Source organism: Streptomyces sp. SPB162 (genome assembly GCF_029504575.1).
GTDB lineage: Bacteria > Actinomycetota > Actinomycetes > Streptomycetales > Streptomycetaceae > Actinacidiphila.
On sequence record NZ_JAQFII010000001.1, the window covers coordinates 5,800,846 to 5,916,188 of the forward strand.

Sequence of the window (115,343 nt, forward strand, 5' to 3'; positions counted from 1 at the left end):
GTTCGATCGCCGCGGTCGCCACCGCGGTCGCCAACGGCGACCTCACCAAGAAGATCACCGTCGAGGCGCGCGGCGAGGTCGCGCAGCTCGCAGAAACGATCAACACGATGGTCGACACGCTGTCGGCGTTCGGTGACGAGGTCACCCGCGTCGCCCGCGAGGTCGGCACCGAGGGCATCCTCGGCGGTCAGGCCCGCGTACCCGGCGTCGCCGGCACGTGGAAGGACCTCACCGAGTCGGTGAACGGCATGGCGTCCAACCTGACCGGCCAGGTCCGCAACATCGCCATGGTGACGACCGCGGTCGCCCGCGGCGACCTGTCCAAGAAGATCGACGTGGACGCGCGCGGCGAGATCCTGGAGCTGAAGACGACCATCAACACGATGGTCGGCCAGCTCTCCGCCTTCGGTGACGAGGTCACCCGGGTGGCGCGCGAGGTGGGCACCGAGGGGCGGCTGGGCGGCCAGGCCCGGGTGCCGGACGTCTCCGGCATCTGGAAGGACCTCACCGAATCGGTGAACCTGATGGCCAACAACCTGACCAGTCAGGTCCGCAACATCGCGCAGGTGGCCACCGCGGTGACCCGCGGCGATCTCAACCTGCGCATCGACGTGGACGCCGCCGGCGAGATCCTGGAACTCCAGGACTACATCAACACGATGATCGTGCGCCTGCGGGAGACCACGCTCGCCAACAAGGAGCAGGACTGGCTCAAGGGCAACCTGGCCCGGATCTCCGGCCTGATGCAGGGCCGCCGGGAACTGAACGACGTGGCCGCGCTGATCATGAGCGAGCTGACGCCGGTGGTGTCGGCCCAGCACGGGGCGTTCTTCCTCGCGGAGGAGATCGGCGACGGCACCGAACTCGGTGCGCGGGAGGACGACGAGGACGCGTACGAGCTGCGGCTCGTCGGGTCGTACGGCTTCTCCAAGCGCTCCATGCCGACCACCTTCCTGCCGGGTGAGGCCCTGATCGGGCAAGCCGCGGTGGAGAAGCGATCGATTCTGGTCGAGAACGTGCCGCCGGGCTACCTCAAGATCGTGTCCGGGCTCGGTGAGGCGCCCCCGGCGCACGTCATCGTCCTTCCGGTGCTCTTCGAGGACCGGATCCTGGGGGTGATCGAGCTGGCCGCGTTCCAGCCGTTCACCCAGATCCAGAAGGACTTCCTCAGCCAGATCACCGACATCATCGCGATCAGCGTCAACACGATCAGCGTCAACACCAAGACCGAGGGGCTGCTGGAGCAGTCCCAGGAGCTGACCGAGCAGCTCAAGGAGCGCTCGGGCGAGCTGGAGAACCGGCAGAAGGCGCTGCAGCTGTCCAACGCCGAGCTGGAGGAGAAGGCCGAGCTGCTGGCCCGGCAGAACCGCGACATCGAGGTGAAGAACACCGAGATCGAGGAGGCCCGGCAGGTCCTGGAGGAGCGCGCCGAGCAGCTCGCGGTCTCGATGGCGCTACAAGTCCGAATTCCTGGCCAACATGTCGCACGAGCTGCGCACCCCGCTCAACTCGTTGCTGATCCTGGCCAAGCTGCTCGCCGACAACGCCGACGGGAACCTGTCGTCCAAGCAGGTCGAGTTCTCCGAGACGATCCACGGCGCGGGCTCGGACCTGCTGCAGCTCATCAACGACATCCTGGACCTGTCGAAGGTCGAGGCGGGCAAGATGGACGTCAGCCCGACCCGTATCGCCCTGGTGCAGCTCGTCGACTACGTCGAGGCGACGTTCCGTCCGCTGACGGCCGAGAAGGGCCTGGACTTCTCGGTCCGGGTCTCGCCGGAACTCCCCGTCACGCTGCACACGGACGAGCAGCGGCTGCTGCAGGTGCTGCGCAACCTCCTGTCCAACGCGGTCAAGTTCACCGACAGCGGCTCCGTGGAGCTGGTCATCCGGCCGGCGGGTCCCGAGGTCCCGCCGGCGATCCGGGAGCAGCTGCTGGAGTCCGGGGCGCTGCGTGACGCGGACCAGCCGCTGATCGCGTTCTCCGTCACCGATACCGGGATCGGGATCGCCGCGAGCAAGATGCGGGTGATCTTCGAGGCGTTCAAGCAGGCCGACGGAACCACCAGCCGCAAGTACGGCGGCACGGGCCTGGGCCTGTCCATCAGCCGCGAGATCGCGCGGCTGCTCGGCGGCGAGATCCACGCCGACAGCCAGCCCGGCCGCGGTTCGACGTTCACCCTGTACCTGCCGCTCAGCAGTGGTGAACTGCCGCCGCACGGCTACCCGCAGCTGCCAGGGAGCGAGGCGCTCGGCGAGTCCGAGTACCACGCGCCCCACCGCAACCGCCTCGCGGGCAGCAGCCTGTCACGGCTGCGCCGCCGCTCGGCGCCTCCGCAGCAGCAGCCGCAGTCGTTCGCGGGACAGCCCGCTCCGGCGCCGGTGGAGGAGTCGTGGGTGGACGCCGGGAACACCGAGGGGTACGCGCGCTTCACGGGCGGGTTCCACGGCGAAAGAAGGTGCTCATCGTCGACGACGACATCCGCAATGTCTTCGCGCTGACCAGCGTGCTGGAGCAGCACGGGCTGACGGTGCTCTATGCGGAGAACGGCCGGGAGGGGATCGAGGTCCTGGAGCAGCACGACGACGTCGCGATCGTCCTGATGGACATCATGATGCCGGAGATGGACGGCTATGCGACGACGACGGCGATCCGCAGGATGCCGCAGTTCGCCGGACTGCCGATCCTGGCGTTGACGGCGAAGGCGATGAAGGGCGACCGGGAAAAGAGCATCGAGTCCGGAGCGTCGGACTACGTCACCAAGCCGGTCGATACCGATCACCTGCTGACACTCATGGAACAGTGGATGAGCGCCCGCGGAACACCCCGTTGAGATGTGGACTGTTGACGGGGTGTGTCCATTCAGGTGTGAGGGGGCGGGATTCAGGGAACCTTCTGGTCTCCGCTAGCGTTTCTGCTTCGTGCACAGTGACATGGCGGTGACAGGGTGTGGCGAACGACAGGTGCGGCTACCATGACCGGCACAAGGATGGGCGGCGCAAGGGAGTCGTCCCCGGGGGCGGCCACCAGCGGGGCGCCGGGACGAGGAGGGCGGGCCATGGTGCAGAAGGCCAAGATCCTTCTTGTCGACGACCGGCCGGAGAATCTGCTGGCGCTGGAGGCGATCCTTTCGGCGCTGGACCAGACGCTGGTGCGGGCGGCATCCGGGGAAGAGGCGCTGAAGGCGCTGCTCACGGATGACTTCGCGGTGATCCTGCTCGATGTGCAGATGCCGGGCATGGACGGGTTCGAGACCGCCGCCCACATCAAACGGCGCGAGCGGACGCGTGACATCCCGATCATCTTCCTGACGGCGATCAACCACGGTCCGCACCACACCTTCCGCGGTTACGCGGCCGGTGCGGTGGACTACATCTCCAAGCCGTTCGACCCGTGGGTGCTGCGCGCCAAGGTGTCGGTCTTCGTCGAGCTCTACATGAAGAACTGCCAGCTCCGCGAGCAGGCGGCGCTGCTGCGGCTCCAGCTGGAGCAGGGCGTGTCGGTGGGTGCCAACGGGGCGAAGGAGCCCGCCGGGCTGCTCGCCGAACTCTCCGCGCGGCTGGCCGCCGTGGAGGAACAGGCCGAGGCGCTGTCGAAGCAGCTCGACGAGTCGGCGGACGCGGCGGCGGTGGCGACCGCGGCGCACCTGGAGCGCAAGCTGACCGGTCTGCGGCGGGCGTTGGACGCGCTGGAGCCCGGCACCGGCGACGGCGGCGTCAGGTATCCCCCGCAGGACTGAACGCGGCCCCCGCCGTTGACGCTGCGTCACCCTTGGCCCACCCGAGGCGCGACACGGACGGGGGTATCGGACGCACGCGTGTTCAGCCCCGCCTTCGGAGGTAATCTCGGCACCATGGCCTCACGTACGCCCGGCGGCACTGCCAAGAACGCTCCGGCGAAGCCTGCGGCCAAGAAGACCGCGGCGAAGAAGACCGCAGCGAGAAGACCTCCTGCCAAGAAGGCCGCGGCTCCCCGTGCGGCGCGGGGGGCCGCGGCCAAGCCCGCTCCCCGCCCGGCCCCGCCGCCCCCCGGCCTCTACCGGATGGTGCGCGCCCTGTGGCTCGGCGTCGCCCACGGCATCGGCGCGGTGTTCCGCGGCATAGGGCGCGGAGCGCGCGGCCTCGACCCCGCGCACCGCAAGGACGGCGTGGCGCTGCTGCTGCTCGGTCTGACGCTGGTCGTGGCCGCGGGCACCTGGTCGGATCTGCGGGGCCCGGTCGGCGATCTCGTGGAGATGCTCGTCACCGGCGCGTTCGGCCGGCTCGACCTGCTGGTGCCGATACTGATCGGCGTCGTCGCGGTCCGGCTGATGCGGCACCCGGAGCAGCCGGAGGCCAACGGGCGGATCGTCATCGGGCTGTCCACCCTCGTCCTCGGCGCCCTCGGCCTGGTCCACGTGGCCTGCGGTTCGCCGAGCCGGGACATGGGAGCCGACGCGCTGCGCGACGCGGGCGGCCTGATCGGCTGGGTGGCCGCGTCGCCGCTGCTCTACACGGTGGGCTCGGCGCTCGCCGTCCCGCTGCTGCTGCTCGTCACCGTCTTCGGGCTGCTGGTCGTGACGGCCACCCCGGTCAACGCGATTCCGCAGCGGCTGCGGCTGCTCGCCACCAAACTCGGCCTGTACGAACCCCCGGAGGGCCTGGACGACCTGGACGCGGTTCCGATGGAGGAGCTGCTCGAGGAGGACCCGGAGGAGGAGTACCCGCGCCGCAGGTCCCCGCTGCGCTTCACCCGGCACGACCAGGGCATGGACGAACTGGCGTCGATGGGGGAGTTCGGCGGTGAGGAGGCCGACGAGCCGCGCCCGCGCCGTCGTCCGCGGCGCAGGGCCGAGGACCAGGCTGCCGGCTCCGGTCCGGACGCGGTGGACGTGGCGGCCGCCGCGGCCGCCGCGCTGGACGGCGCCGTGATGCACGGCGTGCAGCCGTCGCCGCTCCTCGCCGACCTCAGCAACAGCGTCAAGACGGGTACCGGGGCCACCGGATCCGGTGTCCCCGCGGCCCGCGCCGAGGACGCCTCCGAGCCGTCGGGCGGCGTCCCGGACCTGACGAAGAAGATCGTCGATCCGGTGGACCCGCTGCCGCCGCGCGCCGAGCAGCTCCAGCTGTCCGGCGACATCACGTACTCCCTGCCCTCGCTCGACCTGCTGGAGCGCGGCGGGCCAGGCCGTACCCGCAGCGCGGCGAACGACGCGGTGGTCGCCTCGCTGCAGCAGGTCTTCACCGAGTTCAAGGTCGACGCGACGGTCACCGGCTTCACCCGCGGCCCGACGGTCACCCGCTACGAGATCGAGCTGGGCTCCGCGGTCAAGGTCGAGCGGATCACGGCGCTGGCCAAGAACATCGCGTACTCCGTCGCCAGCCCGGACGTCCGGATCATCAGCCCGATCCCCGGCAAGTCCGCGGTCGGCATCGAGATCCCCAACAGCGACCGCGAGATGGTCAACGTGGGCGACGTGCTGCGCTCCGCCGCGGCGGCCGGCGAGGACCACCCGATGACGGTGGCGCTCGGCAAGGACGTCGAGGGCGGGTACGTCATGGCGAACCTGGCCAAGATGCCGCACATCCTGGTCGCGGGCGCGACCGGGTCGGGAAAGTCGTCCTGCATCAACGGCCTCATCACCTCGATCATGTGCCGGGCCACCCCGGACGAGGTCCGGATGGTGCTGGTGGACCCCAAGCGCGTCGAGCTGACCGCGTACGAGGGCATCCCGCACCTGATCACGCCGATCATCACCAACCCGAAGCGGGCCGCCGAGGCCCTGCAGTGGGTGGTCCGCGAGATGGACCTGCGCTACGACGACCTGGCGGCCTTCGGCTTCCGGCACATCGACGACTTCAACGCGGCGGTGCGCTCCGGCAAGACCAGGTCGCTGCCGGGCAGTGAGCGCGAGCTGTCGCCGTACCCTTACCTGCTGGTGATCGTGGACGAGCTGGCCGACCTGATGATGGTCGCCCCGCGTGACGTGGAGGACTCGATCGTCCGCATCACGCAGCTGGCCCGCGCCGCCGGCATCCACCTCGTGCTGGCCACCCAGCGCCCCAGCGTCGACGTCGTCACCGGTCTGATCAAGGCGAACGTGCCGTCTCGCCTCGCGTTCTCCACCTCCTCGCTCGCCGACAGCCGGGTGATCCTGGACCAGAACGGCGCCGAGAAGCTGATCGGCAGGGGCGACGGGCTCTTCCTCCCCATGGGCGCGAACAAGCCGACCCGTATGCAGGGCGCCTATGTCACCGAGGAGGAGATCGAGAAGGTCGTCGAGCACTGCAAGGCGCAGCTGACGCCGACCTACCGGACGGACGTGGCGGTCGACACAGCGCCCAAGCGGGAGGTCGACGAGGAGATCGGGGATGATCTCGACCTGCTGTGCCAGGCCGCTGAGCTGGTCGTCTCCACCCAGTTCGGCTCGACCTCGATGCTGCAGCGGAAGCTGCGTGTGGGATTCGCCAAGGCGGGCAGGCTGATGGACCTGATGGAATCGCGCGGAATCGTCGGGCCGAGTGAAGGTTCGAAGGCGCGGGATGTCATGGTCAAAGCAGACGAACTGGATGGGGTGCTGGCCGTCATCCGCGGTGATGCTCACTCGTAAGAGCACGCGGGGCAACCGTTTCTCCTGTTCGTGCGTCAAGTTGATGCAGGAGGACGACAAATGGCCGACTGTCAGGCTCACGCGCGGCGGTCCGGTAAAAGACGCCCCTGCAATCCTGATGGCGGACACAGACCGGCTGTCCGCTTGCTCCACTCTTTCGCTACCCCCCTAGACTGAATCACCAGCAGGTGGCTGCGGCCTGAAAGGCTTTCTCGTGTCCCTCGGCAACCCGCCCTCCGATGACCGGCCCTCCGTCGGTCGTGCCCTTGCTCAGGCCCGCCTCGCCGCCGGGCTGACCGTCGACGAGGTCAGCTCCACGACGCGCGTGCGCGCCCCCATCGTGCTGGCCATCGAACAGGACGACTTCTCCCGCTGCGGCGGCGACGTGTACGCCCGCGGCCACATCCGCAACCTCGCGCGCGCCGTCGGCATCGATCCCGAACCCCTGGTCGAGCAGTACGCGCAGGACCACGGCGGCGTCACCCCCCAGGTCCCCGTCGCGCCGCTCTACGAGGCGGAGCGGATCAGCCCGGACCGCCGCCGCCCGAACTGGACGGCGGCGATGGTCGCCGCGATCGTCGCGGTGGTCGGGTTCGTGGGCTTCACCGCCTTCAGCGGATCCGGTGGCAACGGGTCGGCGGTGGCCAAGCCGTCGGTGACCGCCACGACGCCCAAGCCCAGCCCCAAGCCCGCCGACCCCAAGCCCGAGCCGACGAACAGCGCGATCGCCGCCGTTCCGGCGGGCAAGGTGACGGTGAAGCTGACCGCGGACGTCGCCAAGAGCTGGATCCAGGCCACGGACAGCACCGGCAAGCCGCTGTTCGCCGGCACTCTGGAGGAGGGCGACTCCAAGACCTTCACCGACAACAAGAAGATCAAACTGGTGATCGGCGACGCGGGTGCGATCAAGCTCTTCGTCAACGGCAAGGACCTCGGTCCCGCGGGCGAGGAGGGCGAGGTCGTACGCCTCACCTTCACCCCGGGAGACCCCCAGGCCGGGTGAACGTAAGAGGTACGGCTCGGACAAAGTAGGCTGAGCCTATGCCCGAACCCCGTACCGTCGCCCTTGTCACGCTCGGCTGCGCCCGCAATGAGGTGGATTCCGAGGAGCTCGCCGGCCGTCTGGCGGCGGACGGCTGGCAGCTGGTGGACGACGCCGCGGACGCCGACGTCGCCGTGGTGAACACCTGCGGCTTCGTCGACGCCGCCAAGAAGGACTCCGTGGACGCCCTGCTGGAGGCCAATGACCTCAAGGGTCACAGCCGCACCCAGGCGGTCGTCGCCGTCGGCTGCATGGCCGAGCGGTACGGCAAAGAGCTCTCCGAGGCCCTGCCCGAGGCCGACGCGGTGCTCGGCTTCGACGACTACACGGACATCTCCGACCGTCTGCAGACCATCCTGGCCGGCGGGGTGCACGCCTCGCACACCCCGCGCGACCGCCGCAAGCTGCTGCCGATCAGCCCCGCCGAGCGGCAGACCGCCGCCGTGGCGCTGCCCGGCCACGCGCAGGAGGTCCCGGCCCCCGCGCCCGCCGACCTCCCCGAGGGCGTCGCCCCCGCCTCGGGGCCGCGTGCGCCGCTGCGCCGCCGCCTGGACGACAGCCCCGTCGCCTCGGTGAAGCTGGCCTCCGGCTGCGACCGCCGCTGCTCGTTCTGCGCCATCCCGTCCTTCCGCGGCTCGTTCATCTCCCGCCGCCCCTCCGACGTCCTCGGCGAGACGCGCTGGCTCGCCGAGCAGGGCGTCAGCGAGGTCATGCTGGTCAGCGAGAACAACACCTCGTACGGCAAGGACCTCGGCGACATCCGCCTGCTGGAGACCCTGCTGCCGGAGCTGGCGGCCGTCGAGGGCATCGAGCGGATCCGGGTCAGCTACCTGCAGCCCGCCGAGATGCGTCCGGGCCTGATCGACGTCCTGACGTCGACCGACAAGGTCGTGCCGTACTTCGACCTGTCCTTCCAGCACTCGGCGCCCGGCGTGCTGCGCGCGATGCGCCGCTTCGGCGGCACCGAGAGCTTCCTGGACCTGCTCGGCACCATCCGCGGCAAGGCCCCCGAGGCCGGTGTCCGCTCCAACTTCATCGTCGGCTTCCCGGGCGAGACCGAAGCGGACCTGGAGGAGCTGGAACGCTTCCTCGGCTCCGCGCGGCTCGACGCCATCGGGGTCTTCGGTTACTCGGACGAGGACGGCACGGAAGCGGCCGGCTACGGGGACAAACTCGACGAGGACACCGTCGCGCGGCGGCTGGCCCGGGTGTCGCGGCTGGCGGAGGAGCTGACCGCGCAGCGTGCCCTGGAGCGGCTCGGCTCCACCGTGCGGGTGCTGGTCGAGTCGATCGACGAGGAGACCGGCGAGGCGGTCGGCCGCGCCGACCACCAGGCACCGGAAACGGACGGATCGACCACGCTGACCTCGTCCGAGGGACTGAAGCCGGGCATGATGGTAGTGGCGAAGGTGATCGACACCGAGGGCGTCGACCTCATCGCGGAGCCTTCCCCCGCCGTCGGCTGGGGAGCCCCCGCGACCGGCGGCGGCCGTGTTTCGGAGGAGGTGGGCAGATGACCGGAGTCCCCGCGCCCGCCGCGGCCACCCCGGACCACATCGGGGACCCGGTGGTCGGCCAGGCCGGCCTCTGGAACATCGCCAACCTGCTCACGATGATGCGGCTGGTGCTGGTCCCCGGCTTCGTCATGCTGCTGATCCACGACGGCGGCCACGACCCCGCCTGGCGCTCGTTCGCCTGGGCGGCGTTCGCCATCGCCATGATCACCGACCTCTTCGACGGGGAGCTGGCCCGGCGCTACGGGCTGGTCACCGACTTCGGCAAGATCGCCGACCCGATCGCCGACAAGGCGATCATGGGCGCCGCGCTCGTCGGGCTCTCCGCGCTGGGCGACCTGCCGTGGTGGGTGACCGGAGTCATCCTCTTCCGGGAGATCGGCATCACGCTGCTGCGCTTCTGGGTGATCCGGCACGGCGTGATCCCGGCCAGCCGCGGCGGCAAGCTCAAGACGCTGACCCAGGGCATCGCGGTCGGCATGTACATCCTGGCCCTCGTCGGACCGCTGGCGACCCTGCGGGCCTGGGCGATGGCCGCGGCCGTCGTGCTGACCGTCCTCACCGGGCTCGACTACATCCGGCAGGCCGTCGTCCTGCGCCGGGCCGGGCTCGCCGCGCAGCGCGAGCGCGCGGCCGCCCGGGCGAAGCCGCCGGGCGAGGCCGGTCTCCTGGCCGCGGTGGACGCGGACCGCGAGCACGAACCGGGAGTCGAGCGCCGACGGGATGCGGAGCGCGGGCAGGACCTGGAGCGTGAGCGGGACTTGGAGCGCGAACAGCGGAGCTCTCCGCGGCGGCAGAGTCACCAGAACGGATGACGGCGGCCGAGGTGTTGCGACTGCTCGACGGCCGGGGGCTCACCCTGGCGGTCGCCGAGTCGCTGACCGGCGGTCTGCTGGCCGCGGAGCTGACGGCCGTCCCCGGCGCCTCCCGGACCTTCCGCGGCTCGGTGACGGCCTACGCGACGGAGCTCAAGCACGTACTGCTCGGTGTGGACGCCGGGCTGCTGGCCGCTCGGGGAGCGGTCGACCCTCAGGTGGCCCTCGAGATGGCCGAAGGGGTGCGGAGCAGACTGGGAGCCGACTGGGGCGTGGCCACCACCGGCGTCGCGGGACCGGCCCCGCAGGACGGGAAGCCGGTCGGCACGGTGTACGTGGCGGTGGCCGGCCCCGAGAGCTCGGCGGTGCATCCGCTGCGGCTGGAGGGCGGCCGCTCCGAAATCCGTGCCGCCAGCGCGGACGCCGCGCTCGCCCTGCTGGAGCGGACCCTCACCGCAGGGGTGGCGTCCGTCACGACCGGGGTGCGGGCGAAGGATAGGGAAGAAGACGGGGGGAAGGGATGTTTGCAGCCCTGAGTGAACACGACATCGCTCCCCGCACGGCCGGTGCCCGAGGCGGTACGGTGGGGCAAGAAGGATCCGGATTCGCGGTCCGAGGAGGGAGCCACCGATGATCCTGCTCCGTCGCCTGTTGGGTGACGTGCTGCGTCGGCAGCGCCAACGTCAGGGCCGCACTCTGCGTGAGGTCTCCTCTTCCGCCCGGGTGTCCCTGGGCTATCTGTCCGAAGTTGAGCGAGGGCAGAAGGAGGCATCCTCCGAGCTGCTCTCCGCGATCTGCGACGCGCTGGACGTCCCGATGTCCGAGGTGATGCGCGAGGTCAGCGATGATCTGTCGCTCGCGGAGCTGGCCCAGTCGGCGGCTTCCCAGACCTCCGCGGCGCCGATGCGACCCCTGCTGGGTGCGGTGACCTCTGTCACATCCGTCACGACCGAGCGGGTCACCATCAAGGCGCCCAAAGCGCCCGCGGAAGCGGTCGACGTGGTCGCGGCCTGAGCCGTCCGTTCGCCAGAAGTACCTGTACCGGAACCCCGGTCGGCACCGCCGACCGGGGTTCCGTCCTTTTGCCAGGCTTAGCGCGACGAGGCAGGGTAGGCGGTACGGAGTTAACAGGGTTTAACGGACTATTCGTCAGTCCCGTCGCCAGTAGGAGGATTCCGCATGAGTGTCGTCAAGAGCCCGCTGTCCGACAAGCACCGCAAGATCGTCGGCGAGGCGCTGCAGGGCGCCCTGGTCGACCTCGTGGATCTCGCGCTGGTGTCGAAGCAGGTCCACTGGACCGTGGTGGGCCCGCGCTTCCGTTCGGTCCATCTGCAGCTCGACGAGGTTGTCGACACCGCCAGGCTGCACGCCGACACGGTCGCGGAGCGCGCCTCCGCGATCGGCGTCACGGCGGATGGGCGGGCCGACACGGTCTCCAAGACGAGTGGCATCGACACGGTCACCGACGGCTGGATCAAGGACACGCAGGCGGTGGGCATCCTCATCGCGGCGCTCGACTCGGTGATCGGACGGATGCGAGCACGCATCGGGACGACCGAGGACGCCGACCCGGTTACCCAGGACATCCTCATCGGGCTCACGGCCGATCTCGAGAAGTTCCACTGGATGTTCCAGGCGGAGAACGCCTAGGCCGTGTCTGACACATACCGGCGTCCGCCCGGAGGGCGGGGCGCGGGGCGTCTGGTGCGTGCGATCGCACGGCGGAGGGTCGCCCCTGTATTGGACGTACTGGGGCGGGCCCGACAACTGGGGGCCCCTCCCGGCGGTAGCTGGGGGAGAGCGCGCGTGCCAGGCGTCCCGGGCCGGGCGGGATGTGTCAGACACGGTCTAAGGCGGTCAAGGGCCGGCGTCAGGGCGCGGAAGGCACCCGGGGCGCCCGCGGGTGGCAGGTGGCGCGTGGGGGCGCCCGAGCCACCGCGGGCGCCCCCACGCGCTTTCCGTGCCCCTTGTGCCGCTCTGGCGGCCGCTCTGCGAGGTGGATACGATGAATGACTCGTCACGTTGGGTTCACCGATCATTGCAGATGGTAGCGGTGGCCTGCTCCTATCGGGTGAAGGCCTGGCCGGAGGTGGCGGCAGAGGGCTAGCGATCTTGGGAACCGGGCATCGCACCCTGGTACGGAGCGCCCTCCGGGGCACTCCGCCGCAACCTCGGGGTTCCGAAGGAGGCGGCCATGCGCGTGCTCCAGCTCCGGGTCATCCGGAGTCTGTGGTCCCGCAGGGCGGTCCGCTGGCCCGTCGCGCTGTGCTTGGGCGCCCTGTGGTGGTGGGCCGCGCTGCGGCTCGCCGTCCAACCCGGCCGGGCCGGACCCGTCGAGGGCGTGCTGACCGCCGCCGGCTGGGGGCTGGGCCTGATACCGCTGCACGCGGTACCGCGGCCCGCCGCTCGAACGAGGCGGGGCGGCCCTGCTACCAGGGCATGGCGACCCCGCCGTTGGGGCGGAGGATCTGGCCGGTGGTGAAGGCCGAGGCGTCCGAGGCGAGGAAGAGCACGGATCCCGCCACGTCCTCCGGGGTGCCGACACGGCCCAGCGGCGCCATCCGTACGAGTGACGCCTCGGCGCGGGCCTGGGCGTCCTCGTCGAAGACCCCGTCGGATCCGGTGCCGTAGTGCGAGGTCATCGGGGTGCGGATGAAACCCGGGGCGATGGCGTTGGCGCGGATGCCGAGCGGGCCGAGTTCGGTCGCCAGGGTCCTGGTGAGCTGCACGACGGCGGCTTTGGAGACGCTGTAGCAGAGCAGGCCGCGGGCACCGGTGTCGATCGCCCCGGAGGCCATCGTGATGATGCTGCCGGACCGCTGGGCGGTCATCGCGCGGGCCGCTTCCTGGGCGCAGTACAGCACGCCCTTGAAGTTGGCGCCGAGGACACGGTCCAGATCGGCGTCCTCCGTCTCCAGGACGCTGCTGCTGTGCATGATCCCCGCGATGGCCGCCAGGACGTCGAGCCGCCCGTGGTCGCGGACAGTCTCGGCGACGGTCTCGGCGATCCGGGTCCGGTCGGTGACGTCCAACTCCCGGGCACGGGCGGCGCCGCCGGCCTTCTGGATCAGTTCCGCGGTCTCCCGCACACCGGGCCCGTCGCGGTCCGCGCAGACGACGGTGGCGCCGGCTTCGGCGAGCAGGACCGCGGACGCGCGCCCGATCCCGCTCGCGGCGCCGGTGACCAGTGCGGTGCGTCCGGTGAGGTCGTACGCCTTCAGGGGCATGACGCGACGGTACGACCGTATCTGATGGACCGTCAACTATCGTGCGGGTGCGGGCCCCGCTGGCAGCGGGGACACCAGTAGGCGACGCGGGCCCGTTCCGGCGGCCCCTGCTCCCCCTTGCGGATGGGGGTGCCGCAGCGCAGGCACGGCAGGTGCTCCCTGCCGTAGGTCCAATGGGTGCGGCCGCGCCGCAGATCGCCGGTGGTGATGTGTCCCGGACGGTTCTTGTTGGCCTCCAGCAGCTTCTTGGCGAGCACGACCAGCTTTCTCCACATCGGCCTCGCCGACCAGCGTCCAGGGGGTGAGGCCGCGCAGGAAGCAGAGCTCCGACACGTAGACGTTGCCGACACCCGCCAGATTGCGCTGGTCCAGGAGCGCCTCGCCGATCGGCCGGTCGGGCTCGGCGTTCAGCCGCGCGACGGCCTCGGCCGGATCCCAGTCAGGACCCAGCAGATCGGGGCCGAGATGGCCCACGACGCTGTCCTCCTCGGCGGTGGGCAGCAGCTCCAGCACCGGCAGCCGGTAGCCCACCGCCACCCGGTCGGGTGTCTCCAGCACGGCGCGGACCTGGTGGAGGGGGCCGCCGCGCCAGCGGTCGCCCGGCCCGTACAGATGCCAGGAGCCGTCCATGCGCAGATGGGAGTGGAGCGTCAGACCGCTGTCCAGGCGCGTCATCAGGTGCTTGCCGCGCGCGACCACCTCGAGGACGCGGTGGTTCGCGAGATCCGTGGTGGCGAGCTGCGGCACGCGCAGGTCGGCGCGGACGAGGGTCTGGCCGGCCAGGGCCTCGTCGAGTCGGCGTACGGTCAGCCAGACCGTGTCTCCTTCGGGCACCTCTCCATCATGCCTGGCAGGTCTGACATACCGGGCAGCCCCGTTCGGCAGCCGCCGTGCGCCGGGCCCGTCAGGATCGCAGTCGCAGGCCGCGCGGGGTCGCGTGGAAGCCCGCGGTCTCCAGGGCGCGGCCCAGCGCTGACGTCAGGGCCGACTCCCCGTTGGTGCGCTCCACGGTGAGCCGGCCGAGCGCGCCCTCCCGGACCGCCAGCGCCAGGGCGTCCGCCGCGGCGCCCAGCCGTTCCTCGTCGTCGGGCCAGGCCAGCAGCGTCTTCCCGCCGCGTTCCACATAGAGGGCCAGCTCGCCGTCGACCAGGACCACCAGGGCGCCCGCCTTGCGGCCCGGTTTGTGCGTGACGCCTTCGGGCTGCGCCGGCCAGGGCAGGGCGGCACCGTACGCGTTGGCCGGGTCGGCGGCGGCGAGGACGACGGCCCGTTGGCCGGCGCGGGTGCCCTCCTCGCGGTCCCGGGCGGTGTTGATGGCGCGGAGCCGGTCCACCGCGCCGTCCATCGCGAACTGCGCGGCGCCGAGCCCTTCGACCACGTAGCCCCGCCGGGTCTGACCGGTCTCCTCGAAGGCCGACAGCACCCGGTAGGCGGCGGAGAAGCCGCCCTCGACGCCCTCGGCGGCGACCGCTCCGCGCGTGACGACCCCATGGCGGTCCAGCAGGCTGTGGACGAGAGCATGCGCCCGCAGCGTCGGGTCGGTCTCCGGGGACGGGACGAGCGACCAGCGGCCCGCCGTCGTCGGGGGCCCGGTGCGGGACGCGGTCCCGCGCGACGCCCGGCCGGCCAGGGAGCCGTAACGCCCCCGGGGGACCGAACGCGGAGCGCGGTGTGCGGTGGACCCGGCGGTGCGCCCGGAACCGAGCAGCGCGCGCAGCGGGGCCAGGGTGTCGTTGGTGAGCCGGCCGGACCACGCCAGGTCCCATACGGCGTCCGCCAGCTCGAGGTCGGACGAGGCCGCGCCCGCGGCCCGCACCTGGTCGGCGATCTGCCGGAAGAACAGGCCGTAGCCGCCGGTGAGGGCGTTCAGGACGGCCTGGTGGAGCGGCGAGAGTTCGAGCGGATGCGGGTCCTTGAGCAGCAGCGGCGCGGTGTCGGCGAGATGCAGCGAGACCCAGCCGTCCTTGCCGGGCAGCGCCCCCGCGCCGGACCACAGGACCTCGCCGGAGGCGGTCAGCTCGTCCAGCATCGCCGGGGTGTAGCCGGAGACCCGGGACGGCAGCACGAGTTTCTCCAGCGCGGAGGCGGGCACCTCGGCGCCCTGCAACTGCTCGACGGCCCGGACCAGCCCGTCGATACCGCGCAGGCTGTGGGTGCCGATGTGCTGCCACTGGGGGAGGAAGGTGGCCAGGGTGGCGGGCGGCACCGGTTCCACCTCGTGCCGCAGCGCGGCCAGCGAGCGGCGGCGCAGCCGGCGCAGCACCGCCGCGTCGCACCATTCGTGGCCCGCGCCGCCCGGCCGGAACTCACCCTGGACGACGCGGCCGGCGGCGGCGAGGCGCTGCAGCAGGCCGTCCGCCACGGCCGTGCCGAGGCCGAAGCGCCGGGCGGCCTCGACGGAGGTGAACGGGCCGTGGGTGCGGGCGAACCGGGCGAGCAGATCGCCGAGCGGGTCCTTGACCGGCTCCGTGAAGGCTTCGGGAACGCCGACGGGCAGCGCCGTACCCAGCGCGTCCCGCAGCCGGCCGGCGTCCTCGACCGCGGCCCAGTGCTCGGCTCCGGCGATCCGGACCCGGATGGCGCGGCGGGCCGACTCCAGTCCGCCCGCCCAGTCCGGCTCGGCGCCGCGCGCCGCCAACTCCGCCTCGGTGAGCGGTCCGAGGAGTCGCAGCAGGTCCGCGACGCCTTCGGCGTCCTTGACCCGGCGCTCCTCCGTCAGCCACTGCAGCTCCAGCTCCAGCTCGGCCAGGACATCGACGTCCAGCAGCTCGCGCAGCTCTGCCTGGCCCAGCAGCTCGGCCAGCAACCGGGAGTCCAGCGACAGGGCGGCGGCGCGGCGTTCGGCGAGCGGGGAGTCGCCCTCGTAGAGGAACTGTGCGACGTAGCCGAAGAGGAGCGAGCGGGCGAAGGGGGACGGCTCGGGCGTGGTGACCTCCACCAACCGCACGCGCCGCGACTCGATGTCACCCATCAGCTCGACGAGTCCCGGCACGTCGAAGACGTCCTGCAGGCACTCGCGGACCGCTTCGAGGACGATCGGGAAGGAGCCGAAGTCCGAGGCGACCTGGAGGAGCTGGGCCGCGCGCTGGCGCTGCTGCCACAGCGGGGTGCGCTTGCCGGGGGAGCGCCGGGGCAGCAGCAGGGCGCGGGCCGCGCATTCGCGGAAGCGGGAGGCGAACAGCGCGGATCCGCCGACCTGGTCGGTGACCAGCTGCTCGACCTCGCCCTTGTCGAAGGCGACGTCGGAGGCGCCGACCGGCGACTGGTCGCCGTCGAACGCGGTGCCCATGGGGTCATAGCCGGTGCCGGCACCGGTGCCCGGGCCCGCGTCCAGCAGGTCGAGGCCCATCAGGTCCGCGTCCGGCAGCCGGAGCACGATGCCGTCGTCGGCGTGCATCACCTGGGCGTCCAGCCCGTACCGCTCCATGAGGCGGGCACCCAGCGCCAGCGCCCAGGGCGCGTGCACCTGCGCGCCGAAGGGGGAGTGGATGACCACCCGCCAGTCGCCCAGCTCGTCACGGAACCGCTCCACGACGATGGTCCGGTCGTCGGGGATGTGGCCGCAGGCCTGCCGCTGCTCGGACAGGTACGCCAGGACGTTGTCCGTCGCCCAGGTGTCGAGTCCGGCCGCGGACAGTCGTTCGCGGGCCTCCTCGGGAGCCAGCCGCCCGACCTCGCGAACGAAGGCGCCCACCGCCCGGCCGAGCTCCAGCGGGCGGCCCAGCTGGTCGCCCTTCCAGAAGGGGAGCCGGCCGGGAACCCCGGGCGCGGGGGAGACGAGCACCCGGTCGCGGGTGATGTCCTCGATCCGCCAGGACGTGGTGCCCAGCGTGAAGACGTCGCCGACGCGCGACTCGTAGACCATCTCCTCGTCCAGCTCGCCGACCCGGCCCCCGCCCTTCTTGGGGTCGGAGCCGGCCAGGAAGACCCCGAACAGCCCGCGGTCCGGGATGGTGCCGCCGGAGGTGACGGCCAGCCGTTGCGCTCCGGGGCGGCCCGCGACCGTGTTCGCCACCCGGTCCCAGACGATGCGTGGCCGCAGCTCCGCGAAGGCGTCGGAGGGGTAGCGGCCGCCCAGCATGTCGAGGACCGCCGTGTACGCGGAGTGCGGGAGCGCCGCGAAGGGCGCCGCCCGGCGCACCAGGGCGAGCAGCTCGTCCACGTCCCAGGTGTCGAGCGCGGTCATGGCGACGATCTGCTGGGCCAGCACGTCCAGTGGATTGGCCGGTACGCGCAGGGACTCGATGGAGCCGGTCCGCATCCGCTCGGTGACGACCGCCGCCTGCACCAGGTCACCGCGGTACTTGGGGAAGACCACACCCGTCGAGACGGCGCCCACCTGGTGCCCGGCCCGGCCGACGCGCTGCAGTCCGGAGGCGACGGACGGCGGCGACTCCACCTGGATGACGAGGTCGACCGCGCCCATGTCGATGCCCAGTTCCAGGCTGGAGGTCGCGACGACGGCGGGCAGCCGGCCGGCCTTGAGGTCCTCCTCGACGATCGCGCGCTGCTCCTTGGACACCGACCCGTGGTGCGCGCGGGCCATCAGGGGCGGCGCGCCCTGCGCGGCGCCCGACTGGGCCATGATCTCGGCGGGCGGCGAGGTGTCCGGCAACGGTTCGCCGGTGGCGCGCTCGTAGGCGATCTCGTTGAGCCGGTTGCACAGCCGCTCGGCCAGCCGCCGGGAGTTGGCGAACACGATCGTCGAGCGGTGCGCCTGCACCAGATCGGCGATCCGCTCCTCCACATGCGGCCAGATCGACGCCCGCTGCTCGGCCCCGGCCGCGGACCCGGTGTGCTCGGCGACGGGGGAGCCGCCCAGCTCGCCCAGGTCCTCGACGGGCACGACCACCGACAGGTCGAACTTCTTCTGCGACGCCGGCTGGACGATCGTCACCTTGCGCTGCGGCGACAGATAGCGGGCGATCTCCTCGACCGGCCGGACCGTCGCGGACAGCCCGATCCGCCGGGCGGGACGGTCGAGCAGCTCGTCCAGCCGCTCCAGGGACAGCGCCAGGTGCGCTCCGCGCTTCGTGCCGGCGACGGCGTGCACCTCGTCCAGAATCACCGTCTCCACCCCCCGCAGCGCCTCGCGGGCGGCGGAGGTGAGCATCAGGAACAGCGACTCGGGGGTGGTGATCAGGATGTCCGGCGGGCGGGTGACCAGCGTGCGGCGTTCGGCGGCGGGGGTGTCCCCGGAGCGGATGCCGACCCGGACGTCCGGCTCGGGCAGTCCGAGCCGGACGGACTCCTGGCGCAGTCCCGTGAGCGGGCTGCGCAGGTTGCGCTCCACGTCGACCGCCAGGGCCTTGAGCGGGGAGATGTAGAGCACCCGGCAGCGGCGCTGGGTCTCGGCGGGCGGCGGGATGCTCGCCAGCCGGTCCAGCGAGGCGAGGAAGGCGGCCAGCGTCTTGCCGGAGCCGGTCGGTGCGACCACCAGGACGTCGGAACCCTCGCCGATCGCCCGCCAGGCACCGGCCTGGGCGGCCGTGGGCGCGTGGAAGGCTCCCGTGAACCACGCGCGGGTGGCCGGGGAGAACGCGTCCAGGGCGGCGGCCGGGTCCCCTTCCGGTTCCGGCTCTCCCTGACTGGTCCGTCGCGACATGTCCCCATCCTGCCCCGACCCACTGACAACGGCCTCGGGACCCGCGCGCGGGGCGTCTCCGGGGCCCGAAGGCCCGGCTCCGCGCCCGGCGGCAGAATGGGTGGCATGGCACGGCGCGCACCGGCACCCGAGCAGGCACGGCACTGGCGGCATCCGCAGCTGCCGGGCGTGGACCTGCTGCGCGCGCGGTACGTCAGCCACACGTTCTCCCGGCACTCCCACGAGGGCTACGTGATCGCGGCGGTCACCCGGGGCGTCGAGGGCATCGGCATGCCCGGCGGCGACCTGCGGGCGGGTGCGGGCGGCGTCGTGCTCATCAACCCCGAGACCCCGCACACGGCGTACGCGGGGACCGAGGACGGCTGGAGCTACCGCGTCCTCTACCCGAGCATCGACGTGGTGGCCGCCGTCGCCGCCGAGACGGCCGGCCGGAACGGCACCCCGGCGTTCACCGGCACCGTCCTCGACGACCCGGACTGCGCGCGGCTGATCGCGGACATCCACGCCGCCGCGGAACGCGACAACGCGCTCGCGGCCGACACGCTGCTGCGGGTCGCCGTCGCCCGGCTGCTGCGCCGCTACGGCGCCGACACGGCCGCGCCGGGCGCGCTGCCCTCCGCCGGTTCGCTCGCCGCCGGGCGGGCCAGGGAGCTGCTCGTCGAGCGGATCGCGTGCCCGCCGACGCTGGACCAGCTGGCCGCGGAACTCGGCACCAAGCCGTTCGCACTGCTGCGCGCCTTCAAGAGCGCCTACGGGCTGCCGCCGCACGCCTGGCTGACCGGCGAGCGGGTGCGGGCGGCCCGGCGGCTGCTCGACACGGGGACACCGCCCGCCGAAGCGGCACTCGCGGTGGGGTTTACCGACCAGCCGCATCTGAACCGGCACTTCACCCGGATCGTGGGCGTACCTCCTGGCGCCTATCGGCGCGAACGTGCAAGAACGTACAAGACGGGTGAAGACTCGGTTCCCTAACGTTCGGAGCGTGACACGAGCAGCACGCATACACGGTGACAGCAGCGGACCGAACGGCACGGAGGACGAGGACCCGGTGGTCCCGCGCCTGACGACTTCCTTCCCGGAGCCGTCGACGCGGCCGGCTTCCGCCGTGGTCCGGGACGCGCTGGCCGTCGGTGTCGCCGTCGGCCTGTCCGGGTTCGCCTTCGGCGTGACGTCGGCCGGAGCCGGTCTGACCGTCGCGCAGACCTGCGCGCTCTCCCTGCTGGTCTTCAGCGGCGCCTCGCAGTTCGCCCTGGTCGGAGCGCTGGGCGCGGGCGGCAGCCCGTTCGCCGCGGCCGCCGGGGCGTTCTTCCTCGGCGCGCGCAACGCGTTCTACGGGATGCGGCTGTCGCAGCTGCTGCGCCTTCCCCGTGCGGTGCGCCCGTTCGCCGCCCAGTGGGTGATCGACGAGACCTCCGCCGTGACACTCGCGCAGCCCGACCGGCGCAGCGCGCGGCTCGGCTTCACCGTCACCGGCGCCGGCATCTACCTGCTGTGGAATCTGACCACACTGCTGGGCGCGCTGGGCGCCTCCGCGCTGGGCGACCCGGCGGCGTGGGGGCTGGACGCCGCGGGGCCCGCCGTCTTCCTCGCGCTGCTCGCACCCATGGTGAAGGGCCGCCGTGAGCGCGTGGTCGCCGGGCTCGCCGTCGTCCTCGCCCTGGCCTGCCTGCCGCTGCTGCCCGCCGGGGTGCCGGTACTGGTCGCGGCACTCGCCGCGCCGATCGTCCTGATCGCCGCACGCCGCACCACGGCAGGCGAGGACGCGGCCGATGCGACAGGCCCCGCCGACGCCGCACTCCGGACGGAGAAGGACCGATGACCACCTGGATCGCCATCGCCGTGACCGCCTTCGGCTGCTACGCCGTGAAACTGCTCGGCCTTTCCGTGCCCGCCGGGATCCTGGAGCGGCCGCTGGTGAAGCGGCTCGCCGCCCTCGTCCCGCTCGCCCTGCTGGCCGCACTCACCGCCCTGCAGACGTTCAGCACCAGCGAGCTGAAACTCGTCATCGACGCCCGCGCGGCCGGGCTCGCCGCCGCGGCCGTGGCGCTGCTGCTGCGCGCGCCGTTCCTGGTCGTCATCGGCGCGGCGGTCCTGGTGACCGCCGCCGTACGGGCGCTGACCGGCTGACCGGCCGGGCGCACCGCGTTTCAGATGATGGGGCGGCCGTAGGCGCGCAGCGTCAGCAGCGCCTCGACGGTGATGATCGGCCGCCACTCCGACCGGGTGCCCGGCGCCCACGCCCGCCACCGCATCGGCCAGCCGCCGTCGTCACCCTGCTCCGCCGCCAGGAAGTCCAGCGACCGCTCCAGCTCGTCGTCGCTGAACCACTGCCGGGCCAGCGACTCGGGGCCGCGCGCGTAGTCGTACGCGAAGTGGTACTCGCCCGGCGCGTACCCGGCGGGCAGCGGGCAGCGGTCCGCGCGGTCCGGATCCAGCACCACCAGCTGCTGGTCGCGCACCGCCTTCCCCAGCCGGTGCGCCGCGTCCCGCGCCCGCGCCCGGTCCGGGACGGCGTCCAGGAACGCCACCGCCGCCTGGACCTCGTACGGGTGCGTCGAGTCCAGCGCCTCGATCGCGGCCCAGCAGAAGTCCGTGGCCCGGAACAGCCAGGCGTGCCACACCTCGTTGGCGTGCAGCGCTCCCACCACGGGGCCCGTCGCCAGCAGGGCACCCTCCGGCGTCTCGGTCACCGGGATCCAGGGTGCCGCCGGATAGCCGCGCAGCGACGGATGCACGGCGGGCAGTGCGCCCTCCGCCGTCGAGACCTCCGTCAGGTAGCGGCAGACCCGCTCCGCGCGCTGCCCCCCGCACCGCCCGATCCCGTCGAGCACGCGCAGTGCGTGCGCCGTGTGCAGCGGCTGGCTCACCGGTCCCCGCAAGTCCGGTTCCAGGGCGTGCCCGAAGCCGCCGTCGTCATTGCGGTACGCGTTCAGCGCGGTCTCGACCGCGTCGACCGCCGCGTCCGAATCGTCGAGGAAGTGGTACGTGAACCTGCGCTGCTCGAGCACGCGCGCGGTCAGCCACACGAAGTGCTCGGCGCGCGCGAGGGGAGTTCCTGGCATGCCCGCACAGTAGGGCGCCTTCCCCGCACTGCATACGGCTGTCGCGCGGGAGCACCCGCCCGTGCGACACCAAGCCCTCGTGTGCGGGATCCTCCCGCCCCGAAGTTGACGTCCGTGTCCGGGCGGTCATGCCTCCATCGGGCCGAGCTGCGGTTCGGCGGCCGTGGGTTTGCGGGGCCAGGGCGGCAGCAGTTCGGTGGTGACGAAGGCGACGACGGCCGACAGGATGACGACGGGCATCATCGCGGAGCCGCCGAGCAGGAGGCTGACCAGAACCACGCTGCTGACCGGCAGCCGCAGGGCGCTCGCCGCCGCGGCCGCCATGCCCGCCGCGATGGCGGGCACGAACCCGAGCCCCGGCAGGGGCGAGAACAGTGTGCCTGCGGCGGCACCCAGGAAGAGTGCGGGAAAGATGGGCCCACCGCGCAGACTGCCCAGACACAGCGCGTACGCGGCGCCCTTGAACAGGAGGACGGCGAAGAGCGCCCCGATGCCCCAGGCGTGCGGGTTGCCGGCCATCGCGTTCAAGGTGCCCTGCCCCGAGGACGTGACCTCGTCGGGCGCGCGGTCGGTGATCAGCGCGTACAGGGCGGCGCAGCCCGCGGCGGCCAGCGCGCAGAGCACGGTCCGGGGGAACGTCCGTACCGAGGTGAACGCCGCGGTCAGCCGCCCCGCACCCAGCGCCAGGTGCAGGAAGGCGCCGATGACCACCGCCATGAGCAGTGACCAGAGGAGGTCCGGCGCGTCCAGGCGCGGGAAGGGGGCGGCCAGGTTCAGCGCCAGGCTGCCGGTCTGCAGCCCGGTCCACCGGCCGAACCCCGTGAACACCAGCGCCCCCACCCCGCTGGACAGCAGGGCGGGCAGCATGACGGCGAACAGCTGCGGTCCCCCCACCCCCGCCACCTCGATGAGCAGCACGGCCGCGATCAGCGGGTTGCCGAAGATGGCGGCGATGGCCGCGGCGGCGCCGGCCGCGCCGATGAGAGCCGTGCTCCGCGGTGTCGCCGCGCCGCGGACGAGGTTCCGGAAGATCAGCGCCAGGCCGCTGCCGAGCGCGATCAGCGGTGCCTCGGGTCCCAGGACCGCGCCGAACGGCAGGCTCGCCACCGCGGCGAGCAGCACACCCGGCAGCGCGCCGGGTGAGGCGCCTCCGACGTGCAGGCCGGAGGCGGGGACGTGGCCGCCCGCGCCGGGCACACGCGTGGCGATCAGGCCGACGCAGACGCCGGCGACCGCGAGGAGGGGCAGCGGCCACCACCACGGAGGGACGTCCCAGCCCCAGGCGTGCGGGATGTCGGCCCACAGCGCGTGCTCCAGCTGGTGCATCCCGACGAGGAACCAGAACGCGGCGAGGGAGACCGGGACGCCGACGAGCGCACAGAGGACGAGCGCCTTGAGGTAGCCCGGCGACAGCAGCATGTCGCGCAGCAGATCCGCCGTCTGCGGTTGCTGCGTTCCGCCGCCCACGGATCCGGCCGGTCGGGGTTCCGATTCCGTCATGGGCCGTCCTCCGGGAGTTCTGAGAGGGAATCCGCTGCCGCGTCCCGCCGCCGCAACCCGATCCGGACCGCGCCGAAGAGGACCTTCGCGATCAGGCCCACCAGGATGAGGTCGGCGACCATCTGCGCCGTGGTCAGCACCCGGCTGAGCCGGGTGATGGGCGTGATGTCCCCGAATCCCACGGTCGCGAACACCGTGACGGTGAAGTAGAGCGCGTCGGTCCGGGTCAGCGGCTCCGAGAACGCCGCCGCCCGGTCCTTGGCGACCAGGAAGTACGCCGCGGAGAACATCAGCAGGAACAGTGGCACGGCGGTGGCCAGCACCTCGACGGCGCGCAGCCCCGGATGCGCCGCACGGGTGACGGCGGTGACCTGCCAGGCCACGAGGCAGCCGAAAGCGACCAGACCCAGGACGAGCAGGGCGGCACTGACGGCGTCGAACTCCCGGTCGAGCGGCACCAGGTAGTAGAGCCAGGTGAGCAGCGCGGCCGAGGCAGTCGAGCGGAGCAGACACCCCACCAGAAGCCGCCGGCGGCGCCGCGTGCTGGGAATCTCGCCCATCACCTCTCCTCCACCGAGCCTCGGCACCCCCGCCGCCATTGCAGCACCCACCCCGTCCCCCCGCACCTCGCCCGCGCCCCACCCGGTCTCCTTCACGCCACTCGCGTCGCGGGATACTGGGGGCATGAAGTTGACGGTGTTCTGGGAGCGGATGCGGACGCAGTTCGGGGAGGGGTACGCGGACTCGTTTGCCCGGGATCATGTAATGGCCGAGCTCGGGGGGCGCACGGTGTGGGAGGCGCTGGACTCCGGGTGGGAGGCCAGGGACGTGTGGCGGGCGGTCTGTACGGCGATGGATGTGCCGGCCGGAAGGCGCTGAGCCCGCGGAGGGTTGATCCCGGACTTTTCGGTCGGCGCGTCCAGACTGGAGTCCGTGTCGGGAACCGGGGAGAGCGCCCTCCAGGAAGAGCCGTCCACTCCACGTGCGCGGATGCCGCGGTGGCTGCCGCGCGCGATGATGCTCGCGCTGGCGCTGGTGGCCTGCTACCGGTTGGCCGGCTGGGCGTTCCACCAGCTGACCGGATTGCTGATCAACATCCTGATCGCGTTCTTCGGCGCGCTGGCCATCGAGCCGGCGGTGGACTGGATGGCGGCGCGCGGGGTGCGGCGCGGGGTGGCCACCGGGCTGGTCCTGCTGGGGGCGTGCGTCGCGGTCGCGGTGTTCGTGGTGGCGCTCGGGTCGCTGCTCGTGGACCAGATCACGATGATCGGCCAGAACTTCCCGCGGTACGTGGACGACGTCGTGGTGTGGCTCAACCGGACGTTCCACACGAAGCTGGACGTCGGGACGCTGCAGGACAACGTCCTGCACTCCGACTGGCTGCGCGGCTACCTGCAGAAAAGCGCGGGCAACGTGTGGGGGCTGTCGGCCACGGTCCTCGGGATCGTCTTCCAGCTCTTCACCGTGGTGCTGTTCGCGTTCTACTTCGCGGCCGACGGGCCGCGGCTGCGCCGGGCGCTGTGCTCGGTGCTGCCGCCCGCGCGGCAGGCGGAGGTGCTGCGGGCCTGGGAGATCGCGGTCGCCAAGACGGGCGGGTACATCTACTCGCGGGCGCTGATGGCGCTGGTGTCGGGCGTCGCGCACTACGTCCTGCTGCAGGTGCTGGGTGTGCCGTACGCGCCGGCGCTGGCGGTGTGGGTGGGGGTGGTGTCGCAGTTCGTGCCGACGGTCGGGACGTACCTCGCGGGCGCGTTGCCGATGCTGATCGCGTTCACCGAGGATCCGTGGGACGCGGTGTGGGTGCTGGGCTTCGTCGTGGTCTACCAGCAGTTCGAGAACTACGTGCTGCAGCCGCGGATCACGGCGAAGACCGTGGACATCCACCCGGCCGTCGCCTTCGGGTCGGTCATCGCCGGCACCGCGCTGCTGGGGGCGGTGGGCGCGCTGGTGGCGATCCCGGTGACCGCGACGCTGCAGGGGTTCTTCGGCGCGTACGTGAAGCGGTACGAGGTGACGGATCCCCGGGCGCGCGGGCCGCGCCGGCGGCCCTGGCTGCGGAGGAAGCGCCGCAGGTGAGGCGGACGAGGCGCCGCGCGTGGGGGAGGAGGCTTGGGGAAGGCGCGCACCTGTGGCCTCGCGTGTCGCTTGACACGCAAATCGAACATCCATTCTCATGGGTGGTCCGGGCCGGTTGTCCACGGAGGTTTTCCACAGCTCGGAGCGACGTCCAGGCGCATTGTCAGTGGCAGGGACTAGCGTCATGGACGTGAAGCGATCGACTCAAACATCCCGGGTGGAGCCCATGGCAGGTAACGACCGCGAGAAGGCGCTGGACGCCGCGCTCGCACAGATTGAACGGCAGTTCGGCAAGGGCGCGGTCATGCGCCTCGGCGACAAGCCGAACGACCCCATCGATGTCATCCCCACCGGGTCGACCGCACTGGACGTGGCCCTCGGCGTCGGCGGTATCCCGCGCGGCCGTGTGGTGGAGGTGTACGGGCCGGAGTCCTCCGGCAAGACGACCCTGACGCTGCACGCGGTGGCCAACGCGCAGAAGGCCGGCGGCACGGTGGCGTTCGTCGACGCCGAGCACGCGCTGGACCCCGAGTACGCCAAGGCGCTCGGTGTCGACACGGACAACCTGCTGCTCTCCCAGCCGGACACCGGCGAGCAGGCGCTGGAGATCGTGGACATGCTGGTCCGCTCCGGCGCGATCGACCTCATCGTGATCGACTCCGTGGCCGCCCTCGTGCCGCGGGCCGAGATCGAGGGCGAGATGGGTGACTCGCACGTGGGTCTGCAGGCCCGGCTGATGAGCCAGGCGCTGCGCAAGATCACGGGTGCGCTGCACCAGTCCAACACCACGGCGATCTTCATCAACCAGCTCCGCGAGAAGATCGGTGTGATGTTCGGCTCGCCGGAGACCACCACCGGTGGCCGCGCGCTGAAGTTCTACGCCTCCGTACGGCTCGACATCCGCCGTATCGAGACGCTGAAGGACGGTACGGACGCGGTCGGCAACAGGACCCGCGTCAAGGTCGTCAAGAACAAGGTTGCGCCGCCCTTCAAGCAGGCGGAGTTCGACATCCTCTACGGCCACGGCATCAGCAAGGAGGGCGGCCTGATCGACATGGGTGTCGAGCACGGCTTCGTCCGCAAGGCCGGCGCCTGGTACACGTACGAGGGCGACCAGCTCGGCCAGGGCAAGGAGAACGCCCGCAACTTCCTCAAGGACAACCCGGATCTCGCCGACGAGATCGAGAAGAAGATCAAGGACAAGCTCGGCATCGGTGTCCGGACCGTGGCCCCCGGCGCGGAGCCGGGAGCCGACGCGGCGGGCACGGCGGCCGATACCGCGACCGCCAAGCCCGACGTTCCGGCGCCCAAGACCGTGAAGGCGACCAAGGCCACCGCGGCCAAGGCCTGAGGCCGTGGCGAGTCGGCACCCCGATCGCGGCGGCTCTTCCGAGTCGAGGGCCTCGAAAGAGCCGCCGCTCAGCCCGGAGGAGCAGGCGCGGGCGTTGTGCCTGCGCCTGCTCACCGGGAACCCCCGCACGCGTAAGCAGCTCGCCGACGCGATGCGCAAGCGGGAGATCCCGGACGACGTGGCGGAGCAGTTGCTGGAGCGGTTCCAGGAAGCCGGCCTGATCGACGACCAGGCGTTCGCCAACGCCTGGGTGGAGTCCCGGCACCGCGGGCGGGGCCTCGCCCGCCGGGCGTTGGCGCGCGAGCTCCACACCCGCGGGGTGGACGCGGAGCTGGTCACCGAGGCGGTGGCCCAGCTCGACTCCGACCAGGAGGAGGAGCGGGCCCGCGAGCTGGTGGACCGCAAACTGCGGACCACCCGTGGGCTGGAACGGGACAAGCGGCTGCGTCGCCTCGCGGGAATGCTCGCCCGCAAGGGCTATCCGGAGGGTCTCGCCCTCCGGGTGGTCCGAAGGGCCCTGGAGGAAGAGGGCGAGGAGGAACCGGACGCCCTGGAGTACCACCCGCTGGGGTGACGGCCCTCCGGGAGTACGCCGCAGGTTTCCCGGTCCGGGGTTTCTCGGTCTGGGGTTTCTCGGTCCGGGGTTTCTCGGTCCGGGGGTGCGCCACCCCAGCAGCCAGGACGCTGCAGATACCGCTGAGCCCAACAACGTCCGCAGTCCGGACGCCGCGGGTCCCGCGGGGCCCGGGCGTTTCCGCCCGGGCGGTGCGGTCGCCGGAGTAGGCAGTCTCAGGGCGTTCGGTTGCCGACCGGGTCGTCCTGGGGTGCGGTTCGGTGCGGGGGGGCCGCCACGGGCCAGGTCCGCGTAGGAGTACAGCTCCGCCGGGCGGCAGCCGACCATGGCCGTCACCAGATGGCCGTCCGGGCGGATCAGCAGCACGCTGTGGGCCGTCGCGCCGGGGTAGCCCTCGGCGACCAGCAGCTCGGCGCGCATGGGGAGCGCGGCGACCGCCGACGCGAGCCGCGGCATCAGACCGGCCGTCAGCCAGTGCCGGCTGTCCCACACGCCCGTGCCCGGGGCGATCAGCATCACCAGCAGGTTCTGGCCCAGTCGGTCCTGCAGCCGGCCGACGGTTCCGTCCAACGCCGTCACCGGCACGTCGACGACCAGCCCGCCCGGGGGAGTGGCACAGGTGGCGACCAACGGGGATCCGACGGTCTTGCCTCCACCGCTGCCGCCCCCGCCCGGACGGGGCGCGGGCAGCGCGAGCGGGGAGCGGCCGTAGACCGGTGGGGCGGCGAGGGGCCCCCGGCCGAGGTGGCTGTCGGTCAGCAGTTCGGCGTGCCCGCGGGCGGATCCGGAGAGCAGCGAGTGGCGGACCGCGTTCCACGTCCCGCCGGCGCGTACCAGCGGCAGGGCCTGGTCGGTGGCGCGCAGCCGGGCTCCGACCGCTTCGCGCCGCTCGGCCTGATAGCTGTCGAGCAGGGTGTCGGACGCGCCGTCGTGCCAGGCGAGCGCGAGCTTCCAGGAGAGGTTCTCCGCGTCCCGCAGGCCCTCCTCCACACTCTGGGCGCCCAGCGCGCCCATCAGGTGGGCGGCGTCGCCGGCGAGGAACGTCCGGCCCACCCGCCAGCGGCGGGCGAGCCGCTGGTGCACCGGGTACTCGGCCGAGCCGACCGGTTCGTACGGCACGACGCTGCCGCACCACGTGGTCAGTATGGAGCGGACCCGGGTCACCAGTTCGTCGGCGGTCAGAGCGTCGCCCCGGCCGGGCAGCAGCCAGTCGAACCGCCACAGGTCGTCGCGCAGCGGACGTGCCGTCACCTCCTGGCCGGTACCGAAGCCGGGGGGATCACGGTGCAGCAGGGCCACACCGGGCTCCGGCAGGTCGACGCGCAGCACCGCGACGGCGTGCCGGTCGACGGCCGTCTTCCCGGGGAAGCGCACCGCGAGCAGTTTGCGGACGGTCGAGCGCGGCCCGTCGCAGCCCACCAGGTAGCTGCCGCGCCACCAGGTGCGGTCGGCGCCCCGGGTGTGCACGGTGACGCCGGTGGCGTCCTCGTCGACCGCGTCGACGCGGGAGCCGGTCACGATCCGTACGAGGCCGTGGCCGTGCAGGGTCTCGCGCAGCCCCCGTTCCAGCCGGTGCTGCGCGATGTGCACCGGGGATGGTTCCGCGGGCTCCTCGTCGTACCCGGACCCGGACCCGAGGGGGTCGGGGCCGAAGTCGATGCGCAGCACCTCCTGCCGCCGGCGCAGGGTGCGCCAGCCGGCCCAGGTGGTGCCGTCCGCGTACACCCGCGGGTAGCCGAGCCGTTCCAGCAGGGCGGCGGTGTCGGCCCTCAGGACGGTGGTGCGCGGATGGCGCAGGTCGTCGCGGGCGTCGGCCGGCCCCTCGGCTTCGTCGAGGACGATGGTCGGGACACCGCGTTTGGCCAGAGCGAGCGCGAGGGCGAGGCCCGTGGGGCCCGCTCCCGCGACGATCACCGGGTCCACAGGGCGGTCCCCGGAAGATGTGCAGTCACGATACGTATGCAATCCACTGCGAGTGCGTGCGTCAAGTGACGGCGGAACGTCGGCGCGGTGCGAACCGACGTCCCGTCACTCCACGAACCGACGTCCCGTCACTCCACGAGCCGACGTACCGTCACTTGAGTGACCGGCGGGGCGTCGGTGGCCACCTCCGCCCACCGACGCCCCCACCGACGCACCGTCAATTCGAGGACCTGGAAACGCGGATGGGAGGACGCCCGCGCCACCGTGACTCCGCCCTCACTCCCCGGTGGCGACCAGGGCGTCCGCCTCCGGTGTGGCCGGCGGCGCGCCCTTCGGGCTGCGCCGGGCGCGCTTCTCGACCCAGGTGGCGACGGCGGACAACGCCATGCACATCGCGATGTAGATCGCGCCGATCACGAGGAGCACCTGGAAGTAGGGATAGTTGCCGGGGGTCGGCGTGTTGCCCGCCAGGATGCGGCCGACGTACAGCAGTTCGGTGTAGGCGATGAGGTAGCCGAGCGAGGTGTCCTTCAGGGTCACCACGAGCTGGCTGATGATGCTGGGCAGCATGGCCCGCACGGCCTGCGGGACCAGGATGGTCAGCATGACCTGGGTCTTGCGCATGCCCAGCGCGTAGGCGGCCTCGCTCTGGCCCTTCGGCACGGCGTTGATGCCGGCCCGGAAGATCTCCGCCTGGACCGAGCCGTTGTAGAGCGTCAGGCCGATGACCAGCGCCCAGAAGGGCTCGAAGACGGTCGCCCACAGCAGGTAGATCATGATGATCAGGGGCAGGGCGCGGAAGAACTCCACGGCCGCCGTGGCGATCACCCGGACCGCGTCGTGCTCCGAGAGCCGTCCGGCGGCGAAGACGGTGGCCAGCAGGAGCGAGAAGACCGCCGCCAGCGCGAACGCCTTGAGGGTGGCGACCACGCCGTCCGTGATCTGCTGCTGGACCCCGGAGTACTGGAACAGGTCCCACATGTAGGACTTGAACTCACCCTTGGATTCCAACCGTACGGCCAGGTAGACCAGCAGTCCGGCGAGCGCGAGGCTGCCGAGGACCGTGTAGATCCGGTTGCGGAGCCTCGTCCGGGGTCCCGGGGCGTCGTACAGGACACTCGCCGTCATCGGGCCACCGCCAGCCGGTTCTCGAGCAGCCGGAACAGGCCGCTGATCGCAAAGGTGATGATCAGGTACGCGAGGGCGATCCAGACGAAGATCACGGTGAGGTTGAGGCCCTCGTCACTCAGGAGCTTCTGTGTGGAGAACAGCTCGGTGACGCTGAACGCGCCCGCGATCGCCGAGTTCTTGGTGAGCGCGATCATGAGGCTGCCGACCGGCGCGATGACCGTACGGGCCGCCTGCGGGAGGATGATCAGCCGCAGGATCTGGCTGAACGTCATACCGATGCTGCGCGCGGCCTCGGCCTGTCCGAGCGGCACGGTGTTGACGCCGGAGCGCACCGCCTCGCAGACGAACGCCGAGGTGTAGAAGCCGAGCGCGAGCACCGCCAGCTGGTACGAGCTGAGGCCGGTCGTGAGGACCTCGGGCACGATGAAGGTGGCCACGAGGAACAGCAGGGTCAGCGGGGTGTTGCGCAGCAGCGTCACCCACAGCGTGCCGAACGCCCGCAGCGGAGGCACCGGCGAGACCCGGAACGCGGCGATGAGCACCCCGAGCAGCAGGGCGAGCACCGCGCTGGCGCCAGTGAGCGACAGCGTCCCGAAGAACCCCTGGCGGAACAGGGCGAAATTGTCGAGGAGCACGTTCATCGCGGTTCACCTCGCCGGTTCGCCGGGGTCTGGCAGGAAGGCACGGAAGGCCAGGAGGGCATCGTCGGTCCAGGGCGTGCGGGGGGTACGACGGGTCGCGCCCCGGCGGGAAGCAGCATCGAGGTAGGCCTCACGAGGGCGTTGCGGCCCGCCGGCCGGCCACCCGCGGACGTCGCGGAACGACGGTGACGGGCGGGCCGGCCGGCGGCCTGCGGGATCAGTAGCGGTCGAGGGCCGGCGGCGCGGTGTACGGAGCGCCGGACAGGCCCAGCGTCGCGTCGTAGGCCTTCTTGTAGTCGCCGTTGTCCTGGTGCGCCTTCAGGGCGTCGCTGATCGCGTCGCGCAGCACCTTGTCGTCGTGCGCGAGGCCGATGCCGTAGGGCTCCTGGGAGAACGTCTTGCCGACGACCCGGAACTTGCCGGGCGCCTGCGCGGCGTAGCCCTTGAGGATCGCGTCGTCCGTGGTGACCGCGTCGACCTGGCCGGTCTGGAGCTGCTGCACACAGTCCGAGTACTTGCCGAGCGCGTTGACGACGGCGCCGTACTTCGGGTCCTTGATCCGCTCGAGCGGCGTGGAGCCGGTGATGCTGCAGACCTTCTTGCCCTTGACGCTGTCCGGGCCGGTGATGTCGGTGTTGCTCTTGGCCACCAGCAGGTCCTGGCCGGCGATGTAGTACGGGCCGGCGAAGGAGATGTCCTTCTTGCGGGCATCGTTGATCGTGAAGGTGCCGACGTAGTAGTCCGCGTCGCCCTTCTTGATCGCCGGCACGCGCAGGCTGGAGTCGAAGGTCTTCCACTCGATCTTGTCGGGACCGAAGCCCAGGTCGGCGGCGACCATCTTGGCGATCTCGATGTCGAAGCCGTTGCGGTCGTTGGTGCCGGGCGGCTGGAAGCCCAGGAACGGCTGGTCGGACTTGACGCCGATGACCAGCTTGCCGCGCTGCTGTGCCTTCTTCAGTACGGCGGAGTCGAGCGTGACGCCCGTCTTCGGCGCGTACGTCGGCAGCTTGGGGGCGTCGGCGCCGGTGGTGGCCTTGGCGCCAGGTGCGGTCGGCGAGCCGTCCTTGCCGCCACAGGCGGTCGCGGTCGCGGTCAGCGCCAGGACGACGAGCCCGGCGGCGGCGGATTTACGGATATTCATGGGGCCATCCCTTGCGTCGTCAGTCGTCAGTCGTCAGTGCATCGTCATGCGTCATGCGTCAGGCGTGAAGCGTCAGGCGTGCAGCGTCGGTTCCAGCCATCGGGCGGCTGCGGGTGGTGCGGGACCGGCCGCGCGCGGCGGCGCCCGGCCGGCCGTCGGGCGAGGTCAGTGGTGCAGGATCTTCGAGAGGAAGTCCTTGGCGCGGTCGCTGCGCGGGTTGCTGAAGAACTGCTCCGGCGTCGCTTCCTCGACGATCCGCCCGTCGGCCATGAAGACGACCCGGTTGGCGGCGGAGCGGGCGAAGCCCATCTCGTGCGTGACGACGATCATGGTCATGCCGTCCCGGGCGAGCTGCTGCATGACTTCCAGCACCTCGTTGATCATCTCCGGGTCGAGCGCGGAGGTGGGTTCGTCGAAGAGCATGACCTTGGGATCCATGGCCAGCGCGCGGGCGATCGCCACCCGCTGCTGCTGGCCGCCGGAGAGCTGTGCCGGGTACTTGTCCGCCTGGACGCCCACGCCGACCCGGTCCAACAGCTGCCGGGCCCGGTCCTCCGCGGCCTTCTTGTCGGTCTTGCGGACCTTGACCTGTCCGAGCATCACGTTCTGCAGAACGGTCTTGTGCGCGAAGAGGTTGAAGGACTGGAAGACCATGCCCACATCGGCGCGGAGGCGGGCCAGCTCACGGCCTTCCTGCGGCAGCGGCTTCCCGTCCACCGTGATGGAGCCCGAATCGATCGTCTCCAGCCGGTTGATGGTGCGGCACAGCGTGGACTTGCCGGACCCCGAAGGACCGATGACGACCACGACCTCACCGCGGGTGATCGTCAGGTCGATGTCCTGGAGCACGTGCAGGGCGCCGAAGTGCTTGTTCACGCCACCCAGTACGACCAGGTCCTCGGTCGCCGGTGCGGCGTCCTTGGTCACTGAGACTCCGCTCATCGGCCTGTGCTCCATCCTCGTCGGTTCGGCAGACCCTAGTGATGCATGATGACGAGCGTCATTACATCTGAGCTGAACTTGAGCATCACGATTCGGATACTCTCCGCCACGACCGGTGCGCCCTGCGTTGTCGTGCGTACCGGCTGGATAACAGTCCGCGGCAGGTACCGGTGCCCCCTTGACGCGCCCCTCGCCGGTCGGTCTGTATTCCGGGTAGGTACCGGGCGCCGGCCGACGGCGGGTGTCCGACCGGTGACGGGACGATCGCTGATGTGGGAAAGGAGGGTGAACCGATGAGATTGCTGCTGGTGGAGGACGACGACCGGGTCGCCGCCGCACTGTCGGCCGTGCTCGCGAAGCACGGTTTCGACGTCACCCATGCCCGCAGCGGCGAGGAGGCCCTGCGCGCGCTGCTGCCCGCCCAGGGACCGTCCTATGGGTGTGTACTGCTCGACCTCGGCCTGCCCGACCAGGACGGATTCGAGGTGTGCAGCCGGATCCGCCGGCGCACCTCGACCCCCGTCATCATGGTCACCGCGCGCTCCGACGTGCGGTCGCGTATCCACGGCCTGAACCTCGGCGCCGACGACTACGTCGTCAAGCCGTACGACACCGGTGAGCTGCTCGCCCGGATCCACGCGGTCGGCCGCCGGCCTCCGCTGCGGCCCGGCGCGGAGTCCGCCGCCCCCGGATCCGCGGGCGGTGCGGGCGCCGACGAACGGCCGCCGTCCGGCAGTCTGCGGCTCGGCCCGGTCGACATCGAACTGCCCACCCGCCGCGTTATGGTGAGCGGCGAGCCGATCGCGCTCACCCGCAAGGAGTTCGACCTGCTGGCCCTGCTCGCGCAGCGGCCCGGGGTGGTCTTCCGCCGCGAGCAGATCATCAGCGAGGTGTGGCGCACCAGCTGGGAGGGGACGGGGCGCACCCTGGAGGTGCACGTCGCCTCGCTGCGCTCCAAGCTGCGGATGCCGTCCCTGATCGAGACGGTGCGCGGGGTCGGTTACCGGCTCGTCGTCCCAGCCGTCTGAGACCCAGGACCCCGCCGTTGAGTTCGCGTCTTCTCCCCCTGCTGCTCGCGTTGATGGCGGGCGTCCTGCTGGCCCTGGGGTTTCCGCTGGCCGCCAGCATGGCCGCCGCGCAGCAGCAGCGCGTGGTCGTCGACCGCATCGACGACACCGCCCGCTTCGCGTCGCTCGCCCAGTTCGTCACCGCCAGGAACCCGCGGTCCGCGAGCGCCGTGGGTGACGACGAACGGCTGCACGCGCTGCGCTCGGAACTCAGCCGGTACGAGGAGTTGTACGGCATCCGCGTCGGGGTCTTCTACCGTGACGGCACCGCGATGGGTGTGGCGCCCGCGGACTGGCGGCTCCCCGCGGAGGGGGAGGCGAACGCCGCCTACAGCGCGGCACTGGCCGGCCGCCGCAGCCACGACCCGGAGCAGGTGTGGCCCTGGCAGCGCCGCACTCTGGCCGTCGCCTCACCGATCATCCGCGACGGGGACGTCGTCGCCGTCGTGCTCACCGAATCGCCCACCGGGGCGCTGCGTTCACGCATCCTGCACGGCTGGTTGCTGCTCGGTGCCGGTGAGCTGGCCGCGATGGCCATCGCCGTGCTGTTCGCGTTCCGGCTCACCGGCTGGGTGCTGCGACCGGTCGCGATCCTGGACCGCGTCACGCACGACATCGCGACCGGCCGGATGAAGTCCCGGGTCGCGGCGGCCGGCGGGCCGCCCGAACTGCGGCGGCTGTCGCGCTCGTTCAACGAGATGGCCGACAACGTCGAGCAGGTCCTCGAACAGCAGCGGGCCTTCGTCGCCGACGCCTCCCACCAGCTGCGCAACCCGCTGGCCGCGCTCATGCTGCGGATCGAGCTGCTCGGCTTCGAACTCCCCGAGGGCAACCAGGAGGTGGCCTCCGTCCAGGACGAGGGCAGACGGCTCGCCCAGGTGCTGGACGATCTGCTCGGGCTGGCACTGGCGGAGCACGCGGACGCCGACCTCGCCCTCACCGACATCGCCGCACTGGTCGGCGAGCGCCTCGGCGCCTGGCGGCCGGTCGGCGCGCGCGAGGGCGTCGTCCTGGAGTACGCGGGCAAGACCGCGGTCACCGGCTGGTCCGATCCGATCGCGCTGTCCAGCGCGCTGGACGCCGTCATCGACAACGCGCTGAAGTTCACGCCGCGCGGCGGACACGTCCGGGTGCTGGTCGCGGGGGAGGACGACGAGGTGACCGTCACCGTCTCCGACGGCGGGCCCGGCCTGACGGAGGAGGAGCTGGCGCGGATCGGCGACCGCTTCTGGCGCAGCCCCCGCCACCAGAACATCGACGGCTCAGGGCTCGGTCTGTCCATCGCCCGCGTCCTGCTGGCCCAGAGCGGCGGCCGGCTCTCCTTCGCGGCGAACGAGCCCACCGGGCTCGCGGTGACCCTCACGGTGCCGCGCTCGACCTCGTAGGGGCCCCTACCCGCACTCCGTCTGGTCGGGGGGCAGCTGGTCCGCCAGCTCCTTGGGAGCGAGCGGTTTGAGGTACGCGGTGTACGAGGACTTCCAGTGGCCCGAGCTGATCTCGTCCCTTATGGCGTCGCACACCGCCCCGCGCAACGCCGGCTCGCCCCGGCGCAGGCCCACGCCGTACTGCTCCCTGCCGAACGGGGCTCCGAGCAGGCGCAGTTCGGCCGGGTGCTGGGCCCGGTAGCCCGCCAGGATGACGTCGTCGGTGGAGACCGCGTCCACCGTGCCGGCCAGCAGGTCGGTGACGCACAACCCGTACGAGGCGCGCGGTTCCAGCAGTATCCGCGGGTACTCGGTGCGCAGCCGCGCCTCCGGCGTGGAGCCCTGCACGGTGCAGACCTTGTGGCCGTCCAGGTCCGCTACGCCGTTCACACGGGTCGACCGGGCGGGCACGAGGAAGTCCTGCCCGGCCACGTAGTACGGGCCGGCGAAGTCCACCGAGGCCTTGCGCTCCTGGGTGATCGAGTAGCTGGCGACTATCAGGTCGACCTGCCCGGTGCTGAGCCGGTACTCGCGGCTCTGGGTGTTGACCACCTCGAACCGCACCGTGTCGAAGCCCAGGTGCTTCGCCACCGCCCGCGCGATGTCGATGTCGAATCCGCGGAAACCGCCGGGAGCCTGCGCCGCACGCTCGCTGAGGCCCGGCTGGTCCCCCTTCACGCCGACCAGCAGGTAGCCGCGCTCCCGGGCCGCCCGCAGGGTCTCGGAGCTGTTGAGGGACGGGCCCGCGGTCGTGGTGAAGCGGTCCACGGCGAACCAGCCGGCCGTCATCAGCACCACCAGCGCGACCGCGGCCGCCGCCCAGGCGCGCGGGCCGCGGAGCCGGGCGGCGAGGCCGCGGGACGGGACGACCGGGTCGGCGCCGGCCGAACCTGCCGCATCGGGTGGAACCGTCGGGCCGGCCGGCGGATCGGGCGGTCCCAGCGGCCCCGTGCCGGCGCCACCGGCGACGCCGTCACCGTCCGCCAACGGGAACTCCCCGACCGGTGAATGGCCGTCCTCCGGGTAGAACGACGTCGCGTACTGCGGGGTCTCCTGTGCCACGTGCTGCAGCAGCTGCTCGGCCCGCTGGGCCGTCAGCCGCGCCAGCGGGTCCTTCACCAGCAGGCCGTCGATGAGCGGCCGCAGCGGCCCGCAGTACGTCATCGGCGGCGGCTCCTCCTCGCGCACCGCCTCCAGTACTTCGTACGGGGTCGGCCCGCGGAAGGGCGCGCGTCCCTCGACCGTCTCGTAGAGCGTCACGCCGAGCGACCACAGATCGGCCGCGGGCGTGGCCTCGCGCGGCGAGCGGCCTTGCGGGGTACACAGCCTCGGGTGCCAGGTACCGCGGGGTGCCGACGAGTTCGTGCAGCCGGGTCACCTGGGCCGCGCCCTCGAAGGTCGCGATGCCGAAGTCCATCAGCACCGCGCGCCCGTCGCGGCGGAACAGGATGTTGTGCGGCTTCACGTCCCGGTGCAGCACCCCCGCCGCGTGCACCGCCCGCAGCCCGCGCAGCACCTCGAGGCCGATCCTGGCCGTCTGCAGCGCGGCCAGCCGGCCGCGTTCCTGCAACTGGTCGGCGAGCGAGCGCGGATTGACCTGCTCCATCACGATCCAGACCTGGCCGTCGGCCTCGATCACGTCGTGCACCGCCACGACGTGCTCGTGCCCGATCCGGGCGATGGCCCGCGCCTCGCGGCGCGCCCGCTCCACCCACTGGGCCTGGGTGTCGGGATCCACCGCGCCCCGGAACAGCAACTCCTTCACCGCGACCTGGCGCCCGAGCCGGTTGTCGTACGCCTCCCACACCACGCCCATACCGCCACGGCCCAGCGGGCGCTGCAGCTGGTACCGGCCGTCGACGAGAGTGTGGGGCCCGCCGTCTGGTGTACCCCCATTACGCATGCGTAGAGATTAGGGCCTCAGCATGTGCGTGCCGGGAACTGGCCTACGGTTTCACCGACCGGTAGTAGCGCCTGGCGCCTTCGTGCAGGGGCAGCGGGTCGGTGAAGACGGCGGTGCGCAGGTCCACCAACTGCGCGGCGTGGACCTTGTTGCCGATCTCGTCGCGGCTGTCGATGACCGCGCGGGTGAGCCGTTCGACGAGCCCGGTGTCCGCCCGGTCGGTGGTTACCAGCAGGTTGGCGACGGCGATGGTCGTGACGGCCGTGCCGTGCTGCATCGTCGGATAGGCGTCGGCGGGCATCACCGCCTGCCGGTAGTAACCCGCCGGGTCGCCCTTGGAGTGCAGCCTGTCCACCAGGTCGCCGAGCTGGACGAGCTTGACGTTGCTGGAGGCGGCCAGGTTGGTCACGGTGTTGGTCGGCAGGCCGCCGGACCAGAAGAACGCGTCCAGCTCGCCCGCCTTGAGCATCCCGGGCGCCCTGTCGATGCCGACCGGCACCGCCGTGAGGTCCTTGGCCGGGTCGAGCCCGGCGGCTTCCAGGAGCCGGCGGGTTATGAGGTTGACCCCGGAGGCCGCCTGGCCCACGCCGACGCGCTTGCCGCGCAGGTCGCGGGCGGAGCCGATCGCCGAGTCCCTGGGGACGATGAGCTGCATGTAGTCGTCGTACAGCCGCGCGCAGGCGCGCAGCCCGTCCTTGCCGGGACCCTGGTAGTCGGCGACCGCGTCGGCGGCGGCGATGGTGAAGTCCGCCTTCCCCGAGGCGACGCGCTGGACGTTGTCGACCGAGCCCTGCGACTGCAGGAGGTTCACCGCCACCCCGGGCAGCTGCTCTCGCAGGTCGGCCTTGAGCATCTTCCCGTAGGTCTCGTACACCCCGGCGGCCACTCCGGTGGAGAACGAGACCGGCTCCTTCGGATACGACGGGCCGCGGGACGGCAGCAGCCACCACAGGAGCAGCGCGAGGGCGGCGGCGGCCGCGAGGACCGACTGCAGCGCGCGGCGTCTGCCGAGGTGGGGGACGTTCATGGTCCGGATCCTGCCAGGCGGGCGCCGCCCTGGGTAGGGCCGCCCCCGCCGGCCCGTCCCGCGCGGCGCGCCCCGGTGGGGTCCGAGGGGCGGGAGGGCCGCGAGGGGCGGGGCCCGCCCGCGGCTCCCGGTACCCCTGCGGCCCCCGTACCCTGGTCGGGTGAGCGGTGAGGTGGCTGGTTTGAAGACATACGAGGTCCGCACCTACGGGTGCCAGATGAACGTGCACGATTCGGAGCGGCTGTCCGGCCTGCTGGAGGGCGCGGGCTACGTCCGCGCGCCCAAGGGGGCGGACGGGGCGGATGTCGTCGTCTTCAACACCTGCGCGGTGCGGGAGAACGCCGACAACCGGCTCTACGGCAACCTCGGCCAGCTCGCCCCGCAGAAGGCGGCCCGGCCGGGCATGCAGATCGCGGTCGGCGGCTGTCTCGCGCAGAAGGACCGCGACACCATCGTGAAGCGGGCCCCCTGGGTCGACGTGGTCTTCGGCACCCACAACATCGGCCGGCTGCCGGTGCTGCTGGAGCGCGCCAGGATCGCCGAAGAGGCGCAGGTCGAGATCGCCGAGTCGCTGGAGGCGTTCCCCTCCACGCTGCCGTCCCGCCGCGAGTCCGCCTACGCCGCGTGGGTCTCGGTCTCGGTCGGCTGCAACAACACCTGCACCTTCTGCATCGTGCCCGCGCTGCGCGGCAAGGAGGAGGACCGGCGGCCCGGCGACATCCTCGCCGAGGTGGAGGCGCTGGTCGCCGAGGGCGTCGTCGAGATCACCCTGCTCGGTCAGAACGTGAACGCCTACGGCTCGGGCATGGGCGACCGCGAGGCGTTCTCCAAGCTGCTGCGGGCCACCGGGCAGATCGAGGGCCTGGAGCGGGTGCGCTTCACCTCCCCGCACCCGCGCGACTTCACCGACGACGTGATCGCCGCGATGGCCGAGACACCGAACGTGATGCACCAGCTGCACATGCCGCTGCAGTCCGGCTCCGACACCGTCCTCAAGGCGATGCGCCGCTCGTACCGGCAGGACCGGTACCTCGGCATCATCGAGAAGGTGCGCGCGGCCATGCCGGACGCCGCCATCTCCACCGACGTCATCGTGGGCTTCCCCGGCGAGACCGAGGAGGACTTCGAGCAGACGATGCACGTGGTGCGCGAGGCGCGCTTCGCGCAGGCGTTCACCTTCCAGTACTCCAAGCGCCCCGGGACCCCTGCCGCCGACATGGACGGGCAGATCCCCAAGGAGGTCGTCCAGGAGCGCTACATGCGGCTGTCCGCGCTCCAGGAGCAGATCTCCTGGGAGGAGAACACGAAGCAGATCGGCCGCACGCTGGAAGTCCTGGTCGCCGAGGGCGAGGGCCGCAAGGACAAGGCCACGCAGCGCCTGTCGGGCCGCGCGCCCGACAGCCGCCTGGTGCACTTCGAGAAGCCGGCCGGCACCGACCCGCGCCCCGGCGACATGGCCACGGTGGAGATCACCTACGCGGCCCCGCACCACCTGCTCGCCGAGCGCCCCGCGCTCTCCGTGCGGCGCACCCGCGCCGGCGACGCGTGGGAGCTGCGCAACGCCGCCCCCAAGGCGCCGGCCGGCGTGATGCTCGGACTGCCGACGATCGGCGCTCCGGCGCCGTCGCCCGTGGTGGAGAGCGGCTGCGGGCTCTGAGGGGGCCGCGCCGGAACGGGTTGGCGCGATCCGACGGAACGGTGATCGTCCCCGTTAGGCTGCGGGCATGCTCGTTGCCGCCGCAGTCTGCCCGTCCGCCCCGCTGCTCGTACCCGAGGTCGCGGCCGGCGCCGCCGTCGAACTGGATACGCTGCGCGCCGCGTGCGCCGACGCGATCGGGGTGCTCGCGGCGTCCCGGCCCGACCGGCTGGTGGTGATCGGTCCTGCGGAGCAGCCCGGCAGGGGGCGGCACCACGAGGGCGCGCGGGGTTCGTTCCGGGAGTTCGGCGTGGACCTGGACGTGCGCCTCGGTTCAGGGTCCGCGGCTCCGCCGGAGGACGTCGGGGCCGACCGTGCGCTGCCGCCCTCGTTGGCCGTCGCCGCCTGGCTGCTGCGCGGCTGGGCCGCCGCTCCGCTGGAGGGCCTGGGCGTGGGCGAGCCGCTCGAACAGGACCGCTGCGCGGCCACCGGAGCCATGATCGCGACCGCGGCGGACCGGGTCGCGCTGCTGGTGATGGGCGACGGCAGCGCCTGCCGCACCCTCAAGGCCCCCGGCTATCTGGACGAGCGGGCGGAACCCTTCGACGCCTCGGTCGCCGCCGCGCTGGCCGCCGCCGACACGCAGGCGCTGGCCGCCTTGGACGCGGAGCTGGCGCAGGAGCTCCAGGTCGCGGGACGGGCCACCTGGCAGGTCCTCGCGGGCGCCGCGCGCGGCGCGGGCCTGGCCGGGCAGCTGCTCTACGAGGACGCGCCGTACGGCGTCGGCTACTTCGTCGCCACGTGGACGTAGTCGCCGCCACGTAAGGGCGGCGCCGACGGTGGAGGGCCGCGGGGCCGGAGCGCCCGCGGCCTCCCGCCGCCGGTGTGGGCCGGTGTACGGCTATGCGCGGGCGCCCTCACCGGCCTCGCTGTCGGCGGCGTCCGCCGTGGACTGCTGCTTCGGGATGCCGACGGGCTCGGCCGCCGGCTCCGCTTCCGCGTCCGTCTCCGCGGCTCCGTCCGCCCGCGCGTCCCGCTCCGCCTCGACGGGCTCGGCGACCGCCTCGGCGTCCTCCGGCTCCGCCGTCAGGGTGACGGCCTCCGCCGCTTCGGTTGCCGGGTCGGCCGACTGACGCCGAAACCATCCGAAAACGCCCATTTCTACTCCAGACCATGCTCGTGAGGTCGACATACCGCGTTGCCCGGGGCGCGTCGTTGCACCGCTCGGGTCCGGCCGGTCCGCAGAACGCGGAATCCGGCCTGCGGAATCTCTCCAGAGGCAACGAGCACGGCGACCCCGCGTCACGTCCCTCGATCGTGGGACACCCGCGGGTTTGGGAGAATGGACCCGTGCTGCACACTCCCGGGGAGTCACCCCCCGTACTTCCGAGCAAAGATCTCGTCATCGCCGTCGTCGGCCCCACCGCCGCCGGCAAGTCCGACCTCGGCGTGGCCCTGGCCCAGGCCCTGGACGGTGAGGTCGTCAACGCCGACTCCATGCAGCTCTACCGGGGCATGGACATCGGCACCGCCAAACTGGCCACCGACGAGCGCCGCGGCGTGCCGCACCACCTGCTGGACATCTGGGACGTCACCGAGGCCGCGAGCGTCGCCGAGTACCAGCGGCTCGCCCGCGCCGAGATCGACCGGCTGCACGCGGCCGGGCGGACACCGGTGCTGGTCGGCGGCTCCGGGCTGTACGTGCGCGGCGCCATCGACGCGCTGGAGTTCCCCGGCACCGACGCAGCCGTCCGGGCCCGGTTGGAGGCGGAGCTCGCCGAGCGGGGCCCCGCGGCGCTGCACGCGCGGCTGGCCGCGGTCGACCCCGAGGCGGGCCGGGCGATCCTGCCGAGCAACGGCCGGCGGATCGTCCGGGCGCTGGAAGTGGTGGAGATCACCGGGCGGCCGTTCACGGCCAATCTGCCGGGCCCCGACTCCATCTACGGCACCGTCCAGATCGGCGTCGACGTGCCGCGGCCCGAGCTCGACGAGCGCATCGCGCTGCGTGTCGACCGCATGTGGGACGCGGGGCTGGTGGACGAGGTGCGCGAGCTGGAAGAGGCCGGGTTGCGGGAGGGCCGCACCGCCTCGCGGGCGCTGGGCTACCAGCAGGTACTGGCCGCGCTGGTGGGGGACTGCACCGACGAGGAGGCACGCGCCGAGACCGTCCGGGCCACCAAGCGCTTCGCCCGGCGCCAGGACTCCTGGTTCCGCCGCGATCAGCGGGTGCACTGGCTCTCCGCGCGGGGTCCGGAACTCACCGATCAGGCGCTGACGTTGGTCGAGGCTGCGGTTACAGCCTGATCACGTGATGGCATCGGGACGCCTCGGCGTGACGAGGCGGCCACGCGGGCGTGCCATCATCGAGCATCGAGTTACGGGCGTCGGAGATGGGGGAGGGCGCGTGGCGATGGAAGCCGGTCCCCAGAACTCCTCTCCCGACCGCCCTGCCGGGATCGAGGCGCGGCTCGGAACGGACGCGCTGATCGAACCCGGGGCGCTCATCGACCCCGAGGCGCTGATCGAGCCCGAACTCGTTCCGGTGGAGCTGCGGCCGCAGCGGCGGCTGCGGATCTGGCAGCTCGCCCCGATCGTCGCCCTGGGCGTCGGCGGCTCCTTGATGTTCGCCTTCCCGCTCGCCTTCGAGTTCGGCGACGGCGGCGCGGTCGTGGCCATGCTCGGCCTGCTGCTGAGCTGCTGCTCCGCGGGCTGGGGCATCATGGCCGCCCGCCGGGTCGGCTACACCTGGCCGGGACTGCCCGTCCGCGGCTCCGGCCGCCGCGCCGACTGGCGCTACATCGTCGCGTACACGCTGATCAGCGCACTGCTGGCGGTCCTCGCCATCTGGCGCGTGGCCCGCCTGCGCTGAGTTCCCGCCGGCTGAGCGTTCCGCCCCCGTGGCCTTAGGCTTGTCCCTGTGACCACCACGCAGCAGGGCCTGTCCTTCCTCAAGGGCCACGGCACCGAGAACGATTTCGTGATCGTCCCCGACGCGGACGGCCGCGTCGAGCTGTCCGCGGCGGCCGTCGCGCGGCTGTGCGACCGCCGGGCGGGCATCGGTGGTGACGGCTTGCTGCGGGTCGTGCGCTCGGCCGCCCATCCGGAGGCCGCCGGCATGGCCGGCGAGGCCGAGTGGTTCATGGACTACCGCAACAGCGACGGCAGCATCGCCGAGATGTGCGGCAACGGCGTCCGCGTCTTCGCCCGGTACCTGCAGCGCGCCGGGCTGACCGGTGCCGGCGACCTGGCCGTGGCCACCCGGGGCGGGCGTCCGCCGGGTGCACATCGCCAAGACGGACCCGGACGGCACCCTGGGCGAGATCACCGTCGGCATGGGCCGCGCCGCGCTGCCCGAGGGGCAGGTGACCGTGGCCGTGGACGGCCGCGGCTGGCCCGCGCGCAACGTGAACATGGGCAATCCGCACGCCGTCGCGTTCGTCGACAGTCTGGAGGACGCGGGGAACCTGTACGCGGCGCCCACCGTCACCCCCGCCTCGGCGTACCCGACGGGAGTGAACGCGGAGTTCGTCGTCGACCGCGGTGAGCGCCACGTCGCGATGCGCGTCCACGAGCGGGGCTCGGGCGAGACACGCTCCTGCGGCACCGGCGCCTGCGCCGTCATGGTCGCCGCCGCCCGCCGCGACGGCGCCGACCCGGCCGTCACCGGACGATCCGTCACCTACACCGTGGACGTCCCCGGCGGCCGCCTGGTGATCACCGAGCGCGCCGACGGCGAGATCGAGATGACCGGGCCCGCCGTCATCGTCGCCGAGGGCGTCGTCGACGGGGCGTGGCTTGACACTCCGTCGCTTGACGCTCCGTCCGCCTGACGGACCGACAGCGTCCGAAACCCTGCCGGGAATCGGACTCCCCGCGACCATTTCGAACCGGCCCTCCCTACTCGTTTCCCGCACTTGTTCCCTCGAACGGGTGATGGCGATCACTCTCGACGAGAGCGTGGCCGTCGCACGTGGTCGGCTCGGTAGCATCAAGCACCGGCGCGGCCCCCATTCTCCGTGGAGTGCGCCCGCCGCCGGGTGACGCTGCCGGAGGTGCCCGATGAGCGCGGACAACGCAGTGGATGCCGCCCCCGTCCCCGACGACGAGGGCCGCAGGCGCCGACTGCGCCGCATCGACCTGCGCAGGCTCGGCCGGGCGGCGCTGCTCGGCCCGGGCGGCCGGGAGTGGGGCCTGCCCGCCGGCGGCCGCGGCCAGCGGGTGCCGGACGCCATCGAGCACCTCGCCAAAGTGCACCGGCTCCGCCATCCCGGCGTCGGCGCCGCCGGCATCGAGACACTGCGCCGGGCGTACCTGCTCGCCGAGTCCTCGCACCGCGGCCAGATGCGCAAGAGCGGCGAGCCGTACATCACGCACCCGCTCGCCGTGACGCTGATCCTCGCCGAACTCGGCGCCGAGACAACGACCCTGACGGCCTCTCTGCTGCACGACACCGTCGAGGACACCGAGGTGACGCTCGATCAGGTGCGGGAGGAGTTCGGCGAGGAGGTCTGCTACCTCGTCGACGGCGTCACCAAGCTCGAACGGGTCGACTACGGCGCCGCCGCCGAGCCCGAGACCTTCCGCAAGATGCTCGTCGCCACCGGCAGCGACGTACGTGTCATGTCGATCAAACTCGCCGACCGGCTGCACAACATGCGCACCCTCGGGGTGATGCGCCCGGACAAGCAGGCGCGGATCGCCAAAGTCACCCGGGACGTGCTCATCCCGCTGGCGGAACGGCTGGGGGTGCAGGCCCTCAAGAGCGAACTGGAGGACCTGGTCTTCGCCATCCTCCACCCCGAGGAGCACGCCCGCACCCGCGCGATGATCCTCGCCAACGCCGCCCGCCCGGACCCGCTGGCGGCCGTCGCCGACGCCGTTCGGGCCGTGCTGCGCGAGGCCGGGATCGCCGCCGAGGTCGCCATCCGGCCGCGGCACGCCGTATCCGTGCACCGCGTGCTGCTCAAGCGCGGCGCCGACGAGCTCGGCGGCTGCGAGTTCGGTCGGCTGCTGGTGATCGTCGCGGAGGACGCCGACTGCTACGCCGTCCTCGGTGAGCTGCACACCTGCTTCATCCCGGTGATCGCGGAGTTCAAGGACTTCATCGCGGCCCCCAAGTTCAACCTGTACCAGTCGCTGCACACCGCCGTCGCCGACGAGGAGGGCCGGATCGCCGAAGTCCTGGTCCGCACCCGGCGGATGCACCGGGTCGCCGAGGCCGGGGTCATCGCGCTGGGCAATCCGCACGCCGTCGACGAGCCCCCGCAGGCCGCCGACGGCGAACGCGTCGACCCCACCCAGCCGGGCTGGCTGTCGCGCCTGCTCGAATGGCAGCGCGACGCCCCCGACCCCGACACCTTCTGGAAAGCCCTGCGTGCCGATCTCGCCCAGGATCGCGAGGTCACCGTCTTCTCCGCGCACGGCGGGGACACCACCGGCACCATCCGGCTGCCCGCCGGAGCCACCTGCGTGGACGCCGCCTACGCGCTGCACGGCGAGGCCGGCCACTCCTGCGTCGGCGCCCGCGTCAACGGCCGCCTCGCACCGCTGCGCAGCAAACTGCGGGACGGCGACATCGTGCAGATCCTGCTGGACGAGTCCGGCGCCTCGGGACCGTCCGCCGACTGGCTGGAGCACGTCCGCACCCCCGCGGCGCGCATCGCCGTCACCCGCTGGCTGGAACTCCACCCGGTGCCGCCCGCCGACGAGGAGCCCGCGGCCCGCGCGGAACGACCCGCGCACAGCGTGGACCCCGCGGCCGACGACGAACCGGTCGCCGTCACCGACCTGGCGGGCGCCGCGGTCCGCCTGGCGCGCTGTTGTACGCCGGTACCGCCCGACGAGGTCACCGGCTTCGTCATCCGCGGCGGCACGGTCGCGGTGCACCGCGAGGAGTGTCCGACGGCATTCCGGATGACCGGTTCGGGGCGGCAGCCCGTTCCCGTCCGGTGGCGCGGCGGCCGCCCCGCCGGAGCCGGCTTCCGCGCCACCCTGCTGGCCGAGGCGCTCGGCCGGCCGCGGCTGCTCGCCGATCTCACCGAGGCCATCGCGGGCCAGGGCGTGGGCATCGTCTCCGCCTCCGTCGAACCCCCGCAGGAACACCGGGTGCGCCACACGTACACCGTCGAGCTGCCCGACGCGGAGGCCCTGCCGGGGCTGATGCGCGCCATGCGGTCGGTGGCCGGCGTGTACGACGTCTACCGGGCCCAGCGGATGATCGCCGCCGCGCGGCGGTAAACGGGCGGGAGCAGTCGGGTCCGGTCCCTTTCCGATCGGGTCCGGCCAACCGGCGCGGTGGACCGGGGCCGATCGGGTGTGCCGCTGCGCGTCGCGCGTTCCGCGGCGCCGCCCCCTGATAGCGGTAGCGCATGATCCCCTTCACGCCGCGCAGCGGCGCCGTGCTGGCGGCCTTCGCCGCCGTACTGACCCTGACCGCGGCGGAGCTGCCCGGCGACCCCGTCGTACCGGTGTCAGGGCTCGGCGACCGGCTCTATCCCGATCTCGGCAATCCCGGTTACGACGTGGCGGCCTACGACCTCTCCTTCGACTACCACGGCCGGGACCGGCCCCTGGACGCCGTCACCCGCATCCGGGCCCGCGCGCTGGCGCCGCTGACCGGCTTCCATCTGGACTTCGCCGGGGGAACGGTTTCGTCGGTGCGGGTCAACGGGCATGCGGCGGCCTACAGCCGGGAGCGCGAGGAGCTGGTCGTCACCCCCGAGGAGCCGGTACCGGCGGGCGGCGAGCTGCGGATCACCGTCGCGCACACCAGTGATCCGCGCACGGCGGACAGCGGCTGGGTACGGACCGCCGACGGCCTGGCGATGGCCAACCAGGCGGACGCCGCGCACCGCGTCTTCCCCTGCAACGACCACCCCTCGGACAAGGCCGCCTTCACCTTCCACATCACGGCCCCCAAGGGCCTGACGGTGGTCACCAACGGCGTCCCCGACGCCGTCCAGGCGCCCGCGCCCGCATCCGCGCTCACCTGGACCTACCGTCCCGCGAACCCGATGGCCACCGAGCTGGCCCAGGTCTCCGTCGGCCGCTCCGCCGTACTGCACCGCGCCGGTCCGCACGGGCTGGCGCTGCGCGACGTGGTGGGGATCGCCGACCGCGACCGGCTGGAGGCCCGGCTGGCGATGACCCCCGGGCAGATCGCCTGGATGGAGGCCCAGGTCGGCCCCTACCCGTTCGAGACGTACGGGATCCTCAGCGCCGACACCAGCACCGGCTTCGAGCTGGAGACCCAGACTCTCTCGCTCTTCGAGCGCCGCGTCCTGCTCGCCCCCGAGGCGGCGGCCGCCCCGCTGATGGTCCACGAGCTCGCCCACCAGTGGTTCGGCGACAGCGTCACCCCCGCGGCCTGGTCGGACCTCTGGCTCAACGAGGGACACGCCACCTGGTACCAGGCGCTGTACGGCGCGGAGAAGTACGGCGTCGCGCTCGACCCGCAGGTCCGCACCGCCTACGAGGGCGACTCGCGGGTCCGCGCGGCGGACGGCCCGCCCGCCGCACCGAAGGTGCCTGAGTCGGGCAAGCTCGGGATCTTCCGGGACAACGTCTACTCCGGCGGGGCCCTCGTGCTCTACGCCCTGCGCCAGGAGATCGGCGCCCCCGCGTTCCAGCGCCTGGAGCGCGCCTGGGTGGCCCGCCACCGGAACGGCAACGCCTCGACGGCCGATTTCGCCGACCTGGCCTCGGAGGTCGCGGGACGGGACCTGAGCGGCTTCCTGCACGCCTGGCTCTACGGGGCCGTCACCCCGCCGATGCCCGGTCACGGCGACTGGGTGGCCGGCTCGGCCAAGGCCAAGGCGGCGCGGGCGGTGAAACCCGCGTGACCAGCGGCGGCGGGCGTGCGACCATCGTAGGGACGGACAACACGCCCGTCGCCTTCCCAGCCGTTCGACCAAAGGATCCAATGACCTCCTCTTCCTCCTCTTCAAACGACCGCCAGCGCCTCCCCGAGAGCCTTCGGGCCGACGCCCTGATGGAAGAGGACGTCGCCTGGAGCCACGAGATCGACGAGGAGCGGGACGGCGCTCAGCTCGAACGCTCCGAGCGCGCCTCGCTGCGCCGTGTGGTGGGCCTCTCCACCGAGCTGGAGGACGTCACCGAGGTCGAGTACCGGCAGCTCCGTCTGGAGCGCGTCGTACTCGTCGGTGTCTGGACCTCCGGGACCGTGGACGACGCGGAGAACTCCCTCGCGGAGCTCGCCGCCCTCGCGGAGACCGCGGGCGCCCTGGTGCTCGACGGCGTGATCCAGCGCCGCGACAAGCCGGACCCGGCCACGTACATCGGCTCGGGCAAGGCCCAGGAGCTCCGGGACATCGTGCACGAGACGGGCGCCGACACGGTCGTCTGCGACGGTGAACTCAGCCCCGGCCAGCTCATCCACCTGGAAGACGTCGTCAAGGTCAAGGTGGTCGACCGCACCGCCCTGATCCTCGACATCTTCGCCCAGCACGCCAAGTCCCGTGAGGGCAAGGCCCAGGTCTCGCTCGCGCAGATGCAGTACATGCTGCCGCGACTGCGCGGCTGGGGCGCCTCGCTCTCCCGCCAGATGGGTGGCGGCGGGTCCAGCGGCGGCGGGGCCGGCGGCGGTGGCGGCATGGCCACCCGCGGTCCCGGTGAGACCAAGATCGAGACCGACCGGCGCCGTATCCGCGAGAAGATGGCGAAGATGCGCCGGGAGATCGCGGAGATGAAGACCGGCCGCGACCTCAAGCGGCAGGAACGCAAGCGCAACAAGGTGCCGTCCGTCGCGATCGCCGGATACACCAACGCGGGCAAGTCCTCGCTGCTCAACCGGCTCACCGGCGCGGGCGTGCTGGTGGAGAACACCCTGTTCGCCACCCTGGACCCGACCGTGCGCCGGGCCGAGACGCCGGGCGGTCGGCTGTACACGCTGACCGACACCGTCGGGTTCGTCCGACACCTGCCGCACCACCTCGTCGAGGCGTTCCGCTCCACCATGGAGGAGGTCGCGGAAGCCGACCTCATCCTGCACGTGGTGGACGGCTCGCACCCGGTCCCGGAGGAGCAGCTCGCCGCCGTGCGGGAGGTCTTCCGCGAGGTCGAGGCGCTCAAGGTGCGCGAGATCGTGGTGATCAACAAGGCGGACCTGGCCGACCCGCTCGTGCTGCAGCGCATGCTGCGGAACGAGAAGCACGCCATCGCGGTGTCCGCCCGTACCGGCCAGGGCGTCGACGAGCTGCTCGCGCTGCTCGACGAGGAGCTGCCGCGGCCCGAGGTCGAGATCGACGCCCTCGTGCCGTACAGCCAGGGCGCGCTGATCGCCCGGGCGCACGCCGACGGCGAGGTGCTCTCCGAGGAGCACACCGGTGAGGGCACGCTGCTCAAGGCCCGGGTCCACGAGGACCTGGCCGCCGAGTTCGAGTCGTTCGCGCTCACCAAGCACTGACCGGTTCGCCGGAGCACAGACGGAAGGGCCCGTCCCCGAGGGGGCGGGCCCTTCCGTCCGTTCCGCTACTTGAACTGCCTGCTCACCTTGTCGTACACGGCCTTCGCCTCGGCGCCCAGGTGCGGGCCCGCCAGCCACGTCGCCGTGACCGGCCCGATCGAGGTGTTGCTGACCAGCGCCACCTGGCCGTCCGGCTGCTTGGCGTACCAGCCGCCGCCGGACGAACCGCCCGTCATCGTGCAGCCGAGCCGGTACTCGGTCGGCTGGTCGGCGAAGATCGACAGCCGGCCGGGCTTTCCCGTGCAGTTGAACAGTCGCTGGCCGTCGAAGGGCGGCGCGGCCGGGTAGCCCCAGGCGCCGATGTTGCCGACCTTCGTCACGGACGGGGCGTTGAACCACACCGGGAGGGCGGATCCGACCTTCTCCTCCAGCGACTTGGTGCCGCTCGCCTTGTCCGGGGCCACGTGCAGCACCGCGAAGTCGTACGGAGAGCCCTTGCCCCCGGTCTCCGCGCCGGTCGCGATCCACTGGTCGGAGGTGGCGGCGCCGTCGGCCCAGAACACCCCGAGCGGCGCGAGCGCGTCGCGCTTGGCACCCTTCAGCTGCGCCGCGGTCTTCCCGGCGTCGTTGTACGACGGCACGAAGATGACGTTGCGGTACCAGCCGCCCGCGCCACCCGCGTGCACGCAGTGGCCCGCGGTCCACACGAGGTTGGACTTGCCCGGGTGGGCGGGGTCCTTCACCACGGTGCCGGAGCAGACCATCGAGCCCTTGGGACCGTCGAAGAAGATCTTTCCGTCGCCGGGCCCGTTCTCGTGGTACGGCGCGTCAACGGCCTTGGCCTTGTTGACCGCGGGCACCGGATCGGTCTTGCCCTTGTCCGCCGCGACGTCGTCGGGCACCTTCTTGTCGTTCTGCTCCGCGCCCTTCATCCGGTTGTCGTCCCACAGGCCGTCGATGACCGGGTTGATGAACTCGGAGGCCTTGCGCAGCCACTGGTCCTTGTCCCAGTTCTTCCAGGCCCCGTCCCGGTACGCCTTCTTCCACTTCTCGAGGTCCCCGAGGCTGGTGGGCAGGGAGGACGGCAGCTTCACGCCGTCCGTACCGGGGACCGAGGCGCTCGGCTTGGGATCCGCCTTGTCGTCCGACGGCCCGCAGGCGGTCGCCGAGACCGCGAGCAGGGCCGCGACCGCGGCGGCGGCCAGTGGCCGGCTTATGGATGGCATGGGTTGTGTCCCCCTGGTCGTGTTACGGCAATTCAGCCCCGGCGACGGGGCGGACCCCACTATGACGGGTGTTGTGGGGGACGGCGCGCGGTGGGTCCGCGGTTCCGGCGCGAAAGATCTCCCGGCCGACCGTGATCGGACCAGGGGCGCGTCGTTAATGCGGACAGGAGACGTCAACCGGAGGAGTGAGCACGTGGCCGCCATCCAGAGCGTGCCGGGCCAACTGACGTCGTCGGCGGACGACTTCGCGGCGGGGGAGGGGATCCTGCGGCGCCAGTCGCTGCGCGAGTCCGCGGCCCGCACCTACGCCCGCTCGTTGCCGGTCGTCCCGGTCAGGGCCCGCGGGATGACGGTCGAGGGTGCCGACGGCCGCCGCTATCTGGACTGCCTGTCCGGCGCGGGGACACTGGCGCTCGGGCACAACCACCCGGTCGTCCTGGAGGCGATCCGCGCGGTCCTGGACTCCGGGGCCCCGCTGCAGGTCCTCGATCTGGCCACGCCGGTGAAGGACGCCTTCACCACCGCCCTGTTCGAGACCCTGCCGCCGGAACTCGCTGCCCACGGGCGGGTGCAGTTCTGCGGACCGGCCGGCACGGACGCGGTCGAGGCGGCCATCAAGCTCGTACGCAACGCCACCGGCCACGGCGGGCTGCTGGCCTTCACCGGCGCCTACCACGGCATGACCGCGGCCGCGTTGGCCGCGACCGGGGACACGGCGGCGCGCGCCACGGTCGGCGAGGCCGACGCGCGGGTGACGCGGCTGCCGTACCCGTACGAGTACCGCTGCCCGTTCGGCACCGGCGGCGACCGCGGGGCGGAGCTGTCCGCCCGGTGGACCGCCAGCCTGCTGGACGACCCCAAGGGCGGCGTCCAGCCGCCCGCAGGGATGCTGCTCGAAGTGGTGCAGGGCGAGGGCGGGGTGATCCCCGCGCCCGAGGCGTGGCTGCGCCGGATGCGGGAGATCACCGCCCGGCGCGGGATCCCGTTGATCGTCGACGAGGTGCAGACGGGCGTCGGGCGCACCGGCACCTTCTGGGCCGTCGAGCGGAGCGGGATCGTGCCGGACGTGATGGTGCTCTCGAAGGCGATCGGCGGCAGCCTCCCGCTCGCCGTCATCGTCTACCGGGAGGAGCTGGACACGTGGCGGCCCGGCGCCCACGCGGGCACCTTCCGGGGCAACCAGCTCGCCATGGCGGCGGGCACCGTCACCCTGCGGTACGTCCGCGACAACGGCCTGGACGTGCGGGCCGGTGTCCTCGGCGGCCGGATGACGGACCGGCTGCGCGGACTGGCCGCGCACCACCCGTGCATCGGCGACGTGCGGGGCCGGGGCCTGATGATCGGCCTCGAACTCGTCGACACCGGGGCGGAACCCGACGAGTACGGGTCGCTGCCGGCCGCGCCGCGGCTCGCCGCCGCCGTGCGGCGGGAGGCGCTGAAGCGCGGGCTGATCATCGAACTCGGCGGCCGGCACAGCAGCGTCGTCCGGCTGCTGCCGCCGCTCACCATCACCGACGAGCAGGCCGAGGCGGTGCTCGACCGGCTCGCGGACGCCGTCGCGGCGGCCGAGCGGGCGGTGTGCGGGGCGCCCGGCGCGTCGGGCGACCGCGTCGCTCCTGGGTTCTGCGCGGTATCCACAGGCGCCGCGGAGGGGGAGGATCGCGTATGACGAGCTCTCCGGGCCGCGGTTGATGTACCCCCAGACCTCCGGGCCGACGGGCCCACCGACCCACGGAGTACCGGCATGAGCGCATGCCCCGGCACGAACGCCGACCCTGGTGCCTACAGCACACCGGGGGCGGCCGGCATGGTCCCGCAGGACACGTCGACCGTCCCCGTCAGCCCCGTCGGCACGGCCGTCCAGGAGGGCCCGTCCCACGTGCCGCCGCAGACGCGGCGGATCCCGTCGCCGCATGCCGGGCCGGATCCCCTCGAAGCGCCCGACGCCTACGCGGCGGCCGACTCGGCGTCGATCGAGAGCCTGCTGCGCTGCTGGGTGCGCGAGAACGGGCTCACCCAGCCGCGGGACGGGGTGCTGCGCGTGGCGCTGCCCGCCAGCGCCACCGGCTTCGACGTCGGGGTCAGGCACTGGTCGGCGACCGGGCACCACCGGTTCGGCCGCGTACGGCTCGCCTTCGACCAGGCACCGCTGGCCGCCGTCTGCCTGGCGGCGCTGCTGGCGCGCGAGGCCGGCACGGACCCGGCCGGGGGCACGGACCTGATCGGCCGGGTCGCCGACTCCGCCCGCCGGACGGCCCGGTTCATCACCGACCGGCGGGAGCGCCCCGAGGCGCCCGCCGGTACGGACCCGTTCCTCGAAACCGAGCAGTCGCTCATCCTGGGCCACCCCCTGCACCCCACGCCCAAGGGCAGGGAGGGGCTCTCCGAGGTGGAGGCCCGCGCCTACTCGCCAGAACTGCGCGGTTCCTTCCCGCTCCACTGGTTCGCCGTCGACCGCTCCCTGATCGCGTCCGACTCCGCCTGGACGGTACGCGGCCGCACCGTTCCCGCCGAGCGGCTCCTCGCCGACCTCGCGGGCCCGGGCCTCGACCTCCCGGACGGCGCCGCGGCCCTGCCGCTGCACCCCTGGCAGGCCCGCGAGGTGCGGCACCGGCCCGAGGTGCGGGAGCTCCTCGAGACGGGACGGCTGCGCGACCTCGGCCCGCTCGGCGAGCCCTGGCACCCGACGTCCTCCGTACGGACGGTGTACCGGTCGGGCGCCCCCGCGATGCTGAAGCTCTCGCTGGCGCTGCGCATCACCAACTCCCGCCGCGAGAACCTCCGCAAGGAGCTGCGGCGCGGCACGGAGGTCCACCGGCTGCTGCGCAGCGGACTCGCCGAGCGGTGGCGCGCCGCGCACCCCGGCTTCGACATCGTCCGCGACCCGGCGTGGCTCGCGGTGAACGAGCCCGGCGGAGAGCCGCTGCAGGGCCTGGACGTGGTGCTGCGGCACAACCCGTTCGGCCCCGGCGACCAGGCCCACTGCCTGGCCGGTCTCACCTCGCCGCGCCCCTGGCCCGGGCTGCCCGAGCCCGCCCTGCGCTCGCGGCTGGCCGATCTCGTCGGCCGCCTCGCGGGCCGCACCGGGCGGCCGCCCGCGGCCGTGGCCGCCGAGTGGTTCCTGCGCTACCTGGACGCCGTCGTCCGCCCCGTCCTGTGGCTCGACGGGGAGGCGGGGGTCGCCCTGGAGGCCCACCAGCAGAACACCCTCGTGCTGCTGGACGCGCACGGCTGGCCCTCCGGCGGCCGCTACCGGGACAACCAGGGCTACTACTTCCGCGAGTCGCACCGGACCGCGCTGGAGCGGCGGCTGCCCGGGATCGGCGCGGAGAGCGACACCTTCGTCCCGGACTCCATCGCCGACGAGCGCTTCGCCTACTACCTCGGAATCAACAACGTCCTCGGCCTGATCGGCGCGTTCGGATCCCAGGAGCTGGCCGACGAGAGCCTGCTCCTCGCCGCCTTCCGCCGGTTCCTGGGCCAGATGGCGGCCACCGGCCGCTCACGGCTGCCCGCCCAGCTGCTCGGGGCCGCGACACTGCGCTGCAAAGCGAACCTGCTGACCCGCTTGCACGGTATGGATGAACTCGTCGGCCCGGTCGACACCCAGTCCGTCTACGTGACGATCCGCAATCCGCTGGCCGCCTGAGCGGTCCGACCAGGAGAGGAGGGAGCCGTGCTGCCGCCCGCCGACTCCACCACCGGGGACACCCTGGACCTGAACCTGTCCGACGAAGTCCTCGCCCTCTTCAACGCGCCGGATCCGGCGCGGTCCCCCGAGGCGCCGGGAGCGGACGACGGTCTGCTCGGCGGTGTCGCGGCCTGGGGCCCGATGGCCACTCGGAGGGGCACTTTCCAGCTCGTCCCCGTGACCGTCGAGCGCGACCTGCCGATGATCTCCGGCTGGATGAACGACCCGGCGGTCGCCGAGTTCTGGGAGCTGGCCGGAGAAGCGCGGATCACCGAGCGGCATCTGCGCGCCCAACTCGACGGCGACGGGCGCAGCGTCCCCTGCCTCGGGGTCCTGGACGGCACCCCCATGAGCTACTGGGAGATCTACCGGGCCGATCTCGACCCGGTCGCCCGCTACTACCCCTCCCGCCCCCACGACACCGGGGTGCACCTGCTCATCGGGACGGTCGGCAACCGGGCGCGCGGCCTGGGCGGCACGCTGCTGCGTGCCGTCGCGGACCTCGTCCTGGACCGCCGGCCGGCGTGCGCGCGCGTCATCGCGGAACCCGATCTGCGCAACGCCCCCTCCGTCGCCGCGTTCCTCTCCGCGGGGTACCGGTTCTCCGCCGAGATGGAGCTGCCCGGCAAACGGGCGGCTCTGATGATCCGCGACCGCGCCGTGCGGCATCTCCTCTGACCGCTCCGCTTCCCGAGGTCCGACCTCCCGGGCCCATCGAGACCTCCGCCGTCCCCTGTCCGCGCCGCGCCGTTCACGCAGAGGAGCACCGACCATGCCCATCCGACCCCCGCTCCGAGGCACCGGCTGGCAGGTCGCCGGCCGCCGCATGCTGGCCAAGATGCTCGCCGAGTACGCGTACGAGGCCGTCATCACCCCTGAACCGGACCCGGACGCCGATCCCGGCACGGACACCGGAAGCGGGGCTTCGCCCTACCGGCTGGCGCTGCGCGACGACGTCGTCTACCGGTTCCGCGCCCGCCGCGGCGCCTACGGCAGCTGGTACGTGGACGCGGGCTCCATCACGCCGACCGGCGACCCGCTGCACTTCCTCGCCCACGCGCACGACACCGTGCTGAACCTGGCGGGCGACACCACGGGGCATCAGATCCGCGAACTGCTGGCGACCCTGGCGGCCGACGTCCGGCTCGACGCCACGGCGGTCACCGCCGCCGAGCTCGCCGCACTCGACTACGCCGACCTCGAAGGTCACCAGACCGGCCATCCCTGGCTCGTCGCCAACAAGGGGCGGCTCGGCTTCTCCGCCGCCGACGCCGTCCTGTGGGCCCCCGAAGCCCGCCGGCACCACCACCTCCCCTGGATCGCCGTCCACCACGACCTCGCCCGGTACCGGGGCGTCACCGGCCTCGACACCCCCGACCGGCTCTACGCCGGGGAACTCTCCCCGGACGTCCGCGCCGCCTTCACCCGCACCATCACCGACCAGGGGCGCGACCCCGCCGACTACCTCCTCTTACCCGTCCACCCATGGCAGTGGGAGGAGACGATCGCACCCCTCTTCGCCGCCCATCTCGCCGACGGTTCCATCCTGCCCCTCGGCACTGACAACGACCTGCGGCTGCCCCAGCAGTCGATCAGGACCTTTCTCAACACCAGCCGCCCGGACGGGCTCACGGTCAAACTGCCGCTCTCCGTCCTCAACACCCTGGTCTGGCGCGGACTGCCCACCGAACGGACCCTCGCGGCGCCCGCGGTCACCGCCTGGGTGCACGGAGTGCGGGACGCCGATCCGTTCCTGCGCGACGAGACCCGGGTGATCCTGCTCGGGGAGGTCGCCTCGATCACCGTCGAACATCCGCTGTACGACCGGATCCAGGGCGTGCCCTACCAGTACCGCGAACTCCTCGGCTGCATCTGGCGCGAGCCGCTCACCGGCCGGCTCGCCCCCGGCGAGCGGGCCCGTACGCTCGCGGCCCTGCTGCACACCGACCGCGTCGGGCGCTCCTTCACCGCCGAGCTCGTCGACCGCTCCGGTCTGCCACCGCACGTCTGGCTGCGGCACCTGTTCGCGAGCCTGCTGCCCCCGTTGCTGCACTTCCTGTACCGGTACGGGACGGTCTTCTCGCCGCACGGCGAGAACGCGATCGTCGTCTTCGACGAGCACGACGTTCCCGTCCGGCTCGCCGTCAAGGACTTCGTCGACGACATCAACGTTTCCGCGGAGCCGCTGCCGGAGCACGACACCATGCCCGCGGACGTCCGCGCGGTGCTGCTCACCGAACCCCCTTCCTTCCTCACGCAGTTCATCCACTCGGGGCTCTTCATCGGGGTGTTCCGCTACCTCGCGCCGCTGTGCGAGGACCAGTTGGGCGTCCCGGAGGGCGACTTCTGGGCACTGGTCCGCGAGACGGTGCTGCGGCACCAGGACCACTTCCCCGAGCTGAAGGAGCGGTTCGCGACCTTCGACCTGCTCACCCCGCGGATCGACCGGCTGTGCCTCAACCGCAACCGGCTGCACCTCGACGGGTACCGGGACCGCCCCGACCGCCCCCACGCCGCCGTCCACGGCACGGTCCACAACCCCCTGAGCGGCCCCTGAAACCCGCTGCGTGCTCCGCGCGGGGTGACGGGTGGGGATACCGTGTCGGCACACCACGGGAGCGGGGGGCGGGGCGCGATGGGCGATGACGAGGGCGCCGGCCGGCCGTGCCCGGAATGCGGCCTCGCCGGCGCCGTCACCGGCCAACTTGTCTGCCGCGGCTGCTGCGTACCGTTCTCGCTGATGGCGGCGCCCGTGAAGGGAGGCCCGTCGCCGGTGCCGGGCGTCACCCGCCGCGACGCGCCCGGCCGTGTGCTGCGGCTCGTCTTCCCCGACGGCGCGGCGGTCGTCGAGCCGGGCGGCCGGATCCGGCTCGGCCGGGATCCGCGGCAGTGCCCCTCCGTGCGCTTCCTCGTCGGCCGCGACAACCTGTCCCGGCTCCACGCGAGCGTCGGAGTCGACCCCGACGGCTCCGCCTGGATCACCGACGAGGGCTCGACCAACGGCACCTTCGTGCGCGGCACCCGGATCCCCGCGGGCGAGCGGGTGGAGCTGCGCCCGGGTGACGCGTTGCGGCTGGCCGCCGATGTCACGGCGCGGGTGGAGTCCTGACCGCCGCGTAGGACGTCACGCAGCGGGCCAGCGGGTGGTCGGGACCGAGTGCCGCCTCCGTACGCGCGGAGAGGTCCGTCAGCCGTCGGACGACCGTCGCGGGGCCGTTGAGCCCCTCCAGGACGCGCGCCCGGCCGAACAGCGCGGCGAACGCGGCCGGTTCGCTCTCCCCGCCCGTCCTGCCGAGCTGCTGGTACAGATTCCAGTAGCAGCGGTCGGCGTCGCCGAACCGGCCCGCCGCGAGCAGCCGTTCGGCCTCCTCCAGCCGTGACCAGGCGCTGTCCAGCGGGCCGCGGTCCAGCACGGTCGGCGTCCTGGGCACGTCCTGGTGCGGAGTCCCCGGACGTTCCGGAGGCTTCACAAGGGTCTCGGACCGCGCGGGCCGCACCGCGGCGCGCAGCCGCTCCGCGGTCTGCGCGGCACCGGCCGGCCGGTCCGCCGGGTCCTTGGCGAGCAGCGCGTGCACCACCTCGGCGAGCGCGGCGGGAACGTCGGGGCGACGGGCGGCCAGCCGCTCCGGCACCTCGTGCACATGGCGGTAGGCGTAGCCGACGGTGTTCCCCGCCGAGAAGGGCGGCGCCGCCGCCAGCAGCGCGTAGAGCACGCACCCCAGCGAGTACAGGTCGGACCGGCCGGTCACTTCTCCCCCCAGCGCCTGCTCGGGGGAGAAGTACGGCGGGGAGCCCAGCATGGACATCGGCCCGGTGTACCGGGTGACGTCCGCGTCCCGCTCCGCGACCAGCCCGAAGTCGCAGATCTTGACGGTGCCGTCGGCCACCAGCATCAGGTTCTCCGGCTTGATGTCCCGGTGGACCAGCCCCTGGCCGTGCGCGTGCTCCAGCCCCGCGCAGATCTGGACGCCGTACGCCACGACGTCGGCGACCGGCAGGGCGCCCCGCTCCGCCAGGACCTGCCGCAGGTCCTGGCCGCGCAGCAGCTCCATCACGATGAACGGCGACCCGGCGTGCTCGCCCGCGTCATGGACGGCGGCCACGTTCGGATGGCTGAGCCGCGCCGCGGCCGTCGCCTCCCGGCGGAACCTGCCCTGCCGCGCCGACCGCTCCCCGTCCGCCCACTCGGGGCGCAGCGTCAGCACCTTGACGGCCACCTGCCGGCCGAGCGCCTGGTCGGCCGCCGAGTACACCTGCCCGAAGCCGCCGCCACCCAGCGCGACCTCCAGCCGGTACCGGCCGTTGAGGACGGTTCCCACGCCGATATCCCTCGCGGACTCGAACGACATGCGCCAGAAGTTAGCACCGGGCGTCGGATCGCGTACGACGAACGATCACCGGGTCCGGATGCGGGACCGCGTTGTCAGTGCGCACCCTTAGTCTGGTTTCCCTATGACGAAGCCCGCCCTCACCGAACTCCTCCACGCCGCCGTCACCGCCGTCGGCGGCGTGGAGCGCCCCGGCCAGGTCACGATGGCCCAGGCCGTCGAGACCGCAGTGGACGACAACGCGCATCTGCTCGTCCAGGCCGGCACCGGCACCGGAAAGTCCCTCGGCTACCTGGTCCCCGCCCTCGCCCACGGCGAGCGGGTGGTGGTCGCGACCGCCACCCTCGCCCTGCAGCGGCAGCTGGTCGAGCGCGACCTGCCGCGCACCGTCCAGGCCCTGAAGCCGCTGCTGCGCCGTGAGCCGCAGTTCGCCATGCTCAAGGGCCGGTCGAACTACCTCTGCCTGCATCGGCTGCACGAAGGGGTGCCGCAGGAAGAGGAGGACGGCCTCTTCGACGTCTTCGAGGCCGCCGCGCCCACCAGCAAGCTCGGCAAGGACCTGCTCCGGCTGCGCGACTGGGCGGACGAGACCGAGACCGGCGACCGGGACGGCCTCACCCCGGGCGTCTCCGACAAGGCCTGGTCGCAGATCTCCGTCACCTCGCGGGAATGCCTCGGCGCCACGAAGTGCGCCTATGGCGCGGAGTGCTTCGCCGAGGCGGCCCGCGAGCGCGCCAAGCTGGCCGACGTGGTCGTCACCAACCACGCCCTGCTCGCCATCGACGCCATCGAGGGCGCGCCGGTGCTGCCCAGCCACGAGGTCCTGATCGTGGACGAGGCCCATGAGCTGGTCTCCCGCGTCACCGGCGTCGCGACCGGCGAGATCAGTCCCGGCAGCGTCAACCGCGCCGTCCGGCGGGCCGCGAAGCTCGTCAACGAGAAGGCCGCCGACGCGCTGCTCAGCGCCTCCGAGGGCTTCGAGCGGCTGATGGAACTGGCGCTGCCCGGCCGTCTCGAGGAGATTCCGGAGGACCTCGGCTACGCGCTGGCGGCGCTGCGTGACGCCTGCCGCCAGGTGATCACCGCGATCGGCGAGACCCGCGACAAGTCGGTCCAGGACGAGAACGCGGTGCGCAAGCAGGCGCTCGCCTCGGTCGAGCACGTGCACGAGGTCGCCGAGCGCATCGTGCAGGGCTCCGAGTACGACGTGGTCTGGTGCGAGAGCCACGACCGGTTCGGTGCCTCGCTGCGGGTCGCCCCGCTCAGCGTCTCGGGCCTGCTGCGCGAGAAGCTCTTCACGGAACGTTCGGTGGTGCTCACCTCCGCCACCCTCAGACTCGGCGGCGACTTCAACGGCGTCGCGGCCTCGCTCGGGCTGGCTCCGGAGGGCGTCGAGGGCGAGGACGTGCCGCCGTGGAAGGGCATCGACGTCGGCTCGCCCTTCGACTACCCCAAGCAGGGCATCCTCTACGTCGCCAAGCACCTCGCCCAGCCGGGCCGTGACAGCCGCCGCGAGGACATGCTGGACGAGCTCGCCGAGCTGATCCAGGCGGCGGGCGGGCGCACGCTGGGGCTGTTCTCCTCCATGCGGGGCGCCCAGGCGGCGGCCGAGGAGCTACGGGGGCGGCTCGACAACCCCATCCTGCTGCAGGGCGAGGAGACGCTCGGGGAACTGATCCGTACGTTCTCCGAGGACGCGGCGACCTGCCTGTTCGGCACGCTCTCGCTCTGGCAGGGGGTCGACGTGCCGGGAGTGAACTGCCAGCTGGTGGTGATGGACCGGATCCCGTTCCCGCGCCCGGACGACCCGCTGATGAGCGCGCGGCAGAAGGCGGTGGAGGAGCGCGGCGGGAACGGCTTCATGTCGGTGGCCGCCACGCACGCGGCGCTGCTGATGGCGCAGGGCGCCGGCCGGCTGATCCGCGCCTCGGGCGACCGCGGCGTCGTCGCCGTGCTGGACCCCCGGCTCGCGACCGCGCGGTACGGCAGCTTCCTGCGGGCCGGGATGCCGGACCTCTGGTACACGACCGACCGCAACCAGGTGCGCCGCTCGTTGGCGGCCATCGACGCGACGGCGAACGCCATCGCCGAGACCGCGGAAGCGGTGACGGAGGAGGCGGTGGCCGAAGAGGTCGTGGAGGTCGTGGAGGTCGTGGAGAAGGTGGAGGAGGACGTACCCGCCGCGGGGTGACGCCGTCCGGACATGGCAGGGCCCCGGAACCGGCGCAGAGGTCCCGGGGCCCGGTCGTGGGGGTCGGTCAGACCCGGCGCAGCACCGCCACCACCTTGCCGAGGATGGTCGCCTCGTCGCCGGGGATGGGCTGGTAAGCGGCATTGTGGGGGAGCAGCCAGACATGGCCGTCCTCGCGCTTGAAGCGCTTGACGGTCGCCTCGCCGTCGAGCATGGCGGCGACGATGTCGCCGTTCTCGGCGACGGGCTGACGGCGGACGGTGACCCAGTCCCCGTCGACGATGGCGGCCTCGATCATCGAGTCGCCGACCACCTTGAGGACGAACAGCTCGCCGTCACCCACCAGCTGGCGGGGAAGCGGGAAGACGTCCTCGACCGACTCCTCGGCGAGGATCGGCCCACCGGCGGCGATCCGGCCGACGAGCGGCACGTACGACGCGGAGGGCTTGCCGGTGGTGTCGGTCGGCTGCGAGTGCGTGGCGTCGGAGCCGCGGACCTCGTAGGCGCGCGGGCGGTGCGGGTCGCGGCGCAGGAATCCCTTGCGCTCCAGCGCCATCAGCTGGTGGGCGACCGAGGAGGTGCTGGACAGGCCGACGGCCTGACCGATCTCGCGCATGGACGGCGGGTAGCCGCGGCGCTGCACCGAATCGCGGATCACTTCGATGACCCGGCGCTGGCGGTCGGTGAGGCCGGAGCTGTCCGCACGGATCCCGGGCGGGCGGCCGGGGAGGGAGCGGGCGGGCTTGGGCGTTTCGTCGTTCATCGCGTCCATCGGGCCGAGCCGATCCTGGGAGCGGTCCTGGGCGGTCAGTGCTGCGGTGTCTGCGGTGGTGGTCACGGCGGCCCCTCTCGAGATGTTCTCCCTGTGACAGACGCTTCGCAGACTGCCCGGCGGCAAGGTCTCCACGTCCTACGACCGCGCCACATGCGCGCGGTCGGCCCGCTCAACTGTCGCGGACAGTTAGTACAACGGTAGTGGGTTTCGAAAGGTTGCGCCAAACACACGTTCGAGTGAAATTTTGTAAATCACCTGACGTGATCAAGGTATCGGGTGTATTGACCGAACAAGTTTTCGATTTTATAGGAAGCCCGGCACACCCCGTGGCCGGCGTCCCCAGTGTCGCACCACTGCCCGCCCATCACGCCGAGGCGCGACGTCACGTAAGCTCCGACGCGCCGCGCCGCCGCGACACGCGGAATGACGTGCTTGGGACTATGGCACCAGATCTAGTGGTTAAGTAAGTGCCAGCCACCACTGGTAGTGGTCCCCAGGGGTCAACCCCTCGCGGGATCGCCTATGCTGGGGGCTGTTCCCAGGGGTGGTGACCGGACCCCGGGAATGTCATCGTCGTGCGCTCAGCCGCGGGTACGGGCTGAATGGAGAAGGGGATAGGGAAGCATGCACTGCCCCTTCTGCAGACACCCCGACAGCCGTGTGGTCGACAGCCGCACCACGGACGATGGGACCTCGATCCGCCGCCGTCGGCAGTGTCCCGACTGCGGCCGCCGCTTCACCACGGTGGAGACGGCGTCCCTGATGGTGATCAAGCGCAGCGGCGTCACGGAGCCCTTCAGCAGGAACAAGGTCATCGCGGGCGTCCGCAAGGCGTGCCAGGGCCGCCCCGTCACCGAGGACGCGCTCGCCCAGCTCGGGCAGCGCGTCGAGGAGGCGGTCAGGGCGACCGGCAGCGCCGAGCTCTCGACCCACGACGTGGGACTGGCCATACTCGGCCCCCTGCAGGATCTCGACCTGGTCGCGTACCTGCGCTTCGCCTCGGTCTACCGGGCCTTCGACTCGCTCGAGGACTTCGAGGCCGCCATCGTGGAGCTGCGCGAGCAGCTCCCACCCACGAACCTTCGCGGGCTCGACGAGGACCTCGGGGTCCCCGCGCCCGTCCCCGCCACCGACTGACCGGACGGTCGATCAGCGGCGGGTACCCACGGATTTGCCGAGGCGCGGTGCGCCGAGGCGTAGGACAAAGAACGGTGCTGCGGGATGATCCGCGCACTTCTAGGCGTTTTGCGTGTATTGGGAGGCGGCACATGACTGAGACGACGAACGGCGCGGCACGGGGATCCCGGACCAAGGGATCCAAGGGTGGCAAGGGCTTGCGGATCGAACGCATCCACACCACCCCGGGCGTGCACCCGTATGACGAGGTGGTCTGGCAGCACCGCGACGTCGTCATGACCAACTGGCGCGACGGCTCGATCAACTTCGAGCAGCGTGGCGTCGAGTTCCCCGACACCTGGTCGGTGAACGCGGTCAACATCGTCACCAGCAAGTACTTCCGCGGCGCGGTCGGCAGCCCGACCCGCGAGTCGAGCCTGAAGCAGCTCATCGACCGCGTGGTGAAGTCCTACCGCAAGGGCGGCGAGGACCACGGCTACTTCGCCTCCCCCGGCCGACGCGGAGATCTTCGACCACGAGCTGACCTACGCCCTGCTGCACCAGGTGTTCAGCTTCAACTCGCCGGTCTGGTTCAACGTCGGTACCGCCCAGCCGCAGCAGGTCTCCGCCTGCTTCATCCTCTCCGTCGACGACTCGATGGACTCGATCCTGGACTGGTACAAGGAAGAGGGGATGATCTTCAAGGGCGGCTCGGGCGCCGGCCTGAACCTCTCCCGCATCCGCTCCTCCAAGGAACTGCTCTCCTCCGGCGGTAACGCGTCCGGCCCGGTCTCCTTCATGCGCGGCGCCGACGCGTCCGCCGGCACCATCAAGTCGGGCGGCGCCACCCGCCGCGCGGCCAAGATGGTCGTCCTGGACGTCGACCACCCGGACGTCGAGGCCTTCATCGAGACCAAGGTGAAGGAGGAGGAGAAGATCCGCGCCCTGCGCGACGCGGGCTTCGACATGGACCTGGGCGGCGACGACATCACGTCCGTCCAGTACCAGAACGCCAACAACAGCGTCCGGGTCAACGACGAGTTCATGAAGGCCGTCGAGTCCGGCTCGAAGTTCGGGCTGCGCGCCCGGATGACCGGCGAGGTCATCGAGGAGGTCGACGCCAAGTCCCTCTTCACCAAGATGGCCGAGGCCGCCTGGGCCTGCGCCGACCCCGGCATCCAGTACGACGACACGATCAACCACTGGCACACGTCGCCGGAGACGGGCCGCATCACCGCCTCCAACCCGTGCAGCGAGTACATGCACCTGGACAACTCGTCCTGCAACCTCGCCTCGCTGAACCTCATGAAGTTCCTGCGCGACGACGACAAGGGCAACCAGTCGTTCGACGCGGACCGCTTCGCGAAGGTCGTCGAGCTGGTCATCACCGCGATGGACATCTCCATCTGCTTCGCCGACTTCCCCACCGAGAAGATCGGCGAGACCACCCGCGCCTTCCGCCAGCTCGGCATCGGCTACGCCAACCTCGGCGCCCTGCTGATGGCGACCGGCCACGCGTACGACAGCGACGGCGGCCGCGCGCTCGCCGGCGCCATCACCTCGCTGATGACCGGCACCTCGTACAAGCGGTCGGCCGAGCTGGCCGCGGTCGTGGGCCCGTACGACGGCTACGCCCGCAACGCGGACGCCCACCAGCGCGTCATGAAGCAGCACTCCGACGCCAACGCCGTGGCGCTGCGCAGCGACGACCTGGACGTCCCGGTCTGGGCCGCGGCCACCGAGGCCTGGCAGGACGTCCTGCGCCTCGGCGAGAAGAACGGCTTCCGCAACGCGCAGGCCTCGGTGCTCGCACCGACCGGCACCATCGGCCTGATGATGGACTGCGACACCACCGGCGTCGAGCCCGACCTGGCGCTCGTCAAGTTCAAGAAGCTCGTCGGCGGCGGCTCCATGCAGATCGTCAACGGCACGGTCCCGCAGGCGCTGCGGCGCCTGGGCTACGGGCCGGAGCAGGTGGACGCGATCGTCGCCCACATCGCCGAGCACGGCAACGTGATCGACGCCCCGGCGCTCAAGACCGAGCACTACTCGGTCTTCGACTGCGCCATGGGCGAGCGGGCGATCTCGGCCATGGGCCACGTGCGCATGATGGCGGCGGCCCAGCCGTTCCTGTCCGGCGCGATCAGCAAGACGGTCAACGTGCCCGAGACGGCCACCGTCGAGCAGATCGAAGAGGTCTACTTCGAGGGCTGGAAGCTCGGCCTGAAGGCGCTCGCGATCTACCGCGACAACTGCAAGGTCGGCCAGCCGCTCTCCGCGAAGAAGAAGGAGCCGGTCGCCGAGGCGGTCGTCCCGGCGGAGGTCCAGAAGGTCGTCGAGTACCGTCCGGTCCGCAAGCGCCTCCCGAAGGGACGTCCGGGGATCACCACCTCGTTCACCGTCGGCGGCGCCGAGGGCTACATGACCGCCAACTCCTACCCGGACGACGGTCTCGGTGAGGTCTTCCTCAAGATGTCCAAGCAGGGCTCGACCCTCGCGGGCATGATGGACGCCTTCTCCATCGCGGTGTCGGTGGGCATGCAGTACGGCGTGCCGCTGGAGACCTACGTCTCCAAGTTCACCAACATGCGCTTCGAGCCGGCCGGTCTGACCGACGACCCGGACGTGCGGATGGCGCAGTCGATCGTCGACTACATCTTCCGCCGCCTGGCGCTGGACTTCCTGCCCTTCGAGACCCGCTCCGCGCTCGGCATCCACTCGGCCGGCGAGCGTCAGCGCCACCTCGACACCGGCTCCTACGAGCCCGGTGACGACGACGTGGACGTCGAGGGCCTGGCCCAGTCCGCACCGCGCCAGGTGGAGGCACCGAAGGCCGCGCCGAAGCCGGTCGCCGTCGCCAAGGCGGAGAACCCGGCGGCCGTCCCGGCCCCGAAGCAGGCACACAACTCCACGGAGCTGCTGGAGATCCAGCTCGGCCTGAACGCCGACGCCCCGCTCTGCTTCTCCTGCGGCACGAAGATGCGCCGTGCGGGCAGCTGCTACCTCTGCGAGGGCTGCGGCTCGACCAGCGGCTGCAGCTGATCGTGCGCACGCCGCGGGGATGAACCGCGGTCGCGACGAGTGAGAGGTCCGGTGCCGACGGAAGTCGGCACCGGACCTTTTCGGTGTTCGGGCCGGGCAGCGGCCGGGTGGGAATACCTGTGATCTTGGGGGACTTGTCACCGGTGGAATGACACGGGGCGGTGTAGCGGGCGGGGGTGCCCGTACGGTGTTCTGCCACCGGTCTCCTCGTCGACTGGGGGTAGTTGCGATGACCGAGCTGGATATCCATTACGTGGGCGGACCGACCGCGGTGATCGGGATCGGGGGCCTGCGGCTGCTCACCGATCCGACGTTCGACGCGCCGGGGGAGTACCCGATGGGCGACCGGGCGCTGGTGAAGACCGCCGGCCCCGCGCTCGGCGCGGACGCGGTCGGGGCCGTCGACGCCGTCCTGCTCTCGCACGACCAGCACCCGGACAACCTCGACGCGTCGGGGCGGGAGTACCTGCAGAGCGTGCCGCTGACCCTGTCCACCGCTTCGGCGTTGGGGCGCATCGGCGGCGGCATCACCGCCCTGCCGAACTGGGAGCACGTCGAGCTGACCCGTCCGGACGGAGGCACGTTGCGGATCACCGGCGTGCCGGCGCAGCACGGGCCGGACGGCAGCGAGCACCTCGTGGGCGAGGTGACCGGCTTCGTCCTGTCGGGCGAGGGCCTGCCGACGGTCTACGTGAGCGGGGACAACGCCTCGCTGAGAGTCGTCCGGGAGATCGCGGAGCGGTTCGGCCCGTTCGATGTGGCGGTGCTGTTCGCCGGCGCCGCGCAGACCCCGCTGCTGCCGGGGGCCGACCTGACGCTCGGCAGCGTCCACGCCGCCGAGGCGGCGGAGATCCTCGGAGCGCGGCAGGTCGTACCGCTGCACTTCGAGCACTGGGTGCACTTCACACAGGACGGCGACACCCTGGTGGAGGCCTTCGGGCGAGCGGGCATCGGCGACCGACTGCACCTGCTGAAGCCCGGTGGCCGCTTCGCGTCCGAGAGCGCGCGGTGACGGCGGCGGAGTCCGTCTGGAGCGGCGACCTGCTCGATCTGGACGCCTATCTGGCACGCACCGGATACACGGGCAGCCTGGACCCGACGGTGAAGACGCTGCGGGGGCTGCACCGAGCGCACTTGGACGCGATCCCGTTCGAGAACCTGGACGTCGCGCTGGGCCGCGGGGTCCGGCTCGGTCTGGACAGCGTGCAGCGCAAGCTCGTCACGGAACGCCGCGGCGGCTACTGCTACGAGCAGAACTCGCTCTTCGCGGCGGTCCTCGAACGTCTGGGCTTCGCCGTGACGGCCCACGGAGCCCGGGTCCGTACGGCGGGTCCGACGCTGCGGCCCGTCACGCACGTCCTGCTGCGGGTCGTCGTGGACGGCACGGAGTGGCTCGCGGACACCGGTTTCGGCGGTCTGGGACCGCTGGAGCCGGTCGAGCTGCCGGCGGGCACACCGACGTGGCAGGGCGGCTGGGCCTACGAGGTCGCCGAGGAGGCGGGCGGCGTGCGCGTGTTGCGCTCACTCGGGCCGCGCGGCTGGTCGGACCTGTACGCGTTCACGCCGAACCCGCTCTACCCGGTGGATCTCGTCGTCCTGAACCACTACACGTCGACGCATCCACTGTCCCGGTTCACCGGGCAGCTCGTGGCGCAGCGGGTGACGCCGCAGGCGCGGTACGCCCTGCTGCGGGACGAGCTGACGGTGACGCGCCCGGGCGCGGCGGACGGCGCGGAGGAGCGGCGGAAGGTGCCGGCCGGGGAGCTGGCCGAGGTGCTGGAGAGCACCTTCGGCCTCGTCCTCGCCGCGTCCGACACCGAGCGCCTGGGCGCTCTGCCCGCGCACCGGCTTCCGGCTCAGTAGGACTGCAACTCGACGAGGGTGCCGTCCGGTGTGCGCAGGTGCGCCGTGCGGAGTCCGGGTCCCCAGGCAGGCCGGTCCTGGGGACCCGCCACGATCTTCGCCCCGTGCGCGGAGAGACGCGGGGTGGCGTCGTCCACGCTGTCCACCCGGAGGACGAGCATCGAGCTGTCCTGCCCGGCGGGCCGGGCGGGCAGGGCCTCGGTGCCGGCCACGGCCGCGATGGCGGCACGGGAGAACAGGACGAGGACACCCTCGCCGTCCAGGTCCCAGTTGGCGTATCCGGCTTCCGGGATGACCTTCACGGGCTCGATGCCCAGGAGGTCGCGGAGCGCCGCGGTCCAGAACTCGGCGGCGGTGGCGAAGTCCTCCACGAGGAGGCGGGGGTGAAGAGCGTCCATGGACCGATCGTATTCGCCACCCCTACAGGGGAATTGAGCGGGTCAGCGGGCACGGAAGGGGTGCCGGTCGGACTTAGGATGGCGCGGTGCTGGTGAAGTGGATTCGCTGTGGGGTCGTGGACCGGGCGGGGTTCGAACGGGGGCAGCGGAAGTGGGCGGGACTGCGGGGGCAGCCGGGATTCCGGGGTCTGGGCGGCGGCTGGAGCCGCGCGCAGCCGGGCGTGGCGCACCTGTTCGCGTTCTGGGACAACCGGGCGGCCTACGACGCCTTCATGCGGGGCGGGCACGACCAGCTCGCGGGGTCGCAGGCCGATTCGTACGAGAACCTCGGGGTGCTGCTCTTCGAGCACCTGCTGGACGTGCGGGTGGGCTTCGAGGCGCGCTTCGCCGACGCCGACCTGCTCCGCGTGGCGCATTCGAAGGTGCGGCCCGGCCGTGGCGAGCACTTCGTCGAGATGCAGAAGAAGGTGTGGAACCCGGCGATGGCCGGGTCACCGGGACTGCTGCGCGGGACCTTCGCCGAGGGGCCGGACAGCGATTTCCTGGTCCTGTCCCTGTGGATCGCGGCGAACGAGCGCGGCAAGTACCGCCCCGCCGCGATGGCGCGGCTGGCGGAGCGCACGGAGCTGGAGACCGACGTGTCGTCGGTGGCGGGCGACGTCGTGGACATCGTGCAGGCGTGGACGGTGTGACGGGGTCGGCGGGGGGCCGCCGGGGTCCGGCGCCTCGCGGGCCGGAGCTGGGCGGGCCGGAGCTGGGCGGCCCGGAGCTGGGCGGGCCGGGCTTCCGCGTCCCGGGGTGCGGAGGTCGTACCGGCGCGCCCGGGATCCGTCGCGGGAATAGGCTGATCAGTATGGGTCGACCACGCCACATCGTCCTGATCCGACACGGGGAGTCGCAGGGCAACACCGACGACTCCATCTACGAGAGGGTGCCGGACCACGCCCTCGAACTCACCGCGGTCGGCCGCCGGCAGGCCGCCGACGCCGGGAAGGGCCTGCGGAAGCTGTTCGGTGACGAGCCGGTCCGGGCCTTCGTGTCGCCCTACCGCCGCACCTGGCAGACCTTCCGCGGGCTGGACCTCGATCCGACGCTGACGCACGCGATGGAGGAGCCCCGGCTCCGGGAGCAGGACTGGGGCAACTGGCAGGACGTCGACGACGTCCAGCGGCAGCGCAAGGCGCGGGACGCCTACGGCCACTTCTTCTACCGTTTCGCGCAGGGCGAGTCCGGTGCCGACGTGTACGACCGGGTGGGCGCGTTCCTGGAGACCCTCTACCGGGCCTTCGACAAACCGGACTTCCCGCCGAACGTTCTGATCGTCACCCACGGGCTGACCATGCGGCTGTTCTGCATGCGCTGGTTCCACTGGACGGTCGAGGAGTTCGAATCCCTGTCCAACCCGGGCAACGCCGAGAGCCGCACCCTGCTCATCGGAGACGACGACCGCTACACCCTCGACCGTCCCTTCGCGCGGTGGCGGCTCCCGGACGCCGTGCCCGGCGAGGAATTCCACGGGTGAGTTTGCGCACAGGGTGATTGACCGGGATCAGGCACGATGTCAGAGTTTCCGACGCGATGACCGCTCACCCAGTTGACTCCGAAAACACCTCCCGCGCCCTGGCAAGTCTGCGCGGGCTGGCCGTCGGCGACGCCCTCGGCTCCCAGTTCTTCGTCCCTTCCAACTACCCAACCCTCCAGAACGGCGGGCTGCCGCCCGGTGTCTGGCAGTGGACCGACGACACCGAGATGGCCTGCTCCGTGCTGGCCGTGCTGGCCACCCACGGCCGCATCGACCAGGACGCCCTGGCGATGTCCTTCGCGGAGCACCACGACTTCGACCGCGGCTACGGCCCGGCCGTGAACCGCGTGCTGCGCCTGATCCGGCAGGAGGGCGCCGACTGGCGCGAGCTGGCCGCCGGTCTCTTCAACGGCCAGGGCTCGTGGGGCAACGGCGCCGCCATGCGGGTCGCCCCGCTGGGCGCCTGGTACGCGGGCGACGCCGAGCAGGCCACCCACCAGGCCGAGATCTCGGCGTACACCACCCACCAGCACCGTGAGGCCGTCGTCGGCGCGATGGCCGTGGCGGCCATGGCGGCGCTGGTCGCCGACCCGGACGGTCCGAAGGACCCTTCGGCGCTGCTCGGCTCGGTGCTGGACCTGGTGCCGACCAGTGCGGTGAAGGCCGGCATACGGCGGGCGCGCGACATGCTCGACTACGGGGACGTGGCGACGGTGGCGGCGGTGCTCGGTTGCGGCCGGCGCACCAGCGCTCACGACACGGTGCCGTTCGCGCTGTGGGCGGCGGCCCGGCACCTGGACGACTACCGGCAGGCGTTCTGGACCACCGCCAAGGCGGGCGGCGACGTCGACACCACCTGCGCCATCGTCGGCGGCATCGTCGCCTCACGACCCACCGGGCAGCCGCCGGCCGAGTGGCTGGAGCGCACCGAACCGCTACCGCTGTGGGCCGCGGCGCCCGCGGAGGCCTGAGAGCGGGCACACCCGGCCGCCTGTCCCACCGCCCCTCCGCCGCTCGGCCGCGTTTGTGCGGCCGGGCGGCGGAGCGGCGTCAGGCCGCGGGCGCGGGGGACGTCCCGCTGAGTGCCTCCAGGTCGCTCTTGCGCACCCGCACCACGAGCAGCGCGGTCAGCACCGCCAGGACGACGAAGCCGACTCCGGCCGTGAAGGCCGTGGATATGCCCTCGGAGAGGACGTCGTGCCCCCAGGGGGCGGGCAGCTCGTGGGTCTTCTCGAACGCGGCCCGCTGCTGCGGGGTGGCCCGGGCGAGGAAGTCCGGCAGCTGGTCGCCGAACTCGTTCCGGCTCGCCGTGCCGAAGACCGTGACCAGGATCGACAGCCCGAGCGAGCCGCCGACCTGCTGGGTGGCGTTCAGGAGCCCGGAGGCGGCGCCCGCTTCGTGCTGGGCGACGCCGGAGACCGCGGTGAGGGTGAGCGTCACGAAGTTCAGTCCCATGCCGAAGCCGAAGAGCACCATGGGGCCGAGCACGCCGCCCGGATAGCTGCTGCCCGGATCCATCCGGGTCAGCCAGGCCATGCCGACGCCGGTCAGCAGGGTGCCGGTGACGAGGAACGGTTTCGGGCCGAGCACGGGCAGCAGCCGCGTCGACAGACCCGCGCCGGTCACGATCGCGACGGTGATCGGGAGGAACGCGAGGCCGGATTCGATCGGGCTGTACCCGAGGACGTTCTGCACGAACAGGACGATGAAGAAGAACATCCCGAACATCGCCGCGGCCAGGCTCAGCATGATCACATAGGTGCCGGAACGGTTGCGGTCGGCGAACATCCGCAGCGGCGTGATCGGATCGGAGGCCCGCCGCTCGACCACCACGAACAGGGCCAGCAACGCGACGGCCGCCCCGAAGGCGCCGAGCGTCACGGAGTCCTTCCAGCCGGAGTCCGCGGCCCGGATGAAGCCGTACACGAGCGAGGCCATACCGCCGGTCGAGGTGATGGCGCCGAGAATGTCGAAGCGCCCGGTCTGCCGGTCGGACTCGTTGATGAACAGCGGTGCGAGGAAGGCGATCAGCAGGCCGATGGGCACGTTGACGAAGAGCACCCAGCGCCAGTCGAGCCATTCGGTGAGCATGCCGCCGGCCAGCAGGCCGATGGCGCCACCGCCCGCCGAGACGGCGGCGAACACCCCGAACGCCCGGTTGCGTTCCGGGCCTTCGGGAAACGTGCTGGTGATCAGGGCCAGCGAGGTGGGTGAGGCGATGGCGCCGCCGACGCCCTGCAGCGAGCGGGCCGCGAGCAGCTGCCAGGGTTCCTGGGCGAAGCCGCCGAGTAGGGACGCGAGCGAGAACAGCAGGATGCCGAAGACGAACACCCTGCGCCGGCCGAGGATGTCACCCGCCCGGCCGCCGAGCAGCAACAGGCCGCCGAAGGTGAGGGTGTAGGCGTTGAGCACCCAGGAAAGGTCCGTGGTGGAGAAGGACAGCGCGTCCTTGATGTGCGGGAGCGCGATGTTCACAATCGTGGCGTCGAGGACCACCATGAGCTGACAGGCGGCGATGACCGCGAGAGCGACATTGGGTCGTCCCTCGCGCCGGGCGGTGCCCGGCGGGCGGGACTCACGTACTTGAGAGGTCGTCACAGATGATCCCCCATCAGTGAGATAGTGAACGACACCGTTCACTATATGCTTTAACGGAGGTTTGTCGATGGGTACTTCGCAGCGAATCCGATCGGAGGCGCCGGTCCTGCAGCGCCGCCGCGGATCGGTCCTCGAGCGCGCGATCCTCGACGCGGCTCTGGACCAGCTGGGCGCCGTCGGCTGGGGCGGAATGACCATGGAGGGCGTCGCGGCGCGCGCGCAGACGGGCAAGGCCGCGGTCTACCGCCGCTGGCCCTCCAAGGAGGCGCTGGTCGCCGACGCGCTGCGGCTCGGGCTGCCGCAGATCGGCGCCCCGCCGGACCTCGGCACCCTCCGGGAGGACCTGCTGTGCCTCGTCATGCGGATGCGCGAGTCGATGTACTCGCAGGGCGGCATCGCGCTGCGGGCCGTTCTGGACGAGTGCGACCACGCCGCCGCCCAGCCCTTCGTCGAGCTGATCGTCCAGGGCGTGATCGAACCGGGGAAGCAGCTCATCCTGGACGTGGTGCGGCGCGGGATCACCCGGGGCACGGTGCGCGCGGACGCCACCGCGGCCATCGTCGCCGACGTCGCGCCCGCCCTGATGATGTTCCGCGCCAAGCTCGGCGACCACCAGATCCGGGAGGAGGACGTGGTCGATCTCGTCGATCACGTGATGCTCCCGCTGCTCCGCCCGTGACGGGGGAGTACCCTGGTCACCGCCATGCCGTATGAACCTCCCACCCACAGCGTCGAACGCTCCCTGCGCGCCACCCTCGGGGCGAAGATCGTCGCAGGCGTCGACGAGGTGGGACGCGGCGCTTGGGCCGGGCCCGTCACCGTCTGCGCGGCCGTCACCGGCCTGCGCCGGGCGCCCGCGGGACTCACCGACTCCAAACTGATCCCCGCGCCGCGTCGCGCCCCGCTGGCCGCGCTGCTGACCGACTGGGTGACGTCGTACGCCCTCGGTCACGCGAGCGTCGAGGAGGTGGACACCCTCGGCATGACGGCCTCCCTGCGGTTGGCGGCCGTCCGCGCGCTCGAGGGCCTGCCGGAGCGTCCCGACGCGGTGATCCTGGACGGCAAGCACGACTACCTCGGCGGGCCCTGGCAGGTGCGCACCGTCATCAAGGGCGACCAGTCCTGTGTTTCGGTGGCCGCGGCCTCGGTCATCGCCAAGGTGCAGCGCGACGCCGCGATGGCCGAACTGGGCGCGGAGCACGAGCCGTTCCGCTTCGCCGACAACGCCGGCTACCCCTCGCCCGTACACCGTGCGGCCCTGGAGGAACTCGGCCCCACACCGCACCACCGGCTGTCCTGGGCGTACCTCGACGCGCTGCCGCGCTGGCGGCACCTGAAGAAGGTCCGGGCCTCCGCCGACCCTGGGGAGCAGCTCGGTTTCGATTTCTGACGACCCACCGCTGCGTAACCGCGGCGTATTTGATAGACATCAGCCCATGCCTCTCATCCCCGAGGAGCCTCAGATTCACGAGAGTGTCCCGGGTCCCCGCTCAGCTCCGGCCGCAGGCCGCAGCGCGTCGACCCCCCGTCCTGTCCCCGGTCCCCGTCCTACACCCCGTCCCGGGCCTCCGCGCCCCGGTTACGCGGCCAACGCCGGGCCCGGTCGGCCCGGTCCGGCCCGCGGGCCGGCCCCGACCGCTTCCGCCACCGTCACGGCCCCCGCGCCGCCGGCGCAGCGTTCGCCGGGCGCAGCCGGAGGCGTTACCGCAACGGCGCAGATCCAGCTCATCCCGGCCTCTGCCGACGGTGCGATCGACGCCGCCGACGAGGCGGTCGACCTGCTGTTGGACACCGGCCGCGCGCCCGGCGAGATCCTGGTGCTCACCACCGGCGAGCACCACCCTTGGGCTGCCCACGAGTTGTCCTTCGGCGAGACGTCCTACTGGTCGCAGCACGATGCGGGCGACGACGTCTTCTACGCCGGCATCACGGCCGAACGTGCCGCCGGCCGCCAGGTCGTGGTCGTCGCGGTCAACGGCGGGTCCGACGATGCCACTGCGCTGGGACTGCCCACCGCGCTGGCCCGCGCCGGCACCCTGCTGATCGTGTGCGGCGACCCGGTGTTGATCAACGGGATCGTCGCCGCGAAGGCCTGAGCCGTACGGTTCCCGTCCGGGTCATCGAGCGGCTGTGCGGCGCAGCGACTCCGGCGCCCCTTGCGGGTGCGGAGTCGCCGCGCCGCCCGGCCGTCCGGAAAGTTGCCCGGAATTCGGCGTGCGGCCCGAGCGGTTCTCGCCCAGGACCTGCCAGCCGTCCCGGGTCAGGGTGACGTACGCGCCGCAGCGCAGTCCGTGCAGCCCGCACGCGTCGCGCAGGCCCCACATCCACGCGCCGTCCTCCTTGGTCCAGCCGGGTGTCCCGCCGCGGCACAGCAGCAGCACCGCGGTCCGTGCGGGCGTGCGCCGCCGCAGATCGTGCGGGACCACCCGGCGCAGATGCGCGAGGATCGCGTTGCGGTGCTCCCAGCCGTCGACGATCCCGGTGCTGCTCGTGAACGAGGCGCTCGCCACGAGCCGGCCCTCCGGCGCCAACACGGCGACCACCGCGGTGACCGGAGTCGGGACGTGCCGGGAGCACAGGTCCTTGACGACCTCGCGGGGGTTGGCGAGCAGCGGGATCCCGGCGGCCGTCCACTCGGCCGGTTCCAGGCTGCGGTCGAGTCGGGAGGAGATGCGCGTCGTGGTCTGCGGAGCGAAACCGATGGTCACGTTCCTCCCCCGGCTATCGCCGGGGGTGCCCCCGGCCGGTGGATACACCCGGGGACCGGGCGCGGGCGCACGCCGGTCAGGGGGCTCGATGAGCCGGTCGGGGATCCAACGTCAATTCTTCCCCCCGCGCCTGCGGGCGGCAACGGGCAGTCGATTCTTCTGGACGGTTATGGGCGACTGCGCCGGATAGATCCCGCTCGTCGTCTCAAACGTCGGCACCCGTCACCCCTGCGCGGCCAGGACCAGCGGGAACACCGCGGTCGCACCCGCCTTGCGCAGCAGCCGGGCGGCGACGGCCAGAGTCCAGCCCGTGTCCGCCAGGTCATCCACCAGCAGCACCGGACCCGGCGTCGCGGCCAGCGTCGCGGCCAGTTCCGGCGGGACGGTGAACGCGCCGTGCAGCGCCCGCAGTCGCTGCGCGCTGTTACTGCGCGGTACCCGGCCGGCCCCCGCGTCCGCTGTGTAGGCGATCTGCCCCAGCAGCGGCATCCGGCCGATCTCGGCGATGCGCGCGCCCAGGGTTCCGATGAGCTGCGGACGGGTGTGGGACGCGACCGTGACGACCCCGACGGGCCGGTGCGGGGCGTCCGCCTCGCCGCTCGCCCACCCCCCGTGGCCCTTCGCCCAGTCCGCCAGCACCCGCACCACCGCGTCTGCCGCGTCGGCGGGTACCGGCTGGTCCGGTGCGCCGTCGGCCAGCAGCGGGCGCAGCCGGTTGCCCCAGCCGATGTCCGAGAGCCGGCCCAGCGCCCGCCCGGACGACGCCTGCTCCCCGGCCGGGATCCGGCCCTTCAGGTCGAGCCCGATCGCCTGCAGCCCGGTGGGCCACATCTTGCGGGGTTCCACCTCGATGCCGGGCCGGCCGAGCGCCGCCCGCGCCCGCGTCCAGCGCCGCGGCGGAGACCTCCACGCCGAACCGGGCGCCGGCGCAGTTGTCACAGCGGCCGCACGGCTTGGCCTCCTCGTCGTCCAGCTGCAGGCGCAGGAACTCCATCCGGCAGCCGGTCGCCGACGCGTAGTCGCGCATGGCCTGCTGCTCCGCCTCACGCTGCCGCGCGACCCACGCGTAGCGCTCGGTGTCGTAGGCCCACGGCTGTCCGGTGGACGTCCACCCGCCGCGCACCCGGTGCACCGCCCCGTCCACGTCCAGGACCTTGAGCATGATCTCCAGCCGGGACCGGCGCAGATCCACCCGCGCCTCCAGCGCCGGGACCGACACCGGGCGGCCGGCGTCGGCCAGCACCTCCAGGGTGCGGCGCACCTGGTCCTCGGTGGGGAACGCGAGGGAGGCGAAGTAGCGCCAGATCGCCTCGTCCTCGCGCCCCGGCAGCAGCAGCACCTCGGCGTGGTCCACCCCGCGCCCGGCGCGGCCCACCTGCTGGTAGTAGGCGATGGGGGAGGACGGCGATCCGACGTGCACGACGAATCCCAGGTCCGGCTTGTCGAAGCCCATGCCGAGCGCCGACGTCGCGACCAGCGCCTTGACCCGGTTGGCCAGCAGGTCCGCCTCGGCCGCCATGCGGTCGGCGTTCTCCGTCTTGCCCGAGTAGGACGCGACCGGGTATCCGCGGCCGCGCAGGAACGCGGTGATCTCGTCGGTGGCGGCGACCGTGAGCGTGTAGATGATGCCGGAGCCCGGCAGGGTGTCGAGATGGTCCGCGAGCCAGGCCAGCCGGTGCGCCGCGTCCGGCAGCCGCAGCACGCCGAGCGACAGGCTCTCGCGCTCCAGCGGCCCGCGGAGCACGAGCGCGCCCTCCTCGCCCTTCGCGGCCGTGCCGGTGCCGAGCTGGTCGGCGACGTCGGCGGTCACCCGGGCGTTGGCGGTCGCGGTGGTGGCCAGCACCGGGACCCCCGGCGGCAGATCCGCCAGCATCGTGCGCAGCCGCCGATAGTCGGGACGGAAGTCATGGCCCCAGTCGGAGATGCAGTGCGCCTCGTCGACGACCAGCAGCCCGGTCGTCGCCGCGAGCTTGGGCAGCACCTGGTCCCGGAAATCGGGGTTGTTCAGCCGCTCGGGGCTCACCAGCAGCACGTCCACCTCGCCCGCCGCGACCTCGGCCTCGATGGTGTCCCACTCCTCGGTGTTCGCCGAGTTGATCGTCCGGGCCTTGATCCCCGCCCGTTCCGCGGCCTCGACCTGGTTGCGCATCAGCGCGAGCAGCGGCGAGACGATCACGGTGGGGCCGCCGCCGCGTTGGCGCAGCAGGGCGGTGGCCACGAAGTAGACCGCGGACTTCCCCCAGCCGGTGCGCTGCACGACCAGCGTCCGGCGCCCGCGCGCCACCAGCGCCTCGACCGCCAGCCACTGGTCCTCGCGCAGCCGGGCGGTGCCGGTGGGGTCACCGACGAGGCGGCTCAGGACGGTGTCGGCCGCGGTACGGAGCGCGGTGGGGGAGTCAGTCATGCCCCCATGCAACCCGATGCCACCGACAACGCGCGAACCGCGCACCGAACCTGTGGATAACTCGGCCCCGAAGTTATCCACAGGTTTTCGGGGGGCCTGGCGGAGATCACCGGCCTGCGGGACTGTCGGGCCATGACACAGCACACCGAATCGCCCCGGTCCGAGAACGATCCGAAGGTCACCCTGCGCAGCCCGGCCGACCTGGCCGACGCCCTGCCGTACCTGATGGGATTCCATCCCACCGACTCCATCGTGATGGTCGCCCTGCACGGGGACCACGGCCGCTTCGGCGGCCGGCTGCGGCTGGGGATTCCCAAGGACCGCGGGGAGTGGCCCGCGGTCGCCTCGCAGCTCGCGGACTGCCTGGTGCGCGGCAGTGAGCAGCGCGGCGACCGCGCCGCCTCGATCGTCCTGTTCCTGTGCCAGGACCCGTCGGGGACCGAGCGGCCGTCCGAGGTCATGGAACGCCTGCGGCCGCTGGCCCAGCGGCTGCGCACGGCCTGCGGAGCCCTGGACGTGCCGGTGATCGAGGCACTGTGCGTCTCGGCGGGCCGCTGGTGGTCCTACTGCTGTGCCGGCAGCGAGTGCTGTCCCGCCGACGGCTTCACCATCGCGACCTCGGGCGACTCCGTGATGGCCGCGGCCGCCGCGTACGCCGGTATCAACGTGCGGAGCTCACTGCGGGAGATGGAGGCCCGGCTCGTGCCGCCGGCCCCGGAGCGGACCGCCGGGCAGGCGCTGGCGCTGGACAGGGTCTGCGCCGAACTCGTCCCCCGGATCCTGGACGTGGACGACTGCGAGGCCGTGCGGCACCGGACGCTGACCCTGGTCGGCGCGGCGCTCGAACGCTTCCGCGCCACCCCGGCGGACGGGGATCCGGCGCGCAGCGACCGGCGCGATGACGCGCTGCTCGGGAACGACGAGGCCGCCGAGATCATCCTGGGCCTGCAGGACCGCGCCGCGCGGGACCGGGCGGGCGGAGTGGATGGAGCCGCCGCACACCGATCCCGCGCTGCGCCTGTGGCGGGCCCTGGCCCGGCGGTGCGTCGGTCCGTACGAGGACCACGCCGCCGCCCCGCTGACACTGGCCGGCTGGGTCGCCTGGGCGTCCGGGGACGAACCCGAGGCGCGCGTCGCGCTCGGCCGCGCGCTCGACCTCGACCCCGGCTACACCTTCGCGCGGCTGCTCCACCACTCGGTGAACGCGGGGCTCGACCCCGAGCCGCTGCGCCAGTGCCTGCGCCAGGAGCGGCGCCAACGGGTGATCGACGCGTCTAAAGCTCGCCGCGGACCAGTCGGATCAGCCGGTCGAGGACCCGGCCGCCGCTCACCCGGAGACCGTCGTGCTCGTACTCGTCGGTGACCCAGGTGCGCAGGCCGCGCACCGCCCGTGCGGTGGCCAGCGAGTCGGCGGTGTCGACGTACATGTCGTCGTGGTAGACCGCCGCCGCCACCGGCACCTCGTTGCGGGCCAGTTGGGCCGGGTCGTAGAGGTCCGGCCAGCCCTCGCGCAGCGCCAGCCGGTTCGCCGCGTCCCGGAGCGGGACGAGCGCGGGGTCGCCGTCGAACATCCACGGGTAGATCATCTCGCCGGTGAACAGCACCGGGTCCTCGCCCGCCAGCGCCTTGTCCACGTCGAACCCGGGGAACTCCCGATGCGCCGCCTGCGCCGCCCAACCGGTACCCGCGGCCGACACCGAGCGCTGCCCGTAGACCGACTCGTGGAGCACGGCGTACAGCGGATTGGCCGCGAACGACAGATGGCTCCGCGCCTCGGCGAGGAAGCCGTCCGAGAGCAGCGGGTCGGCGGAGTCGGGGAGGAAGGCGTCCTCCAGCAGATAGTGCAGGGTGTGCGAGCCGGTGCCGGTGCCGAGCATCAGGCCCAGCGACTGGAACGCCTCCGCGGTGAACCGGCCGCCGTCCGGCAGCGTCACGTCGTGGTCGCGCAGATGCCGGGCGACGGCGCGCGCGGTCCGCACGTCCCCGGGGTAGCGGTCGTAGTGCGCGGTGTTCTTGCGCTCCACCCGGGGGAACGCCGAGCGGTAGACGTCGAGGGCGCTGCTGCGCAGCCCCGGCAGGCCGCCGGTGATGAACGCCTCCCGCAGGCCGTCGGGGGCCAGCGAGAGATAGGTCAGCGCGCAGAATCCGCCGAAGCTCTGCCCCAGCAGGCTCCACCGCCCTTCCGCGCCGAGCAGCTCACGGCGGATCAGTTCGCAGTCCCGCACGATGGAGTCGGCCCGGAAGTGCGCGAGATACGCGGCCTGGGCGCCACCGTCGCCGCGCGCGGGCAGGGTCTGCCGGTTGGCGGGGGTGGAGCGTCCCGTGCCGCGCTGGTCGAGCAGCAGCACCCGGTAGTCGTCCAGGGCCCGGACCAGCCAGCCGTCGCGGCCGAGCGGGCGCGGGGAGCGGCCACCGGGACCGCCCTGCAGAAACAGCAGCCACGGCAGCGGTTCGCCCTCCCGGCCCGCGGCCACGACCTCACGGGCGTACACCTGGATCCGCTCCCCCGCGGGGGCCGCGTGGTCGAGCGGTACGTCGAAAGAGTGGTCGGTCACTACGGTGCCGGGCTGGCGGTACACGGCCATGGCGTCTCTTTCCGATGGTGCGGGCGGATACCGGGGATGCGATCCCTGTCCAGGAACGGTAGACGGGCCGTGACCCGGGTGCCCACACGGCCGTTCACTGGGATGTGAACCCGTCGCCGACCGCCCCGACCGTTCCGGCTCCTCCCGCCCTGACCAGGACCGCTTCCGGCCCGCAGCCCATGCACACCTCGGTGATCTGTGTCGCGGCCCCCTCGCTGGCCGTCTCCGCCGAGGACGGGCAGCTGCGGGGGAAGGGGCTCGACGGCTTCTACCAGGAGGGCCGGCGGGTACTGGCGCGCTGCGAGGTGCGGCTGGCGGGAGCCGAGCCGGTCCCCGTGCTGGGCGCCCTGCTCAGCGCGGACCGGGCCCGGTTCGTGGCGGTGGTCAGGACCCCGGCCGACGCCGGCCCCGACCCTGCGGTGACGGTGGAGCGGCTGCGGGACGCCGACGGTGGCGAGCGCATCACCGTGTTCAACACCGGGCCGGCCGTGCTGCGGCTCCCCCTCGAAGTGGCGTTGGGCACCGACCTCGCCGAAATCGGCGCGGCCGCCGCGGGGCGGGCGGGGCCCGATCTGCCGGCCGGCGTCTGCGCCGCGGGGCTGCGCTGGTCCCACGACGGCATCGGGGTCCGGGTCACCGCGCGGCCGGCTCCCGCCAGTGTGCTGGCGTCGGCCGGGGTGCTGCGCTGGGATCTGGAGGTGCCGCCCGGTGCCGGGCGGACCTTCGAGCTGCGGGTGTCCCGCGAGTCCGCGGGGCTCGGGTCCGCCGTTCCCGCTGCCGCGCCCGTACGCGGTGACCGGGCGCCCGTGCCCTGGTCCGTCGCGGAGCTGTCGGGCGACGACGCCAGGGGCGAGGCGCTGCTGCGGGGGAGTCTGGACGGACTGCGGGCGCTGCTGCTGCGCGACCCGGCCCGGCTCGCCGACGTCCATGTGGCGGCGGGCGCACCCTGGCGGATGGGGCTGGCGCCCGCCGACGCGCTGTGGGCCGCCAGGATGCTGCTGCCGCTCGGTACCCGGCTGGCCGCGGGCACCCTGCGCACCCTCGCGCGGCGACAGGACCGGGACAGCGGCCGGATCCCGGGCGTTCTGCGGCACGCGGGACCGCATCTGCCGCCCACCTGCTCCGGCGTCGAGGCCACGCTGCTGTTCGTCACCGTCCTGGCGGAGGCGCGGCGCTGGGGGATGCCGCGGCGGGAGGCCGAGCTGCTGCTGCCCGCGGCCGAGCGCTGCCTCGGCTGGCTGCGCGCGGTCGCGGACCCGGCGGGCTACGTACCGGACCCCGCCCCCGGTGGTCCGCTGCGCTGCGAGGTCCAGGCGCACGCGCACCGGGCGGCGCTGCACGGCGCCGACCTCCTGGACGCGTACGGGCGCCCCGGGGCCGGCGCGTGGCGCGAGTACGCGGCGGGGCTGCGTGAGCGGTTCGAGGAGGACTTCTGGGTCGACGACCGCGGTGGCGGCCGGCCCGCCGCGGCGCTCGCTCCCGGCGGCAGGCGGGCGACCCACCTCGGCTCGGCCGCGGTCCATCTGCTCGACACGGGACTGCTCGGCGGCGGGACCCTGGCCGCGGGGCTGCTCGGCAAGGCCCGCACCGGGCAGCTCGCGCGGCTGCTCGGAGCCCCGGACCTCGACTCCGGATGGGGCCTGCGGACGCTGTCGAGCCGCGCACCGGGACACAACCCGTTCGGCCATCGGAGTGGCGCGGTACGCGTCCATGAGAGCGCCCTCGCCGTATCGGGCCTGGCCGCCGCCGGATACGAGAAGGAGGCGGGCGCCCTCCTGCGCGGCGTGCTCGACGCGGCCGCGACCTTCGGATGCCGGCTCCCCGAGATGTACGCGGGCGAACAGCGCACCGCGGACCGGACACCGCTGCCGCACCCGACGGCGTGCCGGCCGTCCGCCGTCGCCGCCGCGGGCGCTGTCCACCTGCTGGCCTCCCTCGCGGGGGTGCGGCCCGACGCTCCCGGCGGCGTCGTCGCGGTGCGTCCGATGAGTACCGCCCCGCTGGGCGAGGTGCGCTTCTCGGGACTGCGGGTCGACGAGCAGCCGTTCGCGGTGCGGGTCAGCAGACTCGGCATGGCGATGGTCGAGGAGGCCGCCCCCGCCCTCCAGCTCGGCGCGTGAGGCGGCGGCGTGTCGTCGCGAAGCGGCACGCCGGCGGCGCCCGCGGCCCGCACCGCGCCCGCCCTGTGCCCGCGCTCCGACCCCTGTGCGGCCCCGGCGCCGGAAACCAGCTGAAACGAGGGCGGGCGCAGGGGGCCGTCCTGCTGTTTATCGTCAGGCAGACGACTATGATCGCGCCATGTCGCCCTACGACCCGTCGGCCTTTCCACCCTTCGCCGTCACCGTCGACCTGGTCGTGCTCACGGTGCGGCAGCATGCCCTGTGCGCACTGGCCGTGCGCCGCGGCGAGCCGCCCTACCAGGGGCGCTGGGCGCTGCCCGGCGGGTTCGTCAGAGCGGACGAGGACCTGTCCCAGGCCGCGGCCCGCGAACTCGCGGAGGAGACCGGTCTGCGCGCCCAGAGCGGCGCCCATCTGGAACAGCTGGCCACGTACGGCGACCCGCACCGCGACCCCCGGATGCGGGTGGTCAGCGTCGCCCATCTCGTCCTGGCGCCCGATCTGCCCGCGCCGCGCGCGGGCGGCGACGCGCGCAGCGCCCGCTGGGCGCCGGTGGGCTCGCTGCTGGAGCAGGACGGTTTCGACACCTCGGGCGAGGCCGCTCCGCTGGCCTTCGACCATGCGCGGATCCTCGCCGACGGGGTCGAGCGTGCCAGGTCGAAGATCGAGTACTCCTCGCTGGCGACGGCCTTCTGCCCACCCGAGTTCACCGTCGGTGAGCTGCGGCGGGTGTACGAGGCGGTGTGGGGCGTGGCCCTCGATCCCCGCAACTTCCACCGCAAGGTGACGGGCACCGTCGGCTTCCTCGTGCCGACCGGGGGGACGACGACCCGTCAGGGCGGCCGTCCGGCCCAGCTGTTCCAGGCCGGAGGGGCGGCTCTGCTTAATCCGCCCATGTTGCGACCAGAGGTCTGATTTCGGGCGTTATGGTGCAAGGGTGATCCAGGCCATCGGATTGACCAGCATGCCCCGCCGTAACGGTCCGCCCGCGGTCGACGACCTCACCTTCGAGGTCCGCCCCGGGCAGGTCACCGGCCTGCTCGGAGCACCCGGCGCGGGAAAATCGACCACGCTGCGCCTGATGCTCGAACTCGAGGCGGGCCGGGGCGTCACCCTTTTCGACGGCGCCCCGCTGCACAAGGTCCGGCACCCCAACCGCGAGGTCGGCATCCTGCTCGGCGACGTGCCGGGTCATCCCGGGCGTACCGCGCGCGGCCATCTCCGTATGCTCACCGCCGCGCTCGGCGTGCCGGTGGAGCGGGCCGACGAAGTGCTCGACATCGTCGGCCTCACCGGCCTCGCGGACCAGCGGCTGAGCACCTACTCGCTGGGCATGGACCGGCGGCTCGGCCTCGGCGCGGCGCTGCTGGCCGAACCGCGCACCCTCTTCCTGGACGAACCCTCGTTCGGCCTGACGCCCCGTGAAGCCGCCTGGGTGCACGCGCTGCTGCGGGCCTACGCGGCCGACGGCGGAGCCGTCCTGGTCACCGGGCGCGATGCCAAGGCGATGGCCAGGACGTCCGACCGGGTGGTCTCGATCGAAGGCGGCCGGCTCGTGGCGGACCAGTCCGCCGAGGAGTTCACCCGCACCCGGCTGCGCCCGCACGTGGCCGTCCACTCCCCGCACGCCCAGCGCCTCGCCGGTGTGCTGACCGAAAGCGGCACCGAGATCGCCTCGGCCGCGGGCAGCCGCCTGGTCATCTTCGGCACCACCTCCGCGCACATCGGGGAGATCGCCTACCGGAACGGGATCCTGCTCCACCGGCTGAGCGACGAGGTCGCCGACCTCGGCCCGGTCGCCGCGCTGGGCCGCGCCGACGGCCGCGATCCCACCGCGCGCCCCCCGAGGGCCGAGGGGCCGCCCGCCCGGGTTCCCGCTCCGTCCCGGCCGGCCGTCGCGCCGGCCACTCCCGCGCAGCCGCTGCGGTATGAACTGCTGCGGCTCGGTGGCATCCACACCCCGTGGTGGATCGCCGCGCTCTCGCTGCTGGCCTCGGTGGCCGGCGCCCTGGTGCTCTCGCGCACCGGGGAGGCGTCGGCGCTGTCGATGATGTCCGGCTGGGTACGTCAGCTGCCACTGCCCCCCGCCGCGCTGGGCGCCGGTCTGCTGGGCGCGCTCGCCTACGGACAGGAGTTCCGCTACCCGGCCCTGGCGCCGGCCCAGGTCCCGGTGCCCCGGCGGCTGCGGCTGCTCGCCGCCAAGCTGCTGGTGGCCGGCACCGCCGCGCTGCTGATCGCGGCCGCGGCCGCGGTGCTCGACACCGTCGTGCTCCGGGCGGTCCTGGGACCCGACGCGGTCCCACTGCCCACCGAACGGCCCGCGCAGGCGGTCGCCTGGGCGGCGCTGGCCGTCGGCTGCGCCTGGGCCGGGCTGCTGGCAGCCGGGCTCTTCCGCACCACCGCGCTGGGTATGGCGGCGGTGCTGGCGGTCCCGCTGATGGTGGCCCCCGCCGTGCGGCTGGCGGTCCGCAGCCGCCCGGGCAGCCACCTCATCGACGCCGCGGGGGCGCTGCTCAGCGTCCTCGGCGGCTGGCCCGGAGGCGTCGGCAGCACCGCGGCCGGGGTGACGGGAAAGGCCGTGCAACCGGTAGCCTGCGCCTTCGTGTTGTCGCTCACCGTGCTGCTCTGCGCCCACCTCGCAACGGTGTTGCGCGGCCGCGGACGTTGACGCCGCCCAACTCGCGGTCGGATAAACGGAACTGTCGCCGTGGCCTGTCCCGTAGGGCGTTTCGTTCCGATAAAGCGTCAATTATCAGGTGATGGGCGCTCACCCTTTCGTGTGCTTTTCAGCAAAGCCCTCAAGGCTCGCACCGGCATCGCCGACAAAGGATGCGTGAGTACCCTTGCGCACCCCCTGATGACCACGGCTCGTTCCGCCGACTCCAGCATCGGCCCGGCCGAGCTCGACCGCTACTCGTACGCCGACGCCTCAGGTGTCGACCGCCCCGGCCTGCCCTCCTGGGACGGCGCCGATTCGGACATGGGCCGGGTCGGCCGCCGGGCCGGCGGCAGCCGGGGCCGCGGGCTGCACGGCCAACTCGTCCAGCAGCTCGGCCAGATGATCGTCTCCGGCGACCTGGGCGCCGACCGGCCGCTCGTCCCCGAGGAGATCGGCCAGCGTTTCGAGGTCTCCCGCACCGTGGTGCGCGAGTCCCTGCGCGTCCTGGAGGCCAAGGGCCTGGTCAGCGCCAGGCCGAACGTCGGGACCAGGGTCCGTCCGGTCGCCGACTGGAACCTGCTGGACCCCGACATCATCGAATGGCGGGCCTTCGGCCCGCAGCGCGACGACCAGCGCCGCGAACTGTTCGAGCTGCGCTGGACCATCGAGCCGCTCGCGGCCCGGCTCGCCGCCGGCCACGGCCGCGAGGACGTGCAGCAGCGCCTCGCCGACATGGTGGAGATCATGGGGCACGCCGCCGCCCAGGGGGACTCCCTGACGTTCTCCCGGGCGGACGCCGAGTTCCACTCCCTGCTCCTGCAGGTGGCGGGGAACCGGATGCTCGAGCACCTGGCCGGCATCGTCTCCTCCGCCCTGCACGTGTCGGGCGGCCCGATCACCGGCTGCGAGCGGCCCGGGGAGCCCGCCGTGGCCCTGCACCGGCGGATCGTCGAGGCGCTCGCGTCGGGCGACGGGGCCGGCGCCGAGGCCACGATGCGCCAGCTGCTCGCCGTGCACACCGAGGTCGCCGCGACCGATCACGTCGTCCCGGCCCCGCGCGAGCACTGACCGTACGGCCGATCCGCCGCCGGCCCCGGACCACCGGTCCGGGGCCGGCGGCAGCCCCTGTGCGAAGAGTGTCCCGCTATCGGATGAGTACCGTTGGTATGGGGTGTGACTCGGGCCACGTGGGCCGGGCGTAACGCTTGGCGAGGCAGCGCGATGACTTAAGAGGTGGTGGCCGCACGAGGAATAGCAGCGGGAGTTCTGACGCTGTGTTCCTGGGCGGTTCCACCGAGTCGTTCCCATCGTTCCGAGAGGTTGTTCGTGTCGGCCAGCACATCCCGTACGCTCCCGCCGGAGATCGCCGAGTCCGAGTCTCTGATGGCGCTCATCGAGCGGGGTAAGGCTCAGGGGCAGATCGCCGGCGACGACGTGCGTCGGGCCTTCGAAGCGGACCAGATTCCGGCAACCCAGTGGAAGAACGTTCTGCGCAGCCTCAACCAGGTCCTCGATGAGGAAGGTGTGACGCTGATGGTCAGTGCCGCTGAGGAGCCCAAGCGCACTCGCAAGAGCGTCGCAGCCAAGAGCCCGGCGAAGCGCACCGCCACCAAGACGGTCGTCACCAAGGCCACCGTCGCCAAGAAGACCGTCGCCGCCAAGGCCGCCACCGCACCCGGTGCTGTCGAGGCCGAGACGGTCGATCCGGTCGAAGAATCCGATGCACCCGCCGCGAAGCCGGCGGCCAAGAAGGCAGCGGTCAAGAAGACCGCCGCCAAGAAGACGGCGGCCAAGAAGACCGCCGCCAAGAAGACCTCGGGCGATGACGAGGCCGCCGACGGTGAAGAAGCCGACGAGACGACCACGCCCGGCAAGGGTGACGAGGAGTCGGACAAGCCCGAGTCCGAGAGCTTCGTGCTCTCCGACGACGACGAGGACGACGCTCCCGCCCAGCAGGTCGCGGTGGCCGGTGCCACCGCCGACCCGGTCAAGGACTACCTGAAGCAGATCGGCAAGGTTCCGCTCCTCAACGCGGAGCAGGAGGTCGAGCTCGCCAAGCGCATCGAGGCCGGCCTGTTCGCCGAGGACAAGCTGGCGGCGGCGGACAAGCTCGCCCCCAAGCTCAAGCGCGAGCTGGAGATCATCGCCGAGGACGGCCGCTGGGCCAAGAACCACCTGCTGGAGGCCAACCTCCGTCTCGTGGTCTCGCTGGCCAAGCGTTACACCGGCCGCGGCATGCTCTTCCTGGACCTGATCCAGGAAGGCAACCTGGGCCTGATCCGTGCGGTCGAGAAGTTCGACTACACCAAGGGCTTCAAGTTCTCCACGTACGCCACCTGGTGGATCCGCCAGGCGATCACCCGCGCGATGGCCGACCAGGCCCGCACCATCCGTATCCCGGTGCACATGGTCGAGGTCATCAACAAGCTGGCCCGCGTGCAGCGCCAGATGCTCCAGGACCTGGGCCGCGAGCCCACCCCGGAGGAGCTGGCCAAGGAACTCGACATGACCCCCGAAAAGGTCATCGAGGTCCAGAAGTACGGCCGCGAGCCGATCTCCCTCCACACCCCGCTGGGTGAGGACGGCGACAGCGAGTTCGGAGACCTCATCGAGGACTCCGAGGCGGTCGTGCCGGCCGACGCGGTCAGCTTCACGCTGCTGCAGGAGCAGCTGCACTCCGTGCTCGACACCCTGTCCGAGCGGGAGGCGGGCGTGGTCTCCATGCGCTTCGGCCTCACGGACGGGCAGCCGAAGACGCTCGACGAGATCGGCAAGGTCTACGGGGTCACGCGTGAGCGGATCCGCCAGATCGAGTCGAAGACGATGTCGAAGCTCCGGCACCCGTCGCGCTCGCAGGTGCTGCGCGACTATCTGGACTGATCCTTCGCAATCCAGCGGATGCGGCCTCCGGTCCTATGGATCACTCTGGGTTTCCAGAGGGATCCACAGGGTCAGGAGGCCGTATGCGTTGTACGTTCCGGATGCTTTTCAACGGGTCGGCGATGGCGCTGGCGGTGCTGATCGCGCCACTGGCGGTTCCAGGAGCCGCCGCGAAGGCCGAGGCGGCGGTCATAGGGGGAGACCAGGTCGTCGCCGGGGAGCAGCCCTGGGCGGTGGCGCTGGCCAGTCGAAACCGGTTCGGACCGTCGAGATCGGGCCAGTTCTGCGGCGCGGCCGTGGTGTCCGCCTCGACCGTGATCACCGCGGCACACTGCTTCGGCCGGGGTGTGCTCGGCGGAAGCTGGCGGAACGTACGGGATCTGCGCATCATCGCCGACCGGACCGATCTGCGGAGCGGAGCAGGCCAGGAGATCAGGCTGCAGCAGGTCCGGATCAACCCGGGGTACGACCCGGTGACCAATGCGGGCGATGTGGCGGTCATCACACTGCAGAGCCCGCTGCCCGCGGATTCCGCCATCGCGATGGCGGGGCCGGACGACTCCCGGGCCTACCGGGCGGGCTCGCCGGCCCGCGTGTACGGCTGGGGGGACACCACGGGGACCGGGGGGTACTCGTCCGTGCTGCGCTCGGCGGAGGTGGTGGTGCTCGCCGACGCGGTCTGTGAGCGGGCCTACCCGGGCACCGGGGAGGGCACGTACCTCCGCAGGACCATGCTGTGCGCGGGGGAGCCGCAGGGCGGCAGGGATGCCTGCCAGGGCGACAGCGGCGGGCCGCTGGTGGTCGGCGGCGAGCTGGTCGGCCTGGTCTCCTGGGGCACCGGATGCGCCGAGGCGGGCCGTCCCGGGGTCTACACCCGGATCTCCTCGGTCAGTGCCTTGATCACCGGCGCACAGGACGCGCGGCACCGTTGACGGGCCCCGGAAGGCCGACGGGCGGCCCGGCCCCAGCTGGGGTCCGGCCGCCCGTAGGTCCGAGCTCGTCGCAGATGCGATGTGTCAGTGCTCGTCCTCGACCGTTTGCGCCGGGGTGTCGGTGAGTCGGCCGGTTTCGTCCTGTATTTCCGCAGCGATCTTCTTGAGTTCGGGCTCGAACTTGCGCCCGTGGTGCGCGCAGAAGAGCAGTTCGCCGCCACTGATGAGGACGACGCGCAGGTATGCCTGGGCGCCGCAACGGTCGCAGCGGTCCGCTGCCGTCAGCGGGCTCGCGGGGGTCAGAACTGTAGTCACGTCGCCTCTTCTCTAGCTCGACGAGCTGTCGTACCAGGGTCAACATCCAACCAGGCCGAAAACGTTCCCGCTCGTGGCTTTTCCTCGAAAGATGACTTCGAAGTGACTGGATGCTACCTGTTGGTAGCGGATTGGCCTCTGATGCGTTAGTTGTCGCTTTTGGGGCGCTTGTCCGATTGTGTCCGCCGACTGGCTTGCCGGTTGTTGGTGAGGACGTGCCCGGAGCCTAAATGGTTCATGCCTCAATGTGAACGTGACATGTGTATCACTCAAATGAGGTATCGAACGCACGATCGAAACAGGGCTACGCTGAGGCTCGGATACCGGGTCGCGGCACTACGGGCGCACCAGGTCTCGGTACCCTCTCACCGACACGGCCGAAGAAGTTTACGGCCGAAGAACTTTATCGAGGAGCTGCCCGCGTGACCGCCGAAACATCCGTGCCGTCCTCCGCGCTGCTGACGGGCGCAGATCGCGACGGTTCCAACTACACCGCGCGGCATCTGCTCGTCCTCGAGGGGCTGGAGGCGGTCCGCAAGCGCCCCGGCATGTACATCGGGTCGACCGACAGCCGCGGCCTCATGCACTGCGTGTGGGAGATCATCGACAACTCCGTCGACGAGGCCCTGGGCGGCCACTGCGACCGTATCGAGGTCTTCCTGCGCGCCGACTCCTCGGTCGAGGTCCGCGACAACGGCCGGGGCATCCCGGTCGACGTGGAACCCAAGACGGGGCTCTCCGGTGTCGAGGTCGTGATGACCAAGCTGCACGCCGGCGGCAAATTCGGCGGCGGCTCCTACGCAGCCTCCGGCGGTCTGCACGGCGTCGGCGCGTCCGTCGTCAACGCCCTGTCCGCCCGCCTCGACGTCGAGGTCGACCGCGGCGGCCACACGCACGCCATCAGCTTCCGGCGCGGCGTCCCCGGCTCCTTCGCGGGAGCGGGCCCCGACTCCTCCTTCGACGCGTCGAGTGGCCTGAAGAAGACCAAGAAGGTCCCGAAGGCCAGGAACGGCACCCGCGTCCGCTACTGGTCGGACCGCCAGATCTTCCTCAAGGACGCGAAGATCTCGCTGGAGAACCTCCACCAGCGCGCCCGGCAGACGGCCTTCCTCGTGCCGGGCCTGACCATCCTCGTCCGTGACGAGCGGGACCTGGAGGGCGACGGCAAGGCGATCGAGGACGTCTTCCACTACGACGGCGGCATCAGCGAGTTCTGCGAGTACCTCTCCCAGGACAAGCCGATCTGCGACGTCCTGCGGCTGACCGGCAGTGGCAGTTTCAAGGAGACCGTCCCGGTCCTGGACGACCGCGGCCACATGACGGCGACCGAGGTCACCCGCGAGCTGGGCGTCGACATCGCGATGCGTTGGGGCACCGGGTACGACACCGTGTCCCGCTCGTTCGTGAACATCATCGCCACCCCCAAGGGCGGCACCCACGTCACGGGCTTCGAGCGGGCCATCACCAAGACCGTCAACGAGGTGCTGCGCTCCTCGAAGCTGCTGCGCGTCGCCGAGGACGACGTCGTCAAGGACGACGCCATGGAGGGCCTGACGGCCGTCGTCACCGTACGACTGGCCGAGCCGCAGTTCGAGGGTCAGACCAAGGAGGTTCTCGGCACCTCGGCCGCCAACCGCATCGTGGCCAATGTCGTGGCCAAGGAGCTCAAGGAGTTCCTGACCTCCGCCAAGCGCGACACGAAGCTGCAGGCGCGGGCGGTGCTGGAGAAGACCGTCGCCGCCGCGCGCACCCGCATCGCGGCCCGCCAGCACAAGGACGCGCAGCGCCGGAAGACGGCGCTGGAGACCTCCTCGCTGCCGGCGAAGCTCGCGGACTGCCGCAGTGACGACGTGGACCGCACCGAGCTGTTCATCGTCGAGGGCGACTCGGCGCTCGGCACCGCCAAGGTCGCCAGGAACTCGGAGTTCCAGGCGCTGCTGCCGATCCGCGGCAAGATCCTCAACGTCCAGAAGTCGTCGGTCTCGGACATGCTGAAGAACGCCGAGTGCGGTGCGATCATCCAGGTGATAGGGGCCGGGTCCGGCCGCACGTTCGACATCGACGCGGCCCGCTACGGCAAGGTGATCTTCCTCGCCGACGCCGACGTCGACGGCGCGCACATCCGGTGTCTGCTGCTCACGCTCTTCCAGCGCTACATGCGTCCGATGGTCGAGCAGGGCAGGGTCTTCTCGGCCGTGCCCCCGCTGCACCGCGTGGAGCTCGTCCAGCCCAAGAAGGGGCAGGACAAGTACATCTACACCTACTCGGACAGCGAGTTGCGCCGGACGCTGCTCGACCTGCAGCGCCGGAACGTCCGCTACAAGGACGGCATCCAGCGCTACAAGGGCCTCGGCGAGATGGACGCCAACCAGCTCGCGGAGACCACGATGGACCCGCGCCACCGCACCCTGCGCCGGATCAACATCAGCGACCTCGAAGCCGCGGAGCAGGCGTTCGACCTGCTCATGGGCAACGAGGTCGCACCGCGCAAGGAGTTCATCACCAACTCGGCGGCAACCCTCGACCGGTCCCGCATCGACGTCTAGTGCTCTGACCGGAAGGGTTTGCCTGGTTCGCGGCGTCCGGCGTGGTGCGTCGCACGGCGGAGGGTCATCCTCGTACCGGGCGTACTCGGACGACTGCGACAACGCAGCGAGGTGCCGTGTCGGGCGTCGCGAACCGGTGAACCTTTCCGGCCAGAGCACCAGACCCCCTGGTCGGCCCGTTGGACATGCCCTCCGTCAACGGCGGTGGGCATGCCCGGCGGGCCGGCATCACCTGATGGGGTGAACGTTTCCGCTTGAGGGCACCGGATCTTCGCATTTTGTCCATGCTTGGGCGCACGGCCGACCGGCCTGTGAAGCGAGGAGAGTTCGGTGGACAAGCACGACGGGGGCGACCCGGGTGCGCTGCGGGTGGACGACCCCTGGCACGACGCCCTGGCCGCCGGCCTCTGGGTTCCGGACCCGACGGCGCCGGCACCGTCACCCGTGTCGGCGCCCGTCACGGGCGCGGCGCAGGACCGGGCCGCGATCTACCTGGAGGTGCAGCGGAGCGCCGCTTTCCAGGAGGTGCGCGGCCAGTACCGCCGGTTCGCCTTCCCGGCGGTCGCGGCGTTCCTCGCCTGGTACCTGCTCTACGTGGTGGCGGCCACGCTGGCGCCCGGCCTGATGAGCCGCCCGGTCGCCGGTGAGCTCAACGTGGCGATGGTCGCGGGGCTCGGGCAGTTCGCCACGACGTTCCTGCTGACCTGGGCCTACTCGCGGCACGCACGACTGCGCAGGGACCGGGCCGCGCTCGACCTGCGCTGGGACACCCAGGAGCGGATGCGCTGATGGTCCGGTACCTGGCAGATCCGGCGAACGAGCACCAAGGGCTCGCTCTCGTCCTGTTCACGATCTTCGTCTCCGTCACCCTGGCCATCACCGCCTGGGCGGGCCGGCGACGCAGCTCCTCCGTCGAGTTCTTCGCCGGGGGCCGGCTCTTCTCCCCCCTGGAGAACGGCTTCGCGATCGCGGGCGACTACATGTCGGCGGCGTCCTTTCTAGGCATCTCCGGCCTCATCGCGCTCTTCGGCTACGACGGCCTGCTGTACTCGGTCGGCTTCCTGGTCGCCTGGCTCGTCGTGCTCCTGCTGGTAGCGGAACTGGTGCGCAACTGCGGCCGCTACACCCTCGCCGACGTGCTGTCCGCCCGGATGCGGCAGCGGCCCGTCCGGATCGCTGCCGGAACCTCCTCGGTCATCGTCTCGGTGCTCTACCTGGTCGCGCAGATGGTCGGCGCGAGCAGCCTGGTGGCGCTCCTGCTCGGCGGCCAGGGCGGCGCGGCCCGTACCTGGACGGTGATCGGGGTCGGCGGTCTGATGGTGGTCTACGTGTCGTTCGGCGGCATGCGCGCGACGACGTGGATCCAGATCGTCAAGACCGTGCTGCTGATGGGCGGCACCATCACGCTCGTGGTGCTGGTGCTGATCCGCTTCCACGGCGACCTGAACGGCCTGCTGCGCTCCGCGGCGGCCGGCAGCGGACACGGCAGCGCCTTCCTGGCGCCCGGCCTGAAGTACGGCGGGAGCTGGACGTCGAAGCTGGACTTCATCAGCCTCGGCATCGCCCTGGTGCTCGGCACCGCCGGGCTGCCGCACATCCTGTCGCGCTTCTACACGGTGCCCACCGCCCGCTCCGCCCGCCGGTCGGTGGTCTGGGCGATCGGGCTGATCGGTTCCTTCTACCTGATGACGATCGTCCTCGGCTTCGGCGCCGCGGCCGTCGTGGGCTCGGACGCCGTACGCACCTCCAACGCGGCCGGCAACACCGCCGTACCGCTGCTGGCCCAGGACCTGGGCGGGGGAACGGGCTCCACCGGCGGAACGGTTCTGTTCGCGGTCGTCGGCGCGGTGGCCTTCGCCACGATCCTGGCGGTGGTCGCCGGCATCACCCTGGCCTCGTCCGCCTCCGTCGCGCACGACCTGTACGCCACGCTGCGCCGCGGCGCCAAGCACGCCGGGCCCGCGACCGGGAACGAGGAAGTACGGGTGGCGCGCTTCGCCGCGGTCGGGATCGGCGCGGCGGCCATCGCGCTGAGCCTCTTCGCGCAGGGGCAGAACATCGCCTTCCTCGTGGGCCTCGCCTTCGCGGTGGCCGCCTCCGCGAATCTGCCCGCGCTGCTGTTCTCCCTGTTCTGGCCCCGCTTCACCACCAGGGGAACGGTCTGCGCCATCTACGGCGGACTGGTCCCCGCGCTGCTCCTCGTCGTGCTGTCGCCCGTCGTCTCCGGACGTCCCGACGCGCTCTTCCCCGGGATGGACTTCCACCTCTTCCCGCTGGAGAACCCGGGGCTGGTCTCCATTCCGCTGGGCTTCCTGGCCGGCTGGCTGGGCACCGTGCTCTCCCCGAAACCCGGGGACGAGGGCAAGTACGCGGAAACGGAGGTCCGGTCCCTCACCGGTGCGGGAGCGGTGTGACGCGGCCGCGGAACAGCACCCGCACCGGTCAGTCCGCCGCCGCCCAGGCGTAGCGGTGCTCCGGGCGGCCGGTGTCGCCGTACTTGAGGGTCAGGCCGATCCGCCCGGCCTGCTCCAGGTATTTGAGGTAGCGCTGCGCCGTCGAGCGGCTCAGCCCGGCCAGCTCGGCGACCTCGTGGGCGGACAGCGGATGTCCGGCCTCGCGCAGCACCCGCCGTATGAGGTCGGCGGTCGGCGCCGAGTGGCCCTTGGGCAGCTCGGCGGAGGCCGCTCCCGCGGTCCGCAGCGCGCCGAAGATCCGGTCCACCTGCTCCTGGCCGGCCTCGCCGGCTCCGCCGACCCCGTCCAGGGTGCGGCGCAGCGCCGCGTACCCGTCGAGCTTGGCCCGCAGCCCGGCGAAGGTGAACGGCTTGACCAGGTACTGCAGCGCGCCGTACCGCATCGCGGCCTGGACGGTCGCGACGTCGCGGGCCGCGGTCACCATGATCACGTCGGCGTGGTGACCGAGCTGGTGCAGCCGCCGCACCAGCGTCAGCCCCGTCTCGTCGGGCAGGTAGTGGTCCAGCAGGATCAGGTCGATCCGGGTGCGCTCCAGGGTGGCCAGGGCCTGGGCGGCCGTGTGGGCCCGTCCGGCCACCCGGAAGCCGGGGACCTTGGCCACGTAGGCCGCGTTGATCTCGGCGACGCGGAAGTCGTCGTCCACGACCAGTACCTCGATCATCGGGTCTCCCTTGCGGCGACGAGTTCCATCGGCTGATCGGATGCGGTGGGCCGGCCGGTGCCCTGGACGTCCTGTGCGACCAGGGCCTCGGGCAGCACCACGGTGAAGACCGCGCCGCCACCCGCGCGGGCGGTGACCCGGGCGATACCGCCGTACCGTTCCGCGAGCCGTCTGACCAGCGCCAGGCCCAGCCCCCGGCCGCGGTGGACGGGGCGCTCCTTGGTGGACCAGCCCTCGGTGAAGATGAGGTCACGCGCCTCGGGCGGCACCCCGGGACCGGTGTCGGAGACCCGCAGGACGGCGGTCGTGTCCTCCTCGGTCCGCAGCTCGACCTCCACGAAGGAGTCGGCGGTGCGGTGCGCGGCGGCCGCGTCGAGGGCGTTGTCGATGAGGTTGCCCAGCACGGTCACCAGGTCGCGGGGGTCGACCACCCGGTCGGGCAGCCCGGTCGCGGCGGAGATCCGCAGCGCGACCCCGCGTTCGGCGGCGATGGCCGCCTTGCCGACCAGCAGGGCCGCCAGCAGCGGGTCCCGCACCTGTTCGGCGATCTGTTCCGCGGAGGAGCGGTGGGTGTCGGCGACCTCCACGACGAACTCCACGGCCTCGTCGTGCATCCCCAGCTCCAGCAGGCCCAGCAGGGTGTGCAGCCGGTTGGCGTGCTCGTGGTCCTGGGCCCGCAGCGCGTCCAGCAGCCCGTGCGTGCTGTCCAGCTCCCGGCCGAGCAGCTCCAGCTCGGTCCGGTCGCGCAGGGTCGCGACCGCGCCGCCGTCACCGGTCGGCATGCGGTTGGTGACCAGCACCCTGCCGCCCGCTCACCGTCAGCAGGTCGGTGCCCTCGACCCGACCGGTCAGGACGTCCGTGGTGCGGCCCGGCGGCAGCACGTCGTCCAGGACGTGTCCCGTGGCGTCGGGTCCGAGGCCGAGCAGTCGGCCGGCCTCGTCGTTCACCAGTCGCACCCTGCCCTGCCGGTCGAGGGCCACGACGCCCTCCCGGATGCCGTGCAGCATCGCCTCGCGCTCGTCGAGCAGGGAGGAGATGTCGGCGAACGCGAGCCCGTGGGTGCGGCGCTGGAGCCTGCGCGAGCCGCCGAAGGCGGCCAGCACACCCACCGCGAGCGCGGCGGCCGCGTACAGCAGCAGGCCGGGGACGGCGCCGAGCAGGCGCTCGCGGACGCTGTCGTAGGCGATGCCGACGGACACCGCGCCGACGATCCGGCCGCCGCGGTCGCGCAGCGGTGTCTTCCCGCGGGCGCTGCGGCCGAGGGTGCCGTTGTCGATCTGCATGACGTCCTCGCCGGCCAGCGCGCCGCCGGGGTCGGTCGAGACGTGCTCGCCGATCCGGTCCTCCGTGGTGTGCGACCAGCGCGTGCCGTGCAGGTCCATCACGACGACGTACTCGGCCCGGGTGGCGTGGCGGATCCGCTCGGCCTCGGCCTGGACCGGGCCGTCGACGGTGGGTGCCGAGGTGAGCAGGGCGTCCGCGAGCTGCGGCTGCGCCGCGGCGGTCTGCGCGATGGACAGGGCGCGGCGCATCGCCTGGTCGTCGAGCTGGTGGCTCAGCGGTGCGAGGAAGAGCGCGGTCGCCAGCAGGGTGACGCCCGTGGTGATCGCGACCTGGGTCAGCAGGACCTGTGCGGAGACGCGACGCGGCCACCGGATGCGCATGCGGTCTCCTTCTGCTGTGGTGATGTGAGACGGAACAGGGGATATGCACCGTTTCGTCACCCGGGGGCTCGCCGTGTCCCGGCTGTGAACGCAACGTAAACGCCACAGAGGCGGATGCACACCCTCCGTTTCGCTTTCGTTGTGGCGGGAGCGAGCAGAAAGAGCAGAACAGCGGTTGTGAGCAGAAGGCGCCCTGTGCTCACAAGGCTGCCGTCCGGCCCCGGGCCGCGCCTAACGTCCCGGCCCATGAGCAGTCAAACCAGTCCCGCCATCGAGTTGCGGGGAGCGAGCAAGGCGTTCAGGACCCCGTCCGGGGCGCTGCACACCGCCGTACGTGATCTGGACCTGACCGTGGAGCGCGGCGAGTTCGTCGCGGTCGTCGGACCGACCGGATGCGGCAAGTCCACGACGCTGACCCTGGTCAGCGGCCTGGAGGAGCCGACCGAGGGCGAAGTGCTGGTGGCCGGCGAGCCGGTCCGCGGCATCGGCGACAAGGTCGGGTTCGTCTTCCAGCAGGACGCCGTCTTCCCCTGGCGCACCGTGCTGTCCAACGTGATGGCAGGTCCCCGCTTCCGCGGCGTACCCAAGGCCGAGGCGAAGGAACGGGCCCGCGAGTGGCTGGCCCGGGTCGGCCTGACGTCCTTCGAGGACCGCTATCCGCACCAGCTGTCGGGCGGCCAGCGCAAGCGCGTGGCCCTCGCCGCGACCTTCGTCAACGACCCCGAGATCCTGCTGATGGACGAGCCCTTCTCGGCGCTCGACGTCCAGACCCGGGCGCTGATGTCGGACGAGCTGCTGGACCTGTGGGCGGGCACCGGCTCCTCGGTCGTGTTCGTCACGCACGACCTGGAGGAGTCCATCGCGCTGGCCGACAAGGTCGTGGTCATGACGGCCGGGCCCGCGACCGTCAAGGAGGTCTTCACGATCGACCTGCCACGGCCGCGCAAGGTCGAGGAGGTCCGGATGGAACCGCGGTTCCTGGAGATCTACCGGGAGATCTGGTCCTCGCTGGGCGAAGAGGTCCGCATCACCCGCGAGAGGGGAGCCGGCAATGCCGCCTGAAGCCACCACCAGCATCGGCACCGACGTCGTGACCACCAAGGACAGTCCTGTTCCGGCTTCCAACGAGCGCACCCGGGCCAGGGCGCGGGCCGCCCGCAACCGCCGGGTGCTGGTCTACGGGACCCGCCTGCTGCTGCTGGTCGCCGTGATCGGCCTGTGGGAGTGGTTCGCCCGGGCCGGGATCATCGACCCGTTCAACTTCTCGATGCCGTCGAAGATCTGGGACCAGATCCGGCAGTGGGCGCTGCACGGCACCGCGCAGGGCTCCTTGTGGGAGCAGATCTGGTACACGCTCTACGAGGCGCTGTTCGGCTGGATCATCGGCGTCATCGCCGGCGTGCTGCTGGGCATCGCGCTCGGCCGGGTGCGCTTCCTGGCCGACGTGCTCGGCCCGTACATCAAGGTGCTCAACGCGCTGCCGCGCATCGTGCTGGCGCCGATCTTCCTCATCTGGTTCGGTCTCGGACCGGCCTCCAAGGTCGCCTCCGCGGTTGTCCTGGTCTTCTTCCCGGTCTTCTTCAACGCCTTCCAGGGAGCCAGGGAGGTGGACCGGAACCTGGTCTCCAACGCACGCATCCTCGGCGCGAGCAACCGCCGCGTGACGCTGCAGGTCGTCATCCCGTCCGCCACGTCGTGGATCTTCACCAGTCTGCACGTCTCGTTCGGCTTCGCGCTGATCGGCGCCATCGTCGGCGAGTACATCGGCGCGACCAAGGGCCTCGGCCTGCTGGTCTCCTCCTCGCAGGGCACCTTCAACGCGGCCGGGGTGTACGCGGCCATGGTGATCCTCGCCGTGGTGGCGCTGCTGGCCGAGGGGTTGCTGACGTTCGCCGAGAAGCGGTTGTTCCGCTGGAAGCCGGCGGAGCCCGGCACCGAACGCTGAGACCCGGCACCCGGTCCCCACATCCCGTTCCCCGTATTCCCCTTCCCCCTTCACTTCGCCACCCCCTCACAAGGACGTGAACATGCGCAGCATGGCCAGAATCTCGGCGGCCGCGGTCGCCGGAGCGCTCGCCCTCACCACCCTCACCGCCTGCGGCGGCGACTCCTCGGCGGCGGGCGACAACGGCAAGGTCAAGATCATGGTGGGCGGCCTGGACAAGGTCATCTACATGCCCGCGATGCTCACCCAGCAGCTCGGTTACTTCAAGGCCGAGGGCCTGGACGTCACGCTGCTCACCGAGCCGGCCGGTGTGCAGGCCACCACCTCGCTGGTCTCCGGCGATGTGCAGGGTGTCGTCGGGTTCTACGACCACACCCTTGACCTGCAGGTCAAGGGCAAGAACATCGAGTCCGTGGTGCAGCTGGCGCAGGCCCCCGGCGAGGTCGAGGTGGTCTCCACCAAGGCGGCCGGCGACATCTCCTCCGCCAAGGACTTCAAGGGCAAGAAGCTCGGGGTGACGGGCCTCGGCTCCTCCACCGACTTCCTCACCAAGTACCTCGCCGTCAAGAACGGCGTGGCCGTCAGCGACTTCACCCCGGTCGCCGTCGGCGCGGGCCAGACGTTCATCGCCGCTCTGCAGCAGGGCTCGATCCAGGGCGGGATGACCACCGACCCGACCGTTGCGCAGATCCTCGACAAGGGCATCGGCAAGGTGTTGTACGACATGCGCACCCCCGAGGGCTCGAAGGCGGCGCTCGGCGGCCTCTACCCGTCGTCCAGCCTGTACATGAGCACCGACTGGGTGAATGGGCACAAGGCGACGGTGCAGAAGATGGCCAACGCCTTCGTCAAGACCCTCGCCTGGATGTCCACGCACACCGCGGAGGAGATCGCCGCGAAGATGCCGGCCGACTACGCGCAGGGCGGCAAGGAGCTGTACGCCCAGTCCATCAAGGCCACGCTGCCGATGTTCACCAAGGACGGGGTCATGCCGGCCGACGGTCCGCAGACCGTCGAGAAGGTCCTCAAGGCGTTCAACCCGGCCCTGCAGCACGCCACGGTGGACCTCGAGAAGACCTACACCTCGGAGTTCGTGAAGAAGGCGGCCTGAGCCCCCGCGAAACCGCGTCAGCGGCCCCCGGCCACCGCTCCGATCCCGGTGACATCCATCCGGGCGGGCGAGCCGAGGGCCGCTCCGCAGCTCTCCGGGCGGGGCGGCAGCGCCGCGGCTTCGGTGACGCCGACGTCCCAGGCCCGGCCGTCGGTGTGCGCCACGCGCACCGTCCAGGACGGCGCCGAGCCCTCGATGCGCTCCACTACGAGCGATCCCGACCGGTCCTCGCCGGTCAGGGAGCGCACCGCGAGGTCGGCGGCCTGGCCCGGCCGGTCCCAGGCGGAGGCGCCGCGGCAGCCGTCGAGGGCGATCCGGTCGTCGCGCGCCGCCTTGAGCACCCGGTGGGCCAGTTCCGCGTCGACCCGCCCGTAGGCGTAGCCGGTCGGCAGGACGAGCAGGGTGGGGGAGAACCGGTGGCCGCCGAGGTGGGTGATCTCCCAGACGTCACCGCCGCCCTCGGCGGCCAGCCGCGCGGCGAGCGGGCGGCCGTACAGCGCGCAGCAGCGGTCCCGCCTGCCGTTGGTGCAGACGAGGGCGACGGGTTCCCCGTGCGCCCGCCCGAACCCCCGGTGCTCGCCGGCGCCCAGCGCCGCGAAATCCAGCTCCAACAGGGCAATGGGATCGTCGATCACGGCCTGCCGGAGCCAGGACCGCCCGGGGACGACATGGGCGACGAGGACCTGGCGCCGGGAGGACGGGACGCGGTCGTCCGCGTGGCGGCCCGGACGCCGGATCAGCGCGACCCTGACACCGGTGCCCTTCGCGGCCTTCTCCAGGGCTTGGCCCACCACCGGGTCCAGATGGCTCGAGGTGAGGGCCTTCGCGCCCCAGGGGCCGGCCTGTTCGAGCAGGAGCCAGGTCGTGGCGGTGGCGGCGGTGCCGGCGAGCGGTTCGGCCAGCTCCGCCGAAGCGTTCGTGCACGTACTCACACAGGGCAGCCTAACGGGAGCGCGGCAGGGGCGCGGCACCGGTGGTGCCGCGCCCCTGCCGATCGCCGTCCGGCGGGACCGTGGGTCAGACCGGGCCGGCCACCACCGCGATCGGCTTGGCCAGCGCCACCCCTGAACCGTCCCTGCGGGGGTCCTTCGGGGGCAGGTCGGCGGGCAGGCCCGTCGCCGTCGCCGCGCGGGCCGGTACCGCGCCCGCCCAGGCGAGCAGCAGACCGTCCTCACCGCGCAGGAAGCGCTGGCAGCGCACCCCGCCGGTCGCCCGGCCCTTGCGCGGATACTGCTCGAACGGGGTGAGCTTCGCCGTGCCCTGGACCGAACCGTCGAGTGTGCCCTCGGCGCGGGCCACGGTGAACACCACCGCGTCCACGGCCGGGTCGACGGCCGTGAAGGAGATCGCCTTCGCCCCGTCGGTCAGCTTGATGCCGGTCATGCCGCCCGCCGGGCGCCCCTGGGGGCGCACCTGCGCGGCCGGGTACCGCAGCAGCTGGGCGTCGTCGGTGATGAAGACCAGGTCCTCCTCGCCGGTGCGCAGCTCCACGGCGCCCACCACCCGGTCGCCGTCCTTGAGGCCGATGACCTCCAGATCGTCCTTGTTCGCGGGATAGTCCGGGACCACCCGCTTGACGATGCCCTGTTCCGTGCCCAGCGCGAGGCCGGGTGACGACTCGTCGAGCGTCGTCAGACACAGCACCCGCTCGCCGGTCTCCAGGGACAGGAACTCCGACACGGGCGCGCCGCCCGCCAGGTTCGGCGCCCCGTGCGTGTCCGGCATCATCGGCAGGTCGATCACGGTGAGCCGCAGCAGCCGGCCGGCGGAGGTGACGGCGCCGACGTCGGCGCGCGCGGTGGTCGGCACCGCGGAGACGATCACGTCGTGCTTGGCCCGCTTGCCCTCGCCGTCGTCGAACTCCTGGCCGTTGGCGGTCCGCGCGAGCAGCCCCGTCGAGGACAGCAGGACCCGGCAGGGGTCGTCGGCGACCTCCAGCGGGACGGCGGAGACCGGCGAACCGGCCGACTCCAGCAGGACGGTACGGCGGTCGGTGCCGTACTGCTTGGCCACCGCGGCCAGTTCGGTGGAGACCAGCTTGCGCAGCTCGGCGTCCGATTCCAGGATCACCGTGAGCGCTTCGATCTCGGCGTTGAGCCGGTCGCGCTCGGACTCCAGCTCGATGCGGTCGAACCGCGTGAGCCGGCGCAGCGGGGTGTCCAGGATGTACTGGGTCTGGATCTCGGAGAGCGAGAAGTGCGCGATCAGCCGTTCCTTGGCCTGCGCGGAGTTGTCGCTCGACCGGATGATCGAGATGACCTCGTCGATGTCGATGAGGGCGACGAGCAGACCGTCGACCAGGTGCAGCCGGTCCCGGCGCTTGGTGCGGCGGAACTCGCTGCGGCGCCTGACCACCTCGAAGCGGTGGTCGACATAGACCTCCAGCAGCTCCTTGAGGCCCAGCGTGAGCGGCTGCCCGTCGACCAGCGCCACGTTGTTGATGCCGAAGGACTCCTCCATCGGCGTCAGCTTGTAGAGCTGCTCCAGCACGGCTTCGGGGTGGAAGCCGTTCTTGACCTCGATCACCAGGCGCAGGCCGTGCGACCGGTCGGTGAGGTCCTTCACGTCGGCGATGCCCTGGAGCTTCTTCGCGCCGACCAGGTCCTTGATCTTCGCGATGACCTTCTCCGGGCCGACCGTGAACGGCAGCTCCGTGACGACCAGGCCCTTGCGGCGCGGCGAGGTGTCCTCGACGGAGACCGTGGCACGGATCTTGAACGTGCCGCGGCCGTTTTCGTACGCGTCCCGCACGCCCGCCAGGCCGACGATGCGGCCGCCGGTCGGCAGGTCGGGACCCGGCACGAAGCGCATCAGCGTCTCGAGGTCCGCGCCGGGGTGCTTGATCAGGTGCCGGGCGGCGGCGATGACCTCGCCGAGGTTGTGCGGCGGCATGTTCGTGGCCATGCCGACCGCGATCCCCGACGCGCCGTTGACCAGCAGGTTCGGATAGGCGGCCGGGAGCGTGACCGGCTCCATCTCCTGGCCGTCGTAGTTGGGCGAGAAGTCGACGGTGTCCTCGTCGATGGACTCCACCATCAACGAGGCGGCCCCGGCCATCCTCGACTCGGTGTAACGCATCGCGGCGGGCGGGTCGTCGTTGCCCAGGGAGCCGAAGTTCCCGTGTCCGTCGACGAGCGGCAGGCGCATGGAGAAGGGCTGCGCCATCCGCACCAGGGCGTCGTAGATGGAGGCGTCGCCGTGCGGATGCAGCTTGCCCATCACCTCGCCGACCACGCGGGCGCACTTCACATACCCGCGGTCGGGACGCAGCCCCATCTCGTTCATCTGGTAGACGATGCGCCGGTGCACGGGCTTGAGCCCGTCACGGGCGTCGGGCAGGGCGCGCGAGTAGATGACCGAGTAGGCGTACTCGAGGAAGGAGCCCTGCATCTCATCGACGACGTCGATGTCGAGGATGCGTTCCTCGAAGTCGTCGGGAGGAGGGGTCTTCGTGGTGCGGCGGGCCATCGCGGCTGCTGCTCCTTTTCCTGGACCTGAGCGGGACTGCTGAGCGGGACTGACGCGGACCATTGTGGACCGGCCCACTGACACTGGTGACCACCGCCCGGCATAAGCGCGCCGTTAGTGGGAACTTCGCGTGGTGTCGGCACGCTTGCCTAGAGTGTCAGCACTCGACCACGACACGTGCATACGACCGGAAGGACAGCTTGCCCATGGGTCTCACGGCCACGTCGGACGGCACACAGCCGCAGGACTCCGACGGCCTGACAGCAACCGAACACCGTCTGGCGAACGGCCTGCGTGTGGTGCTCTCCCAGGACCACCTCACCCCGGTCGCCTCGGTGTGCCTCTGGTACGACGTCGGTTCCCGTCATGAGGTGAAAGGCCGGACCGGACTGGCCCACCTGTTCGAGCACTTGATGTTCCAGGGCTCGGCCAGTGTGCAGGGCAACGGTCACTTCGAGCTGGTCCAGGGTGCAGGCGGTTCGCTCAACGGCACCACCAGCTTCGAACGCACCAATTACTTCGAGACGATGCCGGCCCACCAGGTGGAGCTGGCGCTGTGGCTCGAGGCCGACCGGATGGGCAGCCTGCTCACCGCGCTCGACGAGGAGAGCCTGGAGAACCAGCGCGACGTCGTCAAGAACGAGCGCCGCCAGCGGTACGACAATGTGCCGTACGGCACGGCCTTCGAGCGGCTGACCGCGCTGGCCTACCCCGACGGCCACCCGTACCACCACACCCCGATCGGGTCGATGGCCGACCTGGACGCCGCCTCCCTCGAGGACGCGCGGGCTTTCTTCCGCACGTACTACGCGCCGAACAACGCGGTGCTGGCCGTGGTCGGCGACATCGACCCGGAACAGACGCTGGCGTGGGTCGAGAAGTACTTCGGCACCATCCCCGGCCACGACGGCAAGCCCGCCCCCCGCGACGGGTCGCTGCCCGACGTGATGGGCGGACAGCTGCGCGAGGTCGTCGCGGAGGACGTGCCCTCGCGCGCCCTGATGGCCGCGTACCGGCTGCCGCACGACGGCACCCGGGAGTCCGACGCCGCCGACCTGGCGCTGACCGTGCTCGGCGGCGGCGAGTCGTCCCGGCTGCACAACCGGCTGGTGCGCCACGACCGCAGCGCCGTGGCGGCCGGGTTCGGCCTGCTGCGGCTGGCCGGCGCCCCGTCGCTGGGCTGGCTGGACGTCAAGGCGTCCAGCGGCGCGGAACTCACCGACATCGAGGCGGCCGTCGACGAGGAGCTGGCCCGCTTCGCCGCCGAGGGACCCACCCCGCAGGAGATGGAGCGGGCCCAGGCGCAGCTGGAACGCGAGTGGCTGGACCGGCTCGCGACCGTGGGCGGCCGCGCGGACGAACTGTGCCGGTTCGCGGTGCTCTACGGCGATCCGCAGCTGGCGCTCAGCGCCGTCCAGCGGGTGCTGGAGATCACTCCGGAGGAAGTGCGGGCCGTCGCCGCGGCCCGGCTGCGCCCCGACAACCGAGCCGTTCTGGTCTACGAGCCCACCGGCTCGACCGACGAGGCGGCCGACGAGACCGAGCAGGAAGGCGCGGACCAGTGACCGACGTCGCCGCGACCATGACGTTCCACCCCCAGCCGCAGCCCGGCGCACCCAAGCCGTGGGCCTTCCCGGCCCCCGACCGGTCCACGCTCGGCAACGGGCTGACCGTGCTCACCAGCCACCGCCCCGGCCAGCAGGTCGTCGCGGTGGAGGTGCTGCTCTCGGCGCCGCTGGACGCCGAACCCGAGGGCCTGGACGGGGTGGCCACGATCATGGCCCGCGCGTTCTCCGAGGGCACCGACAAGCTCACCGCGGAGGAGTTCGCCGCCGAGCTGGAGCGCTGCGGCGCCACCTTGGACGCGCACGCCGACCACCCCGGCGTCCGGGTCTCGCTGGAGGTCCCGGCCTCCCGCCTCGACAAGGCCCTCGGGCTGCTCGCGGACGCCCTGCGCGCCCCCGCATTCCCGGACAGCGACGTCGAGCGGCTCGTGAACAACCGCCTCGACGAGATCCCGCACGAGCTGGCCAACCCGGCCCGCCGCGCCTCCATGGCGCTGTCCGCGGAGCTGTTCCCCGCGCACCTGCGCTGCTCCCGCCCGCGCCAGGGCACCGAGCAGACGGTGGCGAGGATCGACGCCGCGGCCGTCCGCGCGTTCTACGCGGCGCACGTGCGGCCCGCCACCACCACGGCCGTCGTCGTCGGTGATCTGACCGGCATCGACCTGGTCGCGCTGCTGGACGAGACGCTCGGGGAGTGGACCGGCTCGACCGCCGAGCAGCGCCCGCTGCCGCAGATCACGGCGGACGACACCGCGCGCGTGGTGATCGTGGACCGGCCGGGGGCGGTGCAGACCCAGCTGCTGATCGGCCGCACCGGCTCCGACCGCCACGACCCGGTCTGGGCGGCCCAGGTGCTCGGCACGTACTGCCTGGGGGGCACGCTGACCTCCCGGCTCGACCGGGTGCTGCGCGAGGAGAAGGGCTACACGTACGGCGTGCGGGCCTTCGGCCAGGTGCTGCTGTCCACCCCGGAGGGGACGGGCGCCTCGCTGCTCGCCATCAGCGGTTCGGTGGCCACCGAGGTCACCGGGCCGGCCCTGGCCGACGCCTGGCAGGTCATCCGCACGCTGGCCGCGGAGGGGCTGACGGACGACGAGCGCGACGTCGCCGTGCAGAACCTCGTCGGCGTGGCTCCGCTGCGCTACGAGACGGCGGCGGCCGTCGCCGGCACGCTCGCCGACCAGGTGGAGCAGTTCCTGCCGGACGACTTCCAGGCGCAGATGTACGCGCGCCTCGCGCGCACCGGCACCGTGGAGGCGACCGCCGCGGTGGTCAGCGCCTTCCCGCCGGACCGCCTGGTCATCGTCCTGGTGGGCGACGCCTCGGCGATCGAGGGGCCCGTCACGGAGCTGGGCCTGGGCCCGGTGAAGGTCGTCACGGCCGGCTGACCGGCCCCGGCCGTGCGGCGGCCGGCGGAACCCCGGCGCACCCCTTGGGGCGCCGGGGTTCCGGGCGTTTTCGATCTTTATCGGACGCCAAACCTCCCTTGTGGCGAACGCAACAAATCACCTGATCTGTTTGCCGTAACCGGCGCGGTCCGATTAGCGTCCTCCTCTGCTGCCCGTCACCATCCGCCGCGTCCAGCGGCAACCGGGCAGTGATCGCCGAGTCCCCGTCCGGCGCGAGCCTGGGGAGCCGGGGACCCACGTCCCTGGGGTGAATCGGGCCGACCTCGCTCCATGAGGCAGCCCGTAGGAGACCTTCCTGCTCCGAACCCGTCAGCTAACCCGGTAGGCGAGAAGGAAGGAAAGGATCTCGCCGCACCCATGGCGTTCAAAGTTCTGCCCGCGCCCAGCGGGAAGCACCGCCGTCCCCGTCGTGCCGCTCTCCGCACCGGGACCACCCTGGCCGGCGTCGCGGTCCTGACCGCCGCAGGCACCTTCGGCGCCACCGCGGCCACCGCGCTCTCCACCCCGGGAGACGCCGCTCCCAAGGTCGAGGACATCGCGTTCGCGCGTGCCGTCGACGCCTCGGACACCCTCACCAACTCCCTCGCCGCCCAGGCCGCCGCGCAGCACAAGGCGGCCGACGAGACCAAGCGCCAGGCCGCGGAGGCCAAACGCAAGGCGGACGAGGCGAAGCGCCTGGCCGAGGCCGCGGCGAAGAAGGCCGCCGCCGAGGCGAAGGCCAAAGCGGACCGCGAGGCCGAGCGCGAGGCCCAGGCCCGCGCCGCCCGTGACGAGGAGCGCAGGAAGCTCAACTCCTTCGTGCTGCCCGTCGACAGCGCCATCGGCACCGGGTACAAGGTCCCCGGCTCCATGTGGTCCTCCGGCTACCACACCGGTGTCGACTTCATCGCGTCCACCGGCACCCCGGTCCACGCCGTCGGCGCGGGCACCGTCGTCACCGCGGGCTTCGACTCGGCCTACGGCAACAACGTGGTGATCCGGCACAGCGACGGCATCTACACGCTGTGCGCCCACATGTCCTCGCTCAGCGTCTCGGTCGGCCAGACCGTCACCACCGGCGAGCAGATCGGCCTGTCCGGCGCGACCGGCAACGTGACCGGCCCGCACGTGCACTTCGAGGCCCGCACCACGCCCGACTACGGCTCGGACATCGACCCCGAGGCGTACCTCCGCTCGCACGGCGTCTCGATCTGATCCACCCGATCCTCCGGGATCAGCGGAACCCCGTCCCCTTCGAAGGCCCCGGCTCCCCGCCGGGGCCTTCGTGCTGTCCAAAAATAATCCATGAATTCTGGACTGCGGTCGGAATCCCGGATGTGCTGGAATAGAGTCGCCGAAGAATACGGGGAAATGAATGGAGACCGGCGATGCGGAATCGGGTGTGAACGGGACGGACGGCGCGGGACGTCGTATCTCCGCACAGGTCGTGTGCACCGCGATCCGTGACGACATCGTCGGCGGTTTCTATCCGCCGGGCAGCAGGCTGACCGAGGAGCTGCTGGCGAGGCGCTACGGGGTCTCGCGGGTCCCGGTGCGCGAGGCGCTGCGCACCCTGGAGTCCGAGGGGTTCGTCCGCACCCGCCGGCACGCGGGCGCCTCCGTCGCCGAGCCGACGGCGCAGGAGGCGGCCGACCTGCTGGAGCTGCGCGGCCTGCTGGAGCCGCTGGGGGCCGCCAGGGCGGCGCAGCGTCGCACGGACGCCCACCTCAAGGTGTTGCGGGGGCTCGTGCGGCTGGGGCAGGAACGTTCCCAGCAGGGCCAGCTGTCGGATCTGCCGTCCTTGAACGGGTGGTTCCACGAGACGCTCGCGCAGGCCTCCGGCAGTCCCACCCTGGCCGCGCTGCTCACCCAGTTGCGGCACAAGATCGCGTGGGTGTACGGCGAGGGGGAGCCGGATCGTGCGGTGGAGTCGTGGGACGAGCACGGTGCCATCGTCGACGCGGTGGCCCGCGGGGACGCCGAACGGGCCCGCAGGATCTCGGCCGGCCATGTGGAGCGGGCGGTAGCGGTGAGGACACCGAAACATCCTGTATACGCGGCACGCCGGAGGAATTAACAATAGCGCCGTATACAAGTGGGCAGAATTACCGGAGCACTGAACGGCGCCCTGAATAGGAAAAGGCGGAGTCGTGTTATCCCTTCGGACAACACGACTCCGCCCATGCATTCCCGCGGGCCTGCGTCCAGGGGCTCAGACGGCTTCGGGGAGTTCCTCGAGGCCTTCGGAGACCAGCTTGGCCAGTCGGTCGAGTGCCGCGTCGGCGCCCTCGGCCTCCGACGCGAGCACGACCGGCTCGCCGCCCTGCGCGCCCAGGCCGAGTACGGCCAGCATCGAGGCGGCGTTGACGGCGTTGCCGTCCGCCTTCGCGATCGTCACCGGGACGCCGGCGGCGGTCACCGCGCGGACGAAGAGTGAAGCGGGGCGGGCGTGCAGGCCCTCGGCCCAGCCGACGGTGACGCGGCGCTCAACCATGGTGTAGCCCTTCAGGTGGTTCCTGTTGTCTAGACCAGTTTCGCACGGACGGAAGACTGCTCAGACACCTCGACGCGGTTCAGCCTGCCCGCTGCGCGGACCCGACGCCAGACGGGCGCGCCCGGACCGCGTCGGGCCGGTCAGGCGCGTGAGGTCGCTACCCTGACCCCATGACGACTCCGGCCCCCCGCCCGTATCCGGTGCACTGGGAAGCGGACGTCGTCCTGCGCGACGGCGGCATCGCGCACATCCGGCCCATCGGCCCCGGCGACGCCCAGCGGCTCGTCGACTTCTACGAGCAGGTCTCCGACGAGTCGAAGTACTACCGCTTCTTCGCGCCGTACCCCCGCCTCTCCGACCGCGACGTGCACCGCTTCACCCACCACGACTACGACGACCGGGTCGGCCTGGCGGCCACCATCGGCGACGAGTTCATCGCGACCGTCCGCTACGACCGCATCGACGCCGAAGGACGGCCGGCCAGCGGCGACGCGTACCGGGCCGAGGTGGCCTTCCTCGTCCAGGACGCCCACCAGGGCCGCGGGGTCGCCTCCGCGCTGCTGGAGCACATCGGGGCGGTCGCCCGTGAGCGCGGCATCCTGCGCTTCATCGCCGAAGTGCTGCCCGCCAACCGCAAGATGGTCAAGGTCTTCACCGACGCGGGCTACACCCAGCAGCGCAGCTTCACCGACGGCGTCGTCCACCTCGAACTCGACCTGGAGCCCACCGAGGCGTCGGTCCAGGTGATGCGGGCCCGCGAGCACCGCGCCGAGGCGCGGTCGGTGCAACGGCTGCTCACCCCCCGGTCGGTGGCCGTGATCGGCGCGAGCCGGCGGCCCGGCGGCGTAGGCCGTACCCTGCTGCGCAACCTGGTCGCGGGCGGCTTCACCGGCCGGGTGCACGCGGTCAACCGCTCGTTCCCCGAGGGCGAGAGCACCCTCGACGGCGTCCGCGCGCACCGCACCCTCGCCGGCATTCCGGAACCGGTCGACCTGGCGGTCATCGCGGTACCCGCCGAGCACGTGCCCGCCGCCGTCACGGCCTGCGGCGAGAACGGCGTCCAGGGGCTGGTCGTGGTCACCGCCGGGTACGCCGAGTCCGGCCCCGAGGGCAGGGAACGGCAGCGCGAACTGGTGCGCCAGGCCCGCTCGTACGGGATGCGGGTCATCGGCCCCAACGCCTTCGGCATCATCAACACCGCCGCGGGCGTCCGCCTCAACGCCTCGCTCTCGCCCGAGGTCCCGGCCGTCGGACGGCTCGGGCTGTTCACCCAGTCCGGGGCGATCGGCATCGCGCTGCTGTCCGGGCTGCACCGGCGCGGCGCCGGGCTCTCCTCGTTCGTTTCGGCGGGCAACCGGGCCGACGTATCCGGCAACGACCTGCTGCAGTACTGGCACAACGACCCGGACACCGACGCCGTCCTGATGTACCTCGAGTCCTTCGGCAACCCGCGCAAGTTCACCCGGCTCGCCCGACGGACCGCCGCGAGCAAGCCGGTCGTGGTCGTCAAGGGCGCCCTGCACTCCGGCACCACCCCTGCCGGGCACGCCGTGTCCCCGACCCGGATTCCGGACAGCACGGTGTCCGCGCTCTTCCGGCAGGCCGGGGTGATCCGCGTCGACACGGTCACCGAACTCCTGGACGTGGGCCTGCTGCTCTCCTTCCAGCCCATCCCGCGCGGCGGCCGGGTCGCGATCCTCGGCAACTCCGACTCCCTCGGCCTGCTCGCCTACGACGCGGCCCTGACCGCGGGCCTGCGGCCGATCGCGCCGATCGACCTCACCACGTCGGCCGCCCCCGACGACTTCCGTACCGCGCTCTCCGCGGCCCTGGCCGACGACACGAGCGACGCGGTGGTCGTCACCGCCATCCCCCGGGTCGGCTGCGAGGACGCCCCCGACCCGGAGTCCGGCGACGACCCCGCACTGGCCCACGCGCTGCGCGCGGTCGCGGCCGGCGCCGGCAAGCCCGTCGTCGTCGCCCACCTCGCACTGGAGACGATGGCCGACCGGCTGGGCGCGCCGGTCACCTCCGCCGAGGAGCCGGACCGGGCACGTGTTCCCGCGTATCCCGCCGCCGACCGCGCGGTTCGCGCGCTGGCGGAGGCGGTGCAGTACGCGCTGTGGCGGCAGGGCGCCGAGACGCCCGGCAAGGTGCCGCAGTTCGCGGACATCGAGGAGAGCGCGGCGGCGGCCGACGTGGCACGGCTGCTGGACGCGGGGGAGAGGGGGGACGAGGACGGCGTCCTCCTCGACGACGGGGCCGCCGCGGCCCTCCTGGGGCGCTACGGGATCACCGTGCGCTCCGCGCTGCCCGCCCCCGGGATCGCCGCCGCGCTCGCCGCCGCCCGGCGGCTCGGCTACCCGGTGGCGCTCAAGACGACGGCGCCGCACCTACGGCACCGCGCCGACCTCGGCGGGGTCCGCCTCGACCTCGCCGACGAGGACGATCTGCGGCGCGCGTACGAGGAGCTGACCGCGCGGCTCGGCAAGCCGGCGGAGCTGCAGCTGGTGGTGCAGGCGATGGCGCCGCGCGGGGTGGACACCGTCGTCCGCGCCACGGTCGACCCGGCGGTCGGCGCCGTGCTGTCGTTCGGCCTGGCCGGAGCCCCCTCGGAACTGCTGGGGGACACCGCGCACCGGCTGGTGCCGGCCACCGACCGGGACGCGGCGGAACTGGTGCGCTCCATCAAGGCGGCCCCGCTGCTCTTCGGCTGGCGCGGCAGCGAACCAGTGGACACCGCCGCTCTGGAGGAACTGCTGCTGCGGGTCTCGCTGCTCGTCAACGACCTCCCGGAAGTGGTCGCCGTCGACCTGGAGCCGGTGGTCGTCGCGGCCCGCGGCCTCACCGTCCTCGGGGCGTCCGTCCGCCTCGACCGGCCGCCCGCCAGAACCGACCTGGGACCACGCGCACTGTCGTCCTTCTAGGCGGTGCCCGCCCTTAAGATGGACCCCATGGCGAAGACCGGTATGACGACCCAGGGCCTGCGCACGGCCATCGAGCGCAGCGGCTACTACCCGGCCCTGGTGGCCGAGGCGGTCGAGGCCGCCGTCGGCGGCGAGCCGGTGGCGTCGTACCTGGTCCACCAGGAGACGACGTTCGACGCGAACGAGGTGCGCCGGCACGTGACGGTGCTGGTCATCACCGACCACCGCTTCATCGTGAGTCACACCGACGAGCAGGCCGCCGACGACACCTCCCCGACCCCGTACGCGACCACCTCCACCGAGTCCGTGAAGATCGGCCGGATCTCGTCCGTGGTGGTCAGTCGGGTGGTGGCCAACCCCGAGGCGTACGTGCCGGGCACGCTGCCGCGCGAGGTCGTGCTGACCATCGGCTGGGGCGCGGTGAGCCGGCTGGACCTGGAGCCCGCCGCCTGCGGCGACCCCAACTGCGACGCCGACCACGGCTACACCGGCTCCTCGACCGCCGACGACCTGTCGCTGCGCGTCAGCGAGGCCGGTGACGGGCCGGACGCGGTACGCCAGGCCCTGGCCTTCGCGCAGGCGCTGTCCGAGGCGACGGCGGCCGACCGCTGATGGTGCACGCCGTACCCGCCTACGACCCCGCGCCACTGGATCCGCGTACCGCTCCGGCACCGCTCTACGGCACCGCCTCGCTCTGCGACGTCTTCCCCGCGGCGGCGGCCGGGCTCGCCGTCCCCGGGATGCCCGCCACCGGCCTGGAACTGGCCCCCGCCGACCGCGTCTGCGTCTTCCTGGTCGACGGCATGGGCTGGGAGGCACTGCGCGCGCACCCGGAGGAAGCGCCCTTCCTCGCCTCCCTGATGCACACTTCGCGGGGCGGTACCGGGCAGCCGCTCACCGCGGGCTTCCCGTCCACCACCGCGACCTCGCTCGCCTCGGTCGGCACCGGCCTGGCGCCGGCCCGCCACGGGCTCGCCGGCTACACCGTCCTGGACCCGTCCTCCGGCCGGCTGATGAACCAGCTGCGCTGGCAGCCCTGGACCGACCCGCACGTGTGGCAGCCGTACCCCACCGTCTTCCAGCTCGCCGACGCCGCCGGGGTCGCGACCTGCCAGGTGTCCTCGCCGACCTTCCAGCACACCCCGCTGACGAAGATCGCGCTCAGCGGTGGAACCTTCCACGGCCGGCTCACCGGCGACGAGCGGATGGACCTGGCGGCCGACCGGCTCGGCGCCGCCGACCGGACGCTCGTCTACACGTACTACAGCGAGCTGGACTCGATGGGCCACCGGCACGGCGTCGACTCCGACGCCTGGCGCGGCCAGTTGATGATGGTGGACCGGCTCGCCCAGCGGCTGGCCGAGCAACTCCCGCCGCGCTCCGCGCTGTACATCACCGCCGACCACGGCATGATCGACATCCCGTTCGACGCCGAGTCCAGGATCGACTTCGACGAGGACTGGGAGCTGGGCGCCGGTGTCGCCGTCCTCGGCGGCGAGGCCCGCGCGCGCCACGTCTACGCCGTACCGGGCGCCGCGTCCGACGTGTACGCGGTGTGGAGCGAGGTGCTCGGCGAGCAGATGTGGGTCGCCGGCCGCGAAGAGGCGGTCGCGGCGGGCTGGTTCGGCCGGCCGGGCGACCCCGTCGACGAACGGGTGCTCGGCAGGATCGGCGATGTGATCGCCGTGGCCCGTGACGACATCGCGATCGTGGCGAACCGCACGGAGCCGGGGGAGTCCCAGATGATCGGGCTGCACGGCTCGATGACCCCCGTCGAGCAGCACGTACCGCTGCTCGAAGTACGCTCCTGACCCGCAGCGCAGACCGTCCCCGTGAGAGTCCTCCCCGAAAGGCCGTCGCCCCCCTCATGCCCGAGCTCGTGTTCTTCTCCGGAACGATGGACTGCGGAAAGAGCACCCTCGCTCTTCAGATCGAGCACAACCGCTCGACGCGGGGGCTGCAGGGCATGATCTTCACCCGCGACGACCGGGCGGGCGAGGGCGTGCTCTCCTCGCGACTGGGCCTGTCCACCAAGGCGATCGAGGCCGCCGACGACGTCGACTTCTACGGCTACGTGGTCTCCCACCTGTCGAGCGGCGGCCGCGCCGACTACGTCCTGGTCGACGAGGCGCAGTTCTTCGCACCCGCGCAGATCGACCAGCTCGCCCGGATCGTCGACGACCTGGGCCTGGACGTCTTCGCCTTCGGCATCACGACCGACTTCAGGACCAAGCTCTTCCCCGGGGCGCAGCGGCTTGTCGAGATGGCCGACCGCATCGAGGTCCTCCAGGTCGAGGCGTTGTGCTGGTGCGGAGCCCGCGCCACGCACAACGCGCGCACCATAGACGGCCAGATGGTCGTCGAAGGCGCGCAGGTCTTCGTCGGCGACGTCAACCGCCCGGCGGGCGAGGTGGGTTACGAGGTGCTGTGCCGCCGTCACCACACCCGGCGGATGACGGCGGCGAGTGCTCAGGCCGCGGCGCTCTCCCCGGACGTGCTGCCGGTGGACCAGACCGTGGACCGGGTCGCCGACCGTATGGCCCCCAGGGCCGGTTTCAGCGGGCCGCGTCGATGACGGTGAAGACGGCGCCCTCGGGGTCGGCCACGGTCGCCAGCCGCCCGTAGCCCGAGTCGCGGGCCGGCTGGAGCACCCGGCCGCCCAGCTCGACCACCCGGCGGACCGCCGCGTCGGTGTCGGCCACGGCGAAGTACGTCATCCAGTGCGCGCCCCGGTCGCGGGGCAGCGACGGGCCCACCCCGTGGATCCCGGCCACCGGCCGGCCCTTCAGCCGCAGGGTGAGGTAGTCGAAGTCTGCCGGCCCCTCGTTCTCCGTCTCGTAGCCGAAGATGTCGGTGTAGAACTTCTCGACGACGGACGACTCGCGCGTGATCAACTCGTTCCAGGCGAGCGTTCCCGGCTCGCCGATGACACCGGCGCCGGGATGGCGCTGGGCCTGCCAGATCCCGAAGACGGCGCCGGACGGGTCGACGGCCACCGCCATCCGCCCCTCGTGGTCGGCATCCAGCGGGCCGACCCCGACCGTGCCCCCGCACTCACGGATCAACTCCGCGGTGACGTCCGCGTCGTCGCAGGCCAGCAGCGTGGTCCAGGAGACCGGCAGGTGCCGGTCCTTCGGGCCGTCGCCGATCCCGGCGATCTGCCGCCCGCCCAACTCGGCCCGGACGTAGGGGCCGAGGTGCTGCGGTCCCTCGTGGAACTCCCACCCGAACAGGGCGCCGTAGAACTCCTGGGCCGCGTCCAGGTCGTGGGCCATCAAGCTGACCCAGCAAGGCGTGCCGGGGGAACGCCGACTCGGTACCTCGGTCATGGGAATTACTCTCCTCGGGGCCGGCGCGCGGGGCATTCGGGGGAGGTGCCGAAGTAGATGGTTCCATCACCGGGCCCGCTGCGCGCCCCGGCCGCGCCGCGTCCAACCCCTAAGTCCGGAATCATGCCCGTTTTGACGTCCAGCTTCCGTTTCGAGACGGTGGCCGCGCGACGGCGATCACTCGAACGTCCAACGTGCGAGGCCCACAATGGACGTATGAAACCCATTATCGCTGCAGCCGAACTCGTGAGCGAGCTGAGCCGGACCACCGTCCTCGACGTCCGCTACCGGCTCGGCGCGCCTCCCGGCCGTCCCGAGTACGAGGCGGGCCACATCCCCGGAGCGGTCTACGTCGACCTCGACTCCGAGCTGGCCGGTACGCCCGGCGCGGGCGGCCGCCACCCGCTGCCCGACCCGGAGGTCTTCGGTGCCGCGATGCGCGCGGCCGGCGTCAGCGCCGACCGCGACGTGGTCGTCTACGACGCCGCCCAGGGCTGGGGCGCCGCCCGCGCCTGGTGGATGCTGCGCTGGACGGGCCACACCCGCGTGCGGGTGCTGGACGGGGGACTGGCCGCGTGGACCGCCGCCGGGCAGCCGCTGGAGACCGGCACGGCGAACCCCGCCCACGGGGACTTCACCCCCGCCGTCGGATCGACGCCGCTGCTGACCGCCGACGACGCGGCGGCGCTGGCCCGTCGCGGCCTGCTGCTCGACGCGCGGGCCGGCGAGCGCTACCGGGGCGAGGTGGAGCCGATCGACCCCGTCGCCGGCCACATCCCGGGCGCGGTGAGCGCGCCGACCACG

Annotated in this window: 86 protein-coding genes, 8 pseudogenes and 1 riboswitch (2 of these 95 only partly in view); of the genes and pseudogenes, 64 read left to right on the forward strand and 30 right to left on the reverse strand. The window is 72.2% G+C overall.

Annotation, left to right across the window (positions count from 1 at the left end; translation table 11 throughout):
* The 9 genes and pseudogenes from M2266_RS26280 to M2266_RS26320 form a co-directional block, all read left to right on the forward strand.
* Positions 1-2,834: pseudogene (locus M2266_RS26280) on the forward strand (HAMP domain-containing protein); it begins 2,611 nt to the left of the window's first position.
* Positions 2,835-3,059: 225 nt separating this feature from the next.
* Positions 3,060-3,740 (forward strand): response regulator, encoded by a 681-nt coding sequence (locus M2266_RS26285; RefSeq protein ID WP_277440401.1) that lies wholly within the window; start codon positions 3,060-3,062, stop codon positions 3,738-3,740.
* A gap of 114 nt (positions 3,741-3,854) precedes the next feature.
* A complete protein-coding gene (locus tag M2266_RS26290; RefSeq protein WP_277440402.1) occupies positions 3,855-6,590 on the forward strand; it encodes a DNA translocase FtsK in 2,736 nt (911 codons plus the stop codon).
* A gap of 214 nt (positions 6,591-6,804) precedes the next feature.
* The gene (locus tag M2266_RS26295) at positions 6,805-7,593 is read left to right on the forward strand and encodes a RodZ domain-containing protein (RefSeq protein WP_277440403.1); all 789 of its coding nucleotides are present in this window, start codon (positions 6,805-6,807) and stop codon (positions 7,591-7,593) included.
* Between the two features lie 38 nt (positions 7,594-7,631).
* Positions 7,632-9,149 (forward strand): 30S ribosomal protein S12 methylthiotransferase RimO, encoded by a 1,518-nt coding sequence (gene rimO / locus M2266_RS26300; RefSeq protein ID WP_277440404.1) that lies wholly within the window; start codon positions 7,632-7,634, stop codon positions 9,147-9,149.
* On the forward strand, positions 9,146-9,961 hold the full coding sequence (pgsA, locus tag M2266_RS26305) for a CDP-diacylglycerol--glycerol-3-phosphate 3-phosphatidyltransferase (protein ID WP_277440405.1): 816 nt from the start codon (positions 9,146-9,148) through the stop codon (positions 9,959-9,961). The genes rimO and pgsA overlap by 4 nt, the downstream gene beginning before the upstream one ends.
* Positions 9,958-10,497: a CinA family protein gene (locus M2266_RS26310; protein WP_277440406.1), complete on the forward strand. Its 540-nt coding sequence runs from the start codon at positions 9,958-9,960 to the stop codon at positions 10,495-10,497. The genes pgsA and M2266_RS26310 overlap by 4 nt, the downstream gene beginning before the upstream one ends.
* Before the next feature lie 94 nt (positions 10,498-10,591).
* Positions 10,592-10,975, forward strand: coding sequence for a helix-turn-helix transcriptional regulator (locus M2266_RS26315; protein WP_277440407.1), 384 nt, complete (start codon positions 10,592-10,594; stop codon positions 10,973-10,975).
* A 165-nt stretch (positions 10,976-11,140) separates the two neighbouring features.
* Positions 11,141-11,611: a DNA starvation/stationary phase protection protein gene (locus M2266_RS26320; protein WP_269270549.1), complete on the forward strand. Its 471-nt coding sequence runs from the start codon at positions 11,141-11,143 to the stop codon at positions 11,609-11,611.
* 779 nt (positions 11,612-12,390) lie between these two features.
* Here M2266_RS26320 and M2266_RS26330 read toward each other — a convergent pair.
* From M2266_RS26330 to M2266_RS26340, 3 genes and pseudogenes are all read right to left on the reverse strand, one after another.
* Positions 12,391-13,188 carry an SDR family NAD(P)-dependent oxidoreductase gene (locus M2266_RS26330; protein ID WP_277440409.1) on the reverse strand — a complete coding sequence of 266 codons (798 nt, stop codon included), beginning with the start codon at positions 13,186-13,188 and terminating at the stop codon, positions 12,391-12,393.
* Between the two features lie 32 nt (positions 13,189-13,220).
* Positions 13,221-14,022 (reverse strand): annotated as a pseudogene (locus M2266_RS26335) (DNA-formamidopyrimidine glycosylase family protein).
* A 70-nt stretch (positions 14,023-14,092) separates the two neighbouring features.
* Positions 14,093-18,793, reverse strand: a complete 4,701-nt coding sequence (locus M2266_RS26340; protein ID WP_277440410.1) for a DEAD/DEAH box helicase — start codon at positions 18,791-18,793, stop codon at positions 14,093-14,095.
* Positions 18,794-18,898: 105 nt separating this feature from the next.
* On the opposite strand from M2266_RS26340, the gene M2266_RS26345 reads away from it, so the two are divergent.
* From M2266_RS26345 to M2266_RS26355, 3 genes are all read left to right on the forward strand, one after another.
* Positions 18,899-19,765 (forward strand): AraC family transcriptional regulator, encoded by an 867-nt coding sequence (locus M2266_RS26345; RefSeq protein WP_277440411.1) that lies wholly within the window; start codon positions 18,899-18,901, stop codon positions 19,763-19,765.
* A 76-nt stretch (positions 19,766-19,841) separates the two neighbouring features.
* A complete protein-coding gene (locus M2266_RS26350; RefSeq protein ID WP_277441361.1) occupies positions 19,842-20,612 on the forward strand; it encodes an AzlC family ABC transporter permease in 771 nt (256 codons plus the stop codon).
* Positions 20,609-20,920 (forward strand): AzlD domain-containing protein, encoded by a 312-nt coding sequence (locus tag M2266_RS26355; RefSeq protein WP_277440412.1) that lies wholly within the window; start codon positions 20,609-20,611, stop codon positions 20,918-20,920. Before M2266_RS26350 ends, M2266_RS26355 begins: the two co-directional genes overlap by 4 nt.
* Positions 20,921-20,940: 20 nt before the next feature.
* On the opposite strand, the gene M2266_RS26360 is transcribed toward M2266_RS26355, so the two are convergent.
* The 3 genes from M2266_RS26360 to M2266_RS26370 all read right to left on the reverse strand — a co-directional run bounded on the left by M2266_RS26360 (position 20,941) and on the right by M2266_RS26370 (position 23,915).
* A complete protein-coding gene (locus M2266_RS26360) occupies positions 20,941-21,855 on the reverse strand; it encodes a hypothetical protein (protein ID WP_277440413.1) in 915 nt (304 codons plus the stop codon).
* A gap of 126 nt (positions 21,856-21,981) precedes the next feature.
* Positions 21,982-23,355, reverse strand: a complete 1,374-nt coding sequence (locus M2266_RS26365; protein WP_277440414.1) for a chloride channel protein — start codon at positions 23,353-23,355, stop codon at positions 21,982-21,984.
* A complete protein-coding gene (locus M2266_RS26370; protein ID WP_277440415.1) occupies positions 23,352-23,915 on the reverse strand; it encodes a potassium channel family protein in 564 nt (187 codons plus the stop codon). Before M2266_RS26370 ends, M2266_RS26365 begins: the two co-directional genes overlap by 4 nt.
* 124 nt (positions 23,916-24,039) lie before the next feature.
* Between M2266_RS26370 and M2266_RS26375 the strand changes: the two genes are divergently transcribed.
* The 4 genes from M2266_RS26375 (at position 24,040) to recX (ending at position 27,356) form a co-directional block, all read left to right on the forward strand.
* Positions 24,040-24,234 carry a DUF3046 domain-containing protein gene (locus M2266_RS26375; protein ID WP_277440416.1) on the forward strand — a complete coding sequence of 65 codons (195 nt, stop codon included), beginning with the start codon at positions 24,040-24,042 and terminating at the stop codon, positions 24,232-24,234.
* Positions 24,235-24,345: 111 nt separating this feature from the next.
* On the forward strand, positions 24,346-25,431 hold the full coding sequence (locus M2266_RS26380) for an AI-2E family transporter (protein ID WP_277441362.1): 1,086 nt from the start codon (positions 24,346-24,348) through the stop codon (positions 25,429-25,431).
* Between the two features lie 226 nt (positions 25,432-25,657).
* On the forward strand, positions 25,658-26,782 hold the full coding sequence (gene recA, locus M2266_RS26385) for a recombinase RecA (protein WP_346780934.1): 1,125 nt from the start codon (positions 25,658-25,660) through the stop codon (positions 26,780-26,782).
* Between the two features lie 4 nt (positions 26,783-26,786).
* Positions 26,787-27,356: a recombination regulator RecX gene (recX, locus tag M2266_RS26390; RefSeq protein ID WP_277441363.1), complete on the forward strand. Its 570-nt coding sequence runs from the start codon at positions 26,787-26,789 to the stop codon at positions 27,354-27,356.
* A 264-nt stretch (positions 27,357-27,620) separates the two neighbouring features.
* Here the strand turns inward: recX and M2266_RS26395 are convergent.
* The 5 genes and pseudogenes from M2266_RS26395 to M2266_RS26415 form a co-directional block, all read right to left on the reverse strand.
* Positions 27,621-29,279, reverse strand: a pseudogene (locus tag M2266_RS26395) (FAD-dependent monooxygenase); the annotation flags it as partial.
* Between the two features lie 276 nt (positions 29,280-29,555).
* The gene (locus M2266_RS26400) at positions 29,556-30,407 is read right to left on the reverse strand and encodes an amino acid ABC transporter permease (protein ID WP_277440417.1); all 852 of its coding nucleotides are present in this window, start codon (positions 30,405-30,407) and stop codon (positions 29,556-29,558) included.
* Entirely contained in the window at positions 30,404-31,051 is a 648-nt protein-coding gene (locus M2266_RS26405) for an amino acid ABC transporter permease (protein WP_277440418.1), read from the reverse strand. The genes M2266_RS26400 and M2266_RS26405 overlap by 4 nt, the downstream gene beginning before the upstream one ends.
* Positions 31,052-31,268: 217 nt before the next feature.
* Entirely contained in the window at positions 31,269-32,192 is a 924-nt protein-coding gene (locus M2266_RS26410; RefSeq protein WP_277440419.1) for a glutamate ABC transporter substrate-binding protein, read from the reverse strand.
* Positions 32,193-32,357: 165 nt separating this feature from the next.
* On the reverse strand, positions 32,358-33,134 hold the full coding sequence (locus tag M2266_RS26415; RefSeq protein ID WP_277440420.1) for an amino acid ABC transporter ATP-binding protein: 777 nt from the start codon (positions 33,132-33,134) through the stop codon (positions 32,358-32,360).
* Between the two features lie 293 nt (positions 33,135-33,427).
* Between M2266_RS26415 and M2266_RS26420 the strand changes: the two genes are divergently transcribed.
* Entirely contained in the window at positions 33,428-34,162 is a 735-nt protein-coding gene (locus M2266_RS26420) for a response regulator transcription factor (RefSeq protein ID WP_277440421.1), read from the forward strand.
* Positions 34,163-34,179: 17 nt separating this feature from the next.
* The gene (locus tag M2266_RS26425; protein ID WP_277440422.1) at positions 34,180-35,586 is read left to right on the forward strand and encodes a HAMP domain-containing sensor histidine kinase; all 1,407 of its coding nucleotides are present in this window, start codon (positions 34,180-34,182) and stop codon (positions 35,584-35,586) included.
* A gap of 6 nt (positions 35,587-35,592) precedes the next feature.
* Here M2266_RS26425 and M2266_RS26430 read toward each other — a convergent pair whose 3' ends face one another.
* From M2266_RS26430 to M2266_RS26440, 3 genes are all read right to left on the reverse strand, one after another.
* Entirely contained in the window at positions 35,593-36,414 is an 822-nt protein-coding gene (locus M2266_RS26430; RefSeq protein ID WP_277441364.1) for a glutamate ABC transporter substrate-binding protein, read from the reverse strand.
* 184 nt (positions 36,415-36,598) lie between these two features.
* Complete coding sequence (locus M2266_RS26435; RefSeq protein WP_277440423.1) at positions 36,599-37,528, reverse strand: serine/threonine-protein kinase; 930 nt, start codon at positions 37,526-37,528, stop codon at positions 36,599-36,601.
* A gap of 43 nt (positions 37,529-37,571) precedes the next feature.
* Positions 37,572-38,555, reverse strand: a complete 984-nt coding sequence (locus tag M2266_RS26440) for a TAXI family TRAP transporter solute-binding subunit (protein ID WP_277440424.1) — start codon at positions 38,553-38,555, stop codon at positions 37,572-37,574.
* 172 nt (positions 38,556-38,727) lie between these two features.
* Here M2266_RS26440 and miaB point away from each other — a divergent pair, with 172 nt between their 5' ends.
* Together miaB and M2266_RS26450 are read left to right on the forward strand one after the other, a co-directional pair.
* Positions 38,728-40,212 (forward strand): tRNA (N6-isopentenyl adenosine(37)-C2)-methylthiotransferase MiaB, encoded by a 1,485-nt coding sequence (miaB, locus tag M2266_RS26445; RefSeq protein WP_277441365.1) that lies wholly within the window; start codon positions 38,728-38,730, stop codon positions 40,210-40,212.
* Positions 40,213-40,279: 67 nt separating this feature from the next.
* Positions 40,280-41,002: a class III extradiol dioxygenase subunit B-like domain-containing protein gene (locus M2266_RS26450; RefSeq protein ID WP_277440425.1), complete on the forward strand. Its 723-nt coding sequence runs from the start codon at positions 40,280-40,282 to the stop codon at positions 41,000-41,002.
* 90 nt (positions 41,003-41,092) lie between these two features.
* Here M2266_RS26450 and M2266_RS26455 read toward each other — a convergent pair whose 3' ends face one another.
* Positions 41,093-41,350 carry a hypothetical protein gene (locus M2266_RS26455; RefSeq protein WP_277440426.1) on the reverse strand — a complete coding sequence of 86 codons (258 nt, stop codon included), beginning with the start codon at positions 41,348-41,350 and terminating at the stop codon, positions 41,093-41,095.
* A 194-nt stretch (positions 41,351-41,544) separates the two neighbouring features.
* Here M2266_RS26455 and miaA point away from each other — a divergent pair, with 194 nt between their 5' ends.
* The 6 genes and pseudogenes from miaA (at position 41,545) to hflX (ending at position 49,615) form a co-directional block, all read left to right on the forward strand.
* Complete coding sequence (miaA, locus tag M2266_RS26460) at positions 41,545-42,495, forward strand: tRNA (adenosine(37)-N6)-dimethylallyltransferase MiaA (RefSeq protein ID WP_277441366.1); 951 nt, start codon at positions 41,545-41,547, stop codon at positions 42,493-42,495.
* A gap of 106 nt (positions 42,496-42,601) precedes the next feature.
* On the forward strand, positions 42,602-43,060 hold the full coding sequence (locus tag M2266_RS26465) for a hypothetical protein (RefSeq protein WP_277441367.1): 459 nt from the start codon (positions 42,602-42,604) through the stop codon (positions 43,058-43,060).
* A gap of 48 nt (positions 43,061-43,108) precedes the next feature.
* A pseudogene (gene dapF / locus M2266_RS26470) lies at positions 43,109-44,021 on the forward strand (diaminopimelate epimerase).
* A gap of 229 nt (positions 44,022-44,250) precedes the next feature.
* Positions 44,251-46,428 carry an HD domain-containing protein gene (locus tag M2266_RS26475; RefSeq protein ID WP_277440427.1) on the forward strand — a complete coding sequence of 726 codons (2,178 nt, stop codon included), beginning with the start codon at positions 44,251-44,253 and terminating at the stop codon, positions 46,426-46,428.
* Between the two features lie 131 nt (positions 46,429-46,559).
* Entirely contained in the window at positions 46,560-48,032 is a 1,473-nt protein-coding gene (locus M2266_RS26480; RefSeq protein WP_277440428.1) for a M1 family metallopeptidase, read from the forward strand.
* 80 nt (positions 48,033-48,112) lie between these two features.
* Positions 48,113-49,615 carry a GTPase HflX gene (gene hflX, locus M2266_RS26485; protein ID WP_277440429.1) on the forward strand — a complete coding sequence of 501 codons (1,503 nt, stop codon included), beginning with the start codon at positions 48,113-48,115 and terminating at the stop codon, positions 49,613-49,615.
* 65 nt (positions 49,616-49,680) lie between these two features.
* Here hflX and M2266_RS26490 read toward each other — a convergent pair whose 3' ends face one another.
* Positions 49,681-50,841 carry a hypothetical protein gene (locus M2266_RS26490; protein ID WP_277440430.1) on the reverse strand — a complete coding sequence of 387 codons (1,161 nt, stop codon included), beginning with the start codon at positions 50,839-50,841 and terminating at the stop codon, positions 49,681-49,683.
* Between the two features lie 157 nt (positions 50,842-50,998).
* Between M2266_RS26490 and M2266_RS26495 the strand changes: the two genes are divergently transcribed.
* The 5 genes from M2266_RS26495 (at position 50,999) to M2266_RS26515 (ending at position 57,641) form a co-directional block, all read left to right on the forward strand.
* Complete coding sequence (locus M2266_RS26495) at positions 50,999-52,510, forward strand: diaminobutyrate--2-oxoglutarate transaminase family protein (protein ID WP_277440431.1); 1,512 nt, start codon at positions 50,999-51,001, stop codon at positions 52,508-52,510.
* A 75-nt stretch (positions 52,511-52,585) separates the two neighbouring features.
* Positions 52,586-54,490: an IucA/IucC family protein gene (locus tag M2266_RS26500; RefSeq protein ID WP_277440432.1), complete on the forward strand. Its 1,905-nt coding sequence runs from the start codon at positions 52,586-52,588 to the stop codon at positions 54,488-54,490.
* Positions 54,491-54,517: 27 nt separating this feature from the next.
* Complete coding sequence (locus tag M2266_RS26505; protein ID WP_277440433.1) at positions 54,518-55,210, forward strand: GNAT family N-acetyltransferase; 693 nt, start codon at positions 54,518-54,520, stop codon at positions 55,208-55,210.
* Between the two features lie 94 nt (positions 55,211-55,304).
* Positions 55,305-57,089 carry an IucA/IucC family siderophore biosynthesis protein gene (locus M2266_RS26510; protein ID WP_277440434.1) on the forward strand — a complete coding sequence of 595 codons (1,785 nt, stop codon included), beginning with the start codon at positions 55,305-55,307 and terminating at the stop codon, positions 57,087-57,089.
* A 183-nt stretch (positions 57,090-57,272) separates the two neighbouring features.
* Entirely contained in the window at positions 57,273-57,641 is a 369-nt protein-coding gene (locus M2266_RS26515; RefSeq protein ID WP_277440435.1) for an FHA domain-containing protein, read from the forward strand.
* Here M2266_RS26515 and M2266_RS26520 read toward each other — a convergent pair.
* Positions 57,619-58,851 carry a serine/threonine-protein kinase gene (locus M2266_RS26520; RefSeq protein ID WP_277440436.1) on the reverse strand — a complete coding sequence of 411 codons (1,233 nt, stop codon included), beginning with the start codon at positions 58,849-58,851 and terminating at the stop codon, positions 57,619-57,621. The two genes, M2266_RS26515 and M2266_RS26520, sit on opposite strands and share 23 nt — an antisense overlap.
* 133 nt (positions 58,852-58,984) lie before the next feature.
* Here M2266_RS26520 and M2266_RS26525 point away from each other — a divergent pair, with 133 nt between their 5' ends.
* Positions 58,985-61,051 (forward strand): ATP-dependent DNA helicase, encoded by a 2,067-nt coding sequence (locus tag M2266_RS26525; RefSeq protein ID WP_277440437.1) that lies wholly within the window; start codon positions 58,985-58,987, stop codon positions 61,049-61,051.
* A gap of 67 nt (positions 61,052-61,118) precedes the next feature.
* Here M2266_RS26525 and lexA read toward each other — a convergent pair whose 3' ends face one another.
* A complete protein-coding gene (lexA, locus tag M2266_RS26530; RefSeq protein WP_277440438.1) occupies positions 61,119-61,889 on the reverse strand; it encodes a transcriptional repressor LexA in 771 nt (256 codons plus the stop codon).
* A 561-nt stretch (positions 61,890-62,450) separates the two neighbouring features.
* Between lexA and nrdR the strand changes: the two genes are divergently transcribed.
* The 4 genes and pseudogenes from nrdR to M2266_RS26550 all read left to right on the forward strand — a co-directional run bounded on the left by nrdR (position 62,451) and on the right by M2266_RS26550 (position 67,847).
* Positions 62,451-62,963, forward strand: coding sequence for a transcriptional regulator NrdR (gene nrdR, locus M2266_RS26535; protein WP_277440439.1), 513 nt, complete (start codon positions 62,451-62,453; stop codon positions 62,961-62,963).
* A gap of 131 nt (positions 62,964-63,094) precedes the next feature.
* Positions 63,095-65,984 (forward strand): annotated as a pseudogene (locus M2266_RS26540) (vitamin B12-dependent ribonucleotide reductase).
* Positions 65,985-66,213: 229 nt separating this feature from the next.
* Positions 66,214-66,996 carry an MBL fold metallo-hydrolase gene (locus M2266_RS26545; RefSeq protein ID WP_277440440.1) on the forward strand — a complete coding sequence of 261 codons (783 nt, stop codon included), beginning with the start codon at positions 66,214-66,216 and terminating at the stop codon, positions 66,994-66,996.
* Positions 66,993-67,847: an arylamine N-acetyltransferase gene (locus M2266_RS26550; protein ID WP_277440441.1), complete on the forward strand. Its 855-nt coding sequence runs from the start codon at positions 66,993-66,995 to the stop codon at positions 67,845-67,847. Before M2266_RS26545 ends, M2266_RS26550 begins: the two co-directional genes overlap by 4 nt.
* Here the strand turns inward: M2266_RS26550 and M2266_RS26555 are convergent.
* The gene (locus tag M2266_RS26555) at positions 67,841-68,245 is read right to left on the reverse strand and encodes a VOC family protein (RefSeq protein ID WP_277440442.1); all 405 of its coding nucleotides are present in this window, start codon (positions 68,243-68,245) and stop codon (positions 67,841-67,843) included. The genes M2266_RS26550 and M2266_RS26555 overlap by 7 nt on opposite strands.
* A gap of 86 nt (positions 68,246-68,331) precedes the next feature.
* On the opposite strand from M2266_RS26555, the gene M2266_RS26560 reads away from it, so the two are divergent.
* From M2266_RS26560 to M2266_RS26570, 3 genes are all read left to right on the forward strand, one after another.
* Positions 68,332-68,937, forward strand: coding sequence for a YdbC family protein (locus M2266_RS26560; RefSeq protein WP_277440443.1), 606 nt, complete (start codon positions 68,332-68,334; stop codon positions 68,935-68,937).
* 161 nt (positions 68,938-69,098) lie between these two features.
* Positions 69,099-69,767, forward strand: coding sequence for a histidine phosphatase family protein (locus tag M2266_RS26565; RefSeq protein ID WP_277440444.1), 669 nt, complete (start codon positions 69,099-69,101; stop codon positions 69,765-69,767).
* Between the two features lie 56 nt (positions 69,768-69,823).
* A complete protein-coding gene (locus tag M2266_RS26570) occupies positions 69,824-70,738 on the forward strand; it encodes an ADP-ribosylglycohydrolase family protein (RefSeq protein WP_277440445.1) in 915 nt (304 codons plus the stop codon).
* A gap of 79 nt (positions 70,739-70,817) precedes the next feature.
* Here the strand turns inward: M2266_RS26570 and M2266_RS26575 are convergent, their stop codons facing one another.
* Entirely contained in the window at positions 70,818-72,365 is a 1,548-nt protein-coding gene (locus M2266_RS26575; RefSeq protein WP_277440446.1) for an MFS transporter, read from the reverse strand.
* A 67-nt stretch (positions 72,366-72,432) separates the two neighbouring features.
* On the opposite strand from M2266_RS26575, the gene M2266_RS26580 reads away from it, so the two are divergent.
* Genes M2266_RS26580 through M2266_RS26590 form a run of 3 tightly spaced genes read left to right on the forward strand, consistent with a single transcriptional unit; the run spans position 72,433 to position 74,461 of the window.
* On the forward strand, positions 72,433-73,044 hold the full coding sequence (locus M2266_RS26580) for a TetR/AcrR family transcriptional regulator (RefSeq protein ID WP_277440447.1): 612 nt from the start codon (positions 72,433-72,435) through the stop codon (positions 73,042-73,044).
* Positions 73,045-73,068: 24 nt separating this feature from the next.
* Positions 73,069-73,755, forward strand: a complete 687-nt coding sequence (locus tag M2266_RS26585; RefSeq protein WP_277440448.1) for a ribonuclease HII — start codon at positions 73,069-73,071, stop codon at positions 73,753-73,755.
* 46 nt (positions 73,756-73,801) lie between these two features.
* Entirely contained in the window at positions 73,802-74,461 is a 660-nt protein-coding gene (locus tag M2266_RS26590; RefSeq protein ID WP_277440449.1) for a hypothetical protein, read from the forward strand.
* A gap of 21 nt (positions 74,462-74,482) precedes the next feature.
* On the opposite strand, the gene M2266_RS26595 is transcribed toward M2266_RS26590, so the two are convergent.
* Together M2266_RS26595 and M2266_RS26600 are read right to left on the reverse strand one after the other, a co-directional pair.
* Complete coding sequence (locus tag M2266_RS26595) at positions 74,483-75,073, reverse strand: hypothetical protein (protein WP_277440450.1); 591 nt, start codon at positions 75,071-75,073, stop codon at positions 74,483-74,485.
* A 222-nt stretch (positions 75,074-75,295) separates the two neighbouring features.
* Positions 75,296-77,477: pseudogene (locus M2266_RS26600) on the reverse strand (DEAD/DEAH box helicase).
* Positions 77,478-77,702: 225 nt separating this feature from the next.
* Between M2266_RS26600 and M2266_RS26605 the strand changes: the two are divergent.
* Positions 77,703-78,729, forward strand: a pseudogene (locus tag M2266_RS26605) (DUF4192 domain-containing protein); the annotation flags it as partial.
* 22 nt (positions 78,730-78,751) lie between these two features.
* On the opposite strand, the gene M2266_RS26610 reads toward M2266_RS26605, so the two are convergent.
* On the reverse strand, positions 78,752-80,062 hold the full coding sequence (locus tag M2266_RS26610; protein WP_277440451.1) for an alpha/beta fold hydrolase: 1,311 nt from the start codon (positions 80,060-80,062) through the stop codon (positions 78,752-78,754).
* A 179-nt stretch (positions 80,063-80,241) separates the two neighbouring features.
* Here M2266_RS26610 and M2266_RS26615 point away from each other — a divergent pair, with 179 nt between their 5' ends.
* The 6 genes from M2266_RS26615 to M2266_RS26640 all read left to right on the forward strand — a co-directional run bounded on the left by M2266_RS26615 (position 80,242) and on the right by M2266_RS26640 (position 88,651).
* Positions 80,242-82,182, forward strand: a complete 1,941-nt coding sequence (locus M2266_RS26615; RefSeq protein WP_277441368.1) for a glycogen debranching N-terminal domain-containing protein — start codon at positions 80,242-80,244, stop codon at positions 82,180-82,182.
* Positions 82,183-82,360: 178 nt separating this feature from the next.
* Positions 82,361-83,095 carry an NUDIX hydrolase gene (locus tag M2266_RS26620; protein WP_277440452.1) on the forward strand — a complete coding sequence of 245 codons (735 nt, stop codon included), beginning with the start codon at positions 82,361-82,363 and terminating at the stop codon, positions 83,093-83,095.
* A gap of 49 nt (positions 83,096-83,144) precedes the next feature.
* Positions 83,145-84,848, forward strand: a complete 1,704-nt coding sequence (locus M2266_RS26625) for an ATP-binding cassette domain-containing protein (protein WP_277440453.1) — start codon at positions 83,145-83,147, stop codon at positions 84,846-84,848.
* Positions 84,849-84,959: 111 nt separating this feature from the next.
* Positions 84,960-85,907: a FadR/GntR family transcriptional regulator gene (locus M2266_RS26630; protein WP_277440454.1), complete on the forward strand. Its 948-nt coding sequence runs from the start codon at positions 84,960-84,962 to the stop codon at positions 85,905-85,907.
* Between the two features lie 258 nt (positions 85,908-86,165).
* Positions 86,166-87,719, forward strand: coding sequence for an RNA polymerase sigma factor (locus tag M2266_RS26635; protein ID WP_277440455.1), 1,554 nt, complete (start codon positions 86,166-86,168; stop codon positions 87,717-87,719).
* A gap of 101 nt (positions 87,720-87,820) precedes the next feature.
* Positions 87,821-88,651 carry a serine protease gene (locus M2266_RS26640; RefSeq protein ID WP_277440456.1) on the forward strand — a complete coding sequence of 277 codons (831 nt, stop codon included), beginning with the start codon at positions 87,821-87,823 and terminating at the stop codon, positions 88,649-88,651.
* Between the two features lie 84 nt (positions 88,652-88,735).
* On the opposite strand, the gene M2266_RS26645 is transcribed toward M2266_RS26640, so the two are convergent.
* On the reverse strand, positions 88,736-88,966 hold the full coding sequence (locus M2266_RS26645) for a hypothetical protein (protein ID WP_138357478.1): 231 nt from the start codon (positions 88,964-88,966) through the stop codon (positions 88,736-88,738).
* 422 nt (positions 88,967-89,388) lie between these two features.
* On the opposite strand from M2266_RS26645, the gene M2266_RS26650 reads away from it, so the two are divergent.
* The 3 genes from M2266_RS26650 to M2266_RS26660 all read left to right on the forward strand — a co-directional run bounded on the left by M2266_RS26650 (position 89,389) and on the right by M2266_RS26660 (position 93,926).
* A complete protein-coding gene (locus M2266_RS26650; RefSeq protein WP_277440457.1) occupies positions 89,389-91,512 on the forward strand; it encodes a DNA topoisomerase IV subunit B in 2,124 nt (707 codons plus the stop codon).
* A gap of 330 nt (positions 91,513-91,842) precedes the next feature.
* A complete protein-coding gene (locus M2266_RS26655) occupies positions 91,843-92,301 on the forward strand; it encodes a DUF485 domain-containing protein (protein ID WP_277440458.1) in 459 nt (152 codons plus the stop codon).
* Positions 92,301-93,926 carry a cation acetate symporter gene (locus M2266_RS26660; RefSeq protein ID WP_277440459.1) on the forward strand — a complete coding sequence of 542 codons (1,626 nt, stop codon included), beginning with the start codon at positions 92,301-92,303 and terminating at the stop codon, positions 93,924-93,926. Before M2266_RS26655 ends, M2266_RS26660 begins: the two co-directional genes overlap by 1 nt.
* Before the next feature lie 28 nt (positions 93,927-93,954).
* On the opposite strand, the gene M2266_RS26665 is transcribed toward M2266_RS26660, so the two are convergent.
* Together M2266_RS26665 and M2266_RS26670 are read right to left on the reverse strand one after the other, a co-directional pair.
* On the reverse strand, positions 93,955-94,647 hold the full coding sequence (locus M2266_RS26665) for a response regulator (protein WP_277440460.1): 693 nt from the start codon (positions 94,645-94,647) through the stop codon (positions 93,955-93,957).
* Positions 94,644-96,312 (reverse strand): annotated as a pseudogene (locus M2266_RS26670) (sensor histidine kinase). Before M2266_RS26670 ends, M2266_RS26665 begins: the two are co-directional and overlap by 4 nt.
* 246 nt (positions 96,313-96,558) lie before the next feature.
* Here M2266_RS26670 and M2266_RS26675 point away from each other — a divergent pair.
* The 3 genes from M2266_RS26675 to M2266_RS26685 all read left to right on the forward strand — a co-directional run bounded on the left by M2266_RS26675 (position 96,559) and on the right by M2266_RS26685 (position 99,368).
* Positions 96,559-97,374, forward strand: a complete 816-nt coding sequence (locus tag M2266_RS26675) for an ABC transporter ATP-binding protein (RefSeq protein WP_277440461.1) — start codon at positions 96,559-96,561, stop codon at positions 97,372-97,374.
* A complete protein-coding gene (locus tag M2266_RS26680; RefSeq protein WP_277440462.1) occupies positions 97,364-98,257 on the forward strand; it encodes an ABC transporter permease in 894 nt (297 codons plus the stop codon). The genes M2266_RS26675 and M2266_RS26680 overlap by 11 nt, the downstream gene beginning before the upstream one ends.
* A gap of 82 nt (positions 98,258-98,339) precedes the next feature.
* On the forward strand, positions 98,340-99,368 hold the full coding sequence (locus M2266_RS26685) for an ABC transporter substrate-binding protein (RefSeq protein WP_277440463.1): 1,029 nt from the start codon (positions 98,340-98,342) through the stop codon (positions 99,366-99,368).
* A gap of 17 nt (positions 99,369-99,385) precedes the next feature.
* Here M2266_RS26685 and M2266_RS26690 read toward each other — a convergent pair whose 3' ends face one another.
* Positions 99,386-100,300, reverse strand: coding sequence for a sucrase ferredoxin (locus M2266_RS26690; RefSeq protein ID WP_277440464.1), 915 nt, complete (start codon positions 100,298-100,300; stop codon positions 99,386-99,388).
* Between the two features lie 85 nt (positions 100,301-100,385).
* Positions 100,386-102,836, reverse strand: coding sequence for a DNA topoisomerase IV subunit A (locus M2266_RS26695; RefSeq protein ID WP_277440465.1), 2,451 nt, complete (start codon positions 102,834-102,836; stop codon positions 100,386-100,388).
* 206 nt (positions 102,837-103,042) lie between these two features.
* On the opposite strand from M2266_RS26695, the gene M2266_RS26700 reads away from it, so the two are divergent.
* The 4 genes from M2266_RS26700 (at position 103,043) to M2266_RS26715 (ending at position 107,866) form a co-directional block, all read left to right on the forward strand.
* Positions 103,043-104,401, forward strand: a complete 1,359-nt coding sequence (locus M2266_RS26700; protein ID WP_277440466.1) for a pitrilysin family protein — start codon at positions 103,043-103,045, stop codon at positions 104,399-104,401.
* Positions 104,398-105,789 (forward strand): pitrilysin family protein, encoded by a 1,392-nt coding sequence (locus tag M2266_RS26705; protein WP_277440467.1) that lies wholly within the window; start codon positions 104,398-104,400, stop codon positions 105,787-105,789. The genes M2266_RS26700 and M2266_RS26705 overlap by 4 nt, the downstream gene beginning before the upstream one ends.
* Positions 105,790-105,993: 204 nt before the next feature.
* A riboswitch (cyclic di-AMP (ydaO/yuaA leader) is annotated at positions 105,994-106,153 on the forward strand.
* Between the two features lie 14 nt (positions 106,154-106,167).
* On the forward strand, positions 106,168-107,004 hold the full coding sequence (locus M2266_RS26710; RefSeq protein ID WP_277440468.1) for a M23 family metallopeptidase: 837 nt from the start codon (positions 106,168-106,170) through the stop codon (positions 107,002-107,004).
* A 160-nt stretch (positions 107,005-107,164) separates the two neighbouring features.
* Positions 107,165-107,866, forward strand: coding sequence for a GntR family transcriptional regulator (locus M2266_RS26715; protein ID WP_277440469.1), 702 nt, complete (start codon positions 107,165-107,167; stop codon positions 107,864-107,866).
* 135 nt (positions 107,867-108,001) lie between these two features.
* Here M2266_RS26715 and M2266_RS26720 read toward each other — a convergent pair whose 3' ends face one another.
* Entirely contained in the window at positions 108,002-108,283 is a 282-nt protein-coding gene (locus M2266_RS26720; RefSeq protein WP_277440470.1) for an HPr family phosphocarrier protein, read from the reverse strand.
* A 170-nt stretch (positions 108,284-108,453) separates the two neighbouring features.
* Between M2266_RS26720 and M2266_RS26725 the strand changes: the two genes are divergently transcribed.
* From M2266_RS26725 to M2266_RS26740, 4 genes are read left to right on the forward strand one after another with little or no spacing between them, the layout of a single operon-like run.
* Positions 108,454-111,210 (forward strand): bifunctional GNAT family N-acetyltransferase/acetate--CoA ligase family protein, encoded by a 2,757-nt coding sequence (locus tag M2266_RS26725; RefSeq protein ID WP_277440471.1) that lies wholly within the window; start codon positions 108,454-108,456, stop codon positions 111,208-111,210.
* Between the two features lie 27 nt (positions 111,211-111,237).
* Entirely contained in the window at positions 111,238-111,822 is a 585-nt protein-coding gene (locus tag M2266_RS26730; protein ID WP_138357495.1) for a DUF5998 family protein, read from the forward strand.
* Positions 111,822-113,021: a nucleotide pyrophosphatase/phosphodiesterase family protein gene (locus tag M2266_RS26735; RefSeq protein WP_277440472.1), complete on the forward strand. Its 1,200-nt coding sequence runs from the start codon at positions 111,822-111,824 to the stop codon at positions 113,019-113,021. Before M2266_RS26730 ends, M2266_RS26735 begins: the two co-directional genes overlap by 1 nt.
* 56 nt (positions 113,022-113,077) lie before the next feature.
* Positions 113,078-113,785, forward strand: coding sequence for a thymidine kinase (locus M2266_RS26740; protein WP_277440473.1), 708 nt, complete (start codon positions 113,078-113,080; stop codon positions 113,783-113,785).
* On the opposite strand, the gene M2266_RS26745 is transcribed toward M2266_RS26740, so the two are convergent.
* A complete protein-coding gene (locus tag M2266_RS26745) occupies positions 113,766-114,539 on the reverse strand; it encodes a VOC family protein (RefSeq protein WP_277440474.1) in 774 nt (257 codons plus the stop codon). The genes M2266_RS26740 and M2266_RS26745 overlap by 20 nt on opposite strands.
* Before the next feature lie 216 nt (positions 114,540-114,755).
* Between M2266_RS26745 and M2266_RS26750 the strand changes: the two genes are divergently transcribed.
* Positions 114,756-115,343 carry the 5' portion of a sulfurtransferase gene (locus tag M2266_RS26750; RefSeq protein WP_277440475.1) on the forward strand. Its footprint extends 240 nt past the window's final position, so the window shows 588 of its 828 coding nt (coding positions 1-588); the start codon lies at positions 114,756-114,758; the stop codon falls past the right edge of the window.

Coding starts and splice junctions, on each gene's coding strand:
- M2266_RS26615 (WP_277441368.1), top strand. CDS start 80,242: ATGCACACCTCGGTGATCTGTGTCGCGGCCCCCTCGCTGGCCGTCTCC.
- hflX (WP_277440429.1), top strand. CDS start 48,113: ATGACCTCCTCTTCCTCCTCTTCAAACGACCGCCAGCGCCTCCCCGAG.
- M2266_RS26450 (WP_277440425.1), top strand. CDS start 40,280: ATGCTCGTTGCCGCCGCAGTCTGCCCGTCCGCCCCGCTGCTCGTACCC.
- M2266_RS26475 (WP_277440427.1), top strand. CDS start 44,251: ATGAGCGCGGACAACGCAGTGGATGCCGCCCCCGTCCCCGACGACGAG.
- M2266_RS26495 (WP_277440431.1), top strand. CDS start 50,999: ATGCGGACAGGAGACGTCAACCGGAGGAGTGAGCACGTGGCCGCCATC.
- M2266_RS26565 (WP_277440444.1), top strand. CDS start 69,099: ATGGGTCGACCACGCCACATCGTCCTGATCCGACACGGGGAGTCGCAG.
- M2266_RS26345 (WP_277440411.1), top strand. CDS start 18,899: ATGGCACGGCGCGCACCGGCACCCGAGCAGGCACGGCACTGGCGGCAT.
- M2266_RS26430 (WP_277441364.1), bottom strand. CDS start 36,414: ATGACGGCCGGCTGGTTCGCCGTGGACCGCTTCACCACGACCGCGGGC.
- M2266_RS26370 (WP_277440415.1), bottom strand. CDS start 23,915: ATGGGCGAGATTCCCAGCACGCGGCGCCGCCGGCGGCTTCTGGTGGGG.
- M2266_RS26465 (WP_277441367.1), top strand. CDS start 42,602: ATGGAAGCCGGTCCCCAGAACTCCTCTCCCGACCGCCCTGCCGGGATC.
- M2266_RS26315 (WP_277440407.1), top strand. CDS start 10,592: ATGATCCTGCTCCGTCGCCTGTTGGGTGACGTGCTGCGTCGGCAGCGC.
- M2266_RS26685 (WP_277440463.1), top strand. CDS start 98,340: ATGCGCAGCATGGCCAGAATCTCGGCGGCCGCGGTCGCCGGAGCGCTC.
- M2266_RS26415 (WP_277440420.1), bottom strand. CDS start 33,134: ATGAGCGGAGTCTCAGTGACCAAGGACGCCGCACCGGCGACCGAGGAC.
- M2266_RS26695 (WP_277440465.1), bottom strand. CDS start 102,836: ATGGCCCGCCGCACCACGAAGACCCCTCCTCCCGACGACTTCGAGGAA.
- M2266_RS26555 (WP_277440442.1), bottom strand. CDS start 68,245: ATGGACGCTCTTCACCCCCGCCTCCTCGTGGAGGACTTCGCCACCGCC.
- M2266_RS26745 (WP_277440474.1), bottom strand. CDS start 114,539: ATGACCGAGGTACCGAGTCGGCGTTCCCCCGGCACGCCTTGCTGGGTC.
- M2266_RS26510 (WP_277440434.1), top strand. CDS start 55,305: ATGCCCATCCGACCCCCGCTCCGAGGCACCGGCTGGCAGGTCGCCGGC.
- M2266_RS26730 (WP_138357495.1), top strand. CDS start 111,238: ATGGCGAAGACCGGTATGACGACCCAGGGCCTGCGCACGGCCATCGAG.
- M2266_RS26680 (WP_277440462.1), top strand. CDS start 97,364: ATGCCGCCTGAAGCCACCACCAGCATCGGCACCGACGTCGTGACCACC.
- M2266_RS26410 (WP_277440419.1), bottom strand. CDS start 32,192: ATGAATATCCGTAAATCCGCCGCCGCCGGGCTCGTCGTCCTGGCGCTG.
- M2266_RS26715 (WP_277440469.1), top strand. CDS start 107,165: ATGGAGACCGGCGATGCGGAATCGGGTGTGAACGGGACGGACGGCGCG.
- M2266_RS26590 (WP_277440449.1), top strand. CDS start 73,802: ATGCCTCTCATCCCCGAGGAGCCTCAGATTCACGAGAGTGTCCCGGGT.
- M2266_RS26740 (WP_277440473.1), top strand. CDS start 113,078: ATGCCCGAGCTCGTGTTCTTCTCCGGAACGATGGACTGCGGAAAGAGC.
- M2266_RS26375 (WP_277440416.1), top strand. CDS start 24,040: ATGAAGTTGACGGTGTTCTGGGAGCGGATGCGGACGCAGTTCGGGGAG.
- M2266_RS26355 (WP_277440412.1), top strand. CDS start 20,609: ATGACCACCTGGATCGCCATCGCCGTGACCGCCTTCGGCTGCTACGCC.
- M2266_RS26405 (WP_277440418.1), bottom strand. CDS start 31,051: ATGAACGTGCTCCTCGACAATTTCGCCCTGTTCCGCCAGGGGTTCTTC.
- M2266_RS26625 (WP_277440453.1), top strand. CDS start 83,145: ATGCCCCGCCGTAACGGTCCGCCCGCGGTCGACGACCTCACCTTCGAG.
- M2266_RS26545 (WP_277440440.1), top strand. CDS start 66,214: ATGACCGAGCTGGATATCCATTACGTGGGCGGACCGACCGCGGTGATC.
- M2266_RS26310 (WP_277440406.1), top strand. CDS start 9,958: ATGACGGCGGCCGAGGTGTTGCGACTGCTCGACGGCCGGGGGCTCACC.
- M2266_RS26420 (WP_277440421.1), top strand. CDS start 33,428: ATGAGATTGCTGCTGGTGGAGGACGACGACCGGGTCGCCGCCGCACTG.
- recA (WP_346780934.1), top strand. CDS start 25,658: ATGGCAGGTAACGACCGCGAGAAGGCGCTGGACGCCGCGCTCGCACAG.
- M2266_RS26665 (WP_277440460.1), bottom strand. CDS start 94,647: ATGATCGAGGTACTGGTCGTGGACGACGACTTCCGCGTCGCCGAGATC.
- M2266_RS26290 (WP_277440402.1), top strand. CDS start 3,855: ATGGCCTCACGTACGCCCGGCGGCACTGCCAAGAACGCTCCGGCGAAG.
- M2266_RS26710 (WP_277440468.1), top strand. CDS start 106,168: ATGGCGTTCAAAGTTCTGCCCGCGCCCAGCGGGAAGCACCGCCGTCCC.
- M2266_RS26610 (WP_277440451.1), bottom strand. CDS start 80,062: ATGGCCGTGTACCGCCAGCCCGGCACCGTAGTGACCGACCACTCTTTC.
- nrdR (WP_277440439.1), top strand. CDS start 62,451: ATGCACTGCCCCTTCTGCAGACACCCCGACAGCCGTGTGGTCGACAGC.
- M2266_RS26525 (WP_277440437.1), top strand. CDS start 58,985: ATGACGAAGCCCGCCCTCACCGAACTCCTCCACGCCGCCGTCACCGCC.
- M2266_RS26490 (WP_277440430.1), bottom strand. CDS start 50,841: ATGCCATCCATAAGCCGGCCACTGGCCGCCGCCGCGGTCGCGGCCCTG.
- M2266_RS26380 (WP_277441362.1), top strand. CDS start 24,346: ATGCCGCGGTGGCTGCCGCGCGCGATGATGCTCGCGCTGGCGCTGGTG.
- pgsA (WP_277440405.1), top strand. CDS start 9,146: ATGACCGGAGTCCCCGCGCCCGCCGCGGCCACCCCGGACCACATCGGG.
- M2266_RS26440 (WP_277440424.1), bottom strand. CDS start 38,555: ATGAACGTCCCCCACCTCGGCAGACGCCGCGCGCTGCAGTCGGTCCTC.
- M2266_RS26700 (WP_277440466.1), top strand. CDS start 103,043: ATGGGTCTCACGGCCACGTCGGACGGCACACAGCCGCAGGACTCCGAC.
- M2266_RS26480 (WP_277440428.1), top strand. CDS start 46,560: ATGATCCCCTTCACGCCGCGCAGCGGCGCCGTGCTGGCGGCCTTCGCC.
- rimO (WP_277440404.1), top strand. CDS start 7,632: ATGCCCGAACCCCGTACCGTCGCCCTTGTCACGCTCGGCTGCGCCCGC.
- M2266_RS26435 (WP_277440423.1), bottom strand. CDS start 37,528: ATGCGTAATGGGGGTACACCAGACGGCGGGCCCCACACTCTCGTCGAC.
- M2266_RS26585 (WP_277440448.1), top strand. CDS start 73,069: ATGCCGTATGAACCTCCCACCCACAGCGTCGAACGCTCCCTGCGCGCC.
- M2266_RS26660 (WP_277440459.1), top strand. CDS start 92,301: ATGGTCCGGTACCTGGCAGATCCGGCGAACGAGCACCAAGGGCTCGCT.
- M2266_RS26515 (WP_277440435.1), top strand. CDS start 57,273: ATGGCGGCGCCCGTGAAGGGAGGCCCGTCGCCGGTGCCGGGCGTCACC.
- M2266_RS26365 (WP_277440414.1), bottom strand. CDS start 23,355: ATGACGGAATCGGAACCCCGACCGGCCGGATCCGTGGGCGGCGGAACG.
- M2266_RS26720 (WP_277440470.1), bottom strand. CDS start 108,283: ATGGTTGAGCGCCGCGTCACCGTCGGCTGGGCCGAGGGCCTGCACGCC.
- M2266_RS26725 (WP_277440471.1), top strand. CDS start 108,454: ATGACGACTCCGGCCCCCCGCCCGTATCCGGTGCACTGGGAAGCGGAC.
- M2266_RS26360 (WP_277440413.1), bottom strand. CDS start 21,855: ATGCCAGGAACTCCCCTCGCGCGCGCCGAGCACTTCGTGTGGCTGACC.
- M2266_RS26285 (WP_277440401.1), top strand. CDS start 3,060: ATGGTGCAGAAGGCCAAGATCCTTCTTGTCGACGACCGGCCGGAGAAT.
- M2266_RS26320 (WP_269270549.1), top strand. CDS start 11,141: ATGAGTGTCGTCAAGAGCCCGCTGTCCGACAAGCACCGCAAGATCGTC.
- M2266_RS26735 (WP_277440472.1), top strand. CDS start 111,822: ATGGTGCACGCCGTACCCGCCTACGACCCCGCGCCACTGGATCCGCGT.
- M2266_RS26675 (WP_277440461.1), top strand. CDS start 96,559: ATGAGCAGTCAAACCAGTCCCGCCATCGAGTTGCGGGGAGCGAGCAAG.
- M2266_RS26400 (WP_277440417.1), bottom strand. CDS start 30,407: ATGACGGCGAGTGTCCTGTACGACGCCCCGGGACCCCGGACGAGGCTC.
- M2266_RS26500 (WP_277440432.1), top strand. CDS start 52,586: ATGAGCGCATGCCCCGGCACGAACGCCGACCCTGGTGCCTACAGCACA.
- M2266_RS26330 (WP_277440409.1), bottom strand. CDS start 13,188: ATGCCCCTGAAGGCGTACGACCTCACCGGACGCACCGCACTGGTCACC.
- M2266_RS26580 (WP_277440447.1), top strand. CDS start 72,433: ATGGGTACTTCGCAGCGAATCCGATCGGAGGCGCCGGTCCTGCAGCGC.
- M2266_RS26620 (WP_277440452.1), top strand. CDS start 82,361: ATGTCGCCCTACGACCCGTCGGCCTTTCCACCCTTCGCCGTCACCGTC.
- M2266_RS26640 (WP_277440456.1), top strand. CDS start 87,821: ATGCTTTTCAACGGGTCGGCGATGGCGCTGGCGGTGCTGATCGCGCCA.
- M2266_RS26340 (WP_277440410.1), bottom strand. CDS start 18,793: ATGTCGCGACGGACCAGTCAGGGAGAGCCGGAACCGGAAGGGGACCCG.
- M2266_RS26570 (WP_277440445.1), top strand. CDS start 69,824: ATGACCGCTCACCCAGTTGACTCCGAAAACACCTCCCGCGCCCTGGCA.
- M2266_RS26455 (WP_277440426.1), bottom strand. CDS start 41,350: ATGGGCGTTTTCGGATGGTTTCGGCGTCAGTCGGCCGACCCGGCAACC.